The organism is Spirochaeta dissipatitropha, from assembly GCF_054657935.1.
Window position 1 is genome coordinate 1 of record NZ_BAAHXT010000006.1, and the last position, 114921, is coordinate 114921.

Below are 114921 nucleotides of genomic sequence, written 5' to 3' on the forward strand. Positions count from 1 at the left end.
ACACTGAAAGCGCTGGAATTCACCAGCACAGGCTGAACTGCGGCGCCCTTTCCGATAGAACCATTTGCCAACTCGTTCTTTCTCGGATCTGCTGCGCTCATGATGATGGTGATGCTGGCAGTCCTTGTTGGGACAGAAGGGAGGGGTATGCATACGAAACTCCTTTTTTCGTTTTGTACATACCCTCTATTACAACAGCAATGTTCATATATCTTTGCTTACAGCGTGGTGAGAGAGGAAATCATGGTGCCATCTTGCTACTACTCATAAGCATTTCTGATGTCTGGTTCATGTGCTTGACAAGTCCGGTTCAATTACTATAACTTTTTTATATGGAAATCTTTTCTGCGCCGAGCCTGGGTCTATACCTGCTGTCTCTATCGGGACTAACAAGAGCTGTTAGTGCTGATTGTTCTGTGCGCGGATCGCAAGGTTTCTGTTAGAATATTTTGAAACCAGCAGCCCGTTATCGAGCAATCGGTAACGGGCTTTTTTTATATGCAGCCTGCATGAGGAGGAACAGTATGGCAAAATATACACGGTTTCCGAAAGTTGATTTGTCCGATCGTACCTGGCCGGACAAAGAAATCATATCAGCGCCGATATGGTGCAGTGTGGATCTACGTGATGGTAATCAGGCGCTGGCTAATCCAATGGGGGTCGCTCAGAAACTGAGAATGTTCAGTTTGCTCGTGGATATCGGTTTCAAGGAAATTGAGGTTGGTTTCCCTGCGGCCAGTCAGATCGAGTTTGATTTCGTCCGGACTCTGATTGACCGCGAAATGATTCCGGATGATGTGTCTATTCAGGTTCTTACACAGGCTCGTGAACATCTCATCGAGCGGACATTCGAGAGTGTCAGGGGTGCCCGGAATGTCATTCTGCATGTATATAATTCAACCAGCAGCATGCAGAGGAAGATAACCTTCGGTATGACCAAGGATGAAATAAAGAATATTGCGGTTCGCGGAGCTGAAATGGTGCTTGAGCAGGTGAAAAAGCAGCCCGAGACGAATTTTCGTCTGGAGTACAGCCCGGAAAGCTTTTCAGATACCGAGCTTGATTATGCCAGCGAAGTCTGCAATGCAGTGACTGCTGTCTGGCAGCCGACTCTGGACAAACCCGTTATAATTAATCTTCCAGCTACGGTGGAGTGGACAACTCCCAATGTACATGCAGATCAGATCGAATGGATGTCAAGAAATCTCGAGCACCGTGATTCGGTTATTCTGAGTCTGCACACCCATAATGACCGGGGAACCGGAGTTGCCGCGACCGAACTGGGGCTTATGGCAGGTGCCCAGCGGGTTGAAGGAACCCTGTTCGGGAACGGAGAGCGAACAGGAAATCTGGATATAGTAACTGTTGCCCTGAATATGCTGTGCCAGGGGATTGATCCGGAACTCGACTTCAGTGATGTCCCGTCCATCCGTTCGGCATATGAGGATCTGACCGGCATGGATGTACATGCCAGACATCCCTACGCGGGGGACCTTGTTTTTACCGCTTTTTCCGGCTCACATCAGGATGCTATCAAGAAGGGAATGGATCGCCGTGACGGTCTGAGCGGCCCGGATACTCCCTGGGAGGTGCCGTATCTGCTTATCGATCCCAAGGACATCGGGCGGACATATGAGGCTATAATCCGAATTAACAGCCAGAGCGGCAAAGGCGGGGTGGCATATGTGCTCTCCCGTGAGTTCGGTTTCGATTTACCTAAATCAATGCACCCCGAGTTCGGTAGAATCATGAATCAAGCGGCAGACAGACTTGGCCGGGAAGCTGACAAGCAGGAAGTATTCGGCATTTTCCGTCAGGAATATCTGGATAACACAGATCCTCTCGAGCTTATCCGGCTGCGTTCGCTGACGGATGAGATGGGTGACCATAAGCTTACTCTGACAGTAAAAATAGCCTACAAGGGGCAGATTCAGGAGATTACCGGCAGGGGCAATGGCCCTATCGACTCTTTCGTTCAGGCAATGAGCGAACGCGGCTGGAATGGATTTTCCATAATCGATTTCAAGGAGCAGGCAGTCGGTAGTGGAGCAGGAACCGAGGCTGCAGCTTACGTACAGATACAGACAAAGGATGCTGCCAGATTCTGGGGTGTCGGTGTGGACACAGACATCTCTATTGCTGGACTGAAGGCAGTTGTGAGCGCCTTCAACCGCTCACAGCTCAGATAATGATCACAGAATAATCCAGGAATCAGAAGTGTCGGAGTCAGCTTTCTACCGAGGCTCCGACACTGAGTCACCTGGAACAAGCTTCGGAGGGAAGATGCGCAATTTTTCAGCTGGAGGGTTCCGTTGTGACAGACCAAGCATGAGCTGTTCTGCTGCCAGCCTGTATATATCTGCCAGACAGAGGTCCAGGCTGGTAATTCGCAGCGGCAGTAGATCCAGTATCGGAAGATTATCGCAGGCAGCTATTGAAACATCACCCGGGATCGAAATACCGGCATCCATCAGTTTCTGAACCAGTCCAAAGGCAGTTAGGTCGTTCACTGCTGCGATAGCGGTGACAGCGCCTTTTCTGATTTCCGGAATAAGTTGTTCGGCTGCAGCTCTGCCGCCTGCAGGTCCTATGGCTACTTCTATTTCGAGAACTTCGAGGTCATTAAAAGCACTGCAGAAGCCGTTTTTCCTGTCCATGTGACTGCTTATTTCGCGCGTCTGTCCGGAGACAAAAGCTGTTTTGCTATGCCCGGCTTTTTGAAAGAGCTCGGCAATCAAGCTGCCGGCTGCCTGGTTGTCAACAGCAAAACGCATCCCGCTTGTGAAATGGTGGACATGGTGCCCGAATACCATCGGAATACCGCTTGCCTGAAGTCGCTGCAGCTGTTCCTGGCTGTCTATATCGTAGACGATAATTCCGTCAAAATCACCGTTTTGAAGACTGTGTCCGTGCTCGGTTCCAATGGTCAGGTGATACGGGCTCCGTTCGATCGTATTCAGCACCGCTTCCAGACTTTCTGTATAAAGGCCAGCGTAGAATACAGCATGCGAAGGATCGTGACTGGAGAGTTTCCGTCCGTCGATCCAGAGAATCCTTCCCGTGCTTTTTCTTGCCAGGGCCGATGCAAACTTGTTCGGCGCATATCCCAGCTCGGAAGCAGCCTTGAGAACTTGTTCCCGCTTCCCGTCGGATACGGTTTCGGGACTGTTGAAAACCCGGGAGACGGTAGCGGTAGATACTCCGGCCAGGCGTGCGACGCTGTCACGATCTGCTTTTCCGGATTTTTCCTGTTGACTCATTCTTTTAATATGATACAATGTACGCGCGTACATTTCAAGGTGGAGGTGGAAATGATTCCTGGATCAGCCAGAACAATTACTGACTGGAAAAAAGATATTCACAGCGGTACACTCGATTCCAGGCTGCAGAGCCTGTATGGAAGCGATCAACTGGAAAAACAGCGCAGCCGCTGGCTCAGTGTTCTCGATATTCATGAAGCGAGGGGTTGCAAGGGACCTGTGTACATGTACAGTGCACCAGGCCGAACCGAACTTGGTGGCAATCATACCGATCATAATAATGGTATCGCTCTTGCGGCGGCAGTCACTCTGGACAGTATTGCCGTAATCGAGCCGCTTCCAGGTGATGACCAACTGTCAGTCTTTTCAATCGATTTTGATCAGGAATATCTGGTTTCATGCTCCTCTCTGCAAGTACGGGATTCCGATAAGGGCAGCCTGACCGGCATCCTGCGCGGCCTGCTGGCATGGTGTGCGGAAAAAGATATAGCATTGAAGGCATTCAGGGCGACCCTGCAGAGCAATGTCAGTCCAGGTTCCGGACTCAGTTCTTCTGCCTGTGTTGAGTCATTGTTTGCCACAGTAATTACTGATCTTGGCCGTGAATCAGCCATGGCGGGTTCACGGGCCGCAGACCATGCTGAAGGACGTATTCAGGTCATCGATCCGATTCAAATCGCATTGTGCGGCCAGTTTGCTGAGAATAAATATTTCGGCAAACCTTCGGGACTGCTGGACCAGATTGGCACGGCCTGCGGCGGGGTTGTCGGCATAGACTTTGCAGATCCGGATAATGTTGCCCTAACACCTCTGGATTTTGATTTCAGTGCGCATGGATTCCAGCTGTGCATAGTGCATACACCATCCGATCACTCAGCGGATGTGGATTCCTACGCATCAATTCCGGCAGAAATGCGGCAGATAGCTTCATGGTTCGGGGCCAACACACTCCGTGAGGTTTCCGAAGATGATTTCTGGAAGGGATTCGCCAGACTCAGAAGTGAGTTCAGTGGCAGAGCCATCGCCAGGGCCGGTCATTATTTTGCTGAAAACAGACGGGTACAGGGAATGCTGACAGCATTGAAGGCCGATGATTTCATGCAATACTTGAAACTGGTAGCGGAATCGGGGCACAGTTCATTTCAGTATCTGCAGAATGTAATCGATGAAATCGATAATCAGGATTATGGACTTGCACTTCTGCTTATAGAAGCCCGCTTTGGTGAATATGGTGTGGTCGGGCGGGTGCATGGTGGTGGATTTGGGGGAACGGTGCAGGCATATGTCCCCCATGAGCATATGCAGATATTTATTGATCAAATGGAACGGGCTTTGGGTGATGGCTGTGTGGTGGCGCTCGAGATCCGCTCTGAAGGAGTAGTGAGAATATGAAAGTACTGGTAACCGGCGGTGCCGGATATATTGGAAGCACAATCTGTAATGCATTGAAGGATGCCGGTCATACAGCTGTCATCCTCGACAATCTGTCTATCGGGAAACGTGAATTTGCCGAACAGCATGTATTCTATGAAGGAGACAGCTCTGATCATGCTGTGCTCGGTCGGATCTTCAGCGATCACCCTGAAATAAAGGTCATTATTCACTGTGCAGCCTTGATAATTGTCCCCGAATCGACGGAGCATCCCAGCCGCTACTACCATGAAAATGTGGCAAAATCTCTGGATCTCTTTGATTTTATCCGCGAACGCGGCGGTTTGTCCGTAGTATTCAGCTCATCGGCTTCGATATACGCTACGGTAGAAGGCTTCCGGGTTACCGAGGAGTCACCGCTGGCTCCTTCAAGTCCCTATGCGCGAACCAAGTATATGATGGAAATGGTGCTTGCGGATTTCTGTGCTGCCTACAATATGCGCGGGCTTTCACTCAGATATTTTAACCCCATAGGATCTGATCCAATGCTGAGAAGCGGCATGCATCTTGCAAATCCAAGCCATGTACTCGCTAAACTGACCAATGCCGCGCTTGGAATAGAACCAGAGTTCTGCATTACCGGAACAAACTGGCCAACCCGGGATGGGTCAGGCATTCGGGATTATATACATATCTGGGATCTTGCCCGGGCACATGTTCTGGCAGCTGAATATCTCGAAAGCGGTCGCGATGCAGAAAAAGCTTATCAGGTAATCAATCTTGGTACCGGGAATGGTGTGACAGTACGCGAACTCTGTGACGCATTCCGGGAAGTCTGGACAGGAGATGTGCCGATTGTTGAAGGCCCTGCACGTCCCGGTGACGTCGCCGGTGCTTTTGCAGATACCAGCCGTGCCCGGGAGATACTGGGCTGGACAGCCGAGCTCTCCACCGCGGATGCAATTCAAAAAGAGCTTCAGTGGCGGGAGCGGCGCAAGGAAATGCTCGGCTACTGAGCAGTTGCGAGCCAGGGTGCAAAAATTTCGTTGTGGTGCAGAACTTTCTGCAGATATGCATAGAGCTTGTCGTTGCGGATAACTGATTTCAGGGAGCCGTTCTGCTCAGCCTCCCGGATCAGCCCGTCCATATCATGGGATGCGCCGGCTCCGCGGGTGCTTCCCATGGCTTTCTTTGAATCAAGCAGCCAGTTTCGGTAGGATTCCGCGCTTTTCTGCAGGCGTGACGTGTCTTTGCCCTCATTCTGGTACCATTCATCCATCTGGCTGAGCAATGCAAACAGCTCATCGGCTTTGTTGAGAGTTTGGCGGTATACAGAATGCGGTATGAAGGGCGCTATCTGGTGCCTGTTGGTCATTTCGCTGAAGATACCACCCAGTTTCTTCCTGTATTTCCTGTCCGGATTTCCGCTCGTCAGTTCCTTACTGTAGAGTTCTGCATAGAGCCCGGGGAGATCAGCATTCCTGCCTGCCAGCAGGGGATGCATCAGCGTGCGCATGAAGAGATTCTTCTGCCGGCCGGGGCGTAGGGTTAATCCTCCCGGTATAATACAGGAAACCCCCGCAGCCTTGAGTCGCCGATACATCTCATCAATCTTTTCAAAAGAATCACTGAGATGCGGAATGAGCGGCATCATCAGAACTCCTGTATGGCAGCCGGCTTCAGAAAATTTCTGCAGACAGGCGATGCGTTGCTCAGGGGAGGGTGCCCCGGGCTCAATCAGTGAGGATAACTCAGCGTCCAGAGTCGTAATGGTCATCAAGAGTAGAAAGCCTGCCTGTTCATGTACTCGCTTCCACAGGTCGATATCCCGCTCGACCAGGCATGACTTGGTAAGCACTGTGACCGGAAACCTGAAGTACTGCAGAATTTCGGCGCAGGCCCGGGTAATTCCCAGCTCCGCCTCAATCGGCTGGTACGCATCAGTAATCCCGCTGCTGATCGAAATCGGTCCGGGTTCCCTTAATCTCGGCAGTTCCTTCTGTAGAAGCTGTGGAAGATTCTCCCGGAAAACGATGTCCCTGGAAAAATCACCCTCAACGAAATATTTCTCTGCTCTCCCGTCGCAATACAGGCAGCCGTGAGCGCAGCCCATATAAGGTGAGCAGGCATAGCGCGTCATGGTGAACAGTCCGGGCAGAGGTGAAGACTTGAGGGCTTTTCTGACCTGCCTCGCTTTTGGCCTGATTCCGTCACCTCGAGGTGCGACCTCGTCTATCGGAAAATCAGATTGCAAGAATGTCGTAGGGAAGCCCTTTCCGGGCTTCGGTCATCATGGGAGCGACGGTCTCTCGCCACTTCAGGTAATGATCAGTCTGTTTATGAGCGGCGGCAGCCTCCGGGGATTCATAGGCCTCATACAGAACAAAGCTGCAGTTGTCATCGCTGCTCTGCAGAAAGTCAAACCTGAGATTCCCGTTTTCCTGTACTGAATACTTCTGGTTTTCTCTGCTTGCTGTAATGAAATCCTGTAGATATTCATTCTTGACCCTTATATGTACTATTGTTACCGGCATTTACCCCTCCAGATAATCACTGCAATTATATATCTCCCCGGTTTCAAGCCGGGGCAGGCTGCATATTGTCTGAACAGCTGCAGCAATTTTTTCGGCTGGCTGCAGCTGTCCTCTTTCTTTCCGCTGGATAAATTTACCGACGGCCGGGAAATCCTCTTCGCGGCTGGCTCTAATTTCGGCCTGCATATCTGTATCCATAATTCCCGGATCAATACTGATTATTTCGCAGGCAGGTTCCTCGAGGGCGAGGGCTCTGACCGCATTGTCCATCGCTGCTTTTGCTGCACAGTAGAGACTCCACCCTGCATAGCCGTGTCGCGATGCCCCGGACGAAATACTCGCCAGTCGCAGCTTCGGTCCCTGAAAATGCTTCATAACCTGCGAGAAAAAGACCAGAGCCGTGCTGATATTCAGATCTGCTGACTTTCTGATATCACCAGCCGAAATATTCCTGAGACCACGAATCGGCTGCAGACTTGCGGCATTGCTGATTGCCAGTACCTCGTCGAAGTGTTGACTGGAAAAGCGTTCAAAGCTATGGGAAAAAGCCCGTTCTGCTGCTTCAGGATCGGACAGGTCGATTTCTACAGACCATGGTGCGGCTGCCGTTCTGGAGAATTCGATTATGCCCCAGCCAGCGCTGCGGTACAGATTGCAGAGCTCTTTTCCGAGACCCTTTGATCCACCGGTAATGACAAAGAGTTTCATTCTATTTCCTCCCCAATAATTGTAGCCGTAAAACGGCGGGAACCGCCATGGTTTCTGTGTTCGCAGAGGTAAATTCCCTGCCAGGTTCCCAGGCACAGGCGTCCATCGCTTATCGGTATGGTAACTGAATGTCCCAGAAGAGAACTCTTGGCGTGAGCCGGCATATCGTCGGATCCTTCCATGGTATGTACATAGTATGACTGATTCTCTGGAACCAGGTGATTGAAAATCTGCTCCATATCCCGGCGGACATCCGGGTCAGCGTTCTCATTCAGAGTCAGACCTGCCGAGGTGTGCAGTATGTGGAGGTGCAGAAGTCCGGCCGAGAACCTGCGAATTTCCGGAATTTCCTGTTCCACAATCCTGGTTATGAGGTGAAATCCCCTGCGCTGCTGTGGTAAGGCGAAATGTTTCTGGACAATCTTCATATTTGAAGTATACCCCGGGTAAACGTACCCTGGCAAATCGAGAAAAATGATGGGGTATTATCTCTTGCGGACGAGTTTCTCAACCTCAATAATGCCCTGCTCTTTATTCAGTACAAAGCGGACCCGGTTGAATACCCTTTGAACTATATAGGAAACATGGCCGATTTCAATATAGGAGCCAGGGTAGATCTGCCCGCTGACTTCAACGGAGGCCTGGTCATTCTTGTCGAGATTAACCACCAGATCTGCGGCCTTGTTATTCAGACTACTCATTGCATTCTGAACCTTGACCTTGATCTCGGCCAGCTTCTCAAGCTGTTCTCCACTGCTTCGTGCAATCTGGCTGTTGATTTTCTGAAGCATGAGCGCGAGTTTCATGGATTTATCCTGTATAAGTTCCAGCTGATGAACTGCAGAGAAATTCAGTCCACAGTATATCTCTGTTTTAGGGCCCATCTGTGAGCCGATCTGATATGCCTTGACCCCGTTCTGTGCATATACACAGCCCCCTACAATAATACCCTTCCCGCTACAGTCCACAATGTCGCTGCTGTGTACAGCAGAATGAAGAATTCCAGTCGAGACAGTTATTGCTTTTCCTGCTTCCACGTAACAATTCTCGATAAACTTCGACCGGATCTCGCCTTCCGCTATGACCTTTCCTTTTCTTCTTCCGATTATTCCCTGCTGAACCAGAACATCGCCTTTACAGGATACAAGAGAGGCGTCCAGAGTACTTTCGGAAAGTACAGAACCACCGGCTTTAATGACAAAGTTATCCTTGACATCTCCCTTGATTATTACATCGCCTGCAAAATTTATGTTTCCGGTTTGATAATCGACCCCGCCAGCTAATACCAGGGTCTCACTTACCAGAAATTCGTCTTCAGTGAGTTCGAAGCGTCCGTCACAGGCGGCACGCAGCAGGCCATCCTCTTCAACGATGTTCTTCAGGGGGTTGAGCTGCCTCACTTTTCTGACCTTGAATGGCAGGTTCTGGCTGCTAATATCCATGCCTTCGCTGCCTGGCCTTTCTTCTCTGCGTCTCCCCAATACCTGTCCCTTTTTTACAAATATAAAAGGGCTCATTTCCCGGTAATCAACCGGTCCCCTGGAATCCGGTTCCTTTTTGGGCGGGCTTTTCAGGTCCGGTTCAATTACTATATGTGAGGGAATCATCTCAACGGGACCTTCACCTTCTGCAGCAAGAATGTGTTTGACTGGTTTTCCTGAAAGATTGCACTCGGTCATGGCTTCCTTGATTTCTGCCCAGTGAATACCGTAGTTGACTCCTTCAATCTCAAGCTGTACCAGCAGGTGATCCATCGTTATGTGCTTCATTCCCTCACTGGCTGGATAGAAATCAGCATAAGCCCGTAGATTATCATCATCAGTCTGGATTGTTACGTATCCATGACTGGGGAATGCGATGCCCATCTCTTCAAGGCGCTGAAAGCGTGTGAACGCATCTGCGCTGGCTTGTTCCAGAGGATCCCGGGATGATGCGAAATCAATCTTGATTTCGTCAATATCGGCCAGGAGCTTATCCGACAAATCAGAGATATTGTCGATTCTATCTGCCTTCCGTTTGTTCATAGTGAATCCTTCAGACCTTCAGCGCATCCAGAATTTTGGCTATCTCAAAAGGTTTCTTGATTATGCCTTTCGCACCCGAGTTCATGGCTTCAGCCGCGATCGGATCTCCCGGATGACCGGTAATAATCAGGATTTTGCTTTCTGCTTTTGCTGCCATGATCGCTTGGGTAACCTCAGCTCCATTTTTTTCCGGCATCAGGACATCGACCAGAATCAGATCGAAATCACTCTCCCTGGCAGCTTGCACTCCTTCGCCGGCATCGGAGTGTGATGCAACCTCAAAACCCATATCTGTCAGAATCGAGCTGACAGCCTCCAGAATTGCAACCTCATCATCAATGATCAGTATTCGCTTTGTCATTTCCCGCTTTCCCCTTTGTTATGTATATTTCTGTTCAGAATCAAGGCTCCAATCGATTTTCTGAACAAGTCAAGCTTTGGAGGTTTACTCAGAACGACATCGATATTTTCAGGTGTCTCATCGTCCTGCATAAGAACCCCCCAACCGGTAAGCAGTATAATCGGTATGTCCGGCTGGGTCTTCTTTACCATGGCGGCTAATTGAAGCCCGTTTATATTTGCCATACCGTAATCTGTAACAAGGACCTGAAAAGGTACTCCCTTTTCTAGCTCGCTTTTCAGGATTTCTAGTGCTTCTCCGCCTGAGCTTGCGGAAAAGACTTTATGTCGGTCAATCTGCAGCATTTCTTTCAATACAGGCAGAACGCGCTCATCATCCTCTGTCAAAAGGATCTTGAGTCCTTCAGGGTACGCTTCGCTGGTCGAAGGCAGTTCCGCAGAGGCCTCTGGAGCGGTGATCGGAAACCTCAATTGAATCCGTGTGCCTTCTCCTGGTTTACTGTCAATCTCCATACTGCCATTATAACGCTGGATCATGCCGAAAACAGCTGGGAGGCCAAGCCCGGTACCATCGACTCCCTTGGTGGAAAAGAAAGGCTCCATGCAGCGCTGCACGGTTTCTGCATCCATGCCCTTGCCGCTATCTTCAACAGTCAGGACTGTATAGCCATCCTTCTGTTCGGCATTCAAACAGATACTGCCGTTTGTTTCGATTGAATCACAGGAATTAATCAGCATATTGGTTAATGATTCGCGCAGATCGCTCTGGTTCACCATCAGTACCGGATTTCCGCTGATCTTTTTGACTACATCTATATGCTTTCCCTTTTTGTCAGCTGAGCTCTGCCACAAAGGCCTTGTCAGGTCTATTACCTCATCGAACAGGGTATCTACCGACACCTCCTGCGTTTCACCACTGTCGTTTTTCTGGTAGAAGGCCCGCATTCTTTTGGCAACATGTTCAATGTCCTGTGCCGCGTTCTGAATAGACTTCAAGTAGCGGATTCTGGTGTCCATATTTCCGTCGGGGAGTGCAAGCAGGGATTCAGTATAGAGCAGAATGGGCACGAGGGCATTGTTTATATCGTGAGTAATGCCGCTGGCAAGCTGGCCCATGGCTTCCATACGGCGCTGTTGTGACATGTTTTCCATGACCTGGGATAATTGTTCATAGGATTGATCGAGTTCGGAATACAGTCTCCAGTTATTGATCGAGAGAGAAAGGAATTCTATGAGGTTGTTGAGAAATCTCCACTCATCTGATTTAAGTCTTTTTCTGTTGGTAAATGCCAGGTACAGAAAGGCCGTTTTCATTTCTGACAAGGCGAAGGGGATCTTGAGTATGGCCTGAATTTTTTTACTCTGCAGGACTTCGAGGACACCCTGCCATATTTCACTCTTCTTCCCGTCCGAAATATCCGTGATTTCGATTATCTTGCTGCTTCCGCTCTCTGTCAGTACTTTCGGGAAATCTGCGGCATTAATCAGCATGCCAGGAGTAAAAAACTGCCTGAGGGCGTCATCATGGCGGCTTAGTGCTTCTACTTCCAGCTCTTCAGGCGTCTCCTTCTGAAATGTAAGCAGTCCGAAGCTATGCTCCAGGCTTTTGTCCAGATAGTGAAAGAATAGATCTATCAGGGCCTGGAAATTCTGCTCTTCGGCAGCAGACCTGGAAAAATCATTCAGGGTGCGAACCCATTTTGCATGCCTTTTGAGTTTTTTTTGGGCTGACTTCAGCTCGATAACACTTTTTTCGAGTGCCCTCTGACTCTGTTTGATTTCTGAAATATCATTGAGTACCAGCAGACACATGGGTTCATCCTCATAGATGATTGGTGAAGTGTGTATGAGGTAGTTCTCCCGGGTTTCTGTGTTTCCTTTTCTGGATTTGATTTCCACTTCGATATTATTAAATTCCTGTTGTTCCTCGATTGTTCTTGAAACCGTTTCCCTGAGTTGGCAGGCACTACACTCGGGATGATCGCCACAGGAAAGATCTTCACCTGCTGAATTAATGCATTTAATAAGGCTGCTCTTACCGGTACCTATCAAATGCTCGGTTGCTGTGGGTTCTGAAGCATTGAGAGGTAGATTGATTTCGCGAATTATATGCCTGGCATCAAGAATTATCATGGTTATGGGGACACTGCGGAAGATAGTGTTGAGCTGAGCGGCTGTGCTGCGTACCTTTTCAACCGCATTCTTTTCCTCGGTTATATCCTCGATTATGTACGCGGCAAGGTCTGCTGACGGACTGTCCTCTGATTTGAATGGTATCGCATTGATCTTGATCCACCTATGCTTACCTGAGATTCGGTGCGTAAAACCGAGTATCTTGTCCTTGACAGCTTTTCCTTCGTTCAGAAGCTGGAAGAACTCATCTCCCTGCAGGAGGAATAAACTTCTGGTTCCATCTTCTTTACTGTAACCAAGGTCCGGGAGGTCCTTTCCTACTAGTTCTCTGGCAGGTATTCCGAGTATGTCTTCGGCTGAAGCGTTGGCAGTTATTATTTTACCGGACAGATCCTGATAGAGAACTCCGAGTGGAAGCTTGTTGAAGAATTTCAGATGCCTGCTTTCCGACTCGAGCAGGCTTTTCTCCAGCTGTCTGGAGTAGCTTATGTCTGAAATTATTCGTATAGTTTCAGCGCCCTGTCCATCTTCCTGAAGGCTGCGTACCGTTGATAGTCTGTACCAGTGTTCATTGCGGGTGAAGTACATTTCCTGGGCTTGATTGCCCGTTGCCTCAGGACCGGATTCTATTCCGGATAGGTCATGAAAATTTCTGTTGATTATTTCCTGCCACGATAAGCCGAGAAAATCCCGGAATGCATGATTTGCCCGGATAATGAGTCCCCGGTCATCGGTTACGCAGACGCTGTCCTGCATGGCATCGAAGGTTGCTCGCCATTGCCTGCCGGCTCGAACCAGCACTTCAGTTACCGATGAGTGTTTCCGTACCGATTCGTTTTCCCCGATGATGTGAAGACTGGACATAAAAAGCTGATTCAGATCTGCCGCATGAATATAGTCAGAGGCTCCGGCTCGAATATACTGCATTGCATTCCGGCAATCGCTTTCCCCGGTAAAAATAAGGAGCGGAATGCCAGGGTTGAGCTCCCGCGCGATAATAAGAGCCTGCATCGGAATTCCATGTGCCTCTACGGAGTTGCTTGCAATAACTGTGAGTTGAACGGGAGTGTTTGTGATTATTGATTGAAAGTCTTCCAGGGTATCAGCCAACAGAAATTCAGCCGAGATAGCAACTCTCCTGAGTGCTTCCTGTATATTCTGAGTTTTTCCATACTTGTGATTCAGTATCAATATGTGAATCATTTTATTATTATAGTCTAAGTCAGGAATCACATGTGCGCAATGCCATATCCGGGAATATGGGGAGACCAAATGAGAGCAGCAAAGGTTTCAGGAATATTTTGTCTGATTATTATAATTTCACTGATCACGGCGTGTGCCAGCTCGCTGAGGGGAAGCTTGAATAATCCCCGGCTGTTGGCAGACTCATCGTCGCGTTTCCTCGAACTGGATTCAATTCTTGTGCACTATACGGATTCGGCTCATGGACTGACTACTGCTGATTATCCGGTTCTGATGCTGTTGCATGGTTTCGGAGGCAATACTTCCAACTTTGATGCAGTAATCGGGGAGCTTTCGGGACTTTTTCGGGTGATTGCTTTTGATCGGCCTCCTTTTGGATATTCCCAGAAAGCCTTACCTGCGGACTATGGAGAACATAGTCCGTATTCAAGGACTCAGCAGGCAGAATATGCAGTACAGCTAATGGATGCCCTGGGCATTTCTTCTGCAGTACTTGTAGGGCATTCAGCAGGAGGCGCGGTTGCCCTGCAAACAGCCATTCGTCATCCGGACAGAATCGAAGGGCTGCTGCTTGTTTCACCAGCTGTACAGGGAGGCGGATCTCCTGCCTTCGTCCGGAGGCTATTTTCTATTCCTCCTTTTCGATGGTTGGGGCCGTTCATAGTAAGAAGGACTCTTGCCGGGTCAGAGCGCATTCTTGCACGAAGTTTTTATGACTCAGCAGTAATTACAGAGGATATCCGCCAGCAGTATCGGAGAGGGTCAGAAATCAAGGATTGGGACAAGGCTTTGTGGCAGTTCAGTATTGAAGCAGAAAGCAGTGGGGACAGCCTGGATTATACAAAAATATCCGTGCCGGTACTTATTATTAGTGGCGCGGAAGATGAAATTGTCGATCCTGAGCAAAGCATCCTGCTGCACGGAAAACTGTCGGACTCGGAGTTGTATCTCATGGAAAAGATAGGTCATATCGCCTTTCAGGAAGACCCTGAGGGGTTTCTTGAAATAGTCAGACCGTGGCTGACTGACCGTTATCTTAATCGCTGAACTGCTCATCCCAGCGATTGTGGTGTACCATGGCAGGATTCCAGCGTTCCGGCTGCTTCGGACTGCTTGCAGGATGTCCGATTACAACCAGGCCGAATGGGCTTATATGGTTCGGTATATGCAGTAATTCAGACAATCCTTCCGAGCGTTCCCGGCTGGGGTAAACTCCGCACCATACAGCCCCGAGTCCGAGCCCGTGAGCAGCATGCAGAATATTCATGATTGCCGCCGAGCAATCCTGGTCCATGAACTCCGGCTTGTAGGCCTGGTCTCTGTTGCCACAAACCAGTATCGCCAGCGGTGCTTCCGCTGCCATGGCCGCTGCGCTGTGAATAGCCGGAATCGCATCGAGGGTCTTTCGCTCATCAATTACAATGAAATTCCAGGGCTGTTTGTTGACAGCAGAGGGAGCGAACATTGCTGATTCGAGAATGCATCGCAGGTGTTCCTTGCTCACCTTTTCTGCGGTGTATTTCCGGATACTCCGGCGGGTACGGATTGATTCCAGAATAGTTTCTGCCTTGTCCTTGTTAGTATTCATTGCCCTTCTCCTTTTGTGGCTTTTTCAGGGAGGTATTTTTCGATTTCCATCAGTAATTCAGATTTTGAAAATGGTTTCGATAGTTCCCCTGAGGCTCCCAGCAGTCTGGCGCTTTTCAGGAACTGTACACCTACTGAGTGGCCAGACATAAGAATCACCGGTGTTTTAATCTGCTTGTCACGCAGTATGCGCAGGAATTCAATTCCTTCCATGTCCGGCATGACGACATCGCTCAGGATCAGATTGAATTGCTCATCAGCGCATATCTTCAGGGCCTGGTATCCGTTGTTTGCTTCATAACAGAGATAACCTTCACTTTTAAGGGTCTCCTGAATAGAATCCCGAACCGCGTCCTCGTCGTCGACTATTAATATCTTATACATCTGTGTTGATTCCTCCTTACAGCCTATCGGACTCTCATGCATTTGTACACTGTAAAAAGTACTGCTTGACTTAGAGTTAACTCGAGGTCTTATGATATAGGCTATGACAAACGTAAAAGACAGATGGGCTCTTGTCACAGGAGCAAGCAGAGGTGTCGGATATCTGACAGCCCTTTTTATGGCCGCAAAGGGATGTAAACTGGTTCTTCATAGCCGTGATGCATTGCATACAGAGGCGGTGCTCCGGGAAGTTCGTGATCTCGGTGTAGAGGCTTTTTCCGTATCAGCAGAATTGTCTGATCCGGCATCAGTTCAGCAGATGCTCGAGAAGATCAAGACAGAGATTGGACATGTAGACATTATTTTCAATAACGCTGCAGTACAGATCGCATACCGGACAGACTGGGCCTCCACACCGGTTACAGATTTTACCGACAGTTTCATGATCAATACCATTGCGCCAGCAATGATCTGCTATTCCTTTCTTCCGGAAATGATGAAGCGCGGCTTCGGGCGAATAGTGAACACTACCAGTGGAATACAGAATCAACCACAGCAGGCAGGATATTCAGCCAGCAAGGCGGCATTGGATAAGTTAACTACCGATCTGGCGAGTATGGTGCAGGGAAGCGATGTAATGATCAATCTGACAGATCCTGGTTGGTGCAGGACTGATCTTGGTGGGGAGCTTGCACCGAATTCCGTAGAATCAGCCTTACCCGGTGTTGTCCTCGGAGCCTTTCTGGAAGACGGAATAAGCGGCAGATTATTGCCCGCCCAGAATTTCAGTGACATGGATCTTGAATCAGCTGTGCAAAAAGTGCGTGATGCGAAAGGAGATATTAATGAATAATTTTGTGTTCAGAAACCCAACGAAGATACTCTTCGGCAAAGGAATGGAAGATCAGGTTGGAGTAGAATCTGCCAGACACGGCAGTCGCGTACTGCTGCATTATGGAAGTGACAGGGTGAAAAAATCAGGATTGCTTGAACAGACTGTTCGTCATCTTGAAGCTGCGGGTCTGCACGTCGAACTGCTTGGCGGTGTTCAGCCTAATCCGCGGCTGTCACTGGTGGAGGAAGGAATCGGCTTGTGCCGGGAGAACAAGCTGGACATGATTCTTGCGCTGGGCGGTGGCAGTGTTATCGATTCTGCGAAGGCAATAGCAGTCGGTGTTCCGGCGGACAGACCGGTCTGGGATTTCTACACCGGTGCCGCAAGTCCAGAGGCGGCGCTCCCTGTAGCGACTATCCTCACCATTCCTGCCGCAGGCAGCGAGTCGAGCAATGCCAGTGTGATCAGTAATGATGATGGCGATCTGAAGCGTGGCCTTGGTTCAGACCTGATCTACCCCGTTTTTTCGATCCTGAATCCTGAGTTCTGTTACACCATACCCTCGTATCATATCGCGGCCGGGGCCTCGGACATCCTGGCGCATCTCATGGAGCGCTACTTCACTAATGTCCATCCGGTTGAACTTACTGATCAGCTGCTTGAAGCTGCTATGAGAACCCTTGTTTCTGTAACACCCAGGGTTCTACAAAATCCGGAAGACTATGATCTGTGGTCCGAGCTTATGCTGACCGGCCAGATTGCCCACAATAATTCTCTGGATGTCGGTCGTACCGGTGACTGGGCATCCCATCAAATCGAGCACGAGGTCTCGGGGATCTATGATGTTATACATGGGGCTGGTCTGGCTGTTATATTTCCGGCATGGATGGAGTATGTATTCAAGCATGACATACAGCGTTTTGTCCGCTGGTCGGTTGAGGTCTGGGGAGTAGAACAGGATTACTTCAATCCTGAACGGACTGTTCGTGCCGGGATAGCTGCCTTGCGCCGCTTTTCTGAATCAATAGGCATGCCGTTACGCTTATCGGATCTGGAAGTCGGTGATGACAGGCTCGAAGAAATGGCCTCCAAGGCAACTGCCGGGAACAGCCGTACACTCGGAAACTTTGTCAAACTTTCACAGGAAGATGTCTTGCAGATCTATAGACTGGCACGCTAAGATAAACCTTCACGGTACCTGCCGACTGCAGGTGCCGGTTTCAGAAGGAGGGCAGCATGCTGGCAGGAATCGAGGCGGGTGGAACCAAGTTTGTCTGTGCGGTTGCTCATGAACCGCAGACAATTATAGATGAAATTCGTTTTCCAACCGGCAGGCCCGAAGAAACAATAGCGAAAGCCGTGGATTTTTTCCGGAAGATGGAAGAGAAGCATGGCCGCATCAGCTCGCTCGGAGTCGGCTGCTTCGGCCCCCTCGATCCGGACCCTGATTCAAGCCGCTACGGCTACATAACAGCAACTCCCAAACCCGGCTGGCGTGATGTCGATGTCCTCGGCATGCTGAAGCAGCATTTCTCCTGTCCGATTGGCTTTGATACCGATGTAAACGGAGCAGCCCTCGGGGAATATCTCTGGGGTGCAGGAAAGGACTGCGATGTTCTGCTATATATAACAATAGGAACCGGTGTCGGAGGAGGGGTGCTTATACATGGTAAACCTCTTCACGGTTTGACACACCCTGAAGTTGGTCATATTTTCCTGCCCCGACCGGCGGCTGACAAAGGATTTTCCGGGGTCTGCCCCTATCATGGAGACTGTCTTGAGGGGCTGGTCAGCGGTCCTGCCCTGGAAGCCCGAACCGGACTGCCCGGCAAGGATATTCCCGAGGATCATGAAAGCTGGGATATTGTTGCCGACTATATCGCAACAGCACTCAGCAGCTATATCTGTATTCTCTCGCCGCAGAAAATAATCCTCGGGGGAGGGGTAATGGCCCAGCAGCATCTTCTTGACCGGGTGCGTAGCCGTGTGCCCGAGCTGCTCAACGGCTATGTTCCGCACCCGGCAGTGACGGTGAACATTGACCGCTACATAATCCCCACAGGCCTTGGAGATAAATCCGGGGTAATGGGCGCCTTTGCTCTGGGGTTGCTTGCCGCCGGGGCATGAAGCGGTCAAATAACTGAAAATTTCTCACCTGCCATGAATAATTCCTCCTCTCTGCGGTACTATGTACAGAACTATGAAAGGAGCTGTAATGATACAAGTAGAAAATCTACATAAAGCTTTTAAAGTCAAAAAAACACGCAAGGAAGCAGTTAAAAATGTCAGCTTTACCGCTGAATCCGGGAAGATATTCGGTCTGCTCGGTCCCAACGGGGCAGGCAAGACGACCTGCCTGAGAATAATCGCAACCCTGCTCAAGGCTGATCAGGGTACAGTGACGGTCGACGGCATTGATGTCCGCCAGGATCCCAGAAAGGTCAGAGACCGAATCGGGTTTCTGACAAGCGATATGAAACTGACCGGAAATCTCAGTCCCCGTGAAATCGTTACCTTTTTCGGGCATCTGAATCATCTCGAGGATGCGGTCATCCGGGAGCGCCTCGAGAAAATATCAGGATATCTGGATATGAATGATTTTCTGGACAAGCCGGTTGAAAAACTCTCCACAGGAATGTGCCAGAAAGCATCTATTGCAGTCAGTCTGATTCATGATCCCCAGGTAATAATTTTCGATGAGCCAACCAACGGGCTTGATATTCTGGCAGCCAAGACTGTTGTTGATTTTCTCAGGGATTATCGTGATCAAGGAAAGACAGTTATTGTCTCGACGCACATAATGTCAGAAGCTGAAAAACTCTGTGATCAGGTAGGGATTATTCTTGATGGGGAGCTTGCTGCCGAGGGAACCCAGCAGGAGCTCAAGGAACGCTATAATCAAGCATCGCTTGAAGATGTGTTCTTCTATATCGCACAGGAGAAAGGGGTACTACAAGATGCTTAGGGACGCATATATAATCTTTTCAAAGGAATTCAGGAATGTCTTCAAGGACAAGCGGGCAATTTTTTCAAACTATGTTCTTCCATTGCTGCTCATGCCGGTTTTGTTCATAGGGATTGAATTCTTCACCAGCCGTCAGATTACAGAAGCCCAGGAACGGGTATATCCAATTCACCTGGTGAACAGTCCAGGCACAGATTTCGAACAGATCATGGACCAGTATCTGTTGTTTGATCTGGTAGATGAGGGCTATAACCGGGAAACGCTTACGGTTGCATTCCCCCGCGGCTACAGTCCCGGGGATCAGGCCATAGTTGAGGTTTATGCTGATTCAACCAGCACTCCGTTCAGCATGGCTGCCCAGCGGGTAGAGGCTGCAGTTCGGGAATACAATCAGCAGATAGCTTCAGAGCGTTTGACTCAGGCAGGTGTACAGCCAGGTGAACTTGAGAGCATCAGTCTTCAGCGCATAGATGTGGCACCCCCGGAAGCCCAGGGATCGAGCTTCCTGGCAATGATGCTGCCGTACCTCCTGCTTATCTATATTTTCGCTGGATCCATGGCAATGGGTATGAATATTACCGCCGGCGAGAAAGAACGCGGGGGCTTTGCCATACTGCTGGTTAACCAGGTCAGTCGATCATCGATCGCTCTTGGAAAGATATTTTTCCTGGTAGCTTCAGCCATGATCAGTTCTATCAGTTCTGCTGTGGGGATTATTCTGGCTGTCAGGTTTAATCCTGCCATGTTCGGTGCACCCGAGATGGGTGCTGGAATGGCAATGTTCAACCTCGGTGGTGTGATAAGCCTGCTTCTGACCGTTCTGACTGCTGGCGGCGTTTCGGCTGCACTGATAGTTCTGCTTGGAAGTCTCAGTCGGAACATGAAAGAGGCTTCAGGATACATTTCACCAATGTATATCGTGGTGATCCTGGCCGGTGTAGTAACCATGAACCTGGACGCTACCAGTAATCTCGCTCTGTTTGGTATTCCCCTTATTAACCTTATCTTTATGCTCAAGGGTATTATCACCAGTCAGTACACCCTGCTGCAGCTTCTGGTTACGGTCGGAGCAAATACGGCCGCCCTGGCTGTACTGGTTTACGCTACCTCACGCTTGTATAATTCCGAACGGGTGCTGAATACCGGCGCCTGATTCTGGCCTCAGCCCGGTAAATCCGGGTTGAGCTTTTCTTCTGGATGATAAAGTTGGCTCCGTAGAAAACTGGATGAAACCTGTGCTACACTCCCGGCGAAAGGGGAGAGATATGAAACTATTATACACAGGAAAAACCAAGGATGTGTACCATCAGGCCGATGGTACATACTTATTGCGGTTCAAGGACGACGTAACCGGCGCAGACGGGGTATTTGATCCGGGGGCGAATACCGTTGGTCTCAGTATAGAAGGGGCTGGCAGGGCCGGCCTTCGGCTTACCCGGTTTTTCTATGAAAAAATCAACGAGGCAGGTATTCCGACGCATTTTATTTCGGCTGATATAGACAGCTCGGAAATGACAGTACATCCGGCTGAACTCTTCGGCCAGGGAGTAGAAGTGATTCTCCGATACCGGGCTGTGGGAAGCTTTCTCCGTCGGTACGGAAAATACTGCAGCGAAGGTCAGGCGCTGGATGCGTATGTCGAAGTCACCTTGAAGGATGATGACAGAAATGATCCCCTGATTACCGATGAAGCACTTGAACTTCTTGGAATAATGAACCGCAGTGAATATGCAGAGTTGACAGATATGACGCGCAGAATAGGAGCAATTGTGCGTGACGAACTCGCTGCTCGAGGTCTTGATCTCTATGACATTAAGTTCGAATTCGGCCGTATCGGCTCCAGCAAGCAGGTTGCGCTCATCGATGAGATTTCAGGCGGCAACATGCGCGCTTACCGTGGGGCTGAGTATATTGAGCCGCTCGAACTGGAACGGATAATGCTCGAATCATAATGTAATCGGGACCTGCAGTTCTGTCAGCCAGTTCTGGGGGTCCTCTTGATTCCAGATTCCATCAATATACGATTCTCTGGGTGGTCCTGCTACAGTGTGATTGTTGTCCTCAATCCACTGGAAGACAGCGGCGTATGCTTCGGACAGGCTCTCATAAGGGCCTTTATGCAGTACGCAGGCGGCCCGTCTCACGGCAGGAATATTCTTGAACACGATTCCCGCTGTCTCTGTTCCTCTGCGTTCAACTGCCTCGCAGAATTCAATATCGATATCCTGTTCCCTGTATGCACCATCATGATACATAATAAAGCAGTACGGTGGATCGGTCTTGCATCGGAGATCGGGATTGGCTGAACTGACGCTTCTTCCGATTTCGGGTATAACTTCGAAGTAGCTCTTGTAGGACTCTACCTTCATGCGCTTGCTGTAGACCAGTACTGCCGGCAGTTCCTTTACAACAATCTGATGCTGCATATTATCTCCCTTTCCCAGTAGTTCCAGATAATGATGGATTGAGCTGAGTTTAGCTGACTGCTCCTGTAGCTGGCGCTCGAGTTCGGCCCTCCGCTTCAATAGGATCGCTTCAATCCCCTGATCGGGGTTCTGCAGAATACTCCGGATTTCACTGATTGATAGCCCGCACTGCCGCAGTGAATTTATCCGGTGCATCTCCGGGAGTTGGGAACTGGAGTAATAGCGGTAGTTGTTGGCTGGATCTATCCATGCAGGTTTCAGCAGACCCTCCGCTTCATAATAGCGGAGGGCTTTCACGCTTAGTTTGGCATACCTGGAAAACTGTCCGATCCGGAACATACACAAACTCCTTGGGCTTATTCCCAGCGGAAAAAGATGAGTGACAGCACACATGATATACCGGTAATTATTGCCAGAGCAATAATCCGTGAATAATCATCGGTAATATCTGTGCCTGCTACGGCACCTTGAAGCAGTTGAATCCCCTGGGTCAACGGGAAGAACTCCGCAAAACGCTGTAGCCCCCGGGGCAGTATCGCATAGGGAATTGTTGCCCCGGAAAACAGCAGCATGGGAAAGTAGAGCAGGGTGCAGACCCAGTTGGCGGTTTTAATGTCAGGGACAAGTGCAGCTACCATGTATCCTATGCTGAATATACTGCATTGCAGGAACAGGAAGCTGAGTACGTAGCGCAGTATGCCTCCATGAATCTCAACAGAAAACAGCAGGCTTGCAATCAGAAGGACCAGAAATCCGCTGATCCATGCGAAGATTGTCTGCACGAGACTTGCAGCAGCAAACAGCAGGAAGGGACTTGCTGGAGTAACCTGCATGCGCTTGAGAATTTTTCCATGTCTGTAGCCTGCAAAGGTCAATGGTAATCCCATAAGTCCAGCAGCAATAATTCCAATGCCTGCAATCCCTGCAAAGGCCGTCTGAGTTGCCTGCGCATCAGAAATGCTGCCCATCAGCAGCATTATTACTACCGGCATAATAATGCCGAAAATCAGCATGTCTCCTCCACGAAGGGCGAGGCGTGCTTCAACGGCAAAAAAAGTTCCGAATGCTTTCATTTTTCTTTCTCCGTGTCATTATTCATATAGCACATGAGTACGTCCTCAAGGTTTCTGATTTCCCGGTTGGTATTATGTTCAGCAATCAGGCTGGCCGGGGTTCCGGCAGCGGCTGTGATCCCATTCTGCAGAATCAGTATCCTGTCACAGAGGTACTCTACTTCATCCATGTAATGAGAACTGAGAACAATACTGACTCCTTCCTGCTGTAGCTCCTTGAGATACTGCCAGATCCCTCGCCGTGCCTGCGTATCCAGACCGCTGGTCAGTTCATCCAGAAATAGCAGTTCCGGTTTTCCGATCAGGGCCAGGACTATGCAGAGCTTCTGCCGTTCCCCGCCGGAAAGATCGTTTACACAGGATTTTTCCTTGCCATTAAGGTGGAAGCGTTCGAGGAGTTCCTTCCAGTTTTGTGTCTGCGGGTACAGTACCTCTGCCATTCTACAGGCTTCTGCTACCCTGAGTTTGTCCTGGAAGCCGTTCTGCTGGAACTGCACTCCCGTCCTGGCAAATACAGCCCTTCGATTTGGTGCCGGATCCATCCCGAGAATTTTTACAGAGCCCGCATCCGCTTTTTTTGTGCCCAGAATGCATTCAATGCTGGTTGTTTTACCTGCTCCGTTATGTCCGAGCAAGCCAAAAATTTCCCCTCGGGGAATAGAAAGATTCAGATCATGAAGCGCACGGGTGCTCCCGTAGCTTTTTGACAGACCCTGAACCTCCAGAATTGTGTCCATACAGACCTCCTTGCATGCAAAGCTACAGTCTCCCCTGACTGGAGGGTCAAGAAGGAATAGGATTTTTATTTGTTTAGTGGTATCTGAATTGCTGTCAGCACATGCTGTGGCGTGCAAATCATGCATGAATCGTGTATAATTAGCTCCTGCAGCAGTTCATGAGTTTATTCGGGAATGCTGTGAGAATCACCAGAGGAGTTTTATTATGCGAAGAAATGGAAGCAGTATTTTTCTGCTGCAGCTCAGCCTTGGGATTATGTTTGTTATGGTAGGCGTTGCCGCAATATCCGGGGCAACCAGCGGAATCGGTGGCTTTATGGGCGATATGAATCGACTGTTCGGCGGCAATCAGCGTACGGTTACAATTATTGTCGCTGTCATTCAGATTGTGGCAGGTTCACTGCTGCTCCTGAGTCTTTTTGGTCTCATTAAAGAAAATATCATGCAGATTCTGCTCTTGATCATACTGGTACTCTGGGCACTGGAACTGGTATTGAGGTTTGTCCTGGACGGAAATCTACTGCAGCCTGACATCCTTGTGTGGCTCGGAAACCTCGCTCCGAATCTAGTGATTTTCGCAGCACTGTGGGTCTTGTTTGAACAGCGGACACGGATTTCCTGAAAATCCCTGAATACCCGGCGCAGCGTGATACGCCGAGCCGGGTCTATATCTATCTTTGAAACTATCGTCCCAACAGTCTGTCGATCTCACTCATCTGTTGGGCCGTTAGAGGTCCGAAAGCCATTGCCGCTGCATTTTCCTCTACCTGGGAAACAGTGCGGAATCCGGGGATCGGGATTGTTCTTTCGCTGCGGCCCCAAAGCCATGCCAAAGATCCCTGAGCAAGGCTGCGTCCCTTGCTGCATAGAATCTCCTTGACAGCCTCGCGCCGTTCAAGGAATTCGGGATTTGGTTTGCCGTTCTTGAAGAACATCATCCATTCCGGGCTTTTCCTGCCGCGGACATCATCTTCAGCCGCCTCTGTATCGGCAGTGTATCGAGCAGTGAGCAGGCCCATTGCCAGTGGACCCCTGTTGATAGCTGCAAGATTGTGTTTTTCGGCTATCGAGATGACCTCGGGGTTATCGAACAGGACATTCAGCTGAAGCTGGACTGCGCTGCAGTTCTTCCCGCCGGCAAAAAATTCCGCTCTGTCCGCGAAATCTGTACTCCATCCGTATGTTCGTATTTTGCCTTCGGCTACAAGTTCTTCCAGGGTGTCACGTACCGGCCCGGCTTTTTCAGCCGGAAAGCCATTGTCATGGAACTGATACAGATCGATATAGTCTGTGCCTAACCTCTGTAAAGAATCCTCACAGGCTTTACGAATCCCAGCGGGACTGCTGTCTGAACCGGTGACCTGTCTGGTCTTCTCATTGAATACAGCATTGAACTTGGTTGCAATAACTATGTCATTGCGCTTGCCGGATAAGGCTTTGCCGAGAACCCGTTCGCTGTGACCAGCTCCATATACGTTGGCCGTATCAAAGAAGTTGACACCGGCATCCACTGCAGCATGAATCGCTCGTATAGATTCCTTATCATCAACCTCTCCCCAGCCATGCGGTTCATCACCGGAGAAGAATGGACCGCCAATGGCCCAGCAGCCCATACCCAGGGCACTGATTTCGATTTGTGATCTACCTAATAATCGTTTCATACTAATAATGTACGGCCGAACAAGAGAATAATCAATGATTTATGTTAAATGCATTTATTTACTATTTTTGTTGCAGAGCTGATAAAGCCGTACTATAGTTATAAAGTGAAGCAGCTCCTTTCCAGTTCTGATGGTCATCTACCTCGTGCAGTTCTTCCGCTAGTTCTCTCAATCCTTTTTGGACTCCTGTCGCTGCTCCTTTCCGGATATTCGATTACTTTTATATTTGGTGAGATCTCTGTCGACATAGTCTGGGTCATGATATTCCCGGTAATTATTTCACTTGCTTATGGCAAATCATATGCACTCGTATCCGCTCTTGCCGGAGGTGGCTGGTTTCCTTTCCTGATCTGGCAGAATAATGGCTGGGCAAATGTTCTGAATTTTATCCTTCTCACATTGTTCTATTTCTCTGTCGCATCAATCACCCCTGTGCATGCAAGTCTTCATGGATGGAGAGTGTATCGCAGGCTGCTTGTCCTGTTTTCCTGGTTTTTTCCCCTTATGGCTGTAGCTTACCTTGTAGTGTTTCCACTCCTGCTCTCAATGAATCCGGTGTTCTGGGCCAGGGAGTCTGTCACAAGCATTCCATTGCAGGTGAGGCTGTATTTTGTCATCAAGGATGCGTTGATATTTTTATTCATTACTGCTGTTGCAGAGACGCTTTTAAGGCTGCCACTGGTTCGTCTTTTGCTTGGGAAACGTACCCCTGAAGCAATGCAGAGAAATAACACCCTGTTTACGGTGTCTGTTTCCGGAGCGCTTGTTGTCTGGTTGTCCTTTTTACTGCTGGATGTCCTGTTTATTTCCGATCTTGCATTGTTGAACCGGCCCTACCTTTCGATCGCCCTGATGTTGATGCTGGGGTTCAGCACTTTCGCAGCCAGGGGGCTTATTTCATTTTCAGAAAAAATGCATATAACAAATGCTGTTCTGAAGGGAAGCCAGCAGCGCTTGCATGCATCACTGCAGGAGCGTGAGGTTTTAATCAGGGAGCTGTATCATAGAACCAAAAACAACCTTCAGACAATCAATTCTCTTATTTCCCTGAGAGTCGGGGAAAGTGAGAATACGGAGGTCAGAGATCTGTATTTCGAGATTGAAAATCAGATAGCTACAATGTCACTTATTCATACCAAACTCTACCAGTCAGGCAATCTGAGTCACATGCACATTCTTTCTTTCATGGAAGAGATGTATGATCTTGTATCGGTCAGCTTCAATAAGTCGGCCTGTGTGTCTTTCACAGCCGAAGGCTATGATCTGATTTTACCCCTGCAGAAGGCGATTCCTCTAGGTATCATTATAACCGAATTACTTATGAACTCCTTCAAGTATGCATTTTCAGATATGGAAACCGGCGTGATTTCTGTCAGTATCGAGAAACAGGATCATCATGATGTCTGCATTACATACAGTGACAATGGTGTCGGGGTCCCAAATGTGGAATCCCTTCATGATAACGATGGGATTGGGGTTGCAACTGTATTTGCGGTAGCTGAAGGACAGTTGGGAGCTAAAGTTGAGGTTGATTACAACAGTGGTTTGACTTATCGTATTCTGTGTGCTTTATAGCGCGTTGTCCAATATGCAATGTGACGGTGATTATATTTCACTTTACGCATGATGCCACAACTGTTATATATAGCAGTACACAGATAGGAGAGAAACATGGCTCAGAATTATTTTAATAGTATTCCCTGGCGGGAAGCGCTCGTACAGCTCGGCACCTGCCGTTTTATGGACAGCTCGGAATTTTCTGCAGGAACCGATGCACTCAAAGGAAAAAAGATAGTAATCGTCGGCGCTGGTGCCCAAGGTCTGAACCAGGGACTTAATCTTCGTGATAGTGGACTGGATGTAAGCTTCGCCCTTCGCAAGGAGGCTATCGAACAGAAGCGTGCCAGCTGGAAAGGCGCAAACGATAACGGTTTCAAGGTAGGAACCTACGATGAACTGATTCCCGGAGCTGATGTTGTTGGTAACCTCACCCCGGACAAGCAGCACAGTAACGTAATTGAATCGGTAATGCCACTCATGAAGCAGGGAGCAGCCCTGTGGTACAGTCACGGATTTAATATTGTCGAAGAAGGCATGCAGATCAGACCTGATATTACGGTAGTAATGATGGCGCCGAAAGGACCGGGAAGCGAGGTTCGCGAAGAATATGTGCGCGGCTTTGGAATTCCAACCCTGATCGCTGTACATCCGGAAAATGATCCCTCGGGGAATGGTTTCGAACTGGCAAAAGCCCTGTCAGTAGGTACCGGCGGCAGCCGTGCCGGTGTTCTGGCCTCCAGTTTTGTCGCTGAAGTCAAGAGTGACCTTATGGGTGAGCAGACCATACTCTGCGGTATGTTGCAGACCGGCAGCCTACTCTGTTTTAATAAGATGGTAGAGAAGGGCCTGGATCCTGCCTGGGCTGCGAAGTTTATACAGTATGGCTGGGAAACCGTTACCGAAGCCCTGAAATTCGGTGGCATTACCGGTATGATGGATCGCTTGTCAAATCCTGCCAAAATCAAGGCAACTGAACTTGCTGAAGAGCTCAAGGCAATTATGGCGCCCCTGTATCAGAAGCATCAGGATGATATTATCAGCGGAGCCTTCAGCAGCGGCATGATGGCCGACTGGGCGAATGACGATGCTGATCTTCTCGCCTGGCGTGAAGCCACCGGGCAGACTGCTTTTGAAAAGACCGATCCTGCTTCAGCAGACATCCGTGAACAGGAATACTTCGATAAGGGAATCCTGATGGTTGCCATGGTAAAAGCTGGTGTCGAGCTTGCATTTGAGACCATGACCGATGCCGGTATCAAGGAAGAGAGTGCCTACTACGAAAGTCTGCATGAGACTCCCTTGATTGCAAACCTGATTGCCAGGAAAAAGCTCTACGAAATGAACAAGGTAATCAGCGACACCGCTGAGTATGGCTGCTACCTTTTTGATAATGCATGTCGTCCTCTGCTTTCGGATTTCATGAAAAAGATCGATACTGATGTACTTGGTAAAGGTCTGGATTTCGTCGATGCAGGGGTGCCGAACAAGAAGCTCGTGCAGGTCAACGATCAGATCCGTAATCATCCAGTTGAAATCGTAGGTAAAAAGCTACGCGCATATATGACAGCTATGAAGGAAATCGTACTCGGAGCCGAATAATTAATCATGGAGGCGGTGTCCATGCGACACCGCCTCTGCGAATTTCCTGACGCATATAAGCTCCATGCCGAAAGGGACATTGAGATCACATTCTGGTGTTGAAGTGGGCAGGAGATTATATGAAACGTAAAATACTTATGCTGGCGCTGGCCTGTATACTGGCCTTCTGCGGAGGAATTGCGCCTCTGTTTGCCTCCGGATCCAGTGAATTGTTGCCTTCTATAAGCGAAAACAATGTAGATACCCTCATTCTGAAGGCAGCAGATTTCGATGTTTTTTTCGAACCTTCACGTTCTGACCGTCTTACAATTGATTTTTCCAGCAACCGACCAGAGCGTTATACAATGCAGAAATCATTTCGAAATGGCGTTCTTGATATTGAAATCAAGCTTGAGAGAAGTCTTTTTGATTTTGACATCCGTGATTCTTCCATGGTGGTCTATCTGCCGGCACATGTTTTTGTCAATGTTTCAAGTATCAGTGGCAGAATAGAGCTGCATTCAATACCAGTGTCCAGTCTGAAGCTGTCCACCGTCAGCGGGCGGATTGAAATCAGTGGAATAAGTGCTGATGCGGAATTGCGCTCCACCAGCGGTCGTCTACAGGTCGACAAGTATAAAGGAAGGCTCAATGCATCAACTGTATCCGGTTCGATACGGGGGAATGACAATAATCTTCATCATGGGACAACTGCAAATACAGTCTCAGGTCGTATTGATCTCGGTTTGAATGAGTCCAGGAACAATTACACAGTTGATTACAAGACCGTATCCGGCAGGATCAGTCTCTGGGGAGAGTCTCGTTCCGATCGGAGCGGTAGTTCCGGAAGCGGATGGCAAAAGCTTGAAGTCACAAGTGTTTCAGGCAGTATTCAACTTAATTAAAGCGCATATTGTATCTGCGCACTGGAACTGTCGCGAGGTCCCGGAGTTCATGACTCAGCACCCGGGACTCCGCTATCAGTGTGGGAAGATAATTATTTAATCAAGGACGTCCCCGTCATTTCTCCGGGGATCTCAAGTCCCATCAGACTCAAAGCTGTCGGCATTACATCAGCCAGTCGTCCACCGCTGCGCAGGGCAGGAGATGGTTCGGACATGGATCCACTGGCTTTGCTTTCAAGTTCCGGGTCAACGATTATACAATCAACCTCATAGGTAGTATGCGAAGTATGTGCACTCTTGATGTCAGGGGCATACATCTGCTCGGCATTTCCGTGATCGGCAGTGACAATCAGTTTTCCGCCCTTAGCCAGGGTTGCATCCACAATCTGCTGTACGCAGGCATCTACAGTCTCACAGGCTGCAATTGCTGCATCCAGTTTCCCGGTGTGGCCGACCATGTCGCCGTTGGCGAAGTTTACCAGAATGAAGTCCTCACAGTCATCAGCGTGAATTCTGCCGAGAACCAGATCGCGAACCTCTCCTGCGCTCATCTCGGGTTTGAGATCGTAGGTCGCTACCTGAGGTGACTGAGCCATCTGCCGGCTCTCCCCCTCAAAAGGCTCATCCCGGTAGTCGTTAAAAAAGAATGTAACATGCGGAAATTTTTCGGTTTCAGCACAGCGGAACTGGGTCAGTCCTTTTTTACTGAGGTATTCGCCTCCGATATTTACCATTTTTCCTGGTTTCGGGTAGGCTACATTCACCATTCTGGAAAGATCAGATTCATACGCGGTCATGGTTACCCAGAAAATATCCAGCTTTGGACCTCGGTCGAATCCTTTCTCGCCTGAATCCGGGGAAGCTCCAACGTGACCGTAAAAATCATCCATAACAAATGATCGAATTATTTCGCGTGGCCGGTCTCCGCGGAAGTTGTAGAATATTGCAGTATCGCCGTCTTTCATTCTGCTGTCCTGCCAGTCGCTGCCGACATAGCGTGGAGTGACAAACTCATCACCATTCTGGCTGTCGTTGTCCGGGTTGTCGTAGTAATGCTGCATAGCCTCAATCGCAGAATCAAATACCGGCAGATCCGCATTACGGCCCGTCAGCATATCATAGGCACGTTTCACACGCTCCCAACGGTTGTCGCGGTCCATGGCCCAGTATCGTCCGGTAATCGACACAATCTTACCTGCGCCTATCCGTGCAAAGTTCTCCTCGATCTGGCGGACAAAATCGATGCCGGTAAAAGGTCCGGTGTCGCGACCATCGGTGAACAGGTGAACGGCCACCTTATCCTGGCCGTGCTTCTTGCACATCTCTACTGATGCATACAGATGCTTCAGCAGGGCATGAACGCCGGCATCAGATGCCAGGCCCATAATGTGAACCCAGCCATTGTTGGTTTTGGCACGTTCAATTCCATTCTTAAGTGCTTCGTTTTCGAAAAAATCACCTTCCCGGATTGCCTTGGTTATACGGACAGAATCCTGGTACACGATTCGTCCGGCACCAAGATTCTGATGACCTACTTCGGAATTTCCCATTGTGCCGTCAGGTAAGCCAACGTCTTCACCAGAGGTTGCTATCTGTACCCAGGGATATTTTTTCAGCAGTGCATCACTGCAAGGTGTAGTTGCCAGTTCAACGGCATTATATTCCTTCTGCTCGGGGTTAGGGTTTCTGCCCCATCCGTCTCGTACAATCAGTACCAGCGGTTTTGCTGCCATAGTGTGCTCCTTCTTTAGATTTGATTAGAACAATATATATCGATTTAATACCATAAATCAGCGGTAATAACAATGTGTGACTGTCTGTTTGATATCTACTTACCTATCCTGGAAATAATCGAGGTTTGTTTCGGGCATCAAAACCAGACTCAATAATTCTGTCACCTTTGAACTCCAGGATCGTTTTGCGAGCGCCTGTATCCGGTGTCCGGTATTCATGTCGACCGAAGCATACGGTAACTCCCGGAAAGATGTTGTCTTCAACAACAAGCATGCAGTTTTTCTGGGCTTCAAGTTTTTCCTTTAATTCAGGCAAACGGATATGAAGTTGCTGGATTTCCTGCTGGAGTTCTGAAGTGTGCTCTGTCAGCTGTGTTTGAGCAATCAGTAGTTTTTCATTGCTGATACCTTCGGCAAGCGCCTTCTCGACCTGCGAAAGCTTGACCTGTTGCTGATCCAGCAGGGCTGACTGCAGCTCGAAACGGGTTCTGAGAAGTCGGTACTCATGCACTACATCAGGGGAGGTGCCAATACTAACATTGCTGGCTTGCTCATTTATATTTCCAAGTTTCCTGCACCAGCAACTGCCGCCGACTATCAGCTCACCTCCGATAATCTCTGCTCTTCGACCATTCAGAAGGCAATGTCCGCGAACGATTATATTTGAATGGAGGATTGCTTCCTCGAGGAACAGGTTGCCATTTGCACGGATTTCACAGCTTTCAAGATACTTGGCATATAAATCGCCGCCGCAATCTATACTCCCGTTACCATTGCCGTTCATCCCGCTCTGCAGTACCACATTCCTGCCGGCCCTCAGGCTTGCTCTTCCTACTCCCTTGCTGATCTGAATATCTCCATCCGCGTTTACCTCAAATCCATCTGCGACATATCCTTCTATTAGGATGCTGCCTTCAAAATGAATGTTTCCGGTTGAATAGTCGACGTTTTTAACGGTGATTACCGGTTCAACACAGACTGCTCCGTCTCGTAAGAGTACGTTGCCGTCGTTTTCGGCAATTATGTGTGTTTTTTCATCGTTGACTGAACAGAAATCACCCGCTCTAAGCATGACTATCTCGTCATCTGTTTCGGCTGGGATTCGCTTGCCGGTAACGGTGCTGCCGTCAACGGCCTGAACAGGCGGGCTGAGTTCTGCCAGTATGTCTCCAGCATGGACCATCTCAATGAAATTCAGTTCCTTCAGGTCAATACGTCCGAAGTCCATTTTTTTATATGGCTTTCCCCTGTCTGTACTAAAGTGGTAGATAATTCGGTGGCCGGAGCCAAATATCGCTTGTGTGCCTCTGGCTGCAGTGAATTTCTGGTTATAAAATCTGTCCAGGCATGCCCTTCGGATACTGTCGATTTCCAGACCATGCGACACCCCGGAGTTCATAAGTGCCGCCTCAATATCTTCAAACGAAGGATCTGCAGCTCCTTTCTGTGGAGGGTGGATAATCAGGTCTGCCTGCATCTCGTTTTTATCTATTATTACTTCGATTTCAGAACAAAGTGCTTCTCCCTCCGGCCATTCTATTATCCTTACAGCCTGTGATTTGGCCTCGGATATCAGCGTGCCAAGTTTTTGTGTATCGATTCTTGGCATGCCAAGCAGACGCATTCTGTTCTGGATTTCATCAGGGTAGATTTCACTGCTTTTATCGGTGGAATCAGTAATTTCCAGGTATATCCAGCCCTTACGATAATAAACCGAAAAGCGCTTTGACTCGGATGCAGTTTGTTTTCGCATAATCCCCTCGATTCATTGCCTGTTTTATTGATTGTGTACTGTAATTGTCCAAAAATCAAACGCCTTAATATTATTGACAGCCGGAAACATTGCGGTTAGGCTTATTCGGGCAGCAGCGGAAATTTCCGTGCTTAGGGCGCATGGGAAATCCATATGCGAAGGATAATTACGACGCAATGATGTATCAAGATGAGGGAAGCGGGAAAGCAGCGATGTTTTCTCATATCGGTATAGTTACTTCAGTTGCCGGCAGACAGGTGGAAGTGGAGATCCACCGGCCGGAAGGTTGTGGGAACTGTTCTCTGAACGGGACCTGTGGCCAGGGTAAACGGAAGGTACTTAATGCTGTATGTGAGCTTCCCTGTAAACCAGGTGACCGAGTCACTGTGGAAATAAGTAATCAACAGGGGTGGCGTGCTCTATTTTGGGGTATTCTCCTGCCATTTCTGTGTACCATCTCAGCTGTGGCTATCAGCCTGTATGCAGGGCAGACCGAGACCTTGTCTGCGCTCATGGGGCTTGCTTCAGCGGCTCTCTATTACGCCGTTTTTTATCTCTTCCGTAACTCTGCTGCACAATCATATACCATTATTGCCCGGCCACTCTAAGGAAACTGATTCCGTTTTTTCAGAAGAGTCCGGGATATAAGGAAGGTGCGGCGCTATGATTTCTATCCTCATTGGTGTGGCTGCTATGGCAGGTGTTGCAGTAATTTTTGCTGCAGTGCTGTTCTGGGCGGCTCGTCGTTTTGCGGTCTATGAAGACCCTCGTATTGAAACTGTCAGCGGAATGCTGCCCGGAATAAACTGCGGGGCCTGCGGGTATCCTGGTTGTCGGCAGTTGGGTGAAGCTCTGGTAGAAGGGGCGGAGAATGGTGATATTACTCACCTTTTCTGTCCTCCCGGAGGCAGTGATACTATGCGGTCCATCGGGCAGTATTTCGGGCTTGATGTTGGAAGCGAAAAGGCAACCACAGCTGTTGTTCGCTGCGGTGGGAGCTTTCAGACAGCACCTTCAAAAAGTGAATTTGATGCTTCTCAAAGCTGCGCATTGCAACATGCCGTTCATGCCGGTCGGTCAGGCTGTCCGTTCGGCTGTTTGGGATGCGGAGACTGTGAAGCTGTCTGTCCGTTTGATGCAATAAAAATAAATTCCGAAACTGGTTTGCCGGAGGTCGATGAACAGCGCTGTACCAGCTGCGGAAAATGTGTCATCGCCTGTCCAAGGAATCTTATTCAGATACGGCCGCTCGGCAAGACAAAGCGCAACAAGCGTGTCTGGATCAACTGCCGGAATACCCAGAAGGGTGCTGTCTCCCGGAAGAACTGTTCTGTTTCATGTATTGCATGCGGAAAATGTGTCAAGGTTTGTGATGACGTTGTGAAGGCGATCACGATGGAGAATAATCTGGCATATATCGATCCCGATATCTGTATTTCCTGCGGGAAATGTGTCCCCGTCTGTCCAACCGGGGCAATTGCAGCGACTTTTCCGGTAGCCAGACCAAAGAAAAAAGTGAAGGAGGCTGATAGTGAGTAAATCCTTGTTCCCTTTCGGCCATACATTTCGACGGGGTGGAATCCATCCCCGTGAGAATAAATTCAGTGAAAATGAGTCGATAGTTGCAGCTCCGATTCCGGAGCTTGTCTATGTTCCGATATCCCAGCACATTGGTGCGCCGGCCGAGCTCGTGGTCGAAAAAGGCGAATCTGTGCTCGTCGGGCAGCTGCTGGCAAGTCCTAAGGGCTTTGTATCTGCCCCTGTTCATTCTCCCGTTAGTGGCAAGATCGTCAAGATTGATGAAATTGTGACGCTCAGCGGCTACCCTCAGACCGTAATCCAGATCAAGACTGATGGTGATGTCTGGCAGGAATCAATCGATCGAACGGATCTTCTCATCAGTAAAATAGAGCTAACAAAAGACGAGATTGTAAAGAAAATTGCCGAGAACGGAATTGTGGGTCTTGGTGGAGCGGCATTCCCTACAAGTGTAAAGTACAGCCTGCCGCCTGGAAAGGTCGTGGATACTCTCATTATAAATGGTGTCGAGTGTGAGCCTTATCTGACCGCAGACTACCGTTTAATGCTGGAACATCCGCGTGAAATTGTCGTCGGAATCAGGATCCTGATGAGGGCGCTTGGAGTCAGGCGTGCCTGTGTTGGCATCGAAAAGAATACTCCGGATGCAAGCAGGGTGCTGAGAGAGGTTGTTGCAGATTGTGGTGAGATACCTGAGGGTAGTATCGAGTTTTTTGAACTCCAGACCAAGTACCCTCAAGGAGCCGAGAAACAGCTGATCAATGCCATATTGAAGCGTGAGGTTCCAAGCGGGAAACTGCCTCTGGATGTAGGCGCCGTTGTGAACAACGTCGGAACCGCATTTGCTGTATATCAGGCAGTACAGAAGAGGATGCCTCTGCTTCAGAGGGTGGTAACCGTTACCGGCAGCGGGGTAACCCGTCCGGGAAATTATCTGACTCGTATAGGAACACCGATATCAGGATTAATCAGTTTTGCTGGTGGTTTACCGAAGAATGCCGGGAAGGTCATAGCCGGTGGTCCGATGATGGGTAAGGCAGTTGATAACCTGGATGCTCCGGTAGTCAAGGGAACTTCAGGTGTGCTGATTCTGTCACAGAAAGAATCAAGAAGACCCCCCGTTCGACCTTGTATCCGCTGTTCACGATGTGTAGCTGTCTGCCCTATGGGGCTGGAGCCCTATCTCCTCGAAACCCTGTCCAGGCTTGAAGAAGCGGCAGAAATGGATAAACGTTGCATCCTCGATTGCATGGAGTGCGGATCCTGCGCATTTACCTGTCCAGCGGGCAGACCTTTGCTTGATCACATACGCGTCGGAAAACAACAGGTCATGAAGCGGAGGAGAAAGTCATGAGTACACAACGAATTATTGCACCGTCACCGCATGTGCATGCTGGAACATCAACCCGTACTCTTATGTGGTGGGTCAATCTTGCACTGCTTCCGCTGGTTATAACCTCGGTTTCTGTATTCGGTCTGCGGTCTCTGGCGGTTATTCTGCTGGCTGTAGTATCCTGCATGCTTACCGAATATATTGTTGCCAGATTTATCCTGAAGAAGCAGGTGCTGGTTGAGGATGGTTCCGCTATAGTAACCGGCATTCTGCTGGCGGCTAATCTTCCGGTGACTCTGCCTTTTTATCAGGTGATTATCGGTAGCGTTGTCGCTATTGGAATCGGCAAGATGGCCTTTGGCGGAATCGGTCATAATCCCTTTAATCCGGCCCTCGTCGGACGCACCTTTCTGCTCGTGAGTTACCCAGTCGAAATGACGACCTGGGTAGCTCCGGGATTCAGGTTGTGGACACGGGCAGGGGATGTAATAAGTACGGCCACGCCCCTGGGCATTGTGGCAGAAGGATCAGCTACTGAGGTCTTCTCCAACCTTCCAGGTTACTGGGAGTTGTTCTGGGGTAATGTCGGCGGTACGCTGGGCGGTGTTGGAGCTTTCGCTGTTCTAATCGGTGCAGTAATTATGATTGCAAAGCGAATTATTGACTGGCAGACACCGGCAGCCTTTATTGGCGGACTTGCGCTGGTTACCGGAGCTGCGTGGCTTATAAATCCCTACGAATTTATCAGTCCCGTTTATCATATTCTTGCTGGAGGGGCCATGCTGGGAGCTGTATTCATGGTCACGGACTATACAACCAGTCCAATGACAATGCCGGGAAGGATACTCTTTGCTGGTGGCGCAGGTGTGCTTTCTGCGGTAATCCGTTTGTTTGCCGCACTTCCCGAGGGCGTTGCATATGCAATTCTTGTCATGAATGCTTTTGTGCCGCTGATTGACAAGGCCTTTCCACCCAAGCGTTTTGGAAAAGACTGGACTCCTGAGAAGGGGGCTGGGAATGAGTAAGGAAATGGAAGAAAAGACAGCAGAAAAGATGCCGAATACAGCACTTGCTATGGTAGGGGTGCTTAGTATAATCGCGATTCTGTCAGGTGGGGCTCTGGGTCTGACTGACTATGCAACGAGTGAAAGGATTGCTGCTAATCGTCTGGAGCGGCAGTTGTCAGCAATAAGGCAGGTATTGCCGGATTTTGCTAACGATCCCTATGAAGAACGCTGGGTCAATCCGGGGAATTCCGGGACAGTATTTCCAGGACTTGATGAATCCGGAGAGCTATTTGGCGCTGCCGTACAGGCAGGAGTTCGTTCCGGCTATGCCGGAGAAATAACGGGTATTGTTGGATTTGACATTCAGTCCAGGGTTATCGGCTTGGTCGTTCTGCAGCATTCGGAAACTCCAGGTCTTGGTGCCAGGATTATAGAGACTGATTTTCGTGATCAATTTACCGGAGTACAACCCCTGCAGCAGACTGTAGAGGTCAGGCAGGATGGTGGTGAAATCGATGCGATAACCGCAGCTACCGTCAGTTCACGTGCAGTTGCTGAAATTGTAAATACGGCTGCTGCCATATTCAAGGAATATCAGGAGGCAGAGCATGAGTGATAAGTTGACTGCGCGTAGTGTCTTTACCAGAGGTCTGCTGCGCGAGAATCCCGTTCTGGCTTTGCTGTTGGGTATGTGTCCCGCGCTGGGGGTAACCACGAGTGCCATAAATGGTGCTGGAATGGGACTTGCTACGACAGCGGTTTTAATTGCCAGCAACCTGGTGATTGCGCTCGTCAAAAATCTGATTCCGGATTCAGTCAGAATTCCTTCATATATTGTGATTATTGCCAGTTTCGTAACCATGATAGACCTCCTGATGGAAGCCTTTCTGCCCGGGCTTCATCTTGCATTGGGAATCTTTATTCCTCTTATTGTCGTGAATTGTATTATTCTGGGCCGGGCTGAAGCATTCGCTTCCAAGCATGCGGCTGGCATTTCTGTAGTTGATGCAATAGGTATGGGGCTTGGGTTCACTATTGCCTTGACGATGCTGGGCAGTGTCAGAGAGATACTCGGAAACGGTAGCCTGTTCGGATTCGCGCTGCCCGGTCTGAGTGAAGTCTCCATGCTGCTCTTTCTTATGCCTCCAGGGGCATTTATGGCGCTGGGCTTTCTGATCGCCGGGGTGAACGCCCTGTATGAACGATTTGCAGTTGAGGAGACCGCAGTATTTACTGTACCGACTATTCATACTGCATCGAGCGGAGGAGACGAATGAATTATGTTTCAATAATGATCGGAGCAATACTGATCAACAATATCGTACTTGTTCAGTTTCTTGGTATATGTCCGTTTCTGGGTGTCAGTAATAAGCTGTCAACGGCTGTGGGTATGAGTTCTGCTGTGCTTTTTGTAATGACCCTGGCGACTCTTGCCACACATGTGCTGTACTACAGTGTTCTCCTGCCTGCTGGTCTTTTATATCTTCAGACTGTTCTTTTTATTCTGGTAATTGCATCACTGGTGCAGCTGGTAGAAATTGTGCTTAAAAAAGTGAGTCCTGGTCTTCATCAGGCTCTTGGAGTATTCCTTCCACTGATTACTACTAACTGTGCTATTCTCGGGGTTGCGTTGCTGGTAATTCAGAGAGAATTCTCGCTCATGGAGGGCCTGGTTTTTGCAATATCCAGCGCTATAGGCTTTGGTCTGGCTCTCGTTATCTTTGCGGGTATCAGAGAGCGGCTGGCGCTCGCTGATATCCCTGAGAGACTGAAAGGAGCACCAATCAGTCTGATCACAGCCGGTCTGCTTGCTATGGCCTTCATGGGGTTTGCAGGACTATTCTGATTATCATAATTAGCGGGATGCACATCGCGTCCCCTGGGTTCCGGCGGTTTCTAGTAGACCGCCGGACCTCCTGTCAGCCAGATAATACCGAAAAAAATGATTGCAGCAGCAGCAACAATCTCAAGTCCCTCATGCAGAAAATGCCCCACTGGACTGTTGAGCTTTTTAGCAAGGCTGTTTTTACCGAGAACAGCAATAAGACAAATACTTACAAGGGTCAGCCCCATCCCGGTTGCAAACATGCCTACTGCCAGCAGCCCAATTGCCAGGTTTCCGACTGCCAGAGCAAAAAGCAGGATCATTGAAGATCCAGGACAGGGTACTGTTGCCGACAGTACTATCGCTGGAAGCATTTTACCTCTGCTGAGCCAGTTGGCCAGTTTTCCTGGTGGTTTGTCTCCCCCGCAGCTGCAGTTTGCATCATCTTCTGAGTGATCATGTGCAGAACGGTTTCTGAAAGTTTCCAGCAGTTTGCTGCCAAGCAGGATCATGCCGATGGCAATTGCAGCTCCAGCCGTAATTCGCTGTATAATCAGACTGGCGTTTTCTACCGCAGAGCTGACTGAGACCTGCAGGACAAACCATGCTCCAAGTACCAGAGCTCCGCCGGCACCTGCGTGCAGCACGGCAGTTGCAATTCCTGCCATGACCGCGTGTCGGGGTTTGGATTTTGAGGCCAGAAAGTAGGAGACCAGCAGGGTCTTTCTATGACCTGGCAGGGCTGCGTGTACCAGTCCATAGAGAAAGGCGATAACAGCAGTAAGCAGCAGGGTGCCGCTCCTTCCTCCATCCTCAGCGTCCAGCAGATCCGCGAGCTGGTTGTTGAAATTCCGCTGGATACGGGCCGGGAAGAAAGTGACCAGGCGACGCAATCCAGAAACTGCTGTGTTGCTGGTGCTGCTGCTGGCATCTCTGTCAGATGCTATGCCGGGTCTGCTGCCATTGCTGCTGTCTCCTCCCGCGAAAGGATTGGCGCCTGCGGCTGATATCGTGAAAAGCAGCAGAATGGTTCCTGCTGCGAAAATAGTTAATTTGTTCATACTTTCAGTATACGGCAAAATTATGCCGGAGATAAGGGCAGGTTCCGTTAAATTCTCAGGACTGATTTCCGGTTATGCTTTTTATATACTGAAGCCGTTCAAATTCCCTGGGCGTGTCATGGTGCTTTCTACTCATCTTTCCGCGCAGCTGTGACAGCTCCTGAAAATGGTGTTTCTCCATGTACTTTTCAATCGAATCAAGGACTTCTCTGCTGTAGTCAACTCCGTTCTGGTAAAGTGTGCTGCAGAGCTGAATAGTCTGGGCTCCAGCCAGCAGGGCTTTTACTGCATCCTTGCCGTTATGTACACCTGAAGATGCAGAAAGTTCAAGCTTCGTGTTGCCGTACAGCAGGCTGATCCAGCGCAGAGGTGTGCTTAGATCGTTGCTGGTGCTGAATGGGGAGCCACTTTTCAGCGTGAAGTCATCAATATTAATGTCAAACTGGAAAAATCTGTTGAACAATACCAGTGCCTTTGCTTCTGATTTGTGCAGCTCATCCGCAAGCCTTGGAATTGAAGAGAAATATGGGCCAATCTTAACTGCAATCGGAATAGAAACTGCGCTTGCTGCGGCTCTTACTGCCCCGGAAAACCAGTCACTAATTGCGGATTCTGACATTTTTTTGTCCTGCGGCAGAAGTGAAAGGTTCAGCTCGATTCCGTCAGCTCCTGCTTTCTCGATTTGCGGTAGGTATTCAACCCACCATTCCTGTCCTGACGCATTCATGCTGGCGAATATCGGAATGGATAATTCCTTCCTGGCGGTTTTAATAGTGCTGCAGTATTTCTCCAGATCGAAGCCTGTCTGCATTGATTTCAGATAATCATATTCTTCCGGGTGTCCGGTCTCATCCATTGAGTCGATGGTGTTGTCGATATCCTCCTGGAACAGCGATTTGACAACCACTGCAGCCAGGCCGGCTTTTTCACATTGCAGCATTTTCTCAGGACTGGATGTCAGTCCTGAGCTCGCGGCTATGAGCGGGTTTTTCAGTTCAATGCCCATATAACTTGTTTTCAGTTTATTCATGCTGAAATGTTACTCCGGACTCGCTGCACTGTCAAATAGAATGAGGCAGGCTACCTGCTTGATGAGTAGATCATGTAGAGGGTATACTGTGAACATAATTTATATCAAGGAGTTTTTCATGGCTAAAATTGGAGTTGTATTTGGTTCTTCAACTGGAAATACCGAGAATGCTGCGGAAAAAATTGCTGAAGCTCTGGGTGCAGATGTGAAGAATATCACTGAAGTAAGTGGTGATGATCTTAATGAATATGATAACCTTGTATTCGGTGTATCTACATGGGGTGCAGGTGAGCTGCAGGACGATTGGGAAGACAATATCGATGTGCTTACCGATGCTGATTTCAGTGGTAAGAAAGTTGCTATCTTCGGTCTTGGAGATCAGGAAGGATATCCTGACACCTTCGTTGATGGAATGGGAACCGTTGCAGAAAAGCTGAAAGCTGGCGGGGCTGAAATTGTTGGTCATACCTCCACAGATGGCTATACCTTCGACTCATCTACCGCAGTAGTTGGTGGTAAGTTCCTCGGTCTTGTTCTCGATGAAGAGAACCAGGAAGACATGAGTGATGACAGGATTGCTTCATGGACAGAAGAGCTCAAGAAAGCTTTCTCCTGATTTCCTGAAGTACTGAATTCTGCAATAAAAAGGCTGTACAGAACTATGTTCTGTACAGCCTTTTCTTTTACCAAGCTTGCTAATTTATTGTAGGAGCGCTACAATGTTGGCATTACGGTGCGCAATACGTCCGGCCTCGAGCGTCCGTCTCAGGGCCTGAATATGCATAGATATTTCTAAGAAAGGAAGGTTTTCACATGAGTAAGCGAATGATTACCATAGATGGTAACGAAGCCGCCTCTAACATGGCGTACGCTTTTAGTGAAGTCGCTGCAATTTACCCAATTACACCATCCTCCCCTATGGGAGAATTGGCTGATTCCTGGTCAGCAAAAGGCAAGAAGAATCTCTTCGGCCAGCCCCTGGATATAATTGAAATGCAGTCTGAAGCAGGTGCAGCTGGAGCAGCCCATGGCGCGTTAAGTGCCGGTGCTCTTACCACAACCTACACAGCATCGCAGGGACTTCTCCTGATGATCCCGAATATGTATAAAATTGCCGGTGAAATGATGCCGACAGTTTTTCATGTTTCCGCACGGTCTCTTGCAGCGCAGGCCCTGTCTATTTTCGGCGATCACTCCGATGTTATGAGTGTTCGAATGACCGGATTTGGACTTCTGGCCTCAAATAGTGTGCAGGAAGCGCAGGATATGGCTGCAGTCGCTCATCTTGCGAGTCTTGAAACACGTATTCCATTCGTGCATTTTTTTGATGGTTTCCGAACCTCACATGAAATGCAGAAGATCGAAGCTCTTGATTATGATACCCTGCGAACCATGCTGAACATGGAATTTGTCGAGCGTTTCCGTGATGAGGCAATGCGGCCTGAAAAACCGATCTGTAAGGTTGGTGCGCAGAACCCGGATGTGTATTTCCAGGGCCGGGAAACAGTTAACCAGTATTATGATGCTGCTCCTGGTGTTGTTCGCAAATACATGAAGCTGTTGGGTGAAAAAACCGGCAGAAAATACGATATATATGAGTATATCGGTGACCCGAATGCTGAAAACATCGTCATAGCTATGGGCTCCGGAGTTGAGACAATCGAGGAAACCCTTGATTATCTGAATTCCAGGGGAGCCAAGCTTGGTGCCCTGAAAGTTCGCTTGTACCGGCCTTTCTCTGTCAAGGATTTCGCAGATGCTGTTCCGGCTTCAGTAAAGCGGATTGCTGTTCTCGATAGAACCAAAGAACCAGGTGCCAGCGGCGAACCGCTCTATCTTGATACTATAGATGCTCTCAAAGATCGGAACATCCGCATTATCGGCGGCCGCTTCGGACTTTCCAGCAAGGAATTTACCCCGGCAATGGTTAAGGCTGTCTATGATCATCTTGCAAGCGATGGTCATCATGGTTTTACCGTTGGTATTAACGATGACGTTACCAATCTTTCGATTCCTGTAGGTGAGAACCTCGATACGGAACAGGAAGGTGTGGTTCGTTGTAAGTTCTGGGGATATGGATCTGATGGTACTGTCAGCGCCAACAAGAACTCAGTGAAAATCATCGGAAGTGATACGGATCTGTATGTGCAGGCATATTTTGATTATGACTCCAATAAGTCCGGTGGTTACACCGTAAGTCATTTGCGTTTTGGCAAGAAGCCTATAAAGTCACAGTACAAGCTTACAGCCTGTGATTTTATTGCTCTTCATCGCCAGCAATATATCGGGCGATATGATATCCTTGAAGGGATAGTTGAAGGTGGAACCTTCCTGATAAACAGCGGTCTGGATTCAGATAAGTTGTTTGCTAAATTCACCAAGGATATGCAGGAAACCATCGTTAAAAAGAAGGTGAAGGTTTTTGCTATTGATGCTTCCAAGATTGCAAAAAAAGTGGGTCTTGGAAACCGGATCAATACAGTAATGCAGACTGCTTTCTTCAAGCTGGCGAATATGGTTCCTGCCGATGAGGCTATCAAACTTATCAAGAATCATGTCGAAAAACAGTTCGCATCCAAGGGGCAGGAAGTTGTCCAGATGAACTGGGATGCGATTGATGCTGCGGTCGATGCTCTTGTAGAGATTCAGATTCCGGACTCATGTGATACATATGCAGAAATGTCCAATGTCATTCCGGAAGGTTCGGATGATTTTGCACGGAACATTGTTGAGCCGGTCCTCCGTCTTAAGGGTGATGATATTCCTGTATCGCTTATGCCTCTCAATGGCGCTGTGCCGACGAATACCAAGCGGCTTGAGAAAAATGGCGAGCCCGGAAAGGTTCCTGTCAAGTGGATGGCTAAGTACGATGGAATCCGTGATGCACAGTTTGATACCTCATACTTTGAGTACCCGGGTTGCTGTCAGGGTTGTGGAGAGGTCATTTATATTCATATGATTACACAGCTTTATGGCGACAGGATGATGATTGCGAATGCGACCGGTTGTTCTTCAATTTACGGTGGAACATTCCCGACTACTCCATTTGCTGTCGACAGCAAGGGAAGAGGACCTACCTGGGCAAACTCCCTTTTTGAAGATAATGCTGAATATGGATTCGGTATGCGGCTTGCGGTTGATGCAAACCGGGCTCAGCTCAAAGCCAATGTTGAAAAAGCGCTTGAGCTTGGTGTCAGCGGTGCAATAGCTGATTCTTTCAAGGAAAACCTCAAGGTCTGGAAAGATGTTGCTGCTGAAGGTAAGGCTGCCTATGAAAAGACTGTAGAGCTTCTTCCCGCTGCGGTATCTGCTGCCAAAGGCGAGCTGAAAGAGGTTCTGGCCAAAATCAATGAGCTCCGTGATTACTTCGTCGATAAATCTGTATGGTGTTTCGGTGGTGACGGATGGGCATACGATATCGGTTATGGTGGTCTTGATCATATCATGGCCTCGAACCGGAATATTAATGTCCTGGTTATGGACACTGAGGTTTATTCCAATACCGGCGGTCAGGCATCCAAGGCAACTCCGCGTGGGGCTATCGCAAAATTTGCAGCATCCGGTAAACAGACAGGAAAGAAAAATCTCGGCCTGATGATGACAACTTATGGTTCCTGTTATGTTGCCCAGGTAAACTACGGCATGGACAGAGAGCAGACACTCAAGGCTATACAGGAAGCGGAGGCATTTGACGGGCCTTCAATCATAATAGCCTATTCCCCATGTATTGCGCATGGTTACGACATGAAGCTCACTACCAAGCAGTCCAAAAAAGCAAGTGAGACCGGGTATTGGCCAATGTACCGATTCAACCCTGCTCAGGAGAAGCCATTTACATGGGAATCTGTTGAGAAGACTGCAGACTTCAAGGAGTTTACAAGTCAGGAAATCAGGTACCGGGCTCTGGAGCTGGCCAAGCCGGCTGAGGCGGACCGATTGCATGTGTTGGCAGAGAAGGACAATGAACGTCGCTTTTCGGATCTCAAGAAACTCAGGGATGAAGAATAAAGGAGCGTTGTATGGCTAATTTGGAAACAACTTATATGGGAATTCCGGTCAGGAATCCCCTGGTCGTTGGAGCTTGCAGCCTGACGTCACACATGGATTCGATCAAGAAAATTGAAGAAGCCGGGGCAGGTGCCCTGGTTATCAGTTCGCTTTTCGAAGAACAGATTAATCTCCAGAAAGCTCGCATGGATGAAGAATTAACCATGCACGATAATTTTGATGCTGAGATGGGAGATCTTTTTCCGGATGTGGATCATGGCGGGCCTGAGGAGCATCTTTATTGGGTCAAGAAGGCAAAGGACACAGTCGGAATACCGGTTATCGCAAGCCTTAACTGTACCAGTGAGAATACCTGGGTTGAATGGGCAAAAAAACTGCAGGATACCGGAGTTGACGGGCTTGAGTTGAACTTCTTTGCACTTCCTCTGGATGCCGATCAGACAGCAGTCGCTGTTGAGGATGCCCAGGTGGCGGTTCTTGAGAAGGTTATCAAGGCAGTTAATATACCTGTGTCTGTCAAGCTGAGTCCTTTTTATACCAATCCTTTGAATGTGGTTAATCGCATGAAGGATGCCGGTGTCAAGGGATCGGTTTTATTTAATCGATTGTTTCATCCTAGTTTTGACATCGATAAAGAGACAAGTCGCTTTCCGTTTAATCTTTCGCAGTCCAGTGATCACCGTCTGCCTTTGCGATATGCAGGTCTGCTGCATGGAGCTGTTGATCTGGATGTGTGTGCTTCTAACGGAATACATTCTTCGGAAGATGCGATAGAGGTTCTGCTTGCCGGGGCTCAGGTGTTCCAGGTGGTGAGTACCCTGTATAAAAACAAGCTCGGTGTTATACAGGATATTGTGTCCGGTATTTCCGAATGGATGGACGCAAAGTCTTACGGGGATCTTTCTGCTTTTCGCGGGAAGCTCAGTGCCCGGAATACTAATGATCGATGGGATTACCGTCGTGCTCAGTATGTACGGACTCTCCTGCAGTCGGACAAGCACGTCGCCCGGCCTGCTATCTAGGTTTTATGCTGATAAAACCTCTGGCGTTTGCCAGAGGTTTTTCTTTTATGTTGTTGACAGCTTTTTATATGTTTGCTATATTTCGCGAACGTCGTAAGCCCCTGTAGCTCAGCGGTAGAGCACCACCATGGTAAGGTGGGGGTCATCGGTTCAAGTCCGATCGGGGGCTCTGCCCTGAAAAGGGAAAATTTAGGCCAGTAGCTCCAATTGGTAGAGCGGCGGTCTCCAAAACCGCATGTTGTAGGTTCGAATCCTGCCTGGCCTGGAAAAGAGGTGGTGCATGAAAAAAATGGTACAGTTCTTCAAAGATAGCGCCGCCGAGCTTAAGAAGGTTGTGTGGCCGACCAGGGATGAAGTGGTTTCAAATACCAAGGTTGTTCTCGTGTCGGTGGTAATATTCGCAGCTGTTCTTGGCTTGGTAGATTTTCTCTTTGTGTCAGCCATTGAACTGATTTTTTAAGGTAGTAAGAATGGCAAAAAACTGGTATGTCCTTCACGTCTTCTCCGGGCATGAGAACAAGATTGAAAAACTTATACATCTCGCTATCGATAACGGTGATTTCGGAGAGTATGTTTCAGATGTAAAAGTGCCCTCAGAGCAGGTCGTTGATATTAAAGAGGGAAAGAAGCGCGTGACCAACAGGAAGTTTCTTCCGGGCTACATATTGCTCGAGATGGATCTTCCTGATCTTGGTTGGAAAGGTGTCTGTTCGCAGATCCGTAGAATACAGGGTGTGACAGGTTTTGTCGGCTCTGGTGCTTCAATGAAACCACAGCCGATCTCGCGGGATGAGGTTCGCGCGATTCTTCAGAAGTCCGGCGAATTCAAGGGTGAAAAGGTTCTCAGGCCCAAGCAGACCTTCGTTGTCGGAGAGGCTGTTCGTGTTGTTGATGGTCCTTTTGATACCTTTACTGGTACTGTTGATGAAGTGAATCAGGAGAAAGGTAAGCTTCGGGTTATGGTCGGTATTTTTGGCCGAGCGACACCTGTTGAGGTTGATTTTACTCAGGTTGAGAAAGTTTAGAATAGAATCAAGCGTCTTCCGTTGGGAGATGGATGGGAGCTGCGTGTTACGCGCAGCGATAGCACCACACATGGAGTATTTACATGGCTAAGAAAAAAATAACCGCAGTTATCAAGCTGCAGGTTCCGGCAGGTAAGGCGACGCCAGCACCTCCGGTTGGTCCTGCGTTGGGGCCTCATGGCGTAAGTGCGCCTCAGTTTGTGCAGCAGTTCAATGAAGTGACAAGTAAGCTCGAACCCGGACTTACTATTCCTGTTGAAATTACTGTCTATGCTGACCGCAGTTTTACATTCATAACCAAGACGCCCCCTGCGGCTGTTCTTATCAAGAAGGCCCTTGGGCTCGCGACTGCATCGGCTGAGCCTCACAAGGTTAAGGTCGGTACTCTTACCCAGGATCAGTTGACCTCGATTGCTGAAACAAAGCTTCCGGATCTCAATGCTAATGACGTTGAGGCTGCCAAGCGTATTGTTGCAGGAACTGCCCGGAGTATGGGCGTTCAGGTGGAGGCTTAATATGAAGAGAGGTAAGAATTACAATGCTGCTCAGCAGCAGGTTGAGCACGGGAAACTGTATCCTCTTCAGGATGCTCTCGAGCTGGTTAAAAAGGTTGCGTTTGCAAAGTTTGATGAAACAGTTGAAGTATCGATGAATCTTAATGTAAAGAAGAGTACTACAGTTCGTGATACTGTTGTGCTTCCTCATCAGTTCACCGGTGACAAGCGGGTGCTTGTTTTTGCAAAGGGCGAAAAAGCCCAGGAAGCAATAGATGCTGGAGCGGCTTTTGTAGGTGATGATGATCTGATTCAGAAGATCCGTGATGGCTGGATGGAGTTTGATGTGGCGGTTGCTACACCTGATATGATGAAGGATGTGGGTCGTCTTGGTCCGATTCTTGGTCGTAGGGGTCTTATGCCTAACCCTAAAACGCAGACGGTTACTATGGATGTCGCCGGTGCTTTGGCTGAACTGCGTAAAGGGCGGGTGGAGTTTCGTTCAGATAAAACCGGTGTTGTTCATCTTGCGGTAGGCAAGGTTTCTATGGACACAGATAAGATTGTTGAAAATATCAATCTTGTTCTGTCCGAAGTCGAGAAGAAGCGTCCTGCAGATACAAAAGGTGATTTTGTTAAAACAGTGGCTGTGTCATCAACCATGGGCCCTGGCGTCCGTGTGGCGCAATAGGGAGGTGTGTAAATGAGTGATTATGTAACCCGCGTAAATGATGCGAAAAAAGAATCCGTTGCATATCTGAAGGAAATGTTTTCCAAGAAATGTGATGTCTTCTTTGCCGACTACCGTGGGATGACAGTTGATCAGGTGACCCAGCTTCGAAGGAAGCTTCGGGAGAATGATGCTGAGTTTCGTGTAGTCAAGAACAGATATGCTAAAATTGCTTTTCAGCAGCTTGAGATGCCGGATGTCTCCGGGTATTTCGTCGGTCCTACTGCAGTTGCAATCTCCAGGGGCGATTCAAGCGCTGTAGCGAAAGATATCTTTGCGCTTACCAAGGACTGGCCGATAGCAATAAAGGGTGCTCTTGTTGACTCTAATGTCTTTAATGCAGCCCAGACCGAGGCTTATTCCAAGCTGCCGGGGCGGATGGAGCTTCTTGCTTCTCTTATGGGTACCATGAACGCGCCGCTGCAGAACTTTGTATATGCATTGAATGGAGTTCCGACAAAGCTGGTTCGTACATTGCAGGCTGTGGCTGATAAAAAGGCTGCTGAATAAATAGTATAAAAACCGCGTTAGTCTTCTGTTATCAGGCCATGCTATCGCGGAAAAATTATAAGGAGAAGTTAATATGGCAATTTCCAAAGATGAGATTTTAGATGCAATCGCAGGCATGACCGTGCTTGAGGTTTCCGAGCTTGTTAAGGCTATGGAGGAGAAGTTCGGTGTAACTGCTGCTGCTCCTGTTGCTGTGGCTGCTGCTGCAGGTCCTGCTGCAGAGGCTGTTGAAGAGCAGACTGAATTTGATGTTATACTCAAGAGTATTACAGATGGTAAGAAAATTCCTGTTATTAAGGAAGTTCGTGCTATCACCGGTCTTGGTCTTAAAGAAGCCAAGGAGCTTGTTGAAGCTGGTGGAAAAGCTGTTAAGGAAGGCGTTGATAAAAAGACTGCTGATGAACTTAAAGAAAAGCTGGAAGCTGCCGGCGCGCAAATTGAAGTCAAGTAATTCGATACGAGATATTCTGTTTGTATCTCACAGGGCCACCGGGCGAATAGCTCCGGTGGTCTCTGTGTGTTCGGGAGGCTGTGCGGTCGTGCAGCGTCCCGGATATCCGGCGCTGGTATAAGCGCCTTTTTAGACTACGGCCAATATCCTACGGGGGTGATTAATGTTCGATAGAACGCAGACCATTACTAGAGAGACTGTCGGTGATGGTCGGGAGCCGGTTATTCCGTTGCCCGATCTTGTTGGTGTGCAGCTGTCATCATACGAGAGATTTCTGCAGCGTGAAAGGATGATCTCCGGACAGAAGGTTGAAAAACAAGGTTTAGAGGAAGTTTTTCAGGCTATATTTCCGATTGAGAGTCCCGCCGGGGATATGCGATTGGAATATGATCATTATACTCTTGATGAAGCTGGGATTAAATTCAGCGAGACCGAGTGTAAGCTTAAGGGGCATACCTATGCGGTTCCTCTGAAGGCCAGGATCAATCTTGTGTTTCTGGAAACGGGTGAAATTCGGCAGAAAGACATATATATGGGCGATATTCCCTTGATGACTGATAGGGGTACGTTCATTATTAATGGCGCTGAGCGGGTTGTTGTAAGCCAGATTCATCGTTCTCCTGGTGTTATTTTTTCCCATGAGAAAGGCATTTATTCTTCACGAATAATTCCTTATCGTGGTTCGTGGCTTGAGTTTGAAATTGATCAGAAGAAAGAGCTTATCTATGCCAAAATCGATCGCAAGAAGCGTATTCTTGGAACTCTTTTTCTCAGATCGCTCGGGTTTGACTCTCGTGAAGAACTCATTGAGATTTTCTACAAGACAAAAGTCATAGAATTGAGTGATGCTCGTGCTGATAAAGAGATGTATGTGGGAAGTGTTCTTTCCAAGGCAGTGTATCTCGGCAAAGGTGACGACAGGAAAAAACTGTACCGGGCTGGTGACAAGCTGCATCCTCATGAAATCGATGAGCTTCTTCATAACAAGATTCGTGAGATTGAAATAATTGATTCATCCCATGAAGATTCGCTTCATTCTGATATTATTCTTAATTGTTTTGATCGCGAGGAATCCAAGTTCACGCATTCAGACAGTGATGGTGATGAACCCAGTCACGAAGAGGCGCTTACGGCTGTTTACAGCGTACTTATGCCGGGCGAGCCTATTACTCTTGAGAATGCCGAGAAAGATTTTCAGTCCATGTTCTTTACATCAAGGCGATATGACCTTGGCCGCGTTGGTAGATACAAGCTTAACAAGAAATTTCATTATGAGAATCCTACTGAAGAGCATGTCCTGACCAGGGACGATATTGTTAATACAATGCGCTATCTTATTGAGGTTTACATCGGCGAATCTTCTGTTGATGATATTGATCATCTTGGAAACAGGCGCGTAAGATCGGTGGGAGAGCTGCTTGCCAATCAGCTCAAGACTGCATTTTCAAGAATGGAGCGGATTGCCAAAGAGCGCATGAGTCTCAAGGATACAGATACTCTCAAGCCTCAGGACCTTGCTTCTATCAAGCCGATCGTTGCTGCGATAAAGGAATTTTTCGGCAGCTCACAGCTGTCTCAGTTCATGGACCAGGTTAATCCCCTGTCTGAGCTTACGCACAAGCGGAGGCTGAATGCATTGGGGCCAGGTGGTCTTACCAGAGATCGTGCCGGTTTTGAAGTCCGCGATGTTCATCATACTCACTATGGGCGGATGTGTCCGATTGAGACTCCTGAAGGGCCAAATATTGGTCTTATCATGAGTCTTGCAAATTACACACAGGTTAATGCCTATGGTTTTCTTGAGACGCCGTACCGCAAGGTAGTGGATGGTATACCTACAGATGAGGTTGAGTACCTCTCGGCCATGGATGAAGAGAAGTGTTTTATCGCACAGGCAAATGCTGTGCTGGATGATAAGGGGCACTTTGTTTCTGATATGATCTCAGTGCGTAAGAATGGGGATTATACTACCAAGGCACCGGCAGATATTCAGTATATGGATGTCAGTCCGAAACAGGTTGTATCAGTTTCTACATCGCTGATTCCCTTTCTTGAGCATGATGATGCTAACCGTGCACTCATGGGATCGAACATGCAGCGTCAGGCTGTTCCTCTTGTGTATCCGGAGCCGCCGAGGGTTGGTACCGGAATGGAGGCTAAAACAGCTTATGATTCCGGGGTAGTTGTTCGTGCAAAGCGCGGGGGTGTTGTAGAGTACGCAGGTGCTGAAAAAGTAGTGATCAGGCCCGAGAATCCTGCCAACGATGCCGATGTTGATGAGTATCAGCTTCTGAAGTATCAGAGGACCAACCAGGATACCTGTTATAACCAGCGTTGTATCGTCTCTGCTGGTCAGGCAGTTGCTTCAGGGGCGGTGATCGCAGATGGGCCGTCTACCTATCAGGGTGAACTGGCGCTTGGAAAGAATATCCTTATAGGATTCGTTCCCTGGAACGGATACAACTATGAGGATGCTGTTCTTATTTCCGAGAAAATTGTCAAAGAAGATATCTTCACCTCAATTCACATCAAGGAATTCACTATTGATGTTCGTGAGACAAAGCTGGGTATCGAAAAACTCACACGTGATATTCCGAATACTTCCGAGAAATCACTCGAGCAGCTTGATGAGGAAGGTATTATCAGAGTAGGGGCCAAGGTTCAGTCAGGATCGATTCTTGTCGGAAAAGTCACTCCTAAGTCTGAAAGTGAAACTACGCCTGAATTCAAGCTTCTTAATTCTATTTTCGGCGAGAAGGCAAAGGAAGTGCGTGACAGTTCGCTGAAGATTCCGCATGGTTTTGATGGAACTGTTATAGACGTTCAGCGGCTGCGCCGGTCTGAAGGTGATGACCTTTCCCCGGGAGTCGAGCAAATCGTCAAGGTTCTTGTTGCAACCAAAAGAAAGCTGAAGGAAGGTGACAAGATTGCCGGGCGTCATGGTAATAAAGGTGTTATAGCCAGGGTACTGCCTGAAGAGGATATGCCTTATCTGCCAGACGGAACCCCCCTTGAGCTTTGTCTGAATCCCCTGGGGGTTCCTTCGCGAATGAATCTCGGTCAGCTTCTTGAAACACAGCTTGGGTGGGCTGCTGTTGCATCCAATAAATGGTTTGCGACGCATGTCTTTGAATCTGCGTCTGCACAGCAGGTGGCGGAAAAACTCAAGGATGCAGGTCTACCGGCGAGCTCAAAGACTCCTTTGTACGATGGTCGTACCGGTGAAAAATTTGTCAACGACGTAATGGTCGGATATATGTATGTGATCAAGTTGAACCACTTGATCGATGATAAGATGCATGCCCGGTCAACCGGACCTTATTCTCTTGTTACTCAGCAGCCGCTTGGTGGTAAAGCACAGTTCGGTGGTCAGAGACTTGGGGAGATGGAGGTTTGGGCTCTTGAGGCCTACGGTGCTGCCAATACACTTCAGGAGTTGCTGACGATTAAGTCGGATGACATGAATGGGCGGGCTCGTATATATGAAAGTATAGTTAAGGGTGAGCCAAGTACGCATGCAGGGGTTCCTGAATCATTTAATGTACTGGTTCAGGAGTTACGAGGGCTTGCTCTGGATATCTCCATTTTCGATTCCAAAGGCAAGCAGATTCCGCTTACCGAACGAGACGAAGAACTTATTAATCGTCAGGGCAGTAATTTCTAGGAGGGATAATGCGCGAAATCCAGGATTTTGATAGTATAATGATAAGCTTGGCTTCTCCAGATCAGGTGCGTGCCTGGAGCTATGGAGAGGTCAAGAAGCCGGAGACAATCAATTACCGTACACTTCGTCCCGAAAAGGATGGTTTGTTCTGTGAGCGCATTTTCGGTACCACAAAAGAATGGGAATGTTCTTGTGGGAAATTTAAATCTATTCGCTATAAGGGTGTTATTTGTGACCGTTGTGGTGTAGAGGTGACTCATCCGCGCGTTCGTCGTGAGAGAATGGGTCATATAGAGCTTGCTGCTCCTGTTTCTCATATCTGGTATTACCGGTCAGTGCCTTCAAGAATGGGGCTGCTGCTGGATCTTACGATGGCGGCCCTGCGTTCAATTCTCTACTATGAAAAATACATAGTCATTGATGCCGGGGATACTGACCTGAACCGAATGGATCTATTGAGTGAAGAAGAATACATGGAGGCCAAAGAGCGCTATGGTATGTCATTCTCCGCCAATATAGGTGCAGAGGCAATTCGTACTCTGCTCGAGGGTCTTGATCTTGATGGACTTTCGGTAGAGCTCCGCGCGAAGATGATCGAGAAAGGTGCAAAGGCTGACAAACGTCTTCTGAAGCGTATCGAGATTGTCGAAAACTTTCGGGATAGTGAAAATCGACCTGAGTGGATGATCATTGATGTGATTCCGGTTATTCCGCCGGAGCTTAGACCTATGGTTCAGCTCGATGGTGGACGTTTTGCAACATCTGATTTGAATGACCTGTACCGAAGGGTAATAAACAGAAACAACCGACTCAAGCGCCTTATGGCACTCAGTGCGCCGGATATAATTATCCGCAATGAAAAGAGGATGCTGCAGGAGGCTGTAGATGCTCTTTTTGACAATTCCAAGAAAAAGCGGGTAGTCAAAGGCGCCAGTAACAGACCTCTGAAGTCGCTTTCTGACATGCTTAAGGGTAAGCAGGGGCGATTTCGTCAGAATCTGCTCGGAAAGCGTGTGGATTATTCAGGACGTTCTGTTATTGTAGTCGGTCCGGAGTTGAAGCTTCATCAATGTGGGCTCCCGGTAAAAATGGCCCTGGAGCTGTTTAAGCCCTTCATTATGAAGAAGCTGGTAGAGAAGGATGTGGTTTATAATATAAAACGGGCAAAATCTCTTGTTGAGCAGGAAGCTCCCGAGGTTTTTGCGGTGCTTGATGAAGTTGTGCAGGAGCATCCTGTGCTGTTGAATCGTGCGCCGACTCTGCACCGCCTTGGTATACAGGCTTTTGAACCTGTGCTTGTCAGCGGAAAGGCGATACGTCTTCATCCTCTCGTATGTCATGCCTATAATGCTGACTTTGATGGTGACCAGATGGCTGTCCATGTACCTTTGACACAAGCTGCTCAGATCGAGTGTTGGACACTAATGCTTGCGTCACGAAATCTGCTTAACCCTGCTAACGGAAAACCGATTGTGTTCCCGAGTCAGGATATGGTGCTTGGTATTTATTATCTTACCAAGGATCGTTCTGGTGAGCTTGGTGAAGGTAAGCGCTTTGGTGACATGAATGAAGCCATTATGGCTCTTGAGTCAGGGATGATCTCGTATCTGGCCAGGATCATGGTCAAAATAGAAGGGGAGTGGGTCGAGACGACAGTCGGGCGCATTCTGCTTAACGAGGCGTTCCCGGCATGTGTACCGTTCACAAACCTGACTATGGGTGATACACAGCTGCGGGAACTTATTGCAGGTGTTCACAGGGATCATGGTAGTCATATAACGGTTGAGCTGCTGGATGCTATTAAAAATATGGGTTTTAAATATGCGACGCTCTTTGGTGCTACCATAGGTGTTGATGATATCAAGATCCCTGAAGTCAAAGCCGAAATGATCCAGTCTGCAAATAATGAAGTCCAGAATATCCTGAACCAGTATCAGCAGGGGCATATTACTAATGATGAGCGTTATAACCGGGTCGTTGAGGTCTGGAGTAAGACAAACGAAGATCTTACCGGCGTGATGATGACTAACCTCGAGAATGATCTCGATGGTTTTAACCCTGTGTATATGATGGCTCATTCCGGTGCTCGTGGTAGTAGAAGTCAGATTCGTCAGCTTGCCGGTATGCGTGGTCTGATGGCAAAGCCATCGGGTGACATTATTGAGCTGCCCATCAGGTCAAACTTTAAGGAAGGCCTGTCGGTTATTGAGTTCTTCATTTCTACCAACGGTGCTCGTAAAGGTTTGGCGGATACCGCGCTTAAGACTGCAGATGCAGGTTACCTGACCAGACGGCTTGTGGATATTTCCCAGGACGTTGTGATCAGTGAAGAGGACTGTGGTACCATCAATGGTATAGAAATGCGTGCGCTTAAAGATGGTGAAGAGGTTGTTGAAAGCCTGACCGATAGAATCGAAGGTCGTTTCACCCTGGAGCGTGTAAGGCATCCTATTACCAGTGAAATAATAATCGATGTAAACCAGGAAATAACCGAAACGATCGCTGAGCAGATTGAAGAGGCTGGTATCGAATCTGTCCGTATACGTACCGTTCTGACATGTGAATCAAAGCATGGCGTATGTATAAAATGTTATGGGCGAAATCTTGCCAATAACCGTACGGTTGAAGTTGGTGAGGCTGTCGGAATTATTGCCGCACAGTCCATCGGTCAGCCTGGTACGCAGTTAACCATGCGTACCTTCCATATCGGGGGTGCGGCTACCAGGACGAGTGAGGAGAGTAGAGTCTATCTGCGGTATCCGGTAATAGTTCGAGAGATTACTGGTAATATCGTAAGCCCCTCTGAAAATGAGCAGCTGTTTACCCGTAAGGGGTTTATTACCGTGAGCAGAATCCTTCAGAGGATACCGCTTGAGTCAGGCGATGTTCTAAGTATTCCAGAGGGTGATAAGGCTGTTAAGGGTCATGCTGTTCTGAAAAGGAACGGTGAGGACCTTCTCGCCGAAGAAAATGCGTATGTGGTTAATAAAGGCAATGTTCTGCTGCTTGTTGGGCAGGATCAGAGAGTTGAGGTCAGGAACGGTGCCGAGCTGTATGTCCGTGAAGGGCAGGAGCTTGAAGCTGAGGAGACTATTGCAACTTTCGACCCCTTTACCGAGCCAATTATTGCAGAGCGGAAGGGTACTGTAAGATATAAGGATATTGATCTCGGAACGACTCTGAAAGAAGAAGTTAACGAAGATACCGGGAATATCGAGAAAAAGATCACCGAATTTTCTCTGGAGAGCCTTCAGCCGCGAATCGTTATTGTTGATGATGAGGAAAATGAAGTCGCTTCATACTATCTGCCGGGCGGAGCTTATCTGTCGGTCGATAATGGTGAGAAGGTGATTGCTGGGCGGACCCTCGCCAAGATTCTCAAGGAAAGTGCCAAGACTGCAGACATTACCGGAGGTTTGCCGCGTGTTGGTGAGCTTTTCGAAGCGCGCAGGCCCAAGAGCCCTGCAGTTCTTTCCCAGGTCAGGGGTACGGTCAAGTTTAAAGGTATCCTTAAGGGTAAGCGTGTGATCGTTGTAGAGGATAATTATGGCACAGAGTTCAAGCATCTCGTTCCTATGGGTAAGCATCTGCTTGTTCGTGAGGATGATATCGTTGAAGCTGCTGAGCCGCTCTGTGACGGACCAAGTGATCCTCATGATATTCTTCAGATACTCGGTGAGAATGCGCTTCAGGCCTTCCTTGTGAATGAGGTGCAGGAAGTGTACCGGCTGCAGGGAGTTTTGATTAATGATAAACACATAGGTGTTATTATTCGTCAGATGATGCGGAAGGTTGAAATAATCAATGTGGGTGATACTCATTTTATCTACGGACAGCAGATAGACAAGTATAGATTTCATGAAGAAAACAACAAGGTTCAGCGTGAGGGTGGGCAGCCTTCTGTTGCAAGGCCTCTGCTACTTGGTATCACAAGAGCGTCACTGAATATTGATAGTTTTATATCTGCAGCTTCCTTCCAGGAGACTACAAGGGTACTTACAAATGCCGCTATTGCTGGTAAGTATGATAACCTTCGTGGACTCAAGGAAAATGTTATTATCGGACACCTTATACCGGCCGGTACTGGAATGAGGTCGTATAAAAACATCAAGTTGTATGATGAGAATCAGGAAGATCTTGATGCTCATATGCAGCAGATTATTGAGCTCCGTGAGCGGGAACGTGCTGAAGCGCAGGATCGTGAGCAGGGCGATGGTGCCGAAGTCGAAAATTATGCTGAAGCAGGCGACGATACCTGAGGTATCGACCCCTGCTTGCTTGACAAAGATTTGGTCTTGCGGTAAATTCGCAGACCAGTGTTAAAAATCAATGGGAGATAAGTACTGAATGCCTACTATTAACCAATTAATCCGTAAGGGTCGAAAAACCCTTGTAAAGAAGACTAAGTCTCCGGCTTTACAGTCTTGCCCGCAGAAGCGGGGGGTTTGTACCCGTGTTATGACTGTTACACCGAAAAAGCCTAACTCGGCTCTTCGTAAAGTAGCTCGTGTTCGTTTGAGTAACGGAATCGAGGTTACCGCTTACATTCCGGGTATCGGACATAATCTTCAGGAGCACTCAGTTGTGCTGTTGAGAGGGGGTCGTGTAAAGGACCTTCCAGGTGTGCGTTATCATATTGTTCGTGGAGCCAAGGATACTCTTGGTGTTGACGGTCGTCGACAGGGTCGTTCTAAATACGGCGCCAAGAAGCCGAAGGCTTAAGGGGATTTTAAAATGCCGAGAAGAAAAATTGTTGCAAGAAAACCTGTTCTGCCCGATTCTCGTTACAACAATCAGACTGTTGGGCGATTTATCTGTCGAATGATGGTTGATGGTAAAAAATCAACCAGTATGAAGGTTATGTATGGAGCTATGGAGCAGATGGATGGTAAGGCTGAAGAGTCTGTCCTGGATATTTTCCTGAAGGCCATCGAGAATGTTAAGCCGACTGTTGAGGTTAAATCCCGAAGAGTTGGTGGTTCTACATACCAGGTTCCGATCGAAGTTAAGGAAAGTCGGCGTGAAGCTTTGGCTATGCGCTGGATCATTCAGGCTGCCCGATCAAGAAGTGGAAAGTCAATGTCTCAGAAATTGAGTGCAGAGCTTCTTGATGCTTTTAACAGCACTGGTACGGCTTTCAAGAAAAAAGAAGATACCCATCGTATGGCAGAAGCTAACAAGGCTTTTGCTCATTATAGATGGTAAAATAAAGGAGTATGCACTGGCAGTGTCGGCAAAGCTGACATACTGTAGTGTGTAAACCAAACCGATTGTCCGGCCTGCATTATGCTGGCCGGGGTGATTAGGTGGTTTGTCTTGCCCGCGGTGCGGGTTTTTGCCTGTTCTCTTAGCTGCTTGGTTGACAAACCCCCCTCTAGTCACTATCATCGGAAACTCGCGCGTCATAGGCTAATGCTTGTGCGTGGAAGAAAACGAAATATTTTGCGTCGGTGTACGCAAGGAGGGCTTAATGGCTAAGGAAAAATTTGAGAGAACGAAACCTCATATTAACGTTGGTACCATTGGTCACGTTGACCATGGTAAGACCACGTTGACAGCTGCAATCTCTATGGTTAGCGCCAAGATTACCGGCTCAGGTAAGGTGATGAACTACGATGAGATTGACAACGCTCCCGAAGAAAAAGAGCGTGGTATCACAATCAACAGTCGTCATATCGAGTATGAATCAGTAAATCGTCATTATGCACACGTTGACTGTCCTGGTCACGCCGACTACATCAAAAACATGATTACCGGTGCTGCTCAGATGGACGGTGCTGTGCTCGTAGTGTCTGCTACAGATGGTGCGATGGCTCAGACCAAAGAGCACGTTCTGCTGGCTCGTCAGGTTGGTGTTCCTGCGCTGGTTGTATTTATCAACAAGTGTGATCAGGTAGACGATCCCGATATCATCGAGCTTGTAGAAGAAGAAATGCGTGATCTTCTCAATGCATACGAGTTCCCTGGTGACGATGTGCCTGTTATCAAAGGCAGTGCATTCGAAGCTATGGAAAACATTGAAGACGATGAAAAAACCAAGTGTGTGGTTGATCTTCTTGAAGCAATGGATACATATCTTCCGCTTCCCGAGCGTGCAATTGACAAGCCTTTCCTGATGCCTATTGAGGATATTTTCTCAATTCAGGGTCGTGGTACAGTTGTTACCGGTCGTATTGAAAGCGGTGTTGTTAAGGTTGGTGAAGAAGTTGAGATTATCGGTATCCGTGACACACAGAAAACTGTCGTTACAGGTGTCGAGATGTTCAACAAGCTGCTTGATACTGGTGAAGCAGGAGACAATATTGGTGCTCTTCTTCGTGGTGTTGACAAGAATGCAGTTGAGCGTGGTCAGGTTCTGGCCAAGCCGGGCAGTATCACTCCTCATCACAAATTCGTAGGTGCAATCTACTGTCTCAGTAAGGAAGAGGGTGGTCGTCATTCACCTTTCTTCTCAGGCTACCGACCTCAGTTCTACTTCCGGACCACTGACATCACTGGTGATGTACAGTTGCCAGAAGGTAAGGAAATGGTTATGCCTGGCGACAACACAGAGATTAATGTTACTTTGATTCACCCCATTGCTATGGATAAGGGGCTTCGATTCGCTATTCGCGAAGGTGGTCGTACTGTAGCCAGTGGTCAGGTGACCGAAATTATTGAATAACCGATTGGTGTTTGGGCCTTGTATAAACAAGGCCTAATTTTTGGAGGTCTTCTTCGATGGATAAAATTCGAGTACGTTTACGGGGCTTCGACATCGAGCTTATTGATCAAAGCGCTCGCTCGATTGTGCAAACGGTTCAGAAAGCCGGTGCTAAGGTATCCGGTCCTATACCGTTGCCCACTCGGATAAACAAGTATACGGTTCTGCGTTCGCCACATGTCAATAAAAAGGCTCGCGAACAATTTGAAATGCGCACACATAAGCGCTTGATTGATATCTTGGAACCTACGTCATCCGTTATGGACGCTCTTATGAAGTTAGAGCTTCCCGCTGGCGTGGACGTAGAGATCAAACAGTAGTTTTCGGCTTAGGTCGAAACGAATAGTCTGAGGAAAACAATGGTAAGTTTGATCGGAAAAAAAGTTGGGATGACACAGGTTTTTACTGAAAATGGTACTTTGGTGCCGGTTACAGTCATTAAGTTCGATCCCAATTATGTTGTCGGGCAGCGTACTACCGAAAAGAATGGATACGCTGCAGTAGTAATAGGTGCTGACTCGGTAAAAGAGCAGCGGGCGACCAAGCCTTATAAGGGTCAGTTTCCGGAAGGGATCGGGCCACTCCGCCATGTGATGGAATTCAAGAATTTCTCACAGGAAGTAGCGGTGGGTGATGAGCTTGGCGTGAATCTCTTTGAAAATACAGTTTTTGTTGATGTGATTGGTACATCCAAAGGTAAAGGTTTTCAGGGTGTAATGAAGCGGCATGGATTCGGTGGTGGTCGCAAGACCCACGGTTCCAAGTTTCATCGTGCAAACGGTTCTACCGGTATGGCTGCGTATCCTTCGAAGGTTTTCAAGGGTACTAAAATGGCCGGTCGAATGGGTGGTGATACTGTTACAGTTCAGAACCTTCGTATTGTTCAGATTGATGTAGACAATCAGGTTATGTTGGTGCGTGGGGCTGTGCCCGGTGCGCGAAATACAACTGTCGTTGTTTCCGCCGCTAAAAAGAAGAACTAAGGTAGGAAAGCAATGGATATACAGGTTCTTTCAATTGATGGAAAGAAAAAGAAATCAATCCAGCTGAACGATGACGTGTTCAATCGTGAAGTTAGTGAAGGTGCGATTTACCATGCTATTCGTAATGAGCTGGCAAACTTGAGACAGGGAACAGCTTGTACCAAGACTCGCGGCAAGGTTAAGTTTAGCGGTAGAAAGCCATGGAGACAGAAAGGTACTGGTCGTGCACGTGCCGGGAGTAGAAGATCTCCGGTATGGGTAGGCGGTGGTACTGTTTTTGGTCCACAGCCAAGAGATTATAGTTACAGTCTCCCGAAAAAGATCAAGAGGTTGGCTTTCAAGTCAATTCTAAGTCAGAAGGTGCAGGATCAGAACATGCTTGTTGTCGAGGACTTCGCTATCGAGTCCGGTAAAACCAAGGAAATGGCTGCTATTCTTGCTAATTTGATACCTTCCGAGCGAGCAGTGCTTGTTGTTTCTGGTGATGATAAGATTATCAAAAGAGCTGGTAAGAATATTCCCTGGCTCACATGTCTTAACTACCAGAGGCTTAGGGCTCATGATCTGTTCTACGGAAAAAAAGTACTTGTAACTGAATCAGCGGCACTGGGTCTGAATGACTTTTACGGTGCGAAGGCTTAAAGGGTATTATAGTGAAAACCAAAGATATAATAATTGAGCCGGTACTGACAGAAAAGACAAACGTGCTTCGTGAAATGAATCAGTTTGTATTTCGTGTTGATCCACGAGCAAACAAGATTGAGATTGAGCAGGCTATTAAAAGTCTGTTCAATGTTACTCCGGTAGCATGTAATATCGTTAATGTTAAAGGTAAGCCGCGCAGGGTACGTCATCAGATGGGAAGAACTTCTTCCTGGAAAAAGGCGATTATTACACTGAAGAGCGGAGATTCAATCCCGCTGTTTGACGGCGTTTAAGGAAAGGGAGCATTATGGGTGTTAAGCAGTATAACCCGAAAACTCCAGGACAGCGGTTTAAGACTTCCATAGATTATTCCGTACTGTCCAAGGATAAGGCTGAAAAAAGCCTCACAAAGGGAAAGAATGCAAAGGCTGGGCGCTCGAATAACGGGCGGATCAGTGTTCGACGAAGAGGTGGCGGTCACAAGCAGAAGTACAGGGTTGTTGATTTCAAACGAAACAAGTTCGTTATCGATCCTGATACAAAGCTTACCAAGGGTATTCCTGGTACAGTAAAAACACTTGAGTATGACCCCAACAGAAGTGCGTTTATTTCACTGGTTAATTATGCAGACGGCGAAAAGCGGTATATTATCGCTCCAAAAGGTCTGCAGATCGGTGATGTAATTATGAGCGGTGATGACGCCGAGCCAAAGCTTGGTAATTGTCTGCCTCTTGAGCGTGTTCCTCTTGGTTCTGTAGTGCACAACGTTGAGCTGCAGCAGGGGCGTGGTGGGCAGATGTGCCGATCAGCTGGAACTTCAGCTACGGTAGTAGCAAAAGAGGCTGATTATGTTACCCTTAAATTACCTTCGGGTGAAATGAGAATGGTCTTCAAGCGCTGTTTTGCTACTATGGGTGTTGTAGGCAATGAAGATCACATGAATGTGACACTGGGTAAGGCCGGTAGAGCTCGATGGCTCGGAAGAAGGCCAAAGGTTCGTGGTGTAGTTATGAATCCTGTAGACCATCCGCATGGTGGTGGTGAGGGTAAAACTTCCGGCGGACGTCATCCGGTGACTCCGTGGGGTGTTCCTACCAAGGGATACAAAACCAGGAAGAAACGCAAGAATTCCAGCAATTTTATCGTTAAGAAGCGGAAGTAGGAGAAGGTCGTGTCTAGATCTATTAAAAAAGGGCCTTTTATTGCAAAGAGCCTGTATAAAAAGGTAGTAGAACAGAATAAGTCTGGTGAACGCCGGATGATTAAAACCTTTTCAAGGACTTCCACGATAATCCCTGAAATGGTTGGATTGACAATATCTGTTTATAATGGAAAGACTTGGGTCCCGGTATATATTACCGAGAACCTTGTTGGTCATAAGTTGGGAGAATTTTCTCCTACACGGCTTTTCCGGGGTCATGCTGGCTCCGATAAAAAAGCCGGAAAAAGGTAGGACGGTTAATCATGGAAAAAAAATCCGGATATAAAGCCACAGCCAAGTACATTCTGGTTTCTCCTACAAAGGTTAGACGTGTGGCTAATGTAATCCGCAGACAGCCTTATCCTGATGCAGTGGCTATTCTTGAGAATCTGCCTCACAAAGGCGCCAAGCTGCTTCAGAAAGTTCTTAAAAGTGCTGCTGCAAATGCATTGTATGCCAATAAGAATCTGATGGAAGACATGTTGTATGTTAGTGAGCTTAGAGTTGATGAAGGGCCGAGAATGAAGCGTATCTGGCGCCGTGGACGCGGTCGTGCTGATGTGCTTCTGAAAAGAATGAGTCATATCACGGTAGTTGTTGACGAAATCGCAAAGGCGGGAGAATAGTTATGGGTCAGAAAGTTAATCCGATTGGGTTTCGTCTGGGTATAAATAAGACCTGGAGTTCTAAGTGGTATGTTGATCCAAGAGAATACGCTGACACATTGCACGAAGATCTCAAGCTTCGAAAGCTTCTTCTTGCAACGCCAGAAGCAAAAAATGCGGATATCTCTGAAGTAGAAATCGTCCGACATCCACAGCGTATTACTCTTGTTATTCATTCCTCTCGTCCAGGTGTTATAATCGGCGCTAAAGGTTCAACAATCGAAAAGATTGGATCATACCTTCAGAAGGAAGCTGGAAAGAAAATCCAGATCAAGATAAAGGAAGTCAAACGTCCTGAAACCGATGCACAGATTATTGCACTTAATGTTGCCAGGCAGTTGAAGGGAAGAAGCGCATTCCGCCGTACTCTCAAGATGACTGTCTCTGCAGCTCAGAAAGCTGGTGTCCAGGGTATCAAGATTCGCCTTTCCGGTCGTTTGGGCGGAGCTGAGATGAGTAGAACCGAGAGTCATAAGGCTGGTCGTGTTCCGCTTCATACTCTGCGAGCTGATATTGATTATGGAACAGCTGTTGCTGATAGTGCTCAGGGATCCATTGGTGTGAAAGTATGGGTATTCAAGGGCGAGGTATACAATCGCAATACTAAGGAAGATGCTGGTACGCTTGTCAAGAAGAAGCGTGAACCGGCTGCTGCAAGGAGCTAAACACAATGCTGAGTCCGAAAAGAGTCAAGTACAGAAAGCAGCATCGGAATGTTAACACTCGGTTGCTGAGAAAAGCGTCACGCGGTAATAAAATTTCTTTCGGTGATTTTGCACTTGTTGCTCTAGAGCCAAAATGGATTACTGCACGACAGATCGAGGCTGCACGTATTGCTATGACTCGTCATATCAAGCGTGGAGGTAAGGTATGGATCCGGATTTTCCCGGATATGCCTTATACCAAGAAGCCTGCCGAAACCCGAATGGGTAAAGGTAAGGGTAACCCGGAAGCTTGGGTAGCCTGCGTTAGACCCGGCATGGTAATGTTCGAAATTGCCGGTGTTGATCCAGCATTGGCAGAAAGAGCTATTGAATTGGCTGGAGCGAAGCTTCCCATCAAGACCCGGTTTGCAATACGTAAAGACCTGGAGATGAAAAATGCGTAATTCCTTTAATGAATTAACATTCGAAGAACTGTTGGCTAAACGTGAAGAGATTCAGAATAAATATCGGGATCTGCGTTTTCAGCGGGTGGTGGGACATGTTGATAATCCCGTTCAGAAGCGGATTCTGCGCAGGCAGATAGCACGTCTCAACACGCTGATTTATAACCATGAAGAAGTTGTCCAGACGGGCAATGACTTGGGGAACAAGGAATAAGCCGTGAGCGAAGCAATCAAAATCAGTACCGTTGGTAAGAAGGTATATACAGGTCAGGTTGTCAGTGACAAGATGGAAAAAACCATCGTCGTTCTTGTTGAAACCAAGACACTGCACCCTCTGTATAAGAAGTACGTAAGTACTTCTAAAAGAGTAAAGGCTCATGATGAAAATAACGAGGCGTCTCTTGGTGATACAGTGCGAGTTGTAGAGGCTCGTAAGGTCAGCAAGCACAAGGCCTGGCGTTTGCTTGAAATCGTCGAGCGGGCCAAGTAAGGAGTTCATCATGATTCAAATGAATACATACTTGAATGTAGCAGACAATAGTGGTGGTAAGAGAGTCCAGTGTATCAAGGTTCTTGGTGGATCTGGACGGAAAACTGCCAGCATCGGCGATGTCATCGTCGTTGCAGTTAAGGACGCAATTCCAAATGCCCCGGTAAAAAAGGGTAATGTGGAAAAGGCTATTATCGTCCGTACCAAAAAAGAGGTACGACGTGTGGATGGAACCTACATCCGCTTTGACGATAATGCTTGCGTCATCATAGATGCAGCCAGTAACCCGAAGGGTAAGCGTATTTTTGGACCAGTCGCACGTGAACTACGTGAGAAAGACTATATGAAAATCGTTTCACTTGCTCCGGAAGTACTGTAGGTGAGAATATGGTGGTAAAGACAAAACTGAAGAAGAATGATCTTGTGAAGATCATCTCAGGGAAAGATCGAGGCAAAACAGGAAGAATCCTGAGCATTGATCACACCAATGGTCGAGTTGTAGTTGAGGGTGCGAATCTTGTCAAAAAGACAAAGCGCAAACGAAGCGAACAGGACCAGGGTGGTATTATCGAAATCGAGGCGCCGCTGAACATTTCCAATGTCATGGCAGTAGTCAAAAATGGTAAGGTTACCAGGCTTAGTATTTCCGGTGAGGGATTGAAGAAGAAGCGGGTCGCCAAGAAAACAGGGGAGGAATTATAATGGCTGATGTTCTTAAAGTTCCTGCTCTGCGAACCATGTACCACAGTGAAATCAAGGACGCAATGGCAAAAGAGTTTGCCTACAAAAGTCCAATGCAGATTCCACGTGTGGAGAAGATTGTTATAAGCATGGGAGTGGGTGCAGCTGTTGCTAACAAGAAAGTTCTTGATTCAGCAGTACGGGAGATGTCGCTTATAGCCGGCCAGAAGGCGGTCAAGACAAAAGCGCGTAAATCAATTGCTAATTTCAAGATTCGTGATGGTATGGATATTGGTGCTAAAGTTACCCTTCGTGGGAATCAGATGTATGATTTTCTCTATAGGCTGATAAACGTAGCGCTTCCACGAGTGAAAGACTTTCGTGGTATTAATCCAAATGCCTTTGATGGTCATGGTAACTACTCTTTGGGTATTACCGAACAGATCATTTTTCCGGAAATTGATTACGATAAAATCGATACTATTTCCGGCATGAATGTTGCCATCATTACAACCGCCAATACTGATCAGGAAGCCAAAAGCCTCCTTGGTAAGTTTGGCATGCCATTCAAGAAATAAGCGAGGAACGCATGGCGAAAAAATCTATGATTGTAAAATCCCAGCGAACCCCAAAGTTCAGCACGCGGAAAGTTAACAGATGTCGTATTTGCGGAAGACCGCGAGGATATATGAGAAAGTTTCAGATGTGCCGAATATGTTTTCGGGATCTGGCCAGTCAAGGCCTGATTCCCGGGGTTACCAAATCCAGCTGGTAGGGAGCGAATATGAGTGTTTCAGATCCAGTCGCTGATATGCTGACAAAAATTCGAAATGCCAGTATGGCACGATTCGAATATGTAGACGTTACTCCATCTAAGTTAAAGATGGAGATCATTAAAATCATGAAGAACGAAGGGTACATCAAGAACTTCAAGAAGATTGCACAGGATGACGACAATGTTATCCGCATTTTCCTCAAGTATGATGAAAAGCAGAAGCCTGTTATCCACGATCTTCACAGGATATCGACACCCGGACGGCGTGTGTATACCGGCTATAGAAAAATGCCTCGTATATACAACGGTTTCGGTACGTTGATTGTCTCCACCAGTACCGGTGTCACTACCGGTAAGAAAGCCTTGGACAAGAAGGTTGGTGGCGAATTAATCTGTTCAATCTGGTAGGCAAGGGGTTTAGTTATGTCACGTATAGGTAGACTGCCGTTTACTGTGCCATCAGGTGTAACAGTAACGGTAAATGATAAAAATATCGTAGTTAAAGGTCCCAAAGGTGAGTTAACTCAGGATTATAATCCTCTGGTTTCCATCAGTATCGAAGATGGTGTTGGTACAGTCACTAGAATGGATGAAACGAAAGCTGCGAAATCATTCCATGGTTTGTATCGACGACTTATTGAGAATATGATCGTCGGTGTCACCAATGGGTACACTATCGGCTTGCAGATAAACGGTGTTGGTTATCGTGCTGAGGTAAAGGGCAATATTATTACTCTTAACCTCGGATACTCAAACTACATTGAATATGTTGTACGCGACGGTGTTGAGGTAGTAGCCGAAGGCCCTGCTAAACTTCTCGTTAAAGGGATTGATAAAGCCAAAGTCGGACAAGTTGCTGCTGAAATTCGTTCCATCCGTCCGCCTGAACCTTACAAGGGCAAGGGCGTTAAGTATGAAACCGAGACAATCCGCCGCAAGGTCGGTAAGTCCGGCGTGAAGTAATAGGAAGGAACCATGAAACGCATTGAAGATAAGCAAAGAAGAAAAGCTCGACGGAAAGTTCGGGTACGCGGCAAGATTTCTGGTACTGTAACACGTCCCAGAATCAGCATATTCAAGAGTAACAAAAACATTTATGTTCAGGTTATAGATGATGCTGCCGGTAAGACTCTTGCGAGTGTTTCTACTATGAGTAAGGACAACGCAGCCATGGGTGCTCGTACTGCTGATGCTGAAAAGCTCGGTGAGCAGCTTGGTGCAAAACTCAAGGAGTTGAAGATTTCCGAAGCTGTATTCGATCGGAACGGAAATCTCTATCATGGCGTCATTAAGGCCTTTGCTGAGGGAACTCGCAAAGCCGGAATCCGGATGTAGGGGGAACTAATGGAGCAAGATAGAGAATTTACAGAAAAGTTGATCAAGCTCAATCGTGTCGCTAAGGTTGTTAAGGGCGGTAGAAGATTCTCCTTTTCTGCCCTGGTTGTTGTAGGCGACAAGAATGGCAGGGTCGGTTTTGGATACGGAAAAGCTAACGATGTTGCTGAAGCTATCCGTAAAGGTGTTGAACGCGCTAAAAAAGGTCTGGTAACCATTCCTTTAAGAGGCAGTACCGTTCCTCATTGGATCGAAGGTCAGTATAAAAGTGCCAAAGTACTCATTAAGCCTGCCGCTCCTGGTACCGGTGTTATTGCCGGTGGTCCGGTTCGTGCTGTAATGGAAGTAGGCGGCGTAAATGACGTTCTGTCAAAATCACTTGGAAGTCAGAATCCGGTTAACATCGTTCGAGCAGTCTTTAACGGACTTGAAAATATGATGGATGCAAAAACCGTAGCCGAGAATCGCGGCAAAAAAGTTCATGAACTTTGGGGGTAGCACGTGGCTAAGAAAACTGCAAAAAAAGTAAAGGTTACCCTTGTTCGAAGTACAATCGGCCGTAAGCCCCAGCATCGAAAAACTGTTCGATCACTGGGTTTGAAGAAGATTGGAAGTACTGTTGAGCACGAATTGAATCCCGCTATCCAGGGGATGATTGATTCGATTTCGTTCATGGTAAACGTTGAGGAGCTTTCATAATGGCTGAATTGCATGCACCTGTAGGCGCTACAAAGCGCCGCAGGATTAAAGGACGAGGCCCTGCCTCCGGAAATGGCAAGACATCCGGTAAAGGTCATAAAGGGCAGAATGCACGATCTGGTGGTGGTGTAAGACCTGGTTTCGAAGGTGGACAGATGCCCTTGTATCGTCGTATTGCGCGACGGGGTTTTTCTAATTATCCATTCAAGAAATACAGTCTTCCTATTCACACTGGTCAGCTTGAGAAGGCGTATGAAGATGGCGAAACCGTCAATCTTTCTACGCTCGTTGAAAAAAGACTTGTTAGCAGGAACACAAAACTGGTAAAGATTCTGCTTAAGGGTGAGCTCAAGAAGAAACTCACAGTAGAAATCGCAACCAGCGGAAGCGCCAAGGCAGCCATCGAAGCTGCTGGCGGTGTTGTAACAGCAAGCGAGACAGAGTAAGTATTATGGCGCGAAATCCATTAGTTGACATTTTTCGTATTAAAGATCTGAGGGACAGACTGCTGTTTACCGTCGGCATGCTTTCAGTCTTCCGTCTAGGTACCGCAATTCCGATTCCTGGTATCGATGCTGGTGCGCTCCGCTCGTATTTCATGGCGCAGCGTGCCGGTGGCGGTATGTCTGTAGAGGGATATCTCGACTTCTTCTCTGGTGGAGCTTTCTCGAATTTCTCGATTTTTATGTTGGGAATAATGCCATACATATCGATGCAGATTATAATGCAGCTGATGGTAATTGTTTTTCCCAGTCTGAAAAAGATTTCTGAGGAAGACGGCGGACGCAAGAAGATCCAGAAATACACCAGGTACGGCACCGTGGTAGTTTGTATCATCCAGTCATTTGTTGTTACGGTATATGCCGACAGCATTCCAAATGCTATTACAATGAATCGTACTCTCTACTCATTGACAGCAATGCTGACAGTAAGTGTTGGTACTTTATTCCTTATGTGGATCGGTGAGCAGATAACGCAGCGGGGTATCGGAAACGGTATTTCACTCATTATCTTTGCAGGTATTGTTGCACGTATGCCGGCTGCTGTATGGCAACTGGTACAGGCTGTACGCATGGACAATCTGAATCCAGTTTTCATTCTGCTTGTATTTGGAATGTTCGTCGTGGTTATATCACTTGTTATATATGAGCAAAGAGGACAGCGAAAGATTCCCGTTCATTATGCCAAGCGTGTCGTCGGACGTAAAATGTATGGTGCTCAGAACACTTATATACCGTTCAAGATCAATCCATCTGGGGTTATACCGGTTATATTTGCCAGTGCATTACTGACATTTCCTCTGCAGATTGCACAGAGTCTCGGTCCAAATGTAAGGTGGCTGGGAAACTTCGCAAACTGGCTGAGTCCTGGTGGTTTTCCCTACATGATCACTTATACCTTACTGATTATTTTCTTTGCATATTTCTATACCCAGGTAACCCTGAATCCGATTGAGATTGCAAAAAATATTCGTGAGAATGGTGGTTCCGTCCCCGGTATCAGATCCGAGAAGATGGAAGAGTACTTTACAAAGATCCTGAATAGAATTATTCTCCCTGGAGCTTTGTTTCTTGCTTTTATAGCAATTATACCCACCATAGTTCAGGCATTGTTTAATTTCCCGATGGAAGTTGCTTATCTGATGGGTGGTACATCATTGCTGATTTTAGTTGGTGTTGACCTTGATCTTATGTCTCAAATCGAGGGGCATTTAACCATGCATCACCATGAAGGCTTAACAAAAAAAGGTCGAATTAGATCGCGCAACCTGTAGCGCAGGAGGAATATTTTAGATGGCTCGTATAGCAGGAATTGATTTACCGAATAAGCCGGTTAGAATAGCTTTGACTTATATTTATGGAATCGGGAACACATCAGCTGCACAGATCTGTGAAAAGACTGGAGTAGACAGTCAGCAGAGAATGAACGATGTTTCAGCCGATGACCTGAACAAATTGCGTAGTGTGATCGAAAACGACTTCAAGGTTGAGGGACGTTTGAGAACAGAGATATCTCTCAATATCAAAAGATTGATGGATATTGGCTGTTATCGGGGACTACGTCACAGACGTGGGTTGCCGGTACGTGGACAGCAGACACAGACCAATGCTCGTACCCGTAAAGGTAAGCGTAAAACTGTTGCTGGTAAGAAGAAATAATTTCGCCTAAACTAATAATCGGAGGATTAAATCCTTGGCAAAAGTAACTCGGAAGAAAAAAGAAAAGAAATCAGTATATGAAGGGAATGTCTTTATTCAGGCAACTTTCAATAATACGATCGTAACAGTAACTGACGTTATGGGAAATGCACTAAGCTGGGCGAGCGCAGGCTCACTCGGTTTCAAGGGAGCGAAAAAATCTACTCCCTATGCTGCACAGACCACTGCAGAGACTGCTGCACAGAAGGCAATGGATTATGGCCTGCAGGAAGTACACGTGTACGTGAAAGGACCAGGTGTAGGGCGTGAAAGCGCGATCCGTTCACTTGGTTCACTGGGTTTGCGTGTTCGGTCAATTAAGGACATCACTCCCATTCCTCATAATGGTTGTAGACCACGTAAGAGTCGACGCGTCTAATATTGCTGCGACTGTAATAGATAGGCACGAGGAGCATACATGGCACGAAAGAACTTATTGCAGGGTTTCAAGCGACCTAAAGGGATCACGTTTGAACATTCTGAAGTAAATCCTGACTACGGAAAATTCATCGCATATCCTTTCGAAAGAGGCTATGGACATACTATCGGCAATACAATTCGGCGTGTATTGCTCTCATCAATTCAGGGATACGCTATTTCGGCAATCCGGGTTACTTCTTATGGAGTCGATGGAACAGCCAAGGTGCTGTCTAATGAATTTGAGGCGATTCCTGCTGTCAAGGAAGATACAGCTGATTTCATTTATAATCTCCGTCAGGTAAGATTTCAGCTTCCCGAAGATATGGATTCTAAAACAATCCTTGTTAGCCTGAAGGGTGAAGGACAATACACAGCAGCGGCACTTGAAGTTGATACTGACGTTTCTGTGGCTAATCCTGATCTGTACATTATGACCATGATGCCCGAGGGGCAGGTCGATATTGAGCTTCAGATTGATATGGGACGAGGTTTTGTACCCTCAGAGAGTCATGAAGAATTCATTGATGTCGTTGGAACAATTCCACTTGATACGGTTTTCACACCTATTAAAAGAGTCAAGCATTCTGTTGAGCAGATGAGAATTGGTCAACGTACTGATTATGATAGACTGATTCTGGAGGTTTGGACCGATGGTTCAATACGTCCTGACAATGCAGTTGCTGAAGCAGCTAAAATTGCCAAGGATCATTTGAGTATTTTTATCAATTTTGATGAGGATCAGATTGTTTCAGATGAACAGGATGATGAAGAAAGCCGCTTGCTAGAGAACTTTCTGAATACTCCTGTTGAAGAACTGGAATTGTCTGTACGCTCAGGAAATTGTCTGAAAAATGCAGATATCCGTACAATCGGTGATCTGACTGCTAAATCAGAAGATGACATTGCAAAAACAAGGAACTTCGGTAAGAAATCCCTTCAGGAAATCAAGGAAAAACTGTCTGAGTGGAACCTGACTTTAGGCATGACCGATTACAGTACTATTAAAGGTAACTTGAAATACCACCAGAAGGCAGGAAAGGAAACACAAGATGAGGCATAGAGTAAACTATAACCCGCTTAGCCGAACATCGAGTCACAGAAAGGCTTTGCATAGAAACATGGTTACGAGCCTGTTTCGACACGAGAAAATAAAAACAACCAAAGCGAAAGCGCGTGCTATCCGTAGAACCGCTGAAAAGATGATCACAAGGGCAAAAGTTGATAGTGTTCATAACCGGAGAATGATTAACCGGGATATCAAGGACAAAGAAGTACTGAACAAGCTCTTTGTTGAAATCGGCCCGCGTTTTGTTGAGCGCCCCGGTGGATACACAAGAATGCTTAAACTTGGCCCAAGGTTTGGTGATGCCGCTGAAATGGTGATCCTGGAACTTGTAAGTGAGGAACTTCCTGCTAAGCCTTCAAAAAAAGCAAAGGCTAAAAAACCTGCTGCTGCAAAAGTAGCAGCAGTAGAAGTTGAAGCAGCAAGTGAAGAAGCAGTAGTTGCGGAATCATCTGAAGATAAGTCAACAGATATCGAAAATACTGAAGACACAGAAGTCTGATTTTATTTTTTCTGTTTGAAAAGCGCCCATCCGGGCGCTTTTTTTTATTACATTTGTAATTGAATTGGTCGATAGGTAATATAGAGGTCTACTCATTTCGTGATTGGTAAAAAAGGTGTTGTAAGCATATCATTAACTTTTCTCATCATCACTGCTTTTATTTTTATAGCATATAGCGGGGGATTTGATTGGTTTGAAGCGAGGTTTTATCAGGACACCGTTATCCAGTCATTCGAACGGGAACTTCAGGATGCATCCAGAATTTATCTTCAGGTCAGGGATCAGATCGATGAAGAATTATCAGGTATTCAGGAACTGGAATCATTTCGGAATATCTTTCAGGTAAATCAGTCTACCGCTGCTGTTCAGGGAAGGCTTTCTGCTATTGCAGGTATAAACGAAAAATTTAATGGGCTGGATTACGTTCGCGTTTATGGTTTGTCAGATGAAAGGTTGCATTTCAGCAGCAGAGATGATGACATAATCCAACGTGATTCGACCAGGATAACCTATGATGAGCTTTTTCAAAGAGATGATTTACTGCAGCAGTATAGAAGGGTAGAGCAGAATCGCAGTACTTTTTCCTATATAGACAATCAAAGTAACAGAATAGTTTTTGTTATACCTCAGTATGATAATCTTGGTTTGCTTCGTGGAAATGCTGTCTGGACTTTCAGTCCCGAGCTTTTTCAACGATATCTTCGTGATTTTGGTTTATTGCAATTACGTGAGTTCCCTGAGTATATCGATTCAGAAACCATTTTATTAAATTCTTCGAATGAGAGAGCGTCCCTTGTTGCAGCATTACGTGATTACTCTGGATCTGAAATAGACCAGATAAAGAATGAAGCAACAGGTAATATACTTGCCGTGATTAGCTATGAAGTGGGCGGTTCAAGGTTTTTGCTTCTTCGTGACTGGGATTCCTTGTTCCTTAATGATGCCATGAGGCTTCTGTTGGCTTCTTCCTTATCTGTGACTTTATTTCTTTTTGTGTTCTTTATGCTCAATATACGCAGAGATCCCGTAATTACAGTAAGGGATCGAATGAAGCGTTTACAGATTGAGGTCCTGCATCAATATATTGACGCCAAGAATGATGTGTCTCCGCAACTGATTGAGAGAGAGCTTCATCGTTTCAGATCTACGATGCGGAACAGGTTGACAGCTGGATTGGGTAAATTACCAGAGGATATCGAGAATCATATTGATACAATGATATCAGAGGGCTGGAACGAAATACATAGTATGGTATCTGGCAAGTCAGGCGGGAGCTCGATTGATTTATCCAGGCTGGAATCCACGGTGGAGCAGGTACTTATACGATTTCAGGAAATGCAGAGCCACCCTGATATTCAGAAAAAGGCAGCTGTATCGAAAAAATCAGTCGGTACCGATTCTTTAGAGAAATCCAGCGTTCCAGCTGTAAACGATTTCGAGGAGCTTGAAGAGGTTGAAGCTCTCGAGGAAGTAGAAGAGCTTGAAGAGGTTGAAGCTCTCGAGGAAGTAGAAGAGCTTGAAGAGGTTGAAGCTCTCGAGGAAGTAGAAGAGCTTGAAGAGGTTGAGGCGCTCGAGGAAGTAGAAGAGCTTGAAGAGGTTGAAGCGCTCGAGGAAGTAGAAGAGCTTGAAGAGGTTGAAGCGCTCGAGGAAGTAGAAGAGCTTGAAGAGGTTGAAGCACTCGAGAAAGTAGAAGAGCTTGAAGAGGTTGAAGCGCTCGAGGAAGTAGAAGAGCTTGAAGAGATTGAAGCACTCGAGGAAGTAGAAGAGCTTGAAGAAGTCGAGACCCTGGCTGTTCGCGAACTTGATGGAGTATCAAACCTTGATTCGGTATCTGAATCAGTTTTTTCAAGCATTAGTATAGATGAACCTGACGACTTTCTTCCTCAGCTTGAGGGAGATCTTGATGTAGAAGTTGAAGAAATATCAACTCTTGAAACAGTCGACAATGCGGCATTCTTCGATCTGGTTCCGGCTGGAGAAGATAGCGCTTCTACGGAAAAATCAGCAAAATCTGAACAAGCGGAAAGTCTGCCTGATGAATATGCAGGCGGATATCTTCTGCAGGTTGAGCCAGCGTATGATTACACAGTCCTTAGTATTCAGACTTCCTCAATCCATGACCACGAGGGCATTGTTTCAATTGATCCTCACCTTTACGATTTGCCTGCGCCCACAGATCTGAGTGATGCTGCACTTTTAATTACTGAAGTGTTGCAGAGCAATGAGCCTGATTTATCTATTCAGCCGGATTCTGCTTTTAGCAGGAACTCAGCCCAAAGACAACTGGCTATATGGCAGTCTCTTGAGAGTGGCAATCTGAATATGGAACTGTTCTTCTCTCAGGGGAATTATAATGAGGTTGAGTTATTCAAGACCCTCATGGTGATGAGCAGGGTTATTGATTGCTCTGTTATTATTGCATTCAAGGATAGGGGTGACAGGCTGCATGCAGTAGGGGGGCTTGGTGTTCCGGAGACCTCTGTAAATGGTCTTCATATACCGTATATCAGCTTGCCTGAAGATGTCTTGATTGCTTTTGAAGAACGCCATCCATTATTGCTTTTTAATATTGAAGATATACATGAGGTATTTCAGTTTAATGCTGAGGTCGGGAAATTCCCCGGACTGCGGAAGATCCTCTCAATACCTGCCGAGTTTGGAAATGAAACATGGTTCTTTATGTTCGGTTCAAGTTCCGATTCCTGGGAACCTGGAGCAGGTCTTCAGGAGAAGGGGATTGAATTAATCCCCTTCAGTAGTACTGCAATTAGTTCTGTGGATATTGCTCGTTAAATTGTATAAGAAAAGTAGCTCTGGCATTCTCAATGTCTTTATGTAGTTGGCTGCACTTCTGTTCTGCGAGTATTTCCTTGTCAAACAGTGATATAGCCGCCTGAATATTTTGCTCGTTTGCTTCAGGAAATGGTGTGGCAGCAAAGGCTTTTTTGGAAATCAGCGGAATCGTTTTTCCATGTGTCAGGTCCCGTAGTATTTCCTGTCCAGGCCTGGATTTATAGAACATACCCGCCAGAATTGCCTTCTCAGGACTGCTCTCATGAAGGCGTACTATCAATATATTGCTGCTGGGGACTGCAGCCTCCTTGAAATCCGGGGGAACTATCCCGACATGACCAATGGACCCTACTATACTTATCAGAACGTCATTTGCCTGTATTGCATATTTATAGGCTATATCAAGCTGTTCTTCTATGGTAATTTGGCGGTCGAGTGAACACAGATAACCTGTATTGGGAAAATCAGTCATTGATGCTACATAGTATTCTTTTCCTGTTGAGCGCATTTTGGCATCTGTCTCTTCTTTAATAAGAGGTGGTCTCAATAATGTCGCTGCTTTTGCAATTGCAGTAGTCTGAATTTGCTCCAGGATAGATATGGTGTTTGATGTTAGAATCGCTGTTTGCATAGGTATCATCTCCGTAAATAAATATACTGTATGTTATCCTGCAAAATCATAAACGTCAACAGTGGATAATAAAGAAATGAGGTAGGATAAAATGTCTAATAAAATCAAAATATATACAGACGGGGGTTGTCATGGGAATCCCGGTCCCGGCGGATGGGCTTTTGTATTGACTGAGCTTGATCAGGAACTATCTTCTTCTGGTTATGAGTCCATGACTACCAATAACAGAATGGAATTGACCGCAGTTATTAAGGCCCTTCAGCTCGTACAGAAGGATTTTCCGGCGAAACCGGCATTGATCGTTACTGATTCCCAGTATGTGAAAAATGGAATTACCCAATGGATCCATACATGGATAAGGAATGGCTGGAAAACAAGTCAAAAATCACCGGTAAAAAACAAGGAACTCTGGCAACAATTGCTTGAGCTCACCAATTCTGTAAATGTAGAATGGGCCTGGGTCAAGGGACATGCTGGAGATCATTACAATGAAATGTGTGATAGTCTTGTTCAGGATGCCATTAATTCGATGAAAACATGACGCATATTCAAGGATTCTGAACATTAGTGCTGTACTAGTTTATGTGAGTACAAGCAATATTTTCGGATACGTACCCAATGGGTATAAAGGTTCATTGGTAAGGCTGGATGTAGATATACGCTATGGTATACCGGGTCTGCATATTATTGGCTTGCCGGAAGGTGCAGTGAGAGAAGCCCGTGAAAGAGTCAGGATAGCCTTGTCCAACTCGGGGTTTGCGGTTGTTCAGAAAAAAATACTTGTTAGTCTTGGTCCTGCTGATTTACCAAAGGCGGCTGCTGGCCTGGATCTTGCAATAGCACTGGCAATAATAGCTGCTGATTTTGATCTTAAGCCTCCTGCATCGGTTGCCCTTGGTGAGCTCACCTTGCATGGGCAGGTGATCGGGGTTCCAGGAGTCCTGGCTGCAATACATGAAGGCAGAAGTGCAAGCGCAGACCAGGCTTTCATACCGGAGATGAACCGGGCTGAGGCGGCGTTATGTGGAGGGCGGGGTATATCATGTGTCGAAAACCTGACTGAGGCCTGGCATGCTCTTGCATCTTCTTTGAATGGTGTCGATCTACCTGGTAACACTGATCAATTCTTTTTACAGTCACATGGGCTTATTGAGGATTGCCGCCCGACATCAGTTAAGGACAGGCTGATTTATGGTACAGCCAGAACCCTGAGGATTATGGAGCTGGCTGCTGCTGGAGCCCATCACTGTGGTTTCTTCGGGCCGCCGGGAACCGGAAAGACGATGTCTGCGATTCAGTTGGGCCGTCTGTTGCCCTCACTCGGACATCAGGAAATGATAGAGACTGCACGCATCTGGAGTCTTGCTTCATTGCTTGAGGCAGATTATTCATTGATTAAAACAGCTCCTGTGAGAATGCCTCATCAGAGTGCATCGACCGAAGGCTTGGTAGGTGGGGGGAAAAATCTGTGTCCAGGAGAGTTCTCTTTAGCTCATAATGGTCTACTTATTCTTGACGAGGTCGCTGAATTTGACAGAAATGTTCTTCAGGCACTGCGTGAACCGCTTGAATCGGGCAGAATCAGACTTGTTCGTGCTAATTTACATGCTGATTATCCAGCTCGCGCCGTGGTCTGTATTACTGCCAATCTATGTCCCTGTGGAGGCTTCAGTAAACCGGGGACTGCATGTGCCTGTTCACCAGGTGATATCAGCCGCTACTGGAGGAAGTTCGGAGGAGCTGTTCTGGATAGAATTGCCTTGCGCTGTATTTGTGTGCCAGGCGAAAGGCAGGTAGTAGCTTCTCGCAGTGCAATGCAGCATAGTGTGCTGACAGCCAGACAGATGCAGTTAGAACGCAGCAGAGTTCTGGATGAGGATACTTCGGCCTCATATAATGGGCGGCTTTCACTGGCTGAGCTGCTCGCTTGCAATGCTGTAACCGAGAAAGCTGCTTCTTTTGCGTCACGGATGGCATTGAGTGCGGGAATGTCATTCCGGGGTGCTCTGCATGTGCTGCAGATTGCAAGAACAATTGCAGACCTTAAGGGTGAGCCAAAGGTAAATGATGAGCATATTCTTGAATCACTGGAATACAGAAAGATTGCTGATGGAGGGACTCCATGGGCCTGTGTTGACAGGGCGGGGGTAATGAACTGATTCAGCTGAAATATGGCCGTGCTTGATCAGTGGATTTCTTCGACGTATATTAATATATATGTATTATTACTCGAGCAGATTCCCGGATTATAAATGGAAGGTTGTAGCGGTATTGCTGTTTGTTCTGCTGCTGTTACCGGTCTCATTTTTCATAGGCAGGAGTTCTGTAGAAAACGGACTATCAGAGGCTGCTGACTCAACGACCGCAGATGCGCAGCAAAGCGCCAGGAATGCAGACAGAAGACCTCTTGAGTATAATTCCTCGGTTCGTCCTGTCGAGCTGCAGCCGATTGAGTCAGGTGCTGATTTTCTGCCGGATGAACGTCAGAATATTCAGATATACGAAGCTCGTAATCAAGGTGTCGTTAACATTACAACAGAGATACTCGGATATAACTGGTTTCTTGAGCCGGTTCCGCGGGAGGGCTCTTCTGGTTCTGGCTCCATTATAGATGATCGTGGATATATCCTTACCAATCATCATGTCGTGGAAAATGCTTTCCGGGTGAATATTACTCTTGCTAATGGCGATCAGATCGAAGGAGAGGTAATAGGCAGCGATCCTGAAAATGATCTTGCAGTAATAAAATTCGATCCTTCTGGAAGGGAATTTTCGGTAATACCGCTCGGATCAAGTGATAATCTCAGAGTCGGACAACGGGCACTTGCCATAGGCAATCCTTTTGCACTGGATAGAACCCTTACTGTTGGTATCATTTCCGGGCTGGGAAGGCCGATACGGGCACGAGGTAATCTTGTAATAAGAGATATGATTCAGACAGATGCCAGTATTAACCCGGGAAACTCAGGAGGGCCTCTTCTGGATTCCAGAGGTAACATGATTGGCGTCAATACGGCTATTTACTCGCAGAGCGGAGGGTCTGTCGGTATTGGTTTTGCTGTTCCTGTAAATACTGCCCGCAGGGTAGTTCCTGATCTGATTGATTTCGGTCAGGTTCGCCGCGGTTGGATAGATATTGTTCCGGTTCAGATTTTTCCTCAGCTTGTCCGCTATGCAGGATTGCCTGTCGAGCAGGGGTTACTTGTTAATCGTGTTATCGAAGGCGGTTTAGCTGAAAAAGCCGGGCTCAGGGGCGGTAATCCATCGCAGGCAGTGAGGTATGGTAACTCGGTTATTCGTTTAGGTGGTGATATAATAATTGAAGTTAATAGGGTACCGATCACGTCTCTTTCAAATCTGTATGAAGCCCTTGAAGACTCTGTTCCCGGAGATAGGGTTGAGATTGTATACTTGCGCAATGGACGCCGGCAGCAGACAAGTGTAGAATTAATTGAACGTCCAAAGGAAGTACAATGGAGCTGATATATGCCACCATTTAAGGTAGCATCGAATTTTTCTCCTGCAGGTGATCAGGGTAAGGCGATATCTTCACTTGTTGCAGGTATTCAGTCTGGACAGTCTTTTCAGACACTCAAAGGTGTGACCGGCAGCGGAAAAACTTTTACCATGGCCAAGGTCATCGAAGCAACTCAGCTGCCGAGTCTTATAATATCACATAATAAAACATTAGCCGCTCAGCTGTATCGGGAGTTTACTGACTTTTTTCCTGATAATGCAGTCGAATACTTCGTCAGCTATTACGACTATTATCAGCCGGAAGCATATGTTTCCGCAAAAGACCTGTATATAGAGAAGGATTCCTCGATAAATGAAGAAATCGATCGTCTGAGACTTGCGGCTACAACCAACCTGTTTGAGCGACCCGATGTCATTGTCATTGCAACCGTTTCCTGCATTTACGGCTTGGGAAGTCCGCAGGATTACAGAACAATGAGAATGCGCTTTGATGTTGGACAGGAACTGGATCTGATCCAGATCCGCAGGAAACTGATTTCTCTGCAATACGATCGGAATGATGCGGTACTGGGCCGAGGGAGTTTTAGATTGCGGGGAGACACCCTCGAAATATTTCCGGCTTATCTTGAACATGCATATCGAATCGAGATGGATTTTGATATTGTATCTGCCATCAAGGAGATAAATCCGTTGACAGGTAATGTTGTGGAAACCCGGGAAACAGCCTTTGTGTACCCCGCCAAGCACTTTGTGATGCCGGAGTCCGAAATGCTGCCTGCCATCGATGGTATTCGGGAGGAGCTGGCAGAACGACTGAAGGATCTGGAGGAGAAGGGGCGTATTGTTGAGGCACAGCGGCTCAAGGCACGGACAGAGTATGACATTGAAATGATGGAGGAAATGGGCTACTGCAGCGGCATTGAGAACTATTCGCGGCATTTGAGCAAACGTACCAGCGGTGAACGCCCGGCAGTTCTGCTTGACTATTTCCCGGATAAGTACATTACCTTCATAGATGAGTCTCATGTTACTGTACCTCAGATAGGTGGTATGTATGCTGGCGACAGGTCCCGTAAACAGTCCCTGGTTGAATTTGGATTCAGACTCCCTTCCGCTCTGGATAACCGGCCTTTGTACTATGAGGAATTCGAGTCGCTTGCATATAGAACTGTTTTTGTAACAGCAACACCGAGAGAATTTGAGATTGGAAAATCCTCATCTCTGGTTGAGCAGGTAATCCGACCGACAGGACTGGTAGATCCAGTGGTTGAAGTCCGCCGGACCGAGGGGCAGATAGAAGATCTCTACAGTGAAATCCAGAAGCGGATTGCAGCGGATGAGCGTACACTCGTGACTACGCTGACTAAAAAGATGGCTGAGGATCTCAGTGAATACTTCAGAAACATGGGATTAAAGGTTCAGTATCTGCACTCGGAGGTTGAAACTGTAGAGAGGGTTGAAATTCTTACAGCCCTCCGTACCGGGAGTTACGATGTGCTGGTAGGTATTAATCTTTTGAGAGAAGGTCTGGATTTACCTGAGGTATCGTTGATCGCTATTCTGGATGCAGATAAAATCGGCTTTCTTCGAAGCGCTACGAGTCTGATTCAGACCATTGGTAGGGCTGCACGTAATGTAAATGGCAAGGTAATAATGTATGCGGACAAGATGAGTGATGCCATGCGTGAAGCGATCGATGAAACTGACAGACGGCGGAATATCCAGATTGCATATAACAAGGAACACGGCATTACACCTCAGACTATCCGGAAGTCAATTCAGGAGATTTTGATCCGCCGTACAGAACAGAAGCGTAAGGATGAAAAGATTAACCTTGATATTGTTGTCCGTGGTTATAATGTTATGAATCCCAAAGAAAGAAAAAAGCTTGTCCGTGAACTGGAAAAATTAATGCTCGAGCATGCCAAAAATCTTGAATTTGAGGAAGCTGCGACTGTGAGGGATGAAATTGAAAAGATCTCTGCTATGGGATAGTATGCAGCTGTGAAAAAGATTTCATTAGCAGCTCAGTTAGTTCTTGTACTTATAGTCACTCTCGGGCTCGGATCATGTAGTCGAAGTATCAGCCTGCAGCCGGCGCCGACAGCGCCAGAACCAAGGCATGTGAATTATATTGTGATCACAGAGGAATATGCTGCTGCCAGGGAGTCTGCAGGACTTGATGCTGGTGTTTCTGCGCTCTTACGCTATGGAGAAGTATTCGAAGTCAGTGAACGTCAGGTGGTCCCTGCAGTAGTTCAGGGTATTCGTGGGTTCTGGTTCAGGATTCTGATTGAGGTCGGAAATGATATCCGTGAGGCATGGGTTTTTGATTCCAGCTTCTCCGGATTTGCCAGTTTTCCTGAAGCCGAACTATACGCTCGCTTTCTGGCTGTGGAGTGATGGCATGACATATTCAAATGTGTTATTGATGCTGATTCCGCCGGCTGCAGGTGCTGTAATCGGGTATCTCACGAATGCGGTCGCTATTCGGATGTTATTCCGCCCCTTGCGGGCGTACCATATAGGAAAACTCAGAGTACCGTTTACCCCCGGTATTATCCCTCGACAGCGGGAGCGGCTGGCGGAGAGCATAGCCAGAATGGTAGGGCAGACCCTGCTTACCCCGGAATCCTTGCTTGGTCATCTGCAGCAGCCGGAAATGCGAATTGCCATAAATGGCTATGTGTCAAGAATCACTGGTTCTGTTTTTAATATCCAGGAGAGAATCCTGAATGATTCAGCTGAATCAAGATCCGACAGAAGTAGTGATCTTCCTGGAAAATTGATTGAAGATCTGCTGCTGTCCCCGGCTTTTTCCGAACTACTGTCTTTCTTCAGCCGTCAGATGAGTGCTGCGGCTATGGACCTCAGAATTGGATCATTGATGCCGCGGCAGTCACCGGAAGTCCTTCAGGAGTTTGTGAGGAGCTACCTGTCTAAACGCGATTCCCAGGCTTTCTTCCGCCGGGGATTGAAAAAAATTCTGAAAAATCTGCGGAAAGTTGATCGGCCAGTCAGGGACTTTATTCCTGGAGAATTTACGGATGATATAATTCAGATTCTTGATGATCAGTATGATCCGGTATGGAGCCGTATTCTTACCTGGCTCAAGAAGGAAGAAATTCAGCAGGAACTCTCTTCCCGGGGGCGTGTGCTCCTGCAGCGTATATTGAAACGTCTGGGATCGTTTCAGCGCTTCTTTGTTTCTGCAGGCCAATATGATCGGAATCTGGATGAACAAATGCCAAGCATTGTGCGGGATTTAATTCAACAACTTGAATATAGTATTGCGCTGCCTGAAACACGGAGATTGATTCTTCTGGAAGCGCGAATATTAATAGAGGAATGCATTTCATGCTCGCCTGTTGAGCTCGAAAAGAAGCTTGCCGTAAATTTTCCACGTGCGATAGATACATGGCTGAAGAATTTTTTCTCGGGGACAAGCAGTATAGATATACGGGAAGGAATCGGGCAGATTGTTGCACAGTTATCGGCTTCCATTGCAGATCTGCATGTTTCTGATGTGCTGCATCATTATTTATCTGTTGATCCTGAAATGATTTCATCCTTGCTCAAGAGGAAACTGGAATCATATCTGGGACTTGATTTCGAGTCTGAGAAGGAGAGGAGAGAGCGGGTTCAGCATAGACTTGCACAATGGAAAACCTGGCTTATCAAGCGATTCACTCAGAATGTAGATGCCCGCCGTGAATTGATCAGTGCGGGACAGAAACGAATGATCGATGAATACGTTACGGAATCATTCTACCGCATTATGGAGAACAGATTACCTGATCTGGTTGATAGTGTTGATTTTCAGTCTCTTGTCAAAAACAAGGTGAATAGCCTGGATATGCTTCAGGTTGAGCAATTGCTGCTTATGGTAATGCAGAAACATCTGAAATATATCAATATTTTTGGTGCATTTCTCGGGGCATTAATCGGAGCCGGGCAGGTTGTACTCCTGCAGTTTATGTAGAAACCAGTTTGTAATCGCTACCAGTCTGTTTTCCATGCTTGATCGTATTCTGGATTCCAGTCCGAGGGAAATAACCGGCAGAGCACGGATACTGCTGAAGATTGCGATGCCTTCATCCAGCACATGAACTGTCATATGTATAGTCATATTCTGCTCGCGGATTGCAGGAAATATTCCATAATTAACATTGCTGTTGTTCTGCATCTGCATATGTATCGTCCCGTTACTATGAGAAAGATTCATGGAATAGATGTTTTTTCCGAATGTCTGGTCCTGCTGGAATAACCAGAAGTTTTGACTGGGAGGAAGTATGCTATCAGTTTCCGGCTTGAAACGCTCTGGATTCTGTGGCGAGCGGATAAAATAGGATTGGGTAAACAGCACTCTCATGCTCTCTCTGCTGGCTGAGTAATACTCTATCCCTTTCATCGACTCAACATCGGTCAGGATACTGTACAGTTCTCTGGAAAGGTTCTGTATGTCATGATCCGTATGCGGGAAAAAGTGCAGCGATTCTATGTAAACTTCACGTCTGTGCAGACCTGAATACTCAGGGATCCCGATACCCGGGGGTTTTAATGATTTCTGGCTTTCACCGAACAGCATTATATAGCCGCTATCCTCCAATAATTGCTGGAACGATAGGGACAGGTAATTAAAGAAAGCAGGCAAAGTTGCTTTATGTAGTGTACTGGCAGAAAGTTGAGTAATGCTCACCTGGAACATGAGGACCAGGAGAATACTGATGAGTAGACGCCGTATGTTCTTCTGTTGATTCGTTGTCATAAGTCTGGACAGCATGCTAAAGTGAGTCTCGCACAGAGAATAAAGGTTTGCAAGGTAGGCTATGAGAAAACGGATTGTATTCACCGGCGGCGGGACAGGCGGGCATGTTTTTCCGGGACTGGCAGTTGCAGAATCACTTAAGGTTGATTTTGACATAATCTGGCTTGGATCCTCGAAGGGAATTGAATTTGATATTGTCCAGCGATGGGGTTACCCATTTAAAAATATCCCTGCCGGAAAGCTGAGAAGGTATTTCTCATTCCAGAACGGGCTGGATCTTTTCAAGGTATTTTTCGCATTTTTCGCGAGTCTTTGGTTCTTTATGAAGTACAAGCCAGCCCTCTTGTTTTCTAAAGGCGGATTTGTCTCGGTACCACCGGTTTATGCTGCTAAACTGCTTGGGATTCCGGTAGTGACACACGATTCTGATCTTGATCCCGGGCTTGCAACAAGGTTGAACAGCAAGATAGCAGATCGCATATGTCTTCCATACAAGGAAAGCCTTGCATATTTCCCGCGTATTTCAGATGTTCGTTTACGGGTAACCGGTAATCCGATTCGAAGTGAGATATATACTGGTAATGCAGATGAATTATACAAAGTGCTTGGCATAGACCGGAATATGCCTCTGGTCTTTGTGCAGGGGGGAAGTCAAGGTGCCGAGGAAATCAATCTGATGCTTATAAGTATTCTGCCGGAACTGCTGCAGCATTGTGTAATTGTACATCAGACAGGTGCTGGTGGTTTTCAACCTGGCCAGGACTATCTTGCCAGGCATCCAGAGCATGCAGACAGGTATTATCCAGCCGCTTTTCTAACTGATCTGTACCCTCATGTCCTGGCTGCTGCTTCCCTGTCTATCAGCAGGGCGGGGGCAAATTCTTTGTGGGAGCTTGCGGCGAGTCAAACACCAGGCATTATATTACCGCTTCAGGTGGGAACTCGCGGAGATCAAATTCGGAATGCCAGGCTTTTTGAGGACGCAGGCATGGTGAAAATCCTGGCAGATGAAGATAGAAACGGTAATGGGCTGCTACAAAGTCTTGTAGGAATTCTGGATAATCCTGAGATGATCGAGGGAATGAGAGCAGCATGCAGTACATTTGAGGCTGATTCCGGGACATATAAACTGACCGAGATATGCAGGGAGCTGATATGCAAATGAATCCAATAGATATTATTTTTACCCTGATAGTGATTATTTTTGTTCTCCGTGCTGGCTTTCGCGGTTTTGTGCATGAATTCATGGCTGTTGCCGCTCTTGTACTCGGGGTCGCTGGGGCTGTTCTTTTTGCAGGCATAGTATCCGTGTGGCTGGATCAGATTCTGGGACCTTCCGTCTGGAATCACATTATTGCATTTCTCGGCATATTTCTGGTGCTTTATCTGGTGGTAAAGCTTACGGAGAGCCTGCTCAATGCATTGATAGAAAGAATTCATCTGAACCCGCTTGATCATGCTCTCGGTTTGTTTTTTGGCTTTATTGAGGGGTTGCTGGTTGTTTTCGGTTTGATTCTACTGATGCAGATTCAGCCTTTTGTTCGAATGGATGCTGTACTGAACAGAAGTCTGTATTCAGAATTGCTGATGCCGCTGATTCCGTATATGGAAATAATAAGCAGGTAAATTATGTTTGAGAATATTATTGGACACACAGAGCAGAGTGCGCATTTAAAGAAACTGATTCAGAATGATACTCTACCTCAGGCAGTGTTGATTTCAGGGGGGCGTTACAGCGGTAAGCTTACGATCGCCCTTGAGATTGCGCGCAGTCTCTGCTGTGAGAACGGAAAAGCCGACTGGAACTGTTCCTGCTCTTCATGTAATCAGCACCGTAGGCTGGAGCATCCTCATATGCTGTTGATGGGGAACAGGAATTTTACCGAAGAGCTTGCTGCATGTAAAAATACCGTTCAGGCGAAAACAAGTATCGCTACACGATATTTATTCGGCCGGGCAGTCAGAAAGCTGTTGTGCCGTTTTAATCCTGTCCTCTGGGAAGGGGAAGAAAAGCGGCTTTCTGCAGCAATGACTTCAATTGAATCTGCTGTCGAGCTGGTGGATTATATTTTTCCGACGGCGGAACCGGATAAGGATTTATCTCAGGTCAAGCTGGACAGGCACATTGAGAATCTGTTCAAGAAGACCCTCGCTATACTCGAAAAAACGCCAAAAGATCTTCTTAACGCCGATTCAATACGCAGAATGAATTTCTGGACACATATCTCTTCCCGATCGGGTCCGAAGGTTATTATCTTAGAACATGTTGAATCATTAAATGACAGTCAGAGAAACTTGCTGTTAAAGACTCTGGAGGAACCGCCACAGGGAGTATATTACATTTTGACAACCTCAAAACGGACTGCAATACTGCCCACGATATTGAGCCGTTTGAGAGTTATTCAGCTCCAAAGGAGGAATGCCGAGCTGGAGTCCACCGTACTTCAAAGAGTATTCAGGTACGATTCGAATGAAATCGAGGGACTTAATGGTTTCGGGTCCCCGTTGCTACGCTTTTTTCGTCAGACACTGGACCCGGCGGTTGGGGAAGCTGCGGCTGCTGCAACGCGGTGGGCTCAACATCTGTTAGGTTATGATGGAAAAAGTAATGGTATTCCTGAGGAAGATCTTCCGGGAATATCTTCCACCTCTGGGGCGGATCAGCGTACTGCTGGTCTACAGCTTCTCAGATTGATGGTAGAAGCACTTCATGAACTCTTTGCTGCCGCACTTGATTCCAGGCAGGTGCCAGATGCTTCCTTGATAGTCCGGTTCCGGGCAGTTCTCGGTGATATCGATAAGGCGGTATATGAGATCGATGAATTGAACATGAATGCAGCCCAGGTCTTTGAGAGTTTATGGTTTCGAGGGAATGCCCCTGCATAGTAAGCCCTCGAAACGAATTAGTTTGAGGTCGGGAAACGCAGGACTTGTTTCCGGATCTTTTTGATAGGGAGCACTATGCGTAGATTTGTACAACGAGCCTTGAAAATACTGCCGAAACTCACCTCAGAGCAGATACATGATCTGGTTAACATGCTCGCACGTGAAAATGAAAAGCTAGAACTTGTTCTGGACAGCATGAATGAAGGGGTCCTTGTCGCAGATACAGAAAACAGGGTTATTTTTATTAATAAACCAGCCGAGCGTCTGGTTGCCTCAGTGCTGAATGATGCTGCTTCAGAGCTTCCGGTCTGGGAGGTGTTCAGAGACAGGCACATTGGTGCTTTTGTACAACAGACCCTTCTGGACCAGGATACTGTCCAGAATCAGGAGTTCACTGTTGATGATTCAGGGACACTCAGAACACTTGATTGCTCAGTTGTTCCTCTCGTTCAGAAAGGTAAAATTGAAGGAAGCATTATTGCTGTTGAGGACATCAGTGACCGTAAACGCCGTGAAGCCCGTTTAAGACGTTTCGAAAGCCTCGCCTCTCTCACAACGCTTGCTGCTGGAGTCGCGCATGAAATCAAGAATCCCCTGGGTTCCATCGGCATCCATATGCAGCTTATAGAAAAATCTGTTCGGGAGATCGGAGCGGATAAGGACAAACCTCTTCTCCAGTACGTATCTGTTGTTAATGAAGAAGTTGAACGCTTGAATAAGATAGTGGTTGATTTTCTGTTTGCAGTCCGGCCTATGGATATCCAGCCAGGGCTTTCGAACCTCGGAGTTGTAGTGCATGAAATGTTGCAGTTTGTACGCTATGAGCTTCAGCAGAATCGAATTGAGCTTATAGAAGATATTCCTGATGAAATTCCCGAGCTCCAGATTGATGAACGGTACATTAAACAGGCTGTACTGAACATTGTGAAAAATGCAATTGCTGCGATGCCCAATGGAGGTAGTTTACGGGTTTCTGTAGAACACAGCTCGGATGAGGTATTGTTGAATATAACAGATAATGGAGTAGGAATGAGCCATGAGGTCCAGAACAGGATTTTTGAACCATATTTTACAACCAGGGATTTTGGTTCAGGTCTGGGGCTTACCTTGGTATATAAAATAGTCCGCGAGCATAATGCCGAGATTTCTGTCAGATCTGAGCCCGGAGAGGGAAGCTGTTTTACTATTCTTTTTCCAGTTCCTCAAGATAGCCCTCGTCTGCTATCATGGAAAGGGGAAAATGAGTGATGAAATTTAATGTTCTGATAGTTGATGATGAAAAGAATATCCGGGATGGATTGGCTACTGCATTGAAAATGGAAGGCTACTTGCCCCTGACAGCGGCTAATGGCAAGGAAGCTGTTGAAATTATACAGCGCGATGTTGTTGATCTGGTTATCAGTGACCTCAGAATGCCGGAGATGTCCGGGCACGAGCTTCTGCAGTACGTTGTGCAGAACAGCCCCAGCATTCCAGTCATTATTCTGACTGGGCATGGCACGATAGAAACAGCAGTTCAGTCTATGCATGAAGGTGCATATGACTTCGTCACAAAACCGGTCAATCTGGATCGTCTGTATCTGCTTGTAAAGCGGGCACTGAGCAGCCGTGAGCTGAGTCTTCAGCACCGGGCGATGCAGGAGGAACTTGAGAAGCAGCGTGGATTTCAGGATATTATCGGAAAAAGCCCGCTGATGCGAAAGGTTTTTGACATAGTCCAGCAGGTAGCACCAACAAGGGCTTCGGTTCTGGTGACCGGTGAGAGCGGCGTTGGAAAGGAACTAATTGCCAATGCAATTCATGCTTCCTCACCCCGCAAGGACAAGCCGATGATCCGTGTGCACTGTGCTGCATTATCTGAGTCTCTTCTTGAGAGTGAGCTCTTTGGACATGAGAAGGGGGCCTTTACCGGGGCTGCCGGTAGGAAGCGTGGTCGTTTCGAGCTGGCAAACGGAGGTACCATTTTCCTGGATGAGATCGGAGAGATAAATCAGGCAGTACAGATAAAGATTCTTCGGGTCCTCCAGGAAAAAACTTTTGAACGCGTCGGTGGTGAAGACACGATTGAGGTTGATGTCCGTATAATAACAGCCACCAATCGAGATCTGAAAAAAGAAATAGAGGATGGCAATTTCCGTGAAGATCTATTCTATCGGTTGAATGTTGTTAATCTGCACATACCACCCCTCCGTGAACGAAAGGAAGATATTCCTCTGCTCATATCTGCGTTTATACAGGAATTTTCAGATGAGAATGGTAAGAAGGTTGAAGGGATCGATCCGAGGGCACGGTCCTTGTTGTATAGATACAGCTGGCCTGGAAATATCCGCGAACTCAGAAATTCCATAGAAAGTGCTGTGGTTATGTGTAAGGGAACAATCATCAAGTCAGATGATCTTCCGCCGTCAATTACCGAGAATGACGATTCTGATATGATCAGGATTCCACTAGGCTCCAGTATGATGGAGGGAGAGCGACGCCTGATTGAGGCAACACTCCTTGCCTACAAGGGGAACAAGAGCAGAACTGCTGAGGTACTTGGTATTGGACGGAAGACTTTGCATAGAAAGATCACCGAGTATGGCATAGAAGATGGAATGTAGGGACGGCTCAATCTAGTTGATTTTATGGCCCCGACGTTTTTCAAACTCCTTTATTCGTGTGAAGGCAGAGGTGATTCTCGAGCTGACTTCGGTCGCGACCTGCAGTTTGTCAGGATCATTCGAAAATCTGTCAGGGTGATAGGCCCGCAGCAAGCGCTTGTAGCTGCTGCGGACAGTGTCTATGTGGGCCAGAAACGGGACTTCCAGTGTCTGATAATCTTTTTTAAGCTCTGTAAGATGATTGTGCATTTCCTGCTGGTTCTGTCTGGAGCTGCTGTACCCGCTGCCGGCCTGATATTGAGAATTCCCGGCAGAATCTCCAGCTCTACTGTCAGTTTTCCCACTCGACAGGAACTGTTCAAGCTCCTGCCAGGCTTCCCGGAGATCCGGGTCAGAAGAAGGCCTGTCCGAGAAGACATCGTCTCCATTAAACAGGTCCCGCATGAAATCACTTACCTTGCCAAAAATATCGGTCATAATTATTCCTTGTCCGGAAAAAATTCCTCATGCAGTCTTTGTACCGCTATTACCCTCTGGTCTTCCGGTACCACAAGTGAAAGATTTATATCCGAAGATCCCAGACTGATTAATCTAATAGGAATATCAGAGATTGCAGAGAAAACCCTTGCAATGAAACGCGCATCCTTCCACAGGAAGTGTCCAACCAGACAGATTATTGCCATGTTTTCTTCTTTGCTTATATCTCCGAGTTCCTTCATTTCATTCAGAGCGGCAGGGAGATTACCCTCGACTGCAGCTGGATCAATACTGACTGACACGGATACTTCGGATGTCGCTACCAGATCAACTGCGATACTGTTGCGTGCGAATACACTAAAAATTTTCTGCATGAAACCATAGGCATGAAGCATCCTCGAAGACTTTATGGTAATGACCGTAATATCCTTTTTGGCTGCTATCGCTCTGAGTCCACGTGCATGTTTTTCATTGGCAATAATGGTCCCGGGATTATGTGGGTTATGGGTATTCTTGACAAAAACCGGAATGTGCTCCCGGACTGCAGGCTGCATTGTCGATGGATGTACTACCTTTGCACCGAAATACGCCAGTTCGGCAGCTTCATCATAACTCATGGCAGGTACGCGTTCAGCATTGGGAACCAGTCTGGGGTCTGTGGTCATGATGCCATCAACATCAGTCCAGATCTCCAGTCCTTCTGCCGCAATCGCTGCTGCGATAATAGCTGCTGAATAATCTGATCCACCTCTGCCAAGGGTCGTGGTGACTCCGCTCTCGGTTGCTGCAATGAAGCCCTGGGTCACATACAGGTATGAATCTCTGGGCTGAATGCGCTCCTGAATCAGTTGGTTGCTTAGTTTGAAATTAACGTGAGCAGCTCCGAAACTGTTGTCAGTGCGGATGAGGGCTCGGGCATCAAGCCATTCCGCATCCATGCCTCTGTGTTGGGCAGCAGCGGAGATAATGCTTGTTGATAGTTGTTCGCCGCAGCTGACCATGGCATCTTTGGTTCGGTTGCTGCATTCACGCAGCAGTATTATCCCCTCGAGGAGTGATCTGATCTGGGAAATTATATCATCGATTCTCTGGAACAGCACTTCCAGCAGCTTGTCATCATGCTGTATCAGCAGAGATGCCTCTTTTTTATGCCGTTCAAGCATGAGATCGATTTTATTGAAGGCTTCCTGGCGTTCGAATCTTCTACCCAGTTCTGCAATATCGAGTAAATCGTTGGTTATTCCGGCCATTGCACTGGAAACCAGAACTGCCCCTCCAGGTGCGCGGCTTGCTGTTTCTGCAATATCCAGTACTGTCGTGATTCGTTCAGCGTCCTGTACACTGGTTCCGCCGAATTTGATAACCCGCATATCTATGCCTTTATGTAACCCAGCGAGAGCAGGGTTTCTGCATTGAGAATAGCAGCGCCGGCAGCACCGCGAACCGTGTTGTGACCGAGTACGACCATTTTATAGCCCATTACCGGACAGCTACGGATTCTACCTACAATTGTTGCCATACCGTTATCTCTCATTATATCCAGGGCAGGCTGTGGCCGGTCGGATTGATCACTTACTATGATGGGATATTCAGGTGCGAAGGGCAGTTTCTGCTCTTGAGGCAGACCGGTAAAGTTTTTGAGTGTATCTGTTATTTCTTCAATAGTGGGGTTTGAATTGAGACTGAATGCAACCGTCTCGGTGTGTCCATCGATAACCGGTACGCGATTGCATTGTGCACTTACCTTGAAATCTGCGGGAACTATCTGTGTTCCGTCGAAAGAACCCAGAATCTTGAGGATTTCTGTCTCGATCTTTTCTTCTTCTCCTGAAATGAAAGGAACTACATTGCCGAGAATGTCCAGTGATGCCACTCCGGGATATCCGCCACCCGAGATTGCCTGCATGGTAGTGACCTGAACCTGTTTGATCCCGTATTTCTTGTGTAGCGGGGCAAGCGCCATGGCGAGAAACATAGTAGAACAGTTTGAATTGGTTACGATTTTTCCCTTGCTGTTCTGCTGGTCAAGAATCCTGAAATGTTCTGGATTAACTTCCGGGATAATAATGGGAACATTATGATCCATTCTGTGATTTTTGGAATTACTGATTACCATGTGCCCGGCTTCTGCGAAGCGTGTTTCCGCTTCTCCGGCAACGGACGCATCCAGGCCTGAAAAGAGGATAACAGAAGTGAGCTTATCTTCGAGTGATTTTACTGTCAGAGAAGCGATGTCGGCAGGTATAGGTTGTGCCTGTTTCCAGGTAACTGCCTGGCTGTATGCTTTTCCGGCTGAGCGGGGGGAGGCAACTAATTCTGTTACTTTAAACGTAGGGTGCTCATTCAAAAGGCTGATGAATTTCTGACCAACCGTTCCGGTGGCCCCGAGTATTGCTACTGGTATTTTCTGCATTTTTGTGTCTCCTTGCCAGCTTAGCGTACTGATGCGTAAGTGCTGTGTCAATTCCTGCATTATGTCCTTCGATTGATGGCCGCAGTGAAAGTCAGTATACTGCGCCAGGGAGGCATAATGTCGTTTTTACAATCAATCATTCTGGGGATCATGCAGGGAATCAGCGAGTTTATTCCCATCTCAAGTTCAGGCCACCTCGTGGTTTTACGGGAGGTTATGGGAATTGGTGAGATACCCTTACTGTATGATGTTATTCTGCATATAGCTACTCTGATAGTTGTAGTCTGGTTTTTCCGGGAAAGAATTATTTCGATTCTCGTTTCGCTGTATCGTTGGCTGACCAGGTCCGCTGGTGATGCAGATCAATATAATCTGCGCCTTTCAGTGGTGATTCTGGTTGCTACCTTTATTACTGCAGTAATCGGTCTTATGATCAGTACCTTGAATCTGCACACGATGCCAAGACTGACTTCAGCAATGTTTCTGCTCACTGCAGCACTGTTGATTGCAAGTCATTTTTTCGGGCGCAACAATACTGGTAAGGATGCTGGTATCAAGCACGGCTTTATTGTGGGTGCTGTACAGGGACTTGCTGTTATTCCGGGAATTTCTCGTTCGGGAAGTACTATCTTTGCTTCTCTGGCTTCCGGAGTTTCAAGAGATAAGGCAGGTGAGTTCTCCTTTCTCATTTCCATACCGGCTATACTTGGTGCGCTGATACTCGAACTCAGGCATCTTGGCGATCTGAGTGCATCCATATCTATGTCGGTTATGGCTGTAGGATTTCTGGCATCCCTGATTTTCGGCTATGCATCACTTGCCCTGCTTGTTCATCTGATTCGCGGAGGGAAACTCTGGGTTTTCAGTATTTATCTGATTCCCCTGGGAATATGGGGTCTCTTCGCACTGTAAGGGACACCTGCAGTATCTACAGGCACCGGCAGAATATCTGGAAATTATCCCGTCAGGAATGATTCCAGGCGGGAAAGTATCAGCTCGGAACTGCCGTTGACCATAACAGTATCCGGAAGAGAGCCGATAAACAGACTGCCGTAGCGTTTGGTAATCAAGCGGTTATCAGTTACTATTACCGCCCCATGGTCACTTGTTGTCCGCATCAGCCGGCCGAAACCCTGTTTGAACCTCATAATTGCCTCAGGTACGGAGAGCTGCATGAATGAGCTGCCGCCTGAGGCATCAATTGCATCGCACCGGGCCTGGTGAATCGGGTCGTCGGGAACCGGGAAGGGGAGCCGTGTCATTACGACAACTCTGAGGCTGTCTCCCGGTGCGTCAACACCTTCCCAGAAACTCTGGGTAGCAAACAGCACGCTACTGGTATCATGATTAAAGCGTTCAAGCAGTCTTGATCGATGATCATCCCCCTGCCTTAATACAGTTATTCCTTCCTGTTCCAGGATCGGTTTCACATGTGCATGTATTTCCGACAACAGACGGTAGCTGGTAAATAAAATCAGCCCCGATCCCTGGGAGCAAAGCATAATCCTGGGTATGAATTCTTCCAGGTATCTCGAGTAAGCTGCAGGATCTGTAGGGGCAGGGGCGTCAGAAGGTATACCCAGCAGTACTCTCTCGTGGTAGGCAAATGGTGAACTGAGAATCTGGTGCTCACAGCGATCGTCCTCCGGAAGTCCGATCCGGGAATTAAAGAACTGGAAATTATTGCGAATAGTCAGCGTTGCGCTGGTACATACGACGGTTGCCAGCGGCTCAAACACAGCTTCCTGCATCATATGTGCAATGACCAGAGGCGTAATACTGAACTGGGTGTATACATCATTTCTGCTGGTAGTTTTGCGCTCCATCCAGAATACCCTGTCCGGATATTCATCTCCGGCTGCGAATGTACGACAGATGTCGGATACGTTTTCCAGCCTGCGTATCAGCAGCCGGACATCCAGAATACCTGGCTCATCGGCGTATTCTTCCGGTACATCCCGAACTGCCTGTGCCAGGATATCTGTCAATGAGTTAATAGCTGTCCTCAGACCCTTCATAGGACTAAATATTCCCTCTGTGATTTCTCTGGGCAATCCATGTTCAGGGTGGCTGATGATCCTCAGGGTATATCTTTCCCCCATGACTGCCCGTGTTGATGCCTCAAGCTGCTCGGCAGCTGTCTGTACAGCGTGAATAAGAGGCGGGACTATTGCTGGATTCAGCGTCCCATAGGCTTCAAGTTCAATAAGAGCCCCGAACTGCCTGCCTCGCTGCTGACGCAGGAGCATACGGAGATATTTCTGGAGTGAATACCGGGTAAAACTTTCGGAGAAATAAGAGGTGGCTGATTTTTCAATATTATGGGCTTCGTCGAGGACGAGACGCTGGAAGGGAGGAAGAATTACCGTAGCCTCAAATCCGAATCCCTTTGTACGCATGGCGAGATCAGCAAAGAGTAGATGATGGTTGGCTACCAGTATTTGAGCACTTGCAGCCTCACGGCGTGCTTTAATAATAAAGCATGGCTCTCCGGAACGACAGCGGCGTCCGGAACAGGCATCGGGATCTGCACAGACAGAACTCCACAGTTGCGGATCGGGAAGAAATGGAAGCTCGCTTTTATCTCCTGTCCGGCTGCTGGAAGCCCATTGGGCAATTGCCGATAGATCATCGGGTAAACTGTCAAAGAGGGTTTGCTTTTCCTGCATCTGCTCCTGCAGGCGATGAGTGCAGAGATAGTTGGATCTGCCTTTGACCAGGACTGTTTTCAGATTGCTGCCGAGCAGTTTCTGAACAGTCGGAATATCCTTTTCAATAAGCTGCTGCTGGAGATTAATGGTGGCAGTCGAGATAATAACGCGTTCATTGTTTTTCTCTGCCCAGGCCAGTGAAGGAATCAGGTAAGCAAAGGATTTTCCGACCCCCGTTCCTGCTTCCAGCACACGGATTCCGTTGGTATTAAAACCATCAGCAACGCTCTTCAGCATGGCAATCTGGCTTTCTCTCGGTTCAAAACCCGGTTTGATTTCACCGAGCCTGCCCCCGTCATCAATAAGTGCTGCAAGCCTGTCTGCATCTATGTGCTCGGTACGCCTGGGCGGGACAGGCTCAACTACAACGTATACTTCCTCTGCACTGTTATTGATTATGTAGAAACCAATACCCTGCTCTCCAAGTGCTGAAGCAACCCGCAGGTCAGCCGGGCTGGGAATAAGCAGTCCAGAAGGGTGATTGTGTATAATTACATCGCCGCTGCCTGTATGAGGTGAAGGCGCCGGTACCTGATCGAGACTGCCTCTGGCTGCTGCATAAACTTCGGTCAGCTGCTTTCTTTCATCTATCTTGCCGGTGAATAAAACTTCTGAGCCGCCGGCGTCATCAATACTATCTTTTATATATGATCTGATATCATCCGGTGCCCGATCAGAAAACAGCATGTGTATCTCCAGCCATGAGTGTATATAGAGCCGGGTTCCGCTTCAAGTCCGGGCTTGTCATTCGGGCCAAAAAAAGGCTGACGGAGCAAAGTCCGTCAGCCTTTCGATCAAAGCAGATGTGGATTATTCAACAATTGCTATGATGTCAGAAGAGTTAACAATCAGAAAATCCTCGCCATCAACGGAGATAGCGGTTCCGGAGTACTTGTCGTGCATGACTTTGTCTCCAACCTTTACCTGAATGTCCTCGCTTTCGCCGATTGCTGCGACAACACCGGTCTGGGTTTTTTCCTGAGCGGTTTGGGGAATATACAAACCACCCTTGGTTTTTTCCTCAGCAACTTCAGCTTTAAGCAATACTCGATCGCCAAGTGGTTTAATGTTCATAGATCCTCCGTACATGTACTAGTGATTTTAGGTTGATTTCTGGCTTAATATACGGATTTTACACTGCGGGGTCAAGAAGAACTGTATCGTTATACACCAGATTCGCATTATTCGCTGTTCAATGTGTCAAATTGACGCAGCTATGAGGTGAATTTGCTTCACTGTGTCATTATGACCCTATTTGTTCCGGAACTGTTTATCTCTTCTATCTGTGCTTTTTGTAAAGTATTTGCAGATAATGATTTACATATATTTTTATTTGTTATTGGATGTTGGCATGCTTCTTGCATCTGATAGAGTGGAGGCATAAATGACTACTGAAAAAACGATGAAGACAACTGCAGGTGACAGCGAAAATATACTTTCCGTTTATCTGAAGGAAATCAACAGAATTCCTCTGCTTACCCGGGAAGAAGAAGAACGCTATGCGCGGGCAGCCGCAGCAGGCGAGCAATCAGCAAAGGAAAAGCTTATTCAGGCTAACCTCCGTTTTGTGGTAAATGTTGCCAAGAAATACCAGAACCAGGGGCTCCCGCTCTCAGATCTTATTTCTGAAGGAAACATCGGGCTGATGAATGCTATCGACCGTTTTGATGTGGATAAAGGCTATCATTTTATCTCATACGCTGTATGGTGGATCAGACAAGCGATACTGAAGGCAGTCTGTGAGAAATCCAGAATGATTCGTCTGCCATTGAACCGTGCTAATGAGCTTGTACAGATTGAAAAAGCCAGGAAAGAAATCTACAGCGGTCAGGGAGATACCGAGGAATTTCTCCAGATAGGTAAACTTCTTAACATGACACCGGAGCATGTCGCAGATCTTGTGAATATTTCCCGTGACCTGGTTTCTCTTGAGACACCAATGTATGCTGACAAGGATTCATCTTCATTGGGTGATTTTATAGAGGATCATGGCTATCAGCATCCGGAAGCGCTTGTTGAAGAGAAGGCATTGAAAGCTGATATAAATCAGGTACTTGCCACTCTGACGCAAAAAGAAGCCGAGATAGTACAGTACCGCTTCGGATTGAACGGCAGAAGTCCGCTCTCTCTGAAGGAAATCGGCGACCGCTACAATCTTACAAAGGAACGAATCCGACAGATCGAGAAGAAGGCTATCAAGCGCCTTCAGCATCCTTCCAGGGCTGAGCTGCTTGAGGCATATGTAGCTTGATTTTGCAATTTCCTCATATTTAAAAAAAGAATTGAAAAAGGACCGGTTAAGACCGGTCCTTTTTGCGTTCCTTTGGGAGCTTGTTCCTGAACATGAGCAGCCGAAGACCATTCAGTGAGACCAGTACAGTTCCGCCTTCGTGGCCTATTACTGCAAGTGGCAGGGGAAGATCAATGGTGTATATGCCGATTATCATCATGGTGATAAGCGCCAGGGCAATTGATATGTTGCTGATCAGTGTCTGTCGTGTTTTCCTGCTAAGTGCGATCAGATAGGGAATTTTTTCAAGATCATCAGACAGCAGGACTATATCAGCAGTTTCCAGCGCGACGTCTGTTCCTGCTGCTCCCATTGCAATACCCAGTCTGGCTCCTGCAAGAGCCGGGGCGTCATTCACTCCATCACCGATCATGGCGGTTGGTCCATAATCTTTCTCCATCTTGCGGATGGCGTCGAGCTTGTGTTCGGGAAGCAACTCCGGGAAAACCACATCGATACCGCACTCTGCCGCAATAGCCTGTGCTGCTGTCTGATTGTCGCCCGTAAGCATAGCGATGTGCTGGATTCCGGTCTGACGAAGCTGCAAAATAACGGATTTGACGCCTGGCCGCAGTCGGTCGTTAAGGCTGATGATACCAAGACAGAATAGTTTTTTCCGGCGTTCCTCGGCCAGAATTACTACGGTTTTACTTTGCGATTGCAGTTCAGCTATGCGCTCTTCGAGTCCATCTATATGCTCTGTATCTTTCAGTAGCGATGGGCTACCGATGCTCAATCGTTTGTTCTCATAGTCGGCAGATACACCGATTCCTGCCTCGCTCCGGAAGTTTACAGGGGACTGAAAATCCAGATTTCTTTTTCGGGCTTCCTCCACTATTGAGACTGCAATTACATGTTCACTTTTAGATTCAAGGCCGGCTGCAGCAGCAAGTATTTCGGGTTCAGACCAGTCGGAGAAAGAAATGACTTCCGCTACCTTAGGTTTACCTTCTGTGAGGGTTCCGGTCTTGTCAAATGCGATTGCCCGGATCAGCGCGGCCTGTTCGACATGTACACCACCTTTGAATAGAATCCCTTTTCTGGCAGCATTTCCAATTGCGGACAGGATGCTGGCCGGGGTGCTGATTATGAGGGCGCAGGGGCTTGCTGCAACCATCAGGGTGATCGCCTGGTATACACTGAGTGTCCATTCGCGTCCGAACAGCAGGGGAGGGACGAGAGCTGCTGCAAAGGTGGCTGCGATTACAAGAATGGCATAGTATTGTTCAAAAGTTTCCAGAAAACGTTCGGTCCTTGCCTGTTGTTCACGTGCTTCCTCAACAAGTGTAATAACCCTTGCGATGGTGCTTTCCTGACTGGTTTTGCTGCTTTGCAGAACAAATTCTCCATCCTGATTGATGGTCCCTGCCAGGACGGTATCGTCCTGTTTTTTTTCTACGGGAAGGGATTCGCCAGTGATACTGCTTTGATCGATGCTGCTTGCTCCCCGGACGATTTTTCCGTCAAGAGGGATCCGGTCACCGGGCTTGATCTGCAGCAGTGTACCTATTGGAATGTCTTCGACTGCCGTCTTTCGACCCTGTTGGCTATCGATTGTGTCCAGTACCAGGGCGGTGTCAGGACGGAGTCTGGCGAGCGCCTGAATAGCGCTGCGCGTTCGGTCAAGGGCGTAATCCTGCAGTACATTGGAGAGTGAGAAGAGGAAGAGCAGCAGCGCACCTTCAAACGGTGATCCAACACCGGCTGCTCCCAGGGCTGCCAGGACCATGAGAAGATCAATATCAATCCGCTTGTTTTTCAGGCTGTCCAGACTTGCCCTGAGGCCGAAATATCCGCCGCAAAGATACGCAGCCAGAAACATGCTATTGGATAAAAGGGGATTAGCTGTTGCGCTGAGTTGGCCGATAGACATTGTCAGTAAGGTAAGAAAAACAAAAATCGCCTCTACGTTCTGCTTCAGCAGTCTCGCGATCACTTCCGGGATTCCGGCTTTCCTTGTTTCATGAAGCGTCTCTGGACCCTGAGCGGTTTCAACAGCCTGCTGTATCTTTATCCTTCTTCCAAGCCAGGGGCTTCTATCCTTGCCGTCTGATGGTTTTTCTACAATCATTACACCGCGGTTTAATTTGATGCCTTTATCCTGTAATACGTTCAGGGCTTCACAGTTTTCTGCTTTGCATCCTTCATTCTGGTTTTCGGCTCTGGTTTTTCTCTGCAGCTGCTGCAGGCATATACCACAGCCGCGCTTGAACTTAACCTGGTCTCGATCCTTACATGTGGCGGATCGTTCAGTGAGATGATGTGTAAGATTTTCAACTGCATGTTCAAAGTCTGCAGCTTCCCGGCCTGGATCCTGATAACTGATTTCCAGTTCCAGTGTCCGTGTATCCCACTTCATGGCTTGAATATTGTCCTGGCTGTGAAGGACCTTGTGCAGTGTAATAAGACAGCATCGATCCTGTTCTGCTACCGGGCACACCGGATTTCTCTGTTCATTCATTGCTTGTTTTTTCTCCTGTCTGTCGGGCTGCAGATTCAGTCTTACTGACCTGACTGGGGTTGAATTGGCACATTTCGGGATCGCTGTTCTCCAGACATTCGCTGTAATATACAACCCGCCCGCTGAGAACTCTGGAACCGATAGCCTCCTGAACTTCAGCTTCAAGCTGTCTGATTGCTTCGCTTTCAAGGTCACAGATCCGGTGGCAGGTCAAACAGGCGAGATTTATATGCGGATCTGTGTTGACCTCAAAATGGATGCTGTCATCGCCTGCAGTTCCAATATTTGTAATGGCTCCAAGCTTCAGAAGAGTATCCAGAGTCTGGTACACTGTTGTGAGACTTAGGGATGGATAGTCGCTCTTTACCTGTTCGTATAGTGACTGTGCTGTAGGGTGATCAAAGCGGAGTGCCAAAGCCTCGCAGATTGCTGCACGCTGTGGAGTCATTCTGAATCCGGCGGTTTTCAGACATTTTATAAGTTTACTGTGCTTTCCCTGCATATTTTCAATCACTCCTGGTCTGTCATTACAATTTGTAATGATTACAGTTTAAAAATGATTACATGTACTGTCAAGAAACGCTCATACAGTTCTGACTTAAACGAATAAAAAAGACTGATGTCGGTATAGTATTATGGAGTTCGAATCCTTTGGGAAAACAGCTGGGCAAAAAAAAAGCAGCCTGATATGAATCAGACTGCTTATGGTCGCTATTGCCGCCGCGCAGATTTGAACTGCGGACACGTGGATTTTCAGTCCACTGCTCTACCAACTGAGCTACAGCGGCGCGATATGGTGTTATATATACCGGATACGGAAAAATCTGTCAAGGGCAAACAGCAATTTAAGCGCTTGCCAATCGCTTGAACTAGGACTACGATGTGGGCATGAAAATGGAATCACGAAGGATGCAGGCATATTCAAAAGGAACACCCGGGGCTTCATCACAGGAAGATAAAAACCTTTCCAAAGAAACTGTAAAACCGGAAAGCGGGAAAACTGTCAGCTCATCCACCATAAAACCTTCTGCATTGCAGGGTCTGCTTAAAATGGTAAGTGATAAAGGAGCAAAGGATAAGTTTGCCCAGGTCGCAACTTTTTTAATGCTCATCGGGCAGGAAGAATCGGCGAAAATTCTTCGCTGTCTTCCGCATGATATTGTGGAGAGGCTTTCGGCTGAAATTGTAAAGAGCCGCTATATACCGCGCAGTGAGGCCCGCACGATACTTGAGCGATTCGAGCGCATACAGGAGCACGATGACGGGCGGATCATCGGAGGAGTTGATACAGCTCAAACTATGCTTGTGCAGGCCTTCGGAACAGAGAAGGGACAGGAATTGCTGTACAGGGCGGTTCCGGATGCCAGGCCAAACCGTTTCAGTTTTCTTCAGGATATAGACTATCAGCAGCTAAAAATACTTCTGAAAGATGAATCTGTGGCTGTTGTTGCGATAGTATTGTATAGTCTTCCAGCAAAGCAGGCCTCAAAGCTCCTGAGTCAGTATGACACCGAGAAGAGGATGCAGCTTGCCAGAAGAATTGCCAGGAGCGGGAAAGTCGACAGCGCAGTTCTGGATCGAGTAGCTGAAAAACTGAAAGAACTTATACGTGAGCATAGTCATGTCCGCAGTGAGGAAATCGATGGCAGCTCGCGACTGGCAGCCATTCTCAAGCATGGCGATGTGAGAACTGAAGAGAGAATCCTTCGTGATCTCGGGGTACTGAATCCTGAAATATCCGAACGGGTTAAGGGACATCTGTTCACTATTGATACGGTACTGGAAATCGAAGACCGCGATCTGCAGAAGGTGTTGCAGGATTTCGCTGATACAGAGATTGCCCTTCTCCTGAAGGGAAAAGAGCAGTCTATTCGTGAAAAAATACTCAGGAATGTATCTGCCGGCAGACAGGAGCTGATCAGTATGGAATACACCCATCTTGGTGCCCAGCTCCGCAGTGAAGTCGATGCAGCTTCCAGGGATTTTATAAGCCACCTCCGTAAACTGGAGGAAGAAGGCAAGATCCGGATCCATAGACCGGATGATAAATGGGTGACCTGAATACTGTTGCCCTAATTACAGGAGGATATAATGAAATCGTTGAGAACAGCATATATATTCTGGTTACCGTCCCTGTTCGGCCTATGCGGCTTGCACCGCTTTTACCTGGGAAAGCCCTTATCCGGCCTTCTGTTCCTGTTCACGTTTGGATTATATGGTATTGGAACCGTCTATGACGCTATAGCCATGACCTCGCATGTGCAGCAGGCTCGTTTGCGGGAAGGAATTGCTGGACGGGTGTCGTTGAACGAGCTCTTTGAAGATCCTGCTGATGGACGGGTTTATACTCAGTCCTATGTCAGGCAATCCAGTACAACTGGGCAATCTATGGAGCAGACAATTCTCCAGATCGCCAAGCAGAGCAATGGTTATGTTGCTGCTTCCGAGGTAGCATTGCAGTCTGGTGTCTCCATGGAACAGGCTTCTACAGCTCTGGATGTTCTGACGGGAAAAGGTTTTTGTGAGCTGATAGTTCGTGACAACGGTTCACTGGTATATTATTTTTCGGATCTTGACCGCGAGGGCAGTCACCGGATCTGAGCTTACGGCGACAGTCTCAGCCCAGATTGCCGCCGATCCTGCTGAAACATGTTTCCTGTCTGAAATCTGCAGCTGTCCCATAGCACATCCTGCTGGCCCTGATTACTTCGGTCCAGCCGGCGTTCAGCAGCATCTGTATGCCGCTGCTGTTCTGTGCGGGTAATGTGGCCCTGCTCTGTGTTTGGCTTTTGAGTTTAATCAGGGCTTTGGCAGCCTCATTAGAAAAAGCCGTAATCGGTCCCTCACCTAGAGTCGGCAGGAAAAAACCGGTTATTTCCCCGGTTTTTCCCTGGCTTGTCCGGTATATGATTGCATGTCTTAGATGTTCCTGCAGCAGCTCACTCCGGTCTTCACCGCTGGCAGTCCTGTCCAGTTCCAGAATTTCGGGGTAATCAGTTTCTCTGGAGTTCTCAAGCGGGGCTTCGGCCTCAAGCGGGCCGGGAATACAGTCTGTATCTTTGCGGAAGAAGCAGTATTCAGCAACTTTCCGGAATCCATGGCGGGCGTAGAGAGGTGCGCCTTCATCGGTTGCAAAGAGATGTATGCCCTGGCTGTTTCTGTTTCGGCATACCTGTATCAGTTCCTGGAGCATGCGGCTTCCAAAACCCTGACGACGATAATCGGGGTGAGTAATTATATGAGCAAGCCAGGAACTATTGCGGTAATGGATTGCAGCGCCGACTGCAGCTATGGAGCTTCCGGATTCAATTTTACGGGCTTGAATCCATGGAATCTGACAATACCATGAGAACGCAGACTGTATGTCGTTCCAGTCTTCGGGTGTCAGGGATGAGACCCTGTCGCTGTCACCCGGGAGAAATTCTTGTACTTTTTGCATGATTTCTATGATGATCTCTCTTCATTCGACCTGGCGAGTTTACGTGCCAGTAGTTTTGACAGAAAAATACCATAGTGGGGATATTGTTTCATTACCTCCACAAAGGCTTTCCTGCTGATCTTGATCAGTTTCCCGCTGCTCTCGGACAGTACGGTTGCACTGCGCTGATTATTCAGGAGAAAGCTCATTTCACCCATAAAAATATCGGCTGGGGTAATGATGCCTACTTTTCTGCCTCCATGATGAACGGAAAAGTCCCCGCTGGAAATATAGTACAGAAAATCACTTTGTTCACCTTCTCTGATTACCACATCGCCGGGTTCGGGAAATAATACTTCCTGATTACTGAAGCCCTGTGGTGTTTCTCTCGGAGTGGAGTCTATATGTTCAATTGTCATAGTGACTTCATTACCTTTCCGGTTGTACTTCAGTTCCTTGGAAAACATTTCGGCCATGCGTATACCCCGACCGTGAGGGGTGAGAGGATCCTGCCCGGCTGTTTTCAGTTTCGCCGCATCGACGTCAAAACCTTCTCCCTGATCCCGGATTACAAAGACCGTCTTTTCATTGCTGCTCTCCCAGCTGAAATCAACCCGTTTGCTGCTGATTCCGGGATTGCTGCACTTTTCCATGACAAGATCTACCACAGTCTTTCCTTCCTGCATGGCAAGGTTTTTTTCTTCATAACTTATTCCACAGTTACCGTGTTCGATGGCGTTGATGATCAGTTCTGACAGGGCGAGATGGACGTGCATTTTTCTGTCAGGATGCAGACGCCCCATCTGCATGAGATTTGTAATCGGGATACCTGCATAAATAGGAACTGCGAGGGTGTCATTTTCTATGCTGAAGGATCCGCTGTTGTCTTCCATAAAATGGCTGGATACATCTTTCTGGAAAATAAGCTGCCGGTTTTTCAGAATGATTGAAATACATTTCATGAGATGACTTCGGATCCTGCTGTAGTCTAGGCTTACGAGGAGATTCATACCCTGAAGCTGTTCCGCAATCTCATCTTCCTGGTGGTGGTTGCTGTCGTACAGTCCGATAATTCCAAAGCTGTGCAGCCATGCATCTGATCTTACCTGTTCGGCTATCTGCGATAGTTTTATCTTCGGGTCACTGCAGTTTATAATTACCAGCTCAGGAAGGTCATAGTTCAGTGTTTCCTGGACTCTGTGAGGTTTTGAGACCATTCGGATTGTGCTTCCGATTCGTTTTCCATGATCAGTATATGCCGAGCGGAGGCGCGTAAGTACTTCATTGTCGGTATTTATAAATGCTATCAGGCCCATGTTTCCCCCTCAGGATTCCAGTCATAAACTGTAATCACTTTGGAGATGGAACTCAAGGCTTTTATGAGTAGTTAGAAAAAACCACAAAGATTCTGCTCATTTTCTTTTCCTGCTGACAATTACATTATTATTCAGGGGTTCCTGGAATTTTATGTGTTTTTCCTGCACTAAGTTTCAGCAGGAAAAACACTTATGGAATAGCCTTTGTGGTTTTTTCTAACTACTCAGGAAGGTGTTATTGTCAATGGCAGTATTTCATAATACGAGATGGTAAATTCTGGCTTCTCCAGCCATCAACTCATTAATCCGATAGTGATATGCATTGTGAGCAATTCTCTCTACTGACTGATTCGGAACCCCGGTAATGGAAGAAAAGCGGAGTTCAAGCCTGTAGTTATCCAGTGCAGGAATACCGAAGCTCCCATAGTCACTTGAAGCAAAATTGACCGCAAACACATATTGATTGTTTCCTGATCCCCTGTGCCAGACGAAGATTCTGTTCCCGGTTTCCGGATCCGGAGGAATGAGAATCTTTTCCTGTTCTCCTGCAATATCCGGAAGGAGCTTTTCTGCTATCTGTTGTATACCGTGCAGGCTGATAAACTGCTCTCCATTTTCATTCCACCGATATGGACCGGAGGTGCTTTTGTCAGGATACATATTGCTGCCTGAACGCTCCTGAAAGACATACAGTTTTGTGTAGTAGTCGTTCCTGGCTGGTGACTCCCGTTCCTCCCTGGTTTCGAATCCCAATGCCATATAGGAGGGCATACTTTTCAGAAACAGGGCCGTAAAATATCGGGCAGTATTACCATGACGATAAAACTGATCAAATCTAGGGTCATCCTTATCTCCTGTGATTATTGTAAAACACGGGGTGCAGCGTCGTAGTAATGCCATATCCAGTAACCGTCTGAATCGACTCATGAAATCCTGACTGTCAGGCGGCAGTGACTGAAGATCACCTAGTGCACAGTCGGCCGCTGAAGCCTCGAGATGATCAATCTCTTCGCCGTAACCGAAGACATTCCGTCCTGCAAGAAAACTTTCTGCGAAGTATCCAAACCAGGGTATCTTTTCGTGCTGGATTATATATTGTTTTACATAGCCCAGAATATCGTAGTAGTTCCCGATTTCTTCTTCCGTTCCGGGGACCCCGTCCGGACGCATCTGGACATGAGACATATCACCCCGCATGAAATCAAATGAGAATTTCTTCTGCACCGCCGCATAATGTTCAGCAACATACTTCCAGCATTCTTTTACAGGTCGTCTGAAATCGAGTTCCCAGCATGGTTCAGAGTCTGATGATTCAATGCTCTCAAAAAGCCGATACCGGGTTAATGGACCGAATACCCGTGACATTCCCTGAGGCTCAATCATTCTGTAGTCCCGCCATACCTGTCCGAACTCATCTGTATAGGTTATATCCTGATCAATTTCCAGGCCGCGGAAGGGTGGGGCCATGGTAGCAGGTGCTGGTTCAAGTCCCCGGGAATAGAGTAGGGAGATCAATTTTCCTCTGCGTGCATTTCTGGTTTCCCTGGAATGTGGAGGACCGAAAAGCAGCAGGTTTCTCTCTGATTCAGTCAGTGTATGGAAAAAATACCCTGCATTTTGCGGGAGCTGACGCGGAACTGCTGGTCCTGCCTCCTGGACCCATTCCCAGATGCAGTCTTCAGCCAACTGTAGGGGACAGGATCCAAAATCAAGGATTTCATCATCGCTACGCTGTATCCATTCAAAAAACCGCGGATTGCTGAGTACCATCTCGGAGAAACGGTCGGTATGCGGAATTACATCCATTCCGACGCTTCTGCCCATAAGATGGATAATATTTATTACAGCTTTCAGCTGAAGTTCAACCGAGGATAATTCCGGGACCTCTTCAGCCAGTTCACGGTCATAAAATTCGTTATTGATTTCCCAGCTACTCATTCCATAGAGACTGCCTATAACACCGGGTTCCCATATCGGCAGTAAATGTACGGAATTCCAGACGGTCGATGTACTCAGCAGGTAAGGTATTATTTTCCAGAATGTTCCGAGGGTGCGGACATTGATTCCTATCATCCGGCTTTCCTCTAACCAGCTGCTGTCGGTATTCGCTGATACAGGAGAGGTTATATTTCCCTCAAGCGCCTGCCGCAGGTTATTCCCGCCGTAGCGATCCTGCAGAAGCTGAAGAATCCTTCTGACTCCGATTTTCAGGGCTTCAGGAGGCGGGCAGAATTCAAGGTAGGATGACTCTCTATCTGCAAAGCGTCTGAATGATTGTGCTGCGGAGGATTCCCATTGTTTCTGTATATCCTGGTAGCTCGAGTGTCGGCTTGGCATGTGTAACGCTCCGCTCAGGTAAATTCAACTTCGTAATCACGCGTAATGATTATGTTTGCCAGTTGTCTGTGCGGGGCTATAATACTGTGCTCTATTTCCAGTACCTGTTCGATGAATGGATCCATTGCTTCTCTGGCCCGCTTCTGCCTGGATGCCATAGTCTCAAGGCGGTTCCGGGCGATGAAAATCCTGGTATGTACATCCTTCAGCAAGCTTGTGTAGGTTCCCTCTGCAATAACAACCTGAACATTTTTCAGGTCAATTGTTTCCTGTTCGATCCTGTCTTCTTCATAGACTACCAGAGGTTTCGTAATGCTGTTGCCTCCGTTAATGGCTGTCAGAAGATGCTCATTCAGCAGATCCAGCTTGACTTCCTGTGTCCCGACCCAGGAAATATCACGGCGGCGGGCAGCATCATTGGATTTCGGTGGATATACGAAATAATCATCCTGCTGCAGCAGCAGGCAGTTGAAACCGCCATCACGTTCAAGGCGTTCAGCTAATGCTGTGCCGGTTTCTGATTTTCCGCTGCCGGACTCACCAGCGACAGAAATTGTGTAGCAGCCTTGATGTTTCTGTATTACAGGGATCAGATGGGGAATGATTTTATCTGCTGCATTGTAATGGTGCTCTTCAACCAGGATTATATCACCTTTCATTGGAACCTTCCTTGTGTATCTTGATGATCCATTATATACGCGTTAGTAACGCGTAGTCAATTGTTTATATCTCCAACAGGAGTTCAAACAGATAGAAAAAACGTGAAACTGGACTTTTTATAATCAATCTACGATCATTAATACATGAAAAAAATAATACTTTATCTGGCTTTTGTACTTGGTTTGCTCTTACCTGTGTGGTCGGTTATGCAGGCATCGGGATATCAGTTGAATCTGCAGGTGCAATCCGTTCAGATTGCAGGATTGATTTCTCTGACCTTGTTGTACTATCAGGTAATTCTGGGGTCTCGGTCCCGCCTTCTCGACCGGATATATGGTCTGGATAGAATAATACATGTTCATCGCTGGCTTGGCATGCTCACCCTCTTGAGCATTGTTCTGCATATGCTTATGTACAGCATACCAGCTGTTGCCGCAGGAGCTTTTCCTCCGATCCTCCCTCAGGAATGGTCTATAGTTCTCGGCAGTCTGAGCATGCTGATAATCCTCGTTGCCGGTTTTGTTGCGGCAATGTACCGGAGGATCGGCATTCCTTATCAGGTATGGCTTCTCATACATCGCAGTCTATACGCTGTTCTGCCAATAGTACTGGTTCATGGTTATTTTTCCGGTCTGCATCTGCGCTATCATCCGCTTGTACAGCTACAGTTCATTCTGCTTACTGCCCTGTGCGCCGCCTTGCTGGCCTCAAGATGGTTTCGTTCCTACCGGGCACGCAAAACACCAGCTGAAATCATTTCAGTGGAAAAGCTTACACACGATACGGTTCAGATACGCTGCACGCGTCCGGATAACTGGGCGGCAGAGGCCGGGCAGTTTGTTTTTGCCGGATTCAGGGCCAGGAAAATATCCGAGCCAGCTCATCCTTTTACTGTTTCCAGTGCGCCGGATGCTGAATACCTGGAGCTGACAATAAAGGCGGTCGGGGATTTTACGTCGAAAGTTGATTTGCTTGAGCCCGGTGATTCGATCACCCTGGATGGGCCATATGGAGTTTTCCGTCCAGCAGCTGTGCAGCGACCTGCTGTCTGGCTTGCCGGGGGAGTAGGAATTACTCCTTTTTTAAGTGCTGTACGGAGCCTGCAGGAAGGTGATCACCCACCGGTTTGCCTTGTCTGGGGGAATAAATCCTCAAGGGATATCTGCTGTGAAGAGGACTTTCGAGGTAAACTGGCATCAAAATCCCGGTTTCACCTTCTTCATGTGTATTCGCATCCTGCATCTTCGGAAGCAGATATGCTGGAGAGTGTGGAATTTGGTGAACAGTACGAGGGATTTATAAACCAGAACATTCTGCACAGGGCGCTGCACCTCTGTCTTGGTGAGAGCGGTTCATCATCGGATGTCGACGTGTTTATATGCGGTCCTCCGGCCATGAAAAAAGCAATTATGCCCCTTCTGAAAGCAATGGGATTTACGCGTCTGTACTACGAACGGTTTGCGCTTTAGTGTCGACTGAAAACAGCTGTATCTCCTGATTACGGCCTCTTAACTGATGCCGGCCCTGATCGGTCAGACAGTAGGTTCCAGTCAGGGCATGTCTGGTTTCCTCTGACAGTAAAATACCGGTATGTAGTTGCCGGTTTTTTTGCTCTATCCGCGCTGCGGTGTTAACGGCATCACCGATTGCCGTAAAATCCATTCTCTTTTCGGTCCCGATATTACCAAGAACTACTTCACCGGTATGAATTCCGATGCAGGCCATGATTTCCGGCTCAGCCCGACGGGCACGCATAACATTCAGAAGCTTGAGCTCCTGCTGCATCTGTATTGCCGCATTTACTGCATTGTCGGCATCCCCTTCCTGCTGTGTAGGTGCTCCGAAAAGAGCCATAATTCCATCGCCGAGGTACTTGTCGAGAATTCCGTGGTTATCAAATATTGGTTGAACCATTTTTCCGAAGTATTCGTTCAGGAATTCAATAGTCTTCATGGGCGAAAGATCCTCGCTTATTCCCGTAAAACCACGGATGTCTGCGAAAAGAATGGTAATTGTCTGCCGCCTGCCTCCGGGGAGGAGGGCATCAGGGCTTTCCAGCATGTAGTGAATGGCCTGGGCCTGAGGCAGGTATCTCTCAAGTTGTTGCTGCTGCTTCGTAAGTCTGATAATCCTGTAGATCTCGCCGGAGATCAATGAGCAGAGAATAGTGGACAACAGTAGTGAAATGAGGTAGATCTGCATGCTTCTCAGGAAGGCAGTCTGCATCATATCAATTCCGGTAATCCTGGCCAGAACCAGGTAGAGAGCGGTAAATAATGCAGCGGAATAGTATGTGCTTGCAATACTGAACCGGAAGATGTCGAGTATCTGATACAGCACTGTGAAGATTATAAATAGACCCGAATATATGACGGGTGGAGCAAAGGGGAACATCACGGAAAAATACGGGTTTTCTATGCTGTTATATGCACTGTATACAATCATTGAAAGAATAAGACAGTCGAAGAATATGACTATAGCATGATAAGCAAACCCGAGTTTAATTATTGTTTCCTGTGAATAGCCCGTAAAAGGAATCTTTTTTTTGATGACTTTCAGTTCAGCCAGAGCAAATATGCTGAATAGTACAGCGGCCGCCAGAAGATAGCTTTCCAGTCTTGGTCCGCTTCGCTGCAGAAGGTGACCGACCAGGTTAATCAGAAGGATAGAAGTGAAAAAGATCAGGCGTATTCCGGCAATTACGGTTTCAGCTTTGAGTTTCTCCATTCGCAGCAGATCATGCATGCTGCTCTGGTAGCTGTATTTTTCCTGGTTCACAGTGGAATTAGTCATATAAATCCATAGTAAACCTATTTATTGCTTTCTGTGCAGTCTTTTTCTCCCCGTCGGAGGTAGAATTTATCCAGCCCGCGTTCGATTTCCCTTGCTTGACGAAGGGGAATAGCAGATAGGCTTGTAACAATGCTTTTTGCAGCAATCTTGCTGCCTTTGCGGATGTAGGAGGCAATTCCTATAACAGAATTATCTCCGACTTCGACACCTGGTGTGATGTATGATTTTGCCCCGATAAGACAGTTTTTTCCTATTTTGACTGGTTCGAGTATCAGGTGATAATTTTCTACAATGTGACAGGTGATCAATGCATCACCGCCAAGGATTGCATTGTCTCCAATTTCCAGCAGGTGGCAATCTACCAGCGAGCCGGTATTAATGCGGACACTCTTGCCGATTTTTGCTCCGGCTATCCGGAAAAAGAGATTTGCGAATCCGGTGCCGCGGATCATAGGAAGAAACATGGTTTTTGCAATTCCGTAAAAACCGTTGTGCACCATCCACTGGAATACTGTGAACGATTTCGCGGGGTAGCGTCCGGGTTTAATCCCTCTCGAGCTTATCCTCATGCCTAGACCGATGACAAAGACCGAGGTAATATAATAGGCGAACAGTGCCAGGCCGCAGTAGATACCGAACAGGAGATAGGATCTGAAGGTTCCGGTAACAAGGGGATTAAATCGGGTGAATCCCTGGGCCATAATATGTAGAGAAGGTACAATGCACAAGCCGAAAACAGCTGCATAAAAACAATAGAAAACGATTGTGAAAAACATCTGCACAGGCAGGCTTCTCAGCAGTCTGGCGGTTACAGCATTTAACATAGGCAATATATCCTTGAGCTTGCCCCCGGGTTGACCGGAGGGTTGGGTTTAGCTGTATAATGACCCTGTATTAACCCATTGTAAAGGAGCAATCGATGAGTTTAAAAGATGTAATCAAACCCGGTGTAATTACCGGCGACGACGTTCAGAAGGTATTTGCAGATGCAAAAGCCAACAAATATGCACTTCCAGGAGCCAATGTAGTTGGTAATGATAGTGTAAATGCTGTACTGGAGGCATCAGTTGCCGCTAAGGCACCTGTTATCGTTCAGTTTTCAAATGGCGGTGCTGTTTTCTTTGCTGGTAAAGGCATGGACAATACCAATCAGCAAGCAGCTATTGCCGGTGGTATTTCAGGTGCAATGCACGTTCACCGCGTGGCAGAATTATACGGCGCATATGTAATGCTGCATACTGATCACGCTGCCCGAAAACTTCTTCCCTGGATTGACGGCCTGCTCGATGCCGGTGAATCTTTCTATAAGGTACACGGAAAACCGCTGTACAGCTCTCATATGATCGACCTCAGTGAGGAGCCATTGGAAGAAAATATTGAAACCTGTAAGCGTTACCTCGAGCGCATGAGCAAGCTTGATATGACTCTGGAAATAGAGCTTGGTGTAACCGGTGGTGAGGAAGACGGTGTGGATAACACAGATGTTGACAGCAGCAAGCTTTACACACAGCCTGAGGAAGTAGCCTATGCCTACGAGGAACTGAGCAAGATCAGTCCGCGTTTCACCATCGCCGCGGCTTTCGGAAACGTGCATGGTGTGTACAAACCTGGAAATGTAAGCCTGACCCCGAAAATCCTGGACAACAGCCAGAAATACATTCAGGAGAAATACAAGACAGGCGAAAAGCCGGTTGATTTCGTGTTCCATGGTGGTTCTGGTTCATCTGTTGAAGAGATCCGTGAAGCGCTTGGTTATGGTGCAGTGAAGATGAATATCGATACTGACCTGCAGTGGGCATTCTGGGATGGTGTGCGGGCCTATGAAGCAAAGAATCATGATTATCTGCAGGCCCAGATCGGAAACCCCGAAGGCGACGACAAGCCGAACAAGAAATACTACGACCCACGTCAGTGGCTGCGTGCCGGTGAGGTTGCCTTTGTAGAACGTATGAAGGTTGCTTTCGAGAACCTGAACAACGTGAATAGAATATAAGATCCGTACGAGCTTTCTGCAGAATTACATTCTGTATGAGCATCCGCAAGATTCAGCCTCCGCCTGCTTGCTGCAGCGCGGAGGTTTTTTTATTATAGTGAGCATATGACAATGAAGAGGCCTGGCACAGGCAAAATCGGGCAGCGAGTTGATGATGTGCTGCATTTCAGGGAACGGTGGGGACATAGACTCCGCTTGTTCCGTATATATTCAGAGAATAACGGCACGTTAATGGCCAAGGGAATCGCATTCAGTCTTCTTTTCGGAAGTATTCCGCTCCTTTTTCTGCTGGTCAGCCTTCGTTCGGTAATCTTTTTTCCGGAATTCATGGCGATTCTGGAAGGGCAGCTGCTTGAGTTCCTTCCGGATGAGATCAAGAATCAGGTGGTAGAAGTAATAATCGGTGAGGCGTACCGATTCTCATCCTTTGATCTTGTGACCCTTGGTGCATTTCTCATTGCAGTGAACAGTCTGTTTACAGACCTCGGAACCGGCATGGCAACCATGCTGAGTGCGCCGGTTGTCAAAAACTGGCTTCATCGTGTCTTTGCAGTACCGCTTATGGCTGCATTTCTTCTGTTATTTTATTTTGCCTCATTATTGACTCCGGCAGTTAACCTGTTCCGCCAGTTCTTTGTTTTGCCATCGCAGATCAGCATGCTGCTGGCGAGGTTAATAACAATCGGCATGTATTCACTGTTGATGACTGGATTGTATTATCTGTTCGCCGGACGCAGGCTTCGTTTTCTGCCCACTTTTTTTATTGCTGCGCTGAGTGCGGCAGCCTGGCAGGGCTTGAATATCCTTAGTGGTTTCATAGTACTGGGGCTTGGCGGCCGTCTGTTGATATTGGGTGCGGTGGCCTCGGTCATGATCGTCCTGTTTTATATGCGGATTCTTGCCGATATATTCCTTATTTCCAGTGTCCTGGTCAGAATCTATTCGATTCCTCACGGAATAGCGGAAACGGAGGCCGCAATGGAGCATCGCTTTTCACCTGTGCGCCTGTGGCGCTATCTTACAGCCGGTGTGGGTCCTGGTGATGAGGATGACGAAAAGAATGATGAAAAGGGCGGTGGGGAATCAGGTCATACATCTGACTGATTGACAGGGTTATCTTGCCCCTGCTTCGAGAAGCAGGGCGACGGTTCTTCTGTTACTTCTGGTGTTTCCGAGCCTTAGTGCCATGTCCAGCGCAGTTCTGTTCAGGTGGTTCCGTGCGTTTACATCAGCACCTGCTTCAATAAGCAGGCGGACCGAGTCGATCTCATGGACTGCAAAATGCAGGGGGGTATTCTCAAAATCGTCCCTGGCATTGGGGTCAGCATCGTGTTCAAGCAGAACGAAAACGGTTCGCGGATATCGTGCAGCATGGTGCAGTGCCGTCCTTCCTGTAATATCCCGTAATTCCGTATCTGCGCCGTTCTGAAGAAGCAGTTCGACCAGTTCTGACTGACCCCACCTGGAAATTCTGTGAAGGTTCGGGATAATTACTGGAATATCAGCAGCGATGCTGCTGCTGAATACAGTGATTGAGATCAATATTACCAGGGTCCGGATCGTTCTTGAGCGCAGCATGCATCCCTCGTGTAGAATATCGTCAGGATTTTGCTTTATCATTAGTCTTTATGACCCGACACCCGATTTACCATCAGGTTTTTTCATAGTATACAGGTAAAAGGAGGCCGCAATTGCCAAAAGAAATGCTGCAGCGCTGGAAAGTATCTGACTCCGCCGACATGTACGGTGTAAAGGATTGGGGTGCAGGATATTTTGATGTTTCTGATACCGGAGAAGTCATAATTACAGCTAAATACCCGGAAGGACCGGTGAGTGTGAATATGATGGATATAATCGCCGGTATCAATCAGCGGGGTTTGAGTATGCCCGTTTTGCTGCGGATCGAAAATTTGCTGGATTCGCAGATCAGCCTGCTGAATGAAAGCTTTCGCCGCACAATTCATAATCTTGGGTATAAAGGGATATATCAAGGCGTGTTTCCCATAAAGGTGAACCAGCAGGAACAGGTGATCAAGGAGATTTCCCGGTTCGGCGACCGATATAATCATGGACTCGAGGCCGGCAGCAAGGCTGAGCTTATTGTCGCTCTGGCCGTACTGAATAATACCAACAGCTGTCTTATCTGTAATGGATATAAGGATGCTGAATTTATAGATCTTGGTCTTGAAGCTACCCGCATGGGTTATAAGGTTTTCTTTGTCATGGAGATGCCAGGCGAACTTGATCTGCTGATCGAACGGAGCCAGGTGCTCGGGATCCGTCCAAATATTGGGGTAAGGCTCAAGCTATCGACCAAGGCGGGAGGACATTGGAGCGAATCCGGCGGCGATTCAAGCATTTTCGGACTCACAGCTACACAGTTGGTCGAGATAGTCGATCGCTTGAAGGCTGTGGATATGCTGGACTGTTTACGTCTGGTGCATTATCACCTGGGGTCCCAGATACCGAATATTCGCGATATACGTGCTGCAATCCGTGAAACCTGTCGTTTCTATGCGGATCTTGCGCTCGAGGGTGCTCCAATGGGTCACATCGACCTTGGGGGTGGTCTAGCCGTCGACTATGACGGATCCAAAACAAATTTTGTTCATAGTATGAACTACACGCTGGATGAATACACGGCAGACGTGATCGAGGTAATCATGGAAGTTCTGGATGAGCATGATATCCCTCATCCGACAGTAATTACCGAGTCCGGTCGGGCTACGGTTGCCTATTCTTCAGTGCTGCTCTTTGACATACTGGATGTGAATCGCTCCGAGGCTACGATGGAGGTTGATCAGATTCCTGCCGCATCACATGAGCTGCTGGTGAGCATGCGTGAGGTGCTCAGCAGTATGACCCTGAAAAACGTTCAGGAATGCTATAACGACGCTGTGTACTATCGCGATGAAATCAGGGAACGCTTCAAGATCG

115 protein-coding genes and 3 tRNA genes (1 of these 118 only partly in view) are annotated in these 114921 nt (G+C 47.5%); 83 read left to right on the forward strand and 35 right to left on the reverse strand.

What is annotated here, in order from left to right; all coding sequences use genetic code 11:
• Window positions 1-524 precede the first annotated feature (524 nt).
• Complete coding sequence (leuA, locus tag ACYQ2L_RS08400) at window positions 525-2189, forward strand: 2-isopropylmalate synthase (protein ID WP_460053815.1); 1665 nt, start codon at window positions 525-527, stop codon at window positions 2187-2189.
• A 45-nt stretch (window positions 2190-2234) separates the two neighbouring features.
• Here leuA and ACYQ2L_RS08405 read toward each other — a convergent pair whose 3' ends face one another.
• Window positions 2235-3260, reverse strand: a complete 1026-nt coding sequence (locus ACYQ2L_RS08405; RefSeq protein ID WP_460053817.1) for a LacI family DNA-binding transcriptional regulator — start codon at window positions 3258-3260, stop codon at window positions 2235-2237.
• A gap of 51 nt (window positions 3261-3311) precedes the next feature.
• Between ACYQ2L_RS08405 and ACYQ2L_RS08410 the strand changes: the two genes are divergently transcribed.
• A complete protein-coding gene (locus ACYQ2L_RS08410; RefSeq protein ID WP_460053819.1) occupies window positions 3312-4652 on the forward strand; it encodes a galactokinase in 1341 nt (446 codons plus the stop codon).
• Window positions 4649-5647: a UDP-glucose 4-epimerase GalE gene (gene galE / locus ACYQ2L_RS08415; protein ID WP_460053820.1), complete on the forward strand. Its 999-nt coding sequence runs from the start codon at window positions 4649-4651 to the stop codon at window positions 5645-5647. Before ACYQ2L_RS08410 ends, galE begins: the two co-directional genes overlap by 4 nt.
• Here galE and ACYQ2L_RS08420 read toward each other — a convergent pair.
• Genes ACYQ2L_RS08420 through ACYQ2L_RS08450 form a run of 7 tightly spaced genes read right to left on the reverse strand, consistent with a single transcriptional unit; the run spans window position 5641 to window position 13593 of the window.
• Entirely contained in the window at window positions 5641-6885 is a 1245-nt protein-coding gene (locus tag ACYQ2L_RS08420; protein ID WP_460053822.1) for an SPL family radical SAM protein, read from the reverse strand. The two genes, galE and ACYQ2L_RS08420, sit on opposite strands and share 7 nt — an antisense overlap.
• Window positions 6875-7165, reverse strand: coding sequence for an antibiotic biosynthesis monooxygenase (locus ACYQ2L_RS08425; protein WP_460053824.1), 291 nt, complete (start codon window positions 7163-7165; stop codon window positions 6875-6877). Before ACYQ2L_RS08425 ends, ACYQ2L_RS08420 begins: the two co-directional genes overlap by 11 nt.
• Complete coding sequence (locus tag ACYQ2L_RS08430; protein ID WP_460053825.1) at window positions 7166-7873, reverse strand: SDR family NAD(P)-dependent oxidoreductase; 708 nt, start codon at window positions 7871-7873, stop codon at window positions 7166-7168. It lies immediately after the preceding gene.
• Window positions 7870-8301 (reverse strand): secondary thiamine-phosphate synthase enzyme YjbQ, encoded by a 432-nt coding sequence (locus ACYQ2L_RS08435; protein ID WP_460053828.1) that lies wholly within the window; start codon window positions 8299-8301, stop codon window positions 7870-7872. Before ACYQ2L_RS08435 ends, ACYQ2L_RS08430 begins: the two co-directional genes overlap by 4 nt.
• A gap of 57 nt (window positions 8302-8358) precedes the next feature.
• A complete protein-coding gene (locus ACYQ2L_RS08440) occupies window positions 8359-9897 on the reverse strand; it encodes a flagellar assembly protein A (protein WP_460053831.1) in 1539 nt (512 codons plus the stop codon).
• A 10-nt stretch (window positions 9898-9907) separates the two neighbouring features.
• Entirely contained in the window at window positions 9908-10258 is a 351-nt protein-coding gene (locus ACYQ2L_RS08445; RefSeq protein WP_460053832.1) for a response regulator, read from the reverse strand.
• Entirely contained in the window at window positions 10255-13593 is a 3339-nt protein-coding gene (locus ACYQ2L_RS08450; protein WP_460053833.1) for a PAS domain S-box protein, read from the reverse strand. The genes ACYQ2L_RS08445 and ACYQ2L_RS08450 overlap by 4 nt, the downstream gene beginning before the upstream one ends.
• 69 nt (window positions 13594-13662) lie before the next feature.
• Between ACYQ2L_RS08450 and ACYQ2L_RS08455 the strand changes: the two genes are divergently transcribed.
• Complete coding sequence (locus ACYQ2L_RS08455; protein ID WP_460053834.1) at window positions 13663-14640, forward strand: alpha/beta fold hydrolase; 978 nt, start codon at window positions 13663-13665, stop codon at window positions 14638-14640.
• Here ACYQ2L_RS08455 and ACYQ2L_RS08460 read toward each other — a convergent pair.
• Entirely contained in the window at window positions 14630-15181 is a 552-nt protein-coding gene (locus tag ACYQ2L_RS08460; protein ID WP_460053835.1) for a nitroreductase family protein, read from the reverse strand. The two genes, ACYQ2L_RS08455 and ACYQ2L_RS08460, sit on opposite strands and share 11 nt — an antisense overlap.
• Window positions 15178-15564, reverse strand: a complete 387-nt coding sequence (locus ACYQ2L_RS08465) for a response regulator (RefSeq protein WP_460053836.1) — start codon at window positions 15562-15564, stop codon at window positions 15178-15180. The genes ACYQ2L_RS08460 and ACYQ2L_RS08465 overlap by 4 nt, the downstream gene beginning before the upstream one ends.
• 103 nt (window positions 15565-15667) lie before the next feature.
• Between ACYQ2L_RS08465 and ACYQ2L_RS08470 the strand changes: the two genes are divergently transcribed.
• The 6 genes from ACYQ2L_RS08470 (at window position 15668) to ACYQ2L_RS08495 (ending at window position 21316) form a co-directional block, all read left to right on the forward strand.
• Window positions 15668-16417 carry an SDR family NAD(P)-dependent oxidoreductase gene (locus tag ACYQ2L_RS08470; RefSeq protein WP_460053837.1) on the forward strand — a complete coding sequence of 250 codons (750 nt, stop codon included), beginning with the start codon at window positions 15668-15670 and terminating at the stop codon, window positions 16415-16417.
• Window positions 16410-17579, forward strand: a complete 1170-nt coding sequence (locus ACYQ2L_RS08475) for an iron-containing alcohol dehydrogenase (RefSeq protein WP_460053838.1) — start codon at window positions 16410-16412, stop codon at window positions 17577-17579. Before ACYQ2L_RS08470 ends, ACYQ2L_RS08475 begins: the two co-directional genes overlap by 8 nt.
• Before the next feature lie 56 nt (window positions 17580-17635).
• The gene (locus tag ACYQ2L_RS08480) at window positions 17636-18526 is read left to right on the forward strand and encodes an ROK family protein (RefSeq protein ID WP_460053840.1); all 891 of its coding nucleotides are present in this window, start codon (window positions 17636-17638) and stop codon (window positions 18524-18526) included.
• A gap of 88 nt (window positions 18527-18614) precedes the next feature.
• Window positions 18615-19364 carry an ABC transporter ATP-binding protein gene (locus ACYQ2L_RS08485; RefSeq protein WP_460053842.1) on the forward strand — a complete coding sequence of 250 codons (750 nt, stop codon included), beginning with the start codon at window positions 18615-18617 and terminating at the stop codon, window positions 19362-19364.
• Window positions 19357-20517 carry an ABC transporter permease gene (locus tag ACYQ2L_RS08490; RefSeq protein WP_460053843.1) on the forward strand — a complete coding sequence of 387 codons (1161 nt, stop codon included), beginning with the start codon at window positions 19357-19359 and terminating at the stop codon, window positions 20515-20517. The genes ACYQ2L_RS08485 and ACYQ2L_RS08490 overlap by 8 nt, the downstream gene beginning before the upstream one ends.
• A 112-nt stretch (window positions 20518-20629) precedes the next feature.
• Window positions 20630-21316 carry a phosphoribosylaminoimidazolesuccinocarboxamide synthase gene (locus tag ACYQ2L_RS08495; RefSeq protein WP_460053844.1) on the forward strand — a complete coding sequence of 229 codons (687 nt, stop codon included), beginning with the start codon at window positions 20630-20632 and terminating at the stop codon, window positions 21314-21316.
• Here ACYQ2L_RS08495 and ACYQ2L_RS08500 read toward each other — a convergent pair.
• From ACYQ2L_RS08500 to ACYQ2L_RS08510, 3 genes are read right to left on the reverse strand one after another with little or no spacing between them, the layout of a single operon-like run.
• Window positions 21311-22129, reverse strand: a complete 819-nt coding sequence (locus tag ACYQ2L_RS08500; protein ID WP_460053845.1) for a MerR family transcriptional regulator — start codon at window positions 22127-22129, stop codon at window positions 21311-21313. The two genes, ACYQ2L_RS08495 and ACYQ2L_RS08500, sit on opposite strands and share 6 nt — an antisense overlap.
• A 17-nt stretch (window positions 22130-22146) precedes the next feature.
• A complete protein-coding gene (locus tag ACYQ2L_RS08505; protein WP_460053847.1) occupies window positions 22147-22863 on the reverse strand; it encodes an ABC transporter permease in 717 nt (238 codons plus the stop codon).
• Window positions 22860-23600 (reverse strand): ABC transporter ATP-binding protein, encoded by a 741-nt coding sequence (locus ACYQ2L_RS08510; protein WP_460053848.1) that lies wholly within the window; start codon window positions 23598-23600, stop codon window positions 22860-22862. The genes ACYQ2L_RS08505 and ACYQ2L_RS08510 overlap by 4 nt, the downstream gene beginning before the upstream one ends.
• A gap of 205 nt (window positions 23601-23805) precedes the next feature.
• On the opposite strand from ACYQ2L_RS08510, the gene ACYQ2L_RS08515 reads away from it, so the two are divergent.
• A complete protein-coding gene (locus ACYQ2L_RS08515) occupies window positions 23806-24222 on the forward strand; it encodes a hypothetical protein (protein ID WP_460053852.1) in 417 nt (138 codons plus the stop codon).
• A 61-nt stretch (window positions 24223-24283) separates the two neighbouring features.
• Here ACYQ2L_RS08515 and ACYQ2L_RS08520 read toward each other — a convergent pair whose 3' ends face one another.
• Entirely contained in the window at window positions 24284-25261 is a 978-nt protein-coding gene (locus tag ACYQ2L_RS08520; RefSeq protein WP_460053854.1) for an aldo/keto reductase, read from the reverse strand.
• A 105-nt stretch (window positions 25262-25366) separates the two neighbouring features.
• Here ACYQ2L_RS08520 and ACYQ2L_RS08525 point away from each other — a divergent pair, with 105 nt between their 5' ends.
• The 3 genes from ACYQ2L_RS08525 (at window position 25367) to ACYQ2L_RS08535 (ending at window position 29304) form a co-directional block, all read left to right on the forward strand.
• Window positions 25367-26836: a sensor histidine kinase gene (locus ACYQ2L_RS08525; protein ID WP_460053856.1), complete on the forward strand. Its 1470-nt coding sequence runs from the start codon at window positions 25367-25369 to the stop codon at window positions 26834-26836.
• Between the two features lie 96 nt (window positions 26837-26932).
• Entirely contained in the window at window positions 26933-28420 is a 1488-nt protein-coding gene (gene ilvC / locus ACYQ2L_RS08530; RefSeq protein WP_460053858.1) for a ketol-acid reductoisomerase, read from the forward strand.
• 119 nt (window positions 28421-28539) lie between these two features.
• Window positions 28540-29304 (forward strand): DUF4097 family beta strand repeat-containing protein, encoded by a 765-nt coding sequence (locus ACYQ2L_RS08535; RefSeq protein ID WP_460053860.1) that lies wholly within the window; start codon window positions 28540-28542, stop codon window positions 29302-29304.
• 92 nt (window positions 29305-29396) lie between these two features.
• Here ACYQ2L_RS08535 and gpmI read toward each other — a convergent pair whose 3' ends face one another.
• Both gpmI and ACYQ2L_RS08545 read right to left on the reverse strand, forming a co-directional pair.
• Window positions 29397-31037 carry a 2,3-bisphosphoglycerate-independent phosphoglycerate mutase gene (gpmI, locus tag ACYQ2L_RS08540; protein WP_460053863.1) on the reverse strand — a complete coding sequence of 547 codons (1641 nt, stop codon included), beginning with the start codon at window positions 31035-31037 and terminating at the stop codon, window positions 29397-29399.
• A 103-nt stretch (window positions 31038-31140) separates the two neighbouring features.
• The gene (locus ACYQ2L_RS08545; protein ID WP_460053865.1) at window positions 31141-32790 is read right to left on the reverse strand and encodes a flagellar assembly protein A; all 1650 of its coding nucleotides are present in this window, start codon (window positions 32788-32790) and stop codon (window positions 31141-31143) included.
• Between the two features lie 176 nt (window positions 32791-32966).
• Here ACYQ2L_RS08545 and ACYQ2L_RS08550 point away from each other — a divergent pair, with 176 nt between their 5' ends.
• Genes ACYQ2L_RS08550 through rsxA form a run of 7 tightly spaced genes read left to right on the forward strand, consistent with a single transcriptional unit; the run spans window position 32967 to window position 38515 of the window.
• Window positions 32967-33398: a SoxR reducing system RseC family protein gene (locus ACYQ2L_RS08550; RefSeq protein WP_460053866.1), complete on the forward strand. Its 432-nt coding sequence runs from the start codon at window positions 32967-32969 to the stop codon at window positions 33396-33398.
• A gap of 55 nt (window positions 33399-33453) precedes the next feature.
• A complete protein-coding gene (locus tag ACYQ2L_RS08555; protein WP_460053868.1) occupies window positions 33454-34329 on the forward strand; it encodes an RnfABCDGE type electron transport complex subunit B in 876 nt (291 codons plus the stop codon).
• Window positions 34322-35683 (forward strand): electron transport complex subunit RsxC, encoded by a 1362-nt coding sequence (gene rsxC, locus ACYQ2L_RS08560; RefSeq protein ID WP_460053870.1) that lies wholly within the window; start codon window positions 34322-34324, stop codon window positions 35681-35683. Before ACYQ2L_RS08555 ends, rsxC begins: the two co-directional genes overlap by 8 nt.
• Window positions 35680-36687, forward strand: coding sequence for an RnfABCDGE type electron transport complex subunit D (locus ACYQ2L_RS08565; RefSeq protein ID WP_460053871.1), 1008 nt, complete (start codon window positions 35680-35682; stop codon window positions 36685-36687). The genes rsxC and ACYQ2L_RS08565 overlap by 4 nt, the downstream gene beginning before the upstream one ends.
• Window positions 36680-37285: an RnfABCDGE type electron transport complex subunit G gene (locus ACYQ2L_RS08570; RefSeq protein ID WP_460053872.1), complete on the forward strand. Its 606-nt coding sequence runs from the start codon at window positions 36680-36682 to the stop codon at window positions 37283-37285. Before ACYQ2L_RS08565 ends, ACYQ2L_RS08570 begins: the two co-directional genes overlap by 8 nt.
• Window positions 37278-37946 (forward strand): electron transport complex subunit RsxE, encoded by a 669-nt coding sequence (gene rsxE, locus ACYQ2L_RS08575; RefSeq protein WP_460053874.1) that lies wholly within the window; start codon window positions 37278-37280, stop codon window positions 37944-37946. Before ACYQ2L_RS08570 ends, rsxE begins: the two co-directional genes overlap by 8 nt.
• Window positions 37943-38515 carry an electron transport complex subunit RsxA gene (gene rsxA, locus ACYQ2L_RS08580; RefSeq protein ID WP_460053875.1) on the forward strand — a complete coding sequence of 191 codons (573 nt, stop codon included), beginning with the start codon at window positions 37943-37945 and terminating at the stop codon, window positions 38513-38515. The genes rsxE and rsxA overlap by 4 nt, the downstream gene beginning before the upstream one ends.
• A gap of 50 nt (window positions 38516-38565) precedes the next feature.
• Here rsxA and ACYQ2L_RS08585 read toward each other — a convergent pair whose 3' ends face one another.
• Complete coding sequence (locus ACYQ2L_RS08585; protein ID WP_460053876.1) at window positions 38566-39555, reverse strand: nickel/cobalt transporter; 990 nt, start codon at window positions 39553-39555, stop codon at window positions 38566-38568.
• A gap of 55 nt (window positions 39556-39610) precedes the next feature.
• Window positions 39611-40585, reverse strand: a complete 975-nt coding sequence (locus ACYQ2L_RS08590) for a dihydroorotate dehydrogenase-like protein (protein WP_460053877.1) — start codon at window positions 40583-40585, stop codon at window positions 39611-39613.
• 118 nt (window positions 40586-40703) lie between these two features.
• Between ACYQ2L_RS08590 and ACYQ2L_RS08595 the strand changes: the two genes are divergently transcribed.
• The 43 genes from ACYQ2L_RS08595 (at window position 40704) to ACYQ2L_RS08805 (ending at window position 74750) form a co-directional block, all read left to right on the forward strand.
• Complete coding sequence (locus tag ACYQ2L_RS08595; protein WP_460053879.1) at window positions 40704-41201, forward strand: flavodoxin; 498 nt, start codon at window positions 40704-40706, stop codon at window positions 41199-41201.
• A gap of 197 nt (window positions 41202-41398) precedes the next feature.
• On the forward strand, window positions 41399-44593 hold the full coding sequence (nifJ, locus tag ACYQ2L_RS08600) for a pyruvate:ferredoxin (flavodoxin) oxidoreductase (RefSeq protein WP_460053881.1): 3195 nt from the start codon (window positions 41399-41401) through the stop codon (window positions 44591-44593).
• A gap of 11 nt (window positions 44594-44604) precedes the next feature.
• Complete coding sequence (locus ACYQ2L_RS08605) at window positions 44605-45615, forward strand: dihydroorotate dehydrogenase-like protein (RefSeq protein ID WP_460053882.1); 1011 nt, start codon at window positions 44605-44607, stop codon at window positions 45613-45615.
• Between the two features lie 97 nt (window positions 45616-45712).
• Window positions 45713-45784, forward strand: a tRNA-Thr gene (locus tag ACYQ2L_RS08610).
• Window positions 45785-45806: 22 nt separating this feature from the next.
• A tRNA-Trp gene (locus tag ACYQ2L_RS08615) sits at window positions 45807-45880 on the forward strand.
• 15 nt (window positions 45881-45895) lie between these two features.
• The gene (gene secE / locus ACYQ2L_RS08620) at window positions 45896-46075 is read left to right on the forward strand and encodes a preprotein translocase subunit SecE (protein ID WP_460053883.1); all 180 of its coding nucleotides are present in this window, start codon (window positions 45896-45898) and stop codon (window positions 46073-46075) included.
• Between the two features lie 10 nt (window positions 46076-46085).
• Entirely contained in the window at window positions 46086-46640 is a 555-nt protein-coding gene (gene nusG / locus ACYQ2L_RS08625; protein ID WP_460053885.1) for a transcription termination/antitermination protein NusG, read from the forward strand.
• 83 nt (window positions 46641-46723) lie between these two features.
• On the forward strand, window positions 46724-47155 hold the full coding sequence (rplK, locus tag ACYQ2L_RS08630; RefSeq protein WP_460053886.1) for a 50S ribosomal protein L11: 432 nt from the start codon (window positions 46724-46726) through the stop codon (window positions 47153-47155).
• 1 nt (window position 47156) lies between these two features.
• Complete coding sequence (gene rplA / locus ACYQ2L_RS08635; RefSeq protein ID WP_460053888.1) at window positions 47157-47825, forward strand: 50S ribosomal protein L1; 669 nt, start codon at window positions 47157-47159, stop codon at window positions 47823-47825.
• A 12-nt stretch (window positions 47826-47837) separates the two neighbouring features.
• Entirely contained in the window at window positions 47838-48374 is a 537-nt protein-coding gene (gene rplJ / locus ACYQ2L_RS08640; RefSeq protein WP_460053892.1) for a 50S ribosomal protein L10, read from the forward strand.
• A gap of 73 nt (window positions 48375-48447) precedes the next feature.
• Window positions 48448-48825 carry a 50S ribosomal protein L7/L12 gene (gene rplL / locus ACYQ2L_RS08645; protein WP_460053895.1) on the forward strand — a complete coding sequence of 126 codons (378 nt, stop codon included), beginning with the start codon at window positions 48448-48450 and terminating at the stop codon, window positions 48823-48825.
• 163 nt (window positions 48826-48988) lie between these two features.
• The gene (gene rpoB / locus ACYQ2L_RS08650; protein WP_460053898.1) at window positions 48989-52489 is read left to right on the forward strand and encodes a DNA-directed RNA polymerase subunit beta; all 3501 of its coding nucleotides are present in this window, start codon (window positions 48989-48991) and stop codon (window positions 52487-52489) included.
• A gap of 8 nt (window positions 52490-52497) precedes the next feature.
• On the forward strand, window positions 52498-56748 hold the full coding sequence (gene rpoC / locus ACYQ2L_RS08655) for a DNA-directed RNA polymerase subunit beta' (RefSeq protein ID WP_460053902.1): 4251 nt from the start codon (window positions 52498-52500) through the stop codon (window positions 56746-56748).
• An 88-nt stretch (window positions 56749-56836) separates the two neighbouring features.
• Window positions 56837-57211 (forward strand): 30S ribosomal protein S12, encoded by a 375-nt coding sequence (gene rpsL / locus ACYQ2L_RS08660; RefSeq protein WP_460053905.1) that lies wholly within the window; start codon window positions 56837-56839, stop codon window positions 57209-57211.
• Window positions 57212-57223: 12 nt separating this feature from the next.
• Entirely contained in the window at window positions 57224-57694 is a 471-nt protein-coding gene (gene rpsG, locus ACYQ2L_RS08665; RefSeq protein ID WP_460053909.1) for a 30S ribosomal protein S7, read from the forward strand.
• Window positions 57695-57959: 265 nt separating this feature from the next.
• Window positions 57960-59153 (forward strand): elongation factor Tu, encoded by a 1194-nt coding sequence (tuf, locus tag ACYQ2L_RS08670; RefSeq protein ID WP_460053913.1) that lies wholly within the window; start codon window positions 57960-57962, stop codon window positions 59151-59153.
• A gap of 56 nt (window positions 59154-59209) precedes the next feature.
• Entirely contained in the window at window positions 59210-59512 is a 303-nt protein-coding gene (gene rpsJ, locus ACYQ2L_RS08675; RefSeq protein WP_460053918.1) for a 30S ribosomal protein S10, read from the forward strand.
• A 39-nt stretch (window positions 59513-59551) separates the two neighbouring features.
• Entirely contained in the window at window positions 59552-60175 is a 624-nt protein-coding gene (gene rplC, locus ACYQ2L_RS08680; protein ID WP_460053923.1) for a 50S ribosomal protein L3, read from the forward strand.
• Between the two features lie 12 nt (window positions 60176-60187).
• A complete protein-coding gene (gene rplD / locus ACYQ2L_RS08685; RefSeq protein WP_460053928.1) occupies window positions 60188-60817 on the forward strand; it encodes a 50S ribosomal protein L4 in 630 nt (209 codons plus the stop codon).
• Between the two features lie 11 nt (window positions 60818-60828).
• On the forward strand, window positions 60829-61113 hold the full coding sequence (locus tag ACYQ2L_RS08690; RefSeq protein ID WP_460053930.1) for a 50S ribosomal protein L23: 285 nt from the start codon (window positions 60829-60831) through the stop codon (window positions 61111-61113).
• Between the two features lie 14 nt (window positions 61114-61127).
• Window positions 61128-61982, forward strand: coding sequence for a 50S ribosomal protein L2 (gene rplB / locus ACYQ2L_RS08695; protein ID WP_460053934.1), 855 nt, complete (start codon window positions 61128-61130; stop codon window positions 61980-61982).
• Between the two features lie 9 nt (window positions 61983-61991).
• Window positions 61992-62273: a 30S ribosomal protein S19 gene (gene rpsS / locus ACYQ2L_RS08700; RefSeq protein ID WP_460053940.1), complete on the forward strand. Its 282-nt coding sequence runs from the start codon at window positions 61992-61994 to the stop codon at window positions 62271-62273.
• Between the two features lie 11 nt (window positions 62274-62284).
• Complete coding sequence (gene rplV / locus ACYQ2L_RS08705; RefSeq protein WP_460053942.1) at window positions 62285-62647, forward strand: 50S ribosomal protein L22; 363 nt, start codon at window positions 62285-62287, stop codon at window positions 62645-62647.
• A gap of 2 nt (window positions 62648-62649) precedes the next feature.
• Window positions 62650-63351, forward strand: coding sequence for a 30S ribosomal protein S3 (gene rpsC / locus ACYQ2L_RS08710; RefSeq protein ID WP_460053946.1), 702 nt, complete (start codon window positions 62650-62652; stop codon window positions 63349-63351).
• A 5-nt stretch (window positions 63352-63356) separates the two neighbouring features.
• The gene (gene rplP / locus ACYQ2L_RS08715) at window positions 63357-63794 is read left to right on the forward strand and encodes a 50S ribosomal protein L16 (protein ID WP_460053950.1); all 438 of its coding nucleotides are present in this window, start codon (window positions 63357-63359) and stop codon (window positions 63792-63794) included.
• Window positions 63787-64008, forward strand: coding sequence for a 50S ribosomal protein L29 (gene rpmC / locus ACYQ2L_RS08720; protein WP_460053954.1), 222 nt, complete (start codon window positions 63787-63789; stop codon window positions 64006-64008). Before rplP ends, rpmC begins: the two co-directional genes overlap by 8 nt.
• 21 nt (window positions 64009-64029) lie before the next feature.
• Window positions 64030-64284: a 30S ribosomal protein S17 gene (rpsQ, locus tag ACYQ2L_RS08725; RefSeq protein ID WP_487247724.1), complete on the forward strand. Its 255-nt coding sequence runs from the start codon at window positions 64030-64032 to the stop codon at window positions 64282-64284.
• Window positions 64285-64294: 10 nt separating this feature from the next.
• A complete protein-coding gene (rplN, locus tag ACYQ2L_RS08730; RefSeq protein WP_460053961.1) occupies window positions 64295-64663 on the forward strand; it encodes a 50S ribosomal protein L14 in 369 nt (122 codons plus the stop codon).
• Window positions 64664-64671: 8 nt separating this feature from the next.
• Window positions 64672-64986 (forward strand): 50S ribosomal protein L24, encoded by a 315-nt coding sequence (gene rplX / locus ACYQ2L_RS08735; protein WP_460053965.1) that lies wholly within the window; start codon window positions 64672-64674, stop codon window positions 64984-64986.
• Window positions 64986-65543: a 50S ribosomal protein L5 gene (gene rplE, locus ACYQ2L_RS08740; protein WP_460053967.1), complete on the forward strand. Its 558-nt coding sequence runs from the start codon at window positions 64986-64988 to the stop codon at window positions 65541-65543. Before rplX ends, rplE begins: the two co-directional genes overlap by 1 nt.
• Window positions 65544-65554: 11 nt before the next feature.
• A complete protein-coding gene (locus ACYQ2L_RS08745) occupies window positions 65555-65740 on the forward strand; it encodes a type Z 30S ribosomal protein S14 (RefSeq protein ID WP_460053971.1) in 186 nt (61 codons plus the stop codon).
• A 9-nt stretch (window positions 65741-65749) separates the two neighbouring features.
• Window positions 65750-66148 carry a 30S ribosomal protein S8 gene (rpsH, locus tag ACYQ2L_RS08750; RefSeq protein ID WP_460053974.1) on the forward strand — a complete coding sequence of 133 codons (399 nt, stop codon included), beginning with the start codon at window positions 65750-65752 and terminating at the stop codon, window positions 66146-66148.
• A gap of 15 nt (window positions 66149-66163) precedes the next feature.
• Window positions 66164-66703: a 50S ribosomal protein L6 gene (gene rplF, locus ACYQ2L_RS08755; RefSeq protein ID WP_460053976.1), complete on the forward strand. Its 540-nt coding sequence runs from the start codon at window positions 66164-66166 to the stop codon at window positions 66701-66703.
• A 12-nt stretch (window positions 66704-66715) separates the two neighbouring features.
• Complete coding sequence (rplR, locus tag ACYQ2L_RS08760; RefSeq protein ID WP_460053978.1) at window positions 66716-67075, forward strand: 50S ribosomal protein L18; 360 nt, start codon at window positions 66716-66718, stop codon at window positions 67073-67075.
• Between the two features lie 9 nt (window positions 67076-67084).
• On the forward strand, window positions 67085-67573 hold the full coding sequence (rpsE, locus tag ACYQ2L_RS08765) for a 30S ribosomal protein S5 (RefSeq protein WP_460053980.1): 489 nt from the start codon (window positions 67085-67087) through the stop codon (window positions 67571-67573).
• Between the two features lie 3 nt (window positions 67574-67576).
• The gene (gene rpmD, locus ACYQ2L_RS08770; RefSeq protein WP_460053984.1) at window positions 67577-67774 is read left to right on the forward strand and encodes a 50S ribosomal protein L30; all 198 of its coding nucleotides are present in this window, start codon (window positions 67577-67579) and stop codon (window positions 67772-67774) included.
• A complete protein-coding gene (gene rplO / locus ACYQ2L_RS08775; RefSeq protein WP_460053986.1) occupies window positions 67774-68220 on the forward strand; it encodes a 50S ribosomal protein L15 in 447 nt (148 codons plus the stop codon). Before rpmD ends, rplO begins: the two co-directional genes overlap by 1 nt.
• 5 nt (window positions 68221-68225) lie before the next feature.
• A complete protein-coding gene (gene secY, locus ACYQ2L_RS08780; protein ID WP_460053989.1) occupies window positions 68226-69548 on the forward strand; it encodes a preprotein translocase subunit SecY in 1323 nt (440 codons plus the stop codon).
• 19 nt (window positions 69549-69567) lie between these two features.
• Window positions 69568-69933, forward strand: a complete 366-nt coding sequence (gene rpsM / locus ACYQ2L_RS08785; protein WP_460053992.1) for a 30S ribosomal protein S13 — start codon at window positions 69568-69570, stop codon at window positions 69931-69933.
• Window positions 69934-69958: 25 nt separating this feature from the next.
• Window positions 69959-70351, forward strand: coding sequence for a 30S ribosomal protein S11 (rpsK, locus tag ACYQ2L_RS08790; RefSeq protein WP_487247725.1), 393 nt, complete (start codon window positions 69959-69961; stop codon window positions 70349-70351).
• Window positions 70352-70390: 39 nt separating this feature from the next.
• Entirely contained in the window at window positions 70391-71452 is a 1062-nt protein-coding gene (locus tag ACYQ2L_RS08795; RefSeq protein WP_460053996.1) for a DNA-directed RNA polymerase subunit alpha, read from the forward strand.
• Entirely contained in the window at window positions 71442-71957 is a 516-nt protein-coding gene (rplQ, locus tag ACYQ2L_RS08800; protein ID WP_460053998.1) for a 50S ribosomal protein L17, read from the forward strand. Before ACYQ2L_RS08795 ends, rplQ begins: the two co-directional genes overlap by 11 nt.
• A gap of 99 nt (window positions 71958-72056) precedes the next feature.
• A complete protein-coding gene (locus ACYQ2L_RS08805) occupies window positions 72057-74750 on the forward strand; it encodes a hypothetical protein (protein ID WP_460054000.1) in 2694 nt (897 codons plus the stop codon).
• Here the strand turns inward: ACYQ2L_RS08805 and ACYQ2L_RS08810 are convergent.
• A complete protein-coding gene (locus ACYQ2L_RS08810; protein ID WP_460054004.1) occupies window positions 74725-75381 on the reverse strand; it encodes a restriction endonuclease subunit S domain-containing protein in 657 nt (218 codons plus the stop codon). The two genes, ACYQ2L_RS08805 and ACYQ2L_RS08810, sit on opposite strands and share 26 nt — an antisense overlap.
• A gap of 91 nt (window positions 75382-75472) precedes the next feature.
• Between ACYQ2L_RS08810 and rnhA the strand changes: the two genes are divergently transcribed.
• The 6 genes from rnhA to ACYQ2L_RS08840 are packed head-to-tail and all read left to right on the forward strand — an operon-like array spanning window position 75473 to window position 82840.
• Window positions 75473-75922 carry a ribonuclease HI gene (gene rnhA / locus ACYQ2L_RS08815; RefSeq protein ID WP_460054007.1) on the forward strand — a complete coding sequence of 150 codons (450 nt, stop codon included), beginning with the start codon at window positions 75473-75475 and terminating at the stop codon, window positions 75920-75922.
• A gap of 43 nt (window positions 75923-75965) precedes the next feature.
• Entirely contained in the window at window positions 75966-77540 is a 1575-nt protein-coding gene (locus tag ACYQ2L_RS08820) for a YifB family Mg chelatase-like AAA ATPase (protein WP_460054011.1), read from the forward strand.
• Between the two features lie 58 nt (window positions 77541-77598).
• Complete coding sequence (locus ACYQ2L_RS08825; protein WP_460054014.1) at window positions 77599-78864, forward strand: S1C family serine protease; 1266 nt, start codon at window positions 77599-77601, stop codon at window positions 78862-78864.
• A 3-nt stretch (window positions 78865-78867) separates the two neighbouring features.
• Window positions 78868-80853, forward strand: a complete 1986-nt coding sequence (uvrB, locus tag ACYQ2L_RS08830) for an excinuclease ABC subunit UvrB (RefSeq protein ID WP_460054018.1) — start codon at window positions 78868-78870, stop codon at window positions 80851-80853.
• Between the two features lie 9 nt (window positions 80854-80862).
• On the forward strand, window positions 80863-81261 hold the full coding sequence (locus ACYQ2L_RS08835) for a hypothetical protein (RefSeq protein WP_460054020.1): 399 nt from the start codon (window positions 80863-80865) through the stop codon (window positions 81259-81261).
• 4 nt (window positions 81262-81265) lie between these two features.
• A complete protein-coding gene (locus ACYQ2L_RS08840) occupies window positions 81266-82840 on the forward strand; it encodes a DUF445 family protein (RefSeq protein WP_460054022.1) in 1575 nt (524 codons plus the stop codon).
• Here the strand turns inward: ACYQ2L_RS08840 and ACYQ2L_RS08845 are convergent.
• Window positions 82799-83626 carry a DUF6675 family protein gene (locus ACYQ2L_RS08845; RefSeq protein WP_460054024.1) on the reverse strand — a complete coding sequence of 276 codons (828 nt, stop codon included), beginning with the start codon at window positions 83624-83626 and terminating at the stop codon, window positions 82799-82801. The two genes, ACYQ2L_RS08840 and ACYQ2L_RS08845, sit on opposite strands and share 42 nt — an antisense overlap.
• 61 nt (window positions 83627-83687) lie before the next feature.
• Here ACYQ2L_RS08845 and ACYQ2L_RS08850 point away from each other — a divergent pair, with 61 nt between their 5' ends.
• The 5 genes from ACYQ2L_RS08850 (at window position 83688) to ACYQ2L_RS08870 (ending at window position 89115) form a co-directional block, all read left to right on the forward strand.
• Window positions 83688-84791, forward strand: coding sequence for a UDP-N-acetylglucosamine--N-acetylmuramyl-(pentapeptide) pyrophosphoryl-undecaprenol N-acetylglucosamine transferase (locus ACYQ2L_RS08850; protein ID WP_460054028.1), 1104 nt, complete (start codon window positions 83688-83690; stop codon window positions 84789-84791).
• Window positions 84782-85252: a CvpA family protein gene (locus tag ACYQ2L_RS08855; protein ID WP_460054031.1), complete on the forward strand. Its 471-nt coding sequence runs from the start codon at window positions 84782-84784 to the stop codon at window positions 85250-85252. The genes ACYQ2L_RS08850 and ACYQ2L_RS08855 overlap by 10 nt, the downstream gene beginning before the upstream one ends.
• A gap of 3 nt (window positions 85253-85255) precedes the next feature.
• The gene (locus ACYQ2L_RS08860) at window positions 85256-86512 is read left to right on the forward strand and encodes a hypothetical protein (RefSeq protein WP_460054036.1); all 1257 of its coding nucleotides are present in this window, start codon (window positions 85256-85258) and stop codon (window positions 86510-86512) included.
• Window positions 86513-86587: 75 nt separating this feature from the next.
• Window positions 86588-87760, forward strand: a complete 1173-nt coding sequence (locus ACYQ2L_RS08865; RefSeq protein WP_460054042.1) for a two-component system sensor histidine kinase NtrB — start codon at window positions 86588-86590, stop codon at window positions 87758-87760.
• Window positions 87760-89115 (forward strand): sigma-54-dependent transcriptional regulator, encoded by a 1356-nt coding sequence (locus tag ACYQ2L_RS08870; protein WP_460054629.1) that lies wholly within the window; start codon window positions 87760-87762, stop codon window positions 89113-89115. Before ACYQ2L_RS08865 ends, ACYQ2L_RS08870 begins: the two co-directional genes overlap by 1 nt.
• A gap of 12 nt (window positions 89116-89127) precedes the next feature.
• On the opposite strand, the gene ACYQ2L_RS08875 is transcribed toward ACYQ2L_RS08870, so the two are convergent.
• Genes ACYQ2L_RS08875 through asd form a run of 3 tightly spaced genes read right to left on the reverse strand, consistent with a single transcriptional unit; the run spans window position 89128 to window position 92005 of the window.
• Window positions 89128-89592 (reverse strand): J domain-containing protein, encoded by a 465-nt coding sequence (locus ACYQ2L_RS08875; RefSeq protein WP_460054050.1) that lies wholly within the window; start codon window positions 89590-89592, stop codon window positions 89128-89130.
• 2 nt (window positions 89593-89594) lie between these two features.
• Entirely contained in the window at window positions 89595-90962 is a 1368-nt protein-coding gene (lysC, locus tag ACYQ2L_RS08880) for a lysine-sensitive aspartokinase 3 (RefSeq protein ID WP_460054055.1), read from the reverse strand.
• A 2-nt stretch (window positions 90963-90964) separates the two neighbouring features.
• A complete protein-coding gene (gene asd / locus ACYQ2L_RS08885) occupies window positions 90965-92005 on the reverse strand; it encodes an aspartate-semialdehyde dehydrogenase (RefSeq protein ID WP_460054061.1) in 1041 nt (346 codons plus the stop codon).
• Window positions 92006-92122: 117 nt separating this feature from the next.
• On the opposite strand from asd, the gene ACYQ2L_RS08890 reads away from it, so the two are divergent.
• Entirely contained in the window at window positions 92123-92917 is a 795-nt protein-coding gene (locus ACYQ2L_RS08890) for an undecaprenyl-diphosphate phosphatase (protein WP_460054064.1), read from the forward strand.
• A gap of 44 nt (window positions 92918-92961) precedes the next feature.
• Here ACYQ2L_RS08890 and ACYQ2L_RS08895 read toward each other — a convergent pair whose 3' ends face one another.
• On the reverse strand, window positions 92962-95403 hold the full coding sequence (locus tag ACYQ2L_RS08895) for a helicase C-terminal domain-containing protein (protein ID WP_460054069.1): 2442 nt from the start codon (window positions 95401-95403) through the stop codon (window positions 92962-92964).
• Between the two features lie 123 nt (window positions 95404-95526).
• Window positions 95527-95790, reverse strand: a complete 264-nt coding sequence (locus ACYQ2L_RS08900) for a co-chaperone GroES (RefSeq protein ID WP_460054072.1) — start codon at window positions 95788-95790, stop codon at window positions 95527-95529.
• A gap of 310 nt (window positions 95791-96100) precedes the next feature.
• Here ACYQ2L_RS08900 and ACYQ2L_RS08905 point away from each other — a divergent pair, with 310 nt between their 5' ends.
• Entirely contained in the window at window positions 96101-96967 is an 867-nt protein-coding gene (locus tag ACYQ2L_RS08905; protein WP_460054081.1) for a sigma-70 family RNA polymerase sigma factor, read from the forward strand.
• A gap of 46 nt (window positions 96968-97013) precedes the next feature.
• Here ACYQ2L_RS08905 and ACYQ2L_RS08910 read toward each other — a convergent pair whose 3' ends face one another.
• From ACYQ2L_RS08910 to ACYQ2L_RS08920, 3 genes are all read right to left on the reverse strand, one after another.
• On the reverse strand, window positions 97014-99467 hold the full coding sequence (locus tag ACYQ2L_RS08910) for a heavy metal translocating P-type ATPase (protein WP_460054083.1): 2454 nt from the start codon (window positions 99465-99467) through the stop codon (window positions 97014-97016).
• Window positions 99460-99969 (reverse strand): Fur family transcriptional regulator, encoded by a 510-nt coding sequence (locus tag ACYQ2L_RS08915; RefSeq protein WP_460054089.1) that lies wholly within the window; start codon window positions 99967-99969, stop codon window positions 99460-99462. The genes ACYQ2L_RS08910 and ACYQ2L_RS08915 overlap by 8 nt, the downstream gene beginning before the upstream one ends.
• A gap of 213 nt (window positions 99970-100182) precedes the next feature.
• Window positions 100183-100255: transfer RNA gene (locus ACYQ2L_RS08920), tRNA-Phe, on the reverse strand.
• 100 nt (window positions 100256-100355) lie between these two features.
• Between ACYQ2L_RS08920 and ACYQ2L_RS08925 the strand changes: the two genes are divergently transcribed.
• On the forward strand, window positions 100356-101528 hold the full coding sequence (locus ACYQ2L_RS08925; RefSeq protein ID WP_460054094.1) for a flagellar motor switch protein FliG: 1173 nt from the start codon (window positions 100356-100358) through the stop codon (window positions 101526-101528).
• Window positions 101529-101558: 30 nt separating this feature from the next.
• Window positions 101559-102068 carry a TM2 domain-containing protein gene (locus tag ACYQ2L_RS08930; RefSeq protein WP_460054098.1) on the forward strand — a complete coding sequence of 170 codons (510 nt, stop codon included), beginning with the start codon at window positions 101559-101561 and terminating at the stop codon, window positions 102066-102068.
• 16 nt (window positions 102069-102084) lie between these two features.
• Here the strand turns inward: ACYQ2L_RS08930 and ACYQ2L_RS08935 are convergent, their stop codons facing one another.
• The 4 genes from ACYQ2L_RS08935 to ACYQ2L_RS08950 all read right to left on the reverse strand — a co-directional run bounded on the left by ACYQ2L_RS08935 (window position 102085) and on the right by ACYQ2L_RS08950 (window position 107197).
• The gene (locus ACYQ2L_RS08935; protein ID WP_460054103.1) at window positions 102085-102906 is read right to left on the reverse strand and encodes a GNAT family N-acetyltransferase; all 822 of its coding nucleotides are present in this window, start codon (window positions 102904-102906) and stop codon (window positions 102085-102087) included.
• A 5-nt stretch (window positions 102907-102911) separates the two neighbouring features.
• Window positions 102912-104201, reverse strand: a complete 1290-nt coding sequence (locus tag ACYQ2L_RS08940; protein WP_460054107.1) for an ATP-binding protein — start codon at window positions 104199-104201, stop codon at window positions 102912-102914.
• Between the two features lie 255 nt (window positions 104202-104456).
• A complete protein-coding gene (locus ACYQ2L_RS08945; protein WP_460054110.1) occupies window positions 104457-106538 on the reverse strand; it encodes an alpha-amylase family protein in 2082 nt (693 codons plus the stop codon).
• Window positions 106539-106552: 14 nt separating this feature from the next.
• Entirely contained in the window at window positions 106553-107197 is a 645-nt protein-coding gene (locus ACYQ2L_RS08950; protein ID WP_460054112.1) for a uridine kinase family protein, read from the reverse strand.
• A 144-nt stretch (window positions 107198-107341) separates the two neighbouring features.
• Here ACYQ2L_RS08950 and ACYQ2L_RS08955 point away from each other — a divergent pair, with 144 nt between their 5' ends.
• Window positions 107342-108667 carry a ferredoxin reductase family protein gene (locus ACYQ2L_RS08955; protein WP_460054116.1) on the forward strand — a complete coding sequence of 442 codons (1326 nt, stop codon included), beginning with the start codon at window positions 107342-107344 and terminating at the stop codon, window positions 108665-108667.
• Here the strand turns inward: ACYQ2L_RS08955 and ACYQ2L_RS08960 are convergent.
• A complete protein-coding gene (locus ACYQ2L_RS08960; protein WP_460054121.1) occupies window positions 108633-109991 on the reverse strand; it encodes an adenylate/guanylate cyclase domain-containing protein in 1359 nt (452 codons plus the stop codon). The two genes, ACYQ2L_RS08955 and ACYQ2L_RS08960, sit on opposite strands and share 35 nt — an antisense overlap.
• A gap of 17 nt (window positions 109992-110008) precedes the next feature.
• The gene (locus ACYQ2L_RS08965) at window positions 110009-110815 is read right to left on the reverse strand and encodes a DapH/DapD/GlmU-related protein (RefSeq protein ID WP_460054123.1); all 807 of its coding nucleotides are present in this window, start codon (window positions 110813-110815) and stop codon (window positions 110009-110011) included.
• A gap of 95 nt (window positions 110816-110910) precedes the next feature.
• Here ACYQ2L_RS08965 and fbaA point away from each other — a divergent pair, with 95 nt between their 5' ends.
• Window positions 110911-111984, forward strand: coding sequence for a class II fructose-bisphosphate aldolase (gene fbaA, locus ACYQ2L_RS08970; protein WP_460054129.1), 1074 nt, complete (start codon window positions 110911-110913; stop codon window positions 111982-111984).
• A 105-nt stretch (window positions 111985-112089) separates the two neighbouring features.
• Window positions 112090-113088, forward strand: coding sequence for a YihY/virulence factor BrkB family protein (locus ACYQ2L_RS08975; protein WP_460054134.1), 999 nt, complete (start codon window positions 112090-112092; stop codon window positions 113086-113088).
• A 9-nt stretch (window positions 113089-113097) separates the two neighbouring features.
• On the opposite strand, the gene ACYQ2L_RS08980 is transcribed toward ACYQ2L_RS08975, so the two are convergent.
• Window positions 113098-113562, reverse strand: coding sequence for an ankyrin repeat domain-containing protein (locus ACYQ2L_RS08980; RefSeq protein WP_460054138.1), 465 nt, complete (start codon window positions 113560-113562; stop codon window positions 113098-113100).
• 113 nt (window positions 113563-113675) lie between these two features.
• Between ACYQ2L_RS08980 and speA the strand changes: the two genes are divergently transcribed.
• A protein-coding gene (speA, locus tag ACYQ2L_RS08985; RefSeq protein WP_460054144.1) for a biosynthetic arginine decarboxylase crosses the window boundary here: on the forward strand, window positions 113676-114921 show its 5' portion. Its footprint extends 671 nt past the window's final position; only the first 1246 of its 1917 coding nucleotides appear in the window; it begins with the start codon at window positions 113676-113678; the stop codon falls past the right edge of the window.

Bases quoted from the DNA above. Each gene is read 5' to 3' on its own strand.
- ACYQ2L_RS08585 (WP_460053876.1), bottom strand. From the start codon at position 39,555: ATGAACAAATTAACTATTTTCGCAGCAGGAACCATTCTGCTGCTTTTC.
- ACYQ2L_RS08845 (WP_460054024.1), bottom strand. From the start codon at position 83,626: ATGACAACGAATCAACAGAAGAACATACGGCGTCTACTCATCAGTATT.
- rplL (WP_460053895.1), top strand. From the start codon at position 48,448: ATGGCAATTTCCAAAGATGAGATTTTAGATGCAATCGCAGGCATGACC.
- ACYQ2L_RS08545 (WP_460053865.1), bottom strand. From the start codon at position 32,790: ATGCGAAAACAAACTGCATCCGAGTCAAAGCGCTTTTCGGTTTATTAT.
- rplC (WP_460053923.1), top strand. From the start codon at position 59,552: ATGGTAAGTTTGATCGGAAAAAAAGTTGGGATGACACAGGTTTTTACT.
- fbaA (WP_460054129.1), top strand. From the start codon at position 110,911: ATGAGTTTAAAAGATGTAATCAAACCCGGTGTAATTACCGGCGACGAC.
- ACYQ2L_RS08480 (WP_460053840.1), top strand. From the start codon at position 17,636: ATGCTGGCAGGAATCGAGGCGGGTGGAACCAAGTTTGTCTGTGCGGTT.
- ACYQ2L_RS08405 (WP_460053817.1), bottom strand. From the start codon at position 3,260: ATGAGTCAACAGGAAAAATCCGGAAAAGCAGATCGTGACAGCGTCGCA.
- ACYQ2L_RS08940 (WP_460054107.1), bottom strand. From the start codon at position 104,201: ATGGGCCTGATAGCATTTATAAATACCGACAATGAAGTACTTACGCGC.
- nifJ (WP_460053881.1), top strand. From the start codon at position 41,399: ATGAGTAAGCGAATGATTACCATAGATGGTAACGAAGCCGCCTCTAAC.
- ACYQ2L_RS08960 (WP_460054121.1), bottom strand. From the start codon at position 109,991: ATGACTAATTCCACTGTGAACCAGGAAAAATACAGCTACCAGAGCAGC.
- ACYQ2L_RS08930 (WP_460054098.1), top strand. From the start codon at position 101,559: ATGAAATCGTTGAGAACAGCATATATATTCTGGTTACCGTCCCTGTTC.
- nusG (WP_460053885.1), top strand. From the start codon at position 46,086: ATGGCAAAAAACTGGTATGTCCTTCACGTCTTCTCCGGGCATGAGAAC.
- ACYQ2L_RS08950 (WP_460054112.1), bottom strand. From the start codon at position 107,197: ATGAAAGGTGATATAATCCTGGTTGAAGAGCACCATTACAATGCAGCA.
- lysC (WP_460054055.1), bottom strand. From the start codon at position 90,962: ATGCGGGTTATCAAATTCGGCGGAACCAGTGTACAGGACGCTGAACGA.
- rplJ (WP_460053892.1), top strand. From the start codon at position 47,838: ATGAGTGATTATGTAACCCGCGTAAATGATGCGAAAAAAGAATCCGTT.
- ACYQ2L_RS08515 (WP_460053852.1), top strand. From the start codon at position 23,806: ATGCGAAGAAATGGAAGCAGTATTTTTCTGCTGCAGCTCAGCCTTGGG.
- ACYQ2L_RS08910 (WP_460054083.1), bottom strand. From the start codon at position 99,467: ATGAATGAACAGAGAAATCCGGTGTGCCCGGTAGCAGAACAGGATCGA.
- ACYQ2L_RS08840 (WP_460054022.1), top strand. From the start codon at position 81,266: ATGACATATTCAAATGTGTTATTGATGCTGATTCCGCCGGCTGCAGGT.
- rplD (WP_460053928.1), top strand. From the start codon at position 60,188: ATGGATATACAGGTTCTTTCAATTGATGGAAAGAAAAAGAAATCAATC.
- rplF (WP_460053976.1), top strand. From the start codon at position 66,164: ATGTCACGTATAGGTAGACTGCCGTTTACTGTGCCATCAGGTGTAACA.
- ACYQ2L_RS08570 (WP_460053872.1), top strand. From the start codon at position 36,680: ATGAGTAAGGAAATGGAAGAAAAGACAGCAGAAAAGATGCCGAATACA.
- ACYQ2L_RS08870 (WP_460054629.1), top strand. From the start codon at position 87,760: ATGAAATTTAATGTTCTGATAGTTGATGATGAAAAGAATATCCGGGAT.
- ACYQ2L_RS08410 (WP_460053819.1), top strand. From the start codon at position 3,312: ATGATTCCTGGATCAGCCAGAACAATTACTGACTGGAAAAAAGATATT.
- ACYQ2L_RS08745 (WP_460053971.1), top strand. From the start codon at position 65,555: ATGGCGAAAAAATCTATGATTGTAAAATCCCAGCGAACCCCAAAGTTC.
- uvrB (WP_460054018.1), top strand. From the start codon at position 78,868: ATGCCACCATTTAAGGTAGCATCGAATTTTTCTCCTGCAGGTGATCAG.
- ACYQ2L_RS08460 (WP_460053835.1), bottom strand. From the start codon at position 15,181: ATGAATACTAACAAGGACAAGGCAGAAACTATTCTGGAATCAATCCGT.
- ACYQ2L_RS08825 (WP_460054014.1), top strand. From the start codon at position 77,599: ATGTATTATTACTCGAGCAGATTCCCGGATTATAAATGGAAGGTTGTA.
- ACYQ2L_RS08465 (WP_460053836.1), bottom strand. From the start codon at position 15,564: ATGTATAAGATATTAATAGTCGACGACGAGGACGCGGTTCGGGATTCT.
- ACYQ2L_RS08550 (WP_460053866.1), top strand. From the start codon at position 32,967: ATGATGTATCAAGATGAGGGAAGCGGGAAAGCAGCGATGTTTTCTCAT.
- rplN (WP_460053961.1), top strand. From the start codon at position 64,295: ATGATTCAAATGAATACATACTTGAATGTAGCAGACAATAGTGGTGGT.
- ACYQ2L_RS08975 (WP_460054134.1), top strand. From the start codon at position 112,090: ATGACAATGAAGAGGCCTGGCACAGGCAAAATCGGGCAGCGAGTTGAT.
- rpoC (WP_460053902.1), top strand. From the start codon at position 52,498: ATGCGCGAAATCCAGGATTTTGATAGTATAATGATAAGCTTGGCTTCT.
- ACYQ2L_RS08470 (WP_460053837.1), top strand. From the start codon at position 15,668: ATGACAAACGTAAAAGACAGATGGGCTCTTGTCACAGGAGCAAGCAGA.
- ACYQ2L_RS08435 (WP_460053828.1), bottom strand. From the start codon at position 8,301: ATGAAGATTGTCCAGAAACATTTCGCCTTACCACAGCAGCGCAGGGGA.
- ACYQ2L_RS08980 (WP_460054138.1), bottom strand. From the start codon at position 113,562: ATGCTGCGCTCAAGAACGATCCGGACCCTGGTAATATTGATCTCAATC.
- ACYQ2L_RS08475 (WP_460053838.1), top strand. From the start codon at position 16,410: ATGAATAATTTTGTGTTCAGAAACCCAACGAAGATACTCTTCGGCAAA.
- rplX (WP_460053965.1), top strand. From the start codon at position 64,672: ATGGTGGTAAAGACAAAACTGAAGAAGAATGATCTTGTGAAGATCATC.
- ACYQ2L_RS08860 (WP_460054036.1), top strand. From the start codon at position 85,256: ATGTTTGAGAATATTATTGGACACACAGAGCAGAGTGCGCATTTAAAG.
- ACYQ2L_RS08505 (WP_460053847.1), bottom strand. From the start codon at position 22,863: ATGAAAGCATTCGGAACTTTTTTTGCCGTTGAAGCACGCCTCGCCCTT.
- ACYQ2L_RS08520 (WP_460053854.1), bottom strand. From the start codon at position 25,261: ATGAAACGATTATTAGGTAGATCACAAATCGAAATCAGTGCCCTGGGT.
- ACYQ2L_RS08500 (WP_460053845.1), bottom strand. From the start codon at position 22,129: ATGTTCCGGATCGGACAGTTTTCCAGGTATGCCAAACTAAGCGTGAAA.
- rpsC (WP_460053946.1), top strand. From the start codon at position 62,650: ATGGGTCAGAAAGTTAATCCGATTGGGTTTCGTCTGGGTATAAATAAG.
- ACYQ2L_RS08945 (WP_460054110.1), bottom strand. From the start codon at position 106,538: ATGCCAAGCCGACACTCGAGCTACCAGGATATACAGAAACAATGGGAA.
- ACYQ2L_RS08900 (WP_460054072.1), bottom strand. From the start codon at position 95,790: ATGAACATTAAACCACTTGGCGATCGAGTATTGCTTAAAGCTGAAGTT.
- ACYQ2L_RS08495 (WP_460053844.1), top strand. From the start codon at position 20,630: ATGAAACTATTATACACAGGAAAAACCAAGGATGTGTACCATCAGGCC.
- rplP (WP_460053950.1), top strand. From the start codon at position 63,357: ATGCTGAGTCCGAAAAGAGTCAAGTACAGAAAGCAGCATCGGAATGTT.
- ACYQ2L_RS08955 (WP_460054116.1), top strand. From the start codon at position 107,342: ATGAAAAAAATAATACTTTATCTGGCTTTTGTACTTGGTTTGCTCTTA.
- ACYQ2L_RS08605 (WP_460053882.1), top strand. From the start codon at position 44,605: ATGGCTAATTTGGAAACAACTTATATGGGAATTCCGGTCAGGAATCCC.
- ACYQ2L_RS08490 (WP_460053843.1), top strand. From the start codon at position 19,357: ATGCTTAGGGACGCATATATAATCTTTTCAAAGGAATTCAGGAATGTC.
- ACYQ2L_RS08865 (WP_460054042.1), top strand. From the start codon at position 86,588: ATGCGTAGATTTGTACAACGAGCCTTGAAAATACTGCCGAAACTCACC.
- rplQ (WP_460053998.1), top strand. From the start codon at position 71,442: ATGAGGCATAGAGTAAACTATAACCCGCTTAGCCGAACATCGAGTCAC.
- rsxA (WP_460053875.1), top strand. From the start codon at position 37,943: ATGAATTATGTTTCAATAATGATCGGAGCAATACTGATCAACAATATC.
- rplA (WP_460053888.1), top strand. From the start codon at position 47,157: ATGAAGAGAGGTAAGAATTACAATGCTGCTCAGCAGCAGGTTGAGCAC.
- secY (WP_460053989.1), top strand. From the start codon at position 68,226: ATGGCGCGAAATCCATTAGTTGACATTTTTCGTATTAAAGATCTGAGG.
- ACYQ2L_RS08915 (WP_460054089.1), bottom strand. From the start codon at position 99,969: ATGCAGGGAAAGCACAGTAAACTTATAAAATGTCTGAAAACCGCCGGA.
- ACYQ2L_RS08455 (WP_460053834.1), top strand. From the start codon at position 13,663: ATGAGAGCAGCAAAGGTTTCAGGAATATTTTGTCTGATTATTATAATT.
- rplO (WP_460053986.1), top strand. From the start codon at position 67,774: ATGGCTGAATTGCATGCACCTGTAGGCGCTACAAAGCGCCGCAGGATT.
- galE (WP_460053820.1), top strand. From the start codon at position 4,649: ATGAAAGTACTGGTAACCGGCGGTGCCGGATATATTGGAAGCACAATC.
- rpsM (WP_460053992.1), top strand. From the start codon at position 69,568: ATGGCTCGTATAGCAGGAATTGATTTACCGAATAAGCCGGTTAGAATA.
- rpoB (WP_460053898.1), top strand. From the start codon at position 48,989: ATGTTCGATAGAACGCAGACCATTACTAGAGAGACTGTCGGTGATGGT.
- ACYQ2L_RS08535 (WP_460053860.1), top strand. From the start codon at position 28,540: ATGAAACGTAAAATACTTATGCTGGCGCTGGCCTGTATACTGGCCTTC.
- ACYQ2L_RS08810 (WP_460054004.1), bottom strand. From the start codon at position 75,381: ATGCAAACAGCGATTCTAACATCAAACACCATATCTATCCTGGAGCAA.
- tuf (WP_460053913.1), top strand. From the start codon at position 57,960: ATGGCTAAGGAAAAATTTGAGAGAACGAAACCTCATATTAACGTTGGT.
- ACYQ2L_RS08855 (WP_460054031.1), top strand. From the start codon at position 84,782: ATGCAAATGAATCCAATAGATATTATTTTTACCCTGATAGTGATTATT.
- rplE (WP_460053967.1), top strand. From the start codon at position 64,986: ATGGCTGATGTTCTTAAAGTTCCTGCTCTGCGAACCATGTACCACAGT.
- secE (WP_460053883.1), top strand. From the start codon at position 45,896: ATGAAAAAAATGGTACAGTTCTTCAAAGATAGCGCCGCCGAGCTTAAG.
- rpmC (WP_460053954.1), top strand. From the start codon at position 63,787: ATGCGTAATTCCTTTAATGAATTAACATTCGAAGAACTGTTGGCTAAA.
- ACYQ2L_RS08895 (WP_460054069.1), bottom strand. From the start codon at position 95,403: ATGCTGTTTTCTGATCGGGCACCGGATGATATCAGATCATATATAAAA.
- ACYQ2L_RS08485 (WP_460053842.1), top strand. From the start codon at position 18,615: ATGATACAAGTAGAAAATCTACATAAAGCTTTTAAAGTCAAAAAAACA.
- ACYQ2L_RS08875 (WP_460054050.1), bottom strand. From the start codon at position 89,592: ATGACCGATATTTTTGGCAAGGTAAGTGATTTCATGCGGGACCTGTTT.
- ACYQ2L_RS08965 (WP_460054123.1), bottom strand. From the start codon at position 110,815: ATGTTAAATGCTGTAACCGCCAGACTGCTGAGAAGCCTGCCTGTGCAG.
- ACYQ2L_RS08445 (WP_460053832.1), bottom strand. From the start codon at position 10,258: ATGACAAAGCGAATACTGATCATTGATGATGAGGTTGCAATTCTGGAG.
- ilvC (WP_460053858.1), top strand. From the start codon at position 26,933: ATGGCTCAGAATTATTTTAATAGTATTCCCTGGCGGGAAGCGCTCGTA.
- ACYQ2L_RS08555 (WP_460053868.1), top strand. From the start codon at position 33,454: ATGATTTCTATCCTCATTGGTGTGGCTGCTATGGCAGGTGTTGCAGTA.
- ACYQ2L_RS08425 (WP_460053824.1), bottom strand. From the start codon at position 7,165: ATGCCGGTAACAATAGTACATATAAGGGTCAAGAATGAATATCTACAG.
- rplV (WP_460053942.1), top strand. From the start codon at position 62,285: ATGGAAAAAAAATCCGGATATAAAGCCACAGCCAAGTACATTCTGGTT.
- asd (WP_460054061.1), bottom strand. From the start codon at position 92,005: ATGCAGAAAATACCAGTAGCAATACTCGGGGCCACCGGAACGGTTGGT.
- rpsE (WP_460053980.1), top strand. From the start codon at position 67,085: ATGGAGCAAGATAGAGAATTTACAGAAAAGTTGATCAAGCTCAATCGT.
- rplR (WP_460053978.1), top strand. From the start codon at position 66,716: ATGAAACGCATTGAAGATAAGCAAAGAAGAAAAGCTCGACGGAAAGTT.
- rplB (WP_460053934.1), top strand. From the start codon at position 61,128: ATGGGTGTTAAGCAGTATAACCCGAAAACTCCAGGACAGCGGTTTAAG.
- gpmI (WP_460053863.1), bottom strand. From the start codon at position 31,037: ATGGCAGCAAAACCGCTGGTACTGATTGTACGAGACGGATGGGGCAGA.
- rpsL (WP_460053905.1), top strand. From the start codon at position 56,837: ATGCCTACTATTAACCAATTAATCCGTAAGGGTCGAAAAACCCTTGTA.
- ACYQ2L_RS08795 (WP_460053996.1), top strand. From the start codon at position 70,391: ATGGCACGAAAGAACTTATTGCAGGGTTTCAAGCGACCTAAAGGGATC.
- ACYQ2L_RS08440 (WP_460053831.1), bottom strand. From the start codon at position 9,897: ATGAACAAACGGAAGGCAGATAGAATCGACAATATCTCTGATTTGTCG.
- ACYQ2L_RS08850 (WP_460054028.1), top strand. From the start codon at position 83,688: ATGAGAAAACGGATTGTATTCACCGGCGGCGGGACAGGCGGGCATGTT.
- leuA (WP_460053815.1), top strand. From the start codon at position 525: ATGGCAAAATATACACGGTTTCCGAAAGTTGATTTGTCCGATCGTACC.
- ACYQ2L_RS08565 (WP_460053871.1), top strand. From the start codon at position 35,680: ATGAGTACACAACGAATTATTGCACCGTCACCGCATGTGCATGCTGGA.
- rnhA (WP_460054007.1), top strand. From the start codon at position 75,473: ATGTCTAATAAAATCAAAATATATACAGACGGGGGTTGTCATGGGAAT.
- rpsG (WP_460053909.1), top strand. From the start codon at position 57,224: ATGCCGAGAAGAAAAATTGTTGCAAGAAAACCTGTTCTGCCCGATTCT.
- ACYQ2L_RS08510 (WP_460053848.1), bottom strand. From the start codon at position 23,600: ATGGACACAATTCTGGAGGTTCAGGGTCTGTCAAAAAGCTACGGGAGC.
- rsxE (WP_460053874.1), top strand. From the start codon at position 37,278: ATGAGTGATAAGTTGACTGCGCGTAGTGTCTTTACCAGAGGTCTGCTG.
- ACYQ2L_RS08450 (WP_460053833.1), bottom strand. From the start codon at position 13,593: ATGATTCACATATTGATACTGAATCACAAGTATGGAAAAACTCAGAAT.
- rplK (WP_460053886.1), top strand. From the start codon at position 46,724: ATGGCTAAGAAAAAAATAACCGCAGTTATCAAGCTGCAGGTTCCGGCA.
- ACYQ2L_RS08935 (WP_460054103.1), bottom strand. From the start codon at position 102,906: ATGCAAAAAGTACAAGAATTTCTCCCGGGTGACAGCGACAGGGTCTCA.
- rpsH (WP_460053974.1), top strand. From the start codon at position 65,750: ATGAGTGTTTCAGATCCAGTCGCTGATATGCTGACAAAAATTCGAAAT.
- ACYQ2L_RS08590 (WP_460053877.1), bottom strand. From the start codon at position 40,585: ATGAATAAACTGAAAACAAGTTATATGGGCATTGAACTGAAAAACCCG.
- ACYQ2L_RS08925 (WP_460054094.1), top strand. From the start codon at position 100,356: ATGAAAATGGAATCACGAAGGATGCAGGCATATTCAAAAGGAACACCC.
- rpsJ (WP_460053918.1), top strand. From the start codon at position 59,210: ATGGATAAAATTCGAGTACGTTTACGGGGCTTCGACATCGAGCTTATT.
- ACYQ2L_RS08890 (WP_460054064.1), top strand. From the start codon at position 92,123: ATGTCGTTTTTACAATCAATCATTCTGGGGATCATGCAGGGAATCAGC.
- ACYQ2L_RS08430 (WP_460053825.1), bottom strand. From the start codon at position 7,873: ATGAAACTCTTTGTCATTACCGGTGGATCAAAGGGTCTCGGAAAAGAG.
- ACYQ2L_RS08595 (WP_460053879.1), top strand. From the start codon at position 40,704: ATGGCTAAAATTGGAGTTGTATTTGGTTCTTCAACTGGAAATACCGAG.
- ACYQ2L_RS08905 (WP_460054081.1), top strand. From the start codon at position 96,101: ATGACTACTGAAAAAACGATGAAGACAACTGCAGGTGACAGCGAAAAT.